This is a genomic window from Hyphomicrobium album (assembly GCF_009708035.1).
Taxonomy (GTDB): domain Bacteria; phylum Pseudomonadota; class Alphaproteobacteria; order Rhizobiales; family Hyphomicrobiaceae; genus Hyphomicrobium_A; species Hyphomicrobium_A album.
In genome coordinates this window covers 224536-335965 of sequence record NZ_WMBQ01000001.1, presented here as the reverse complement: position 1 = coordinate 335965, position 111430 = coordinate 224536, and the positions used below count along the sequence as shown (strand labels likewise).

Below are 111430 nucleotides of genomic sequence, written 5' to 3'. Positions count from 1 at the left end.
ACGACATCTTCGGCAGCCCCGACGACATGAAATTCCACTCGTCGATGACGCTGTTCGCCGAGGCTGCACCCGTCGATGCAGCCTTCCGGGCGGCGCTCGACAAATACTTCGGCGGCGAGCGTGATCCCGCCACACTGGCGCGGCTCTAGCCAGGCCGCGCACTTTGAAGCGCGCCGCATCGTCGGCATCGGCGTCGGCAAATTTCGCCGGCAAGCCGCATCCGATACAGCCATTTTTAGCAAATTTCGCCTAAGATCGGAGCAAATAAAGAAGCAAAAATGAAGTTAAGGGAGTCGTCCATGATCGGGTCATTGCTTGGTCAGATCGAGCTGATGTCGCTTGCGGAAGGCATGCACACGGCTGCGTTCACGGCATTCATCCTTACTGGGGTCGTCTGCTGCTTCAAGCACTCCGACAAGGGTGGCGCGCCGCGGCCCGTGCGCCGTGAGCTGACGGCCGGCCCGAAAACGAATGCGCATCGTCCCCGGCGTCGGCGCAGCACCCCGGCGACGGTACGAGTTGCATCGCGGCCTCGCCAGCTGTCGCTGCCGTTGGGCCATGTGGCTGCGTAGTTGCCGGCGGTGGGCTTTGCGTAAGGCTCCCGCATGTTGACGCAAATCGGCCGTATGAGCGCTTGCGGCAGGCAAGAGCAAAACGGCGGATAGAGCGCATGGCAACGGCCCGCGACCTGAAACGCATCGCGCTGGCACTCGCAGGCACGGGCGAGGCGCCGCACTTCGATCGCGCCGCCTTCAAGGTGAAACGCATCTACGCCACCCTCGCCGCCGACGGCAAGACGGCCAACCTGAAGTTCACGCCCGACGAGCAAGAGTTCAAATGCATGCTGGCGCCGGAGATCTTCGCGCCGGTGCCGAACGCCTGGGGCAAGCAGGGCTGGACGACGCTGACGCTCGCCAAGGCGACGACGGCGGACTTGACGGCGGCACTTGAAATGGCGTGGGCGCACGCGGTCCCTGCGAAACCGGCGCGAGGCAGACGCGCTTGAAGCCGGTTCTTGCTCTGACCGCAGCTTGCGGGCTCGCCTGTGCCGCACTGGCGGCGGAGGTGGCCGTGCGCCTCGACGATGCCAGCGTCCGCTTCGACCGCGCACGATGGCAAGCGTCCGTTTCCCACGACGGCATCAGCTTTTCCCCGCACGGCGAGGCGGCGCGCGAGCTCGATCCGGTCGTCTTACGCGTCGTCGCCGGGGAGCAATCATGCGCGGTGCTGGCTGCGACCGCGTTCGGCATCGGGCACTACGACCTTTCCGCCATCGAGGGCACGCCGATCGTGATCGGCGGCATCGGCGGCGAGCGCTTCATGGCTCACACGGGTTGCCGCAACGCGACGCCGCGCGGTGAGATCATCTGCGCGAAGGTCGCCGGCCGCACCTACCTCCTGCAAGCGCTCAATGCCGGCTGCGAAGGCCGCAACCTGTTCTCCGGCATCGGCCCGCTAGAAGAGATAGCCAGCGGCATCAGCTTTGCCGCACCGCGCTAAAGCACTTACGCCGCGGGAGGCGTGCGCGCGCCGCGCACGGCGGCAAAGCGCGGCCACAGGACGTTGAGGCACAGCCCCGTCATCACCAGCGCCGCGGCGCCGAGCTTCCAGCCTTGCAGGGGCTCCTGCAGCCACAGCGCCGAGGCGCCCATGCCGAACACGGGAACGAGCAGCGACATGGGCGCGATCGTCGCCGCCGGGTAGCGCGACAGCAGCCAGCCCCACACCGCATAGCCGAACAGCGTATTGGCGGCCGCCTGGTAGAGCACCGCGCTCCAGGTCGCGACGTCGGCATGCACCAGCCCATCGCGGATGGCGGGCCAGCCCTCGAAGGCGAGTGACAGCGCATAGAGCGGCGGCGCCGAGAAGAGGCTGCCCCACACCACGTAAGCCAGCATGTTCACGCCGGGCGTCGAGCGCGCAACGATATTGCCGCCTGCCCAGCACAGCGCCGCCAGCAGCACGAGACCGAGGCCGAGCTGCGTGGTCGCCGCGTCCGTGTGCGCGAGGATGACGCCGATGCCGGCCACGGCGAGCAGCAGCGCCGCCACCTGGAACGGCCTCACCCGCTCGCCGGTGAGCGAGGCGGCGAGCCCGATGGTGAAAAAGACCTGCAGCTGCACGACCAGCGAGGCGAGCCCCGGCGTGATGTCGGCGCGCATGGCGATGTAGAGGAGGCCGAACTGCCCCGCGCCGATCAGCAGCCCGTAGGCCGCGAGGTTCACCCACGGCACCGGCGGCCGCTTGAGGAAGAACACTGCCGGCAGCAGCGCCAGGGTGAAGCGCAGCGCCGCGAAGAGCAGCGGCGGCAGGTCGTCGAGGCCGAAGCGGATGACGACGAAGTTCGTCCCCCACACGGCCATGACGGCGAGCGCCAACAGGCCGTCGCGCAGGGAGAGCGGCTGCGACGGCATGTCAGCCGCGCTTCTGGTCCGGCGGGGTGGCCTCGTCCTTGAGCGCCGCGAGAGCTTCGGCGAAAGGCGTCACCGTCTGGTCCTGCGAGCCGAGGCGGCGGATCGACACCAGCCCCTCCTCCGCCTCGCGTTTGCCGACCACCAGCATCACCGGCACCTTGGCCAGCGAGTGCTCGCGCACCTTGTAGTTGATCTTCTCGTTCCTGAGATCGACGTCGACGCGCAGGCCCGCGGCGCGTATCTTCTCAGCGACCTGCAACGCATAGGCGTCGGCGTCGGACACAATGGTCGCCACCACGATCTGCAACGGCGCGAGCCACAGCGGGAAGTGGCCGGCGAAGTTCTCGATCAGCACGCCCGTGAAGCGCTCCAGCGAACCGAAGATGGCGCGGTGGATCATCACCGGCGTCTTCTTCTCCGAGTGCTCGTCGATGTAGAAGGCGCCGAGGCGGCCGGGCAGGTTGAAGTCGACCTGCGTCGTGCCGCACTGCCAGTCGCGGCCGATGGCGTCCTTCAGGACGTACTCGAACTTCGGGCCGTAGAAGGCGCCCTCGCCCGGGTTGATCGCCGTCTTGATGCGTCCCTGCCCGCGCTTCTCGATCTCCTTCAGCACCTTCGCCATGATGGCCTCGGCGTGGTCCCACTGCTCGTCGGTGCCGACGCGCTTTTCCGGCCGCGTCGACAACTTGACGACGATGTCCTTGAAGCCGAAGTCCTCATAGATGGACAAGAGCAGGTCGTTCACCTCGAGGCACTGCTCGGCAAGCTGCTCCTCGGTGATGAAGATGTGCGCGTCGTCCTGCGTGAAGTGGCGCACGCGCAAGAGCCCGTGCATGGCGCCCGACGGCTCGTAGCGGTGCACCTTGCCGAACTCGGAGATCTTCAGCGGCAGGTCGCGGTAGCTCTTCAAGCCGTGCTTGAAAATCTGCACGTGGCCGGGGCAGTTCATCGGCTTGCAGCAGAAGACGCGCTCGTCCGGCAGCTCCGTGACGAACATCATCTCGTGATAGTTCTCCCAATGGCCGGAGAGCTCCCAGAAGCTCTTTTCCATCATGTCGGGAGAGTTGACCTCGTTGTAGCCGGCCGCGTCGAGGCGGCGGCGCATGTAGGCGATAAGCGTCTGGAAGAGCGTCCAGCCCTTGGCGTGCCAGAAGACCGAGCCCGGCGCCTCCTCCTGGAAATGGAACAGGTCCATCTCGCGGCCGAGCTTGCGGTGATCGCGCTTCTCGGCTTCCTCGAGGCGATGCAGGTAGGCCTTGAGCTCGTCCTCCGTCGCCCATGCCGTGCCGTAGATCCGCTGCAGCATCGGCTTGTTCGGATCACCGCGCCAATAGGCGCCGGCGATCTTCTGCAGCTTGAACGCCTTGCCAATCTGCCCCGTCGAGGCCATGTGCGGGCCGCGGCAGAGGTCGAGCCATTCGCCCTGCTTATAGATCTTCAGCTCTTGGTCTTCGGGGATGGCGTCGACCAGCTCGACCTTGAAGTTCTCGCCGCGCTCGCGGAAGAAATCCTTTGCCTTTTTCCGGCTCCAGAATTCCTTCGTGAACGGTGCGTTCTTGGCGATGATCTCGCCCATCTTCTTTTCGATCTTGGCGAGATCGTCGGGGTGGAACGGCTCCTGCTTGGCGAAGTCGTAATAGAAGCCGTTCTCGATCACCGGGCCGATCGTCACCTGCGTCTTCGGCCAGATGTCCTGCACGGCCTCGGCCATGACGTGTGCGGCGTCGTGCCGGATCAGCTCGAGGGCTTCCGGATCGTTACGCGACACGAACTTGATCGCGGCGTCGGCGGTAATGGGATCGGCGAGATCGGCGAGCTTGCCGTCGAGGCTCATGGCCACGGTGCGCTTGGCCAGAGAGGGCGAAATCGACTTGGCGACCTCGAGCCCCGTCGTCCCCGATTTCACCTGGCGGCTCGCGCCATCGGGAAACGTCAACGTAACGTCGGACATCGTCTCGCTCCTCTCACTCGCTGCCTACCAACGCAGCGTAAGTTGGAGCGGTTATGTGCGGCGCGGGGCGGTCAGAGTCAAGCCGGGGGAGCGTTTCTCACCGAGCGCCGGTCTGATCGGCCTGCAAGCGGGCCTTCAGCTCGCCGAGGCCGCAATTGTCGCAGCAGACCAGGCGTTTCGGCGGTCTCCGGTCACGCAGACAGCTACAGTTCAATTGAAACCGGTCGCGCACGCTGATGAAGGACATCCCTTCCGGCGTGTGGCGCAGGCGGGATCCGCTGGCTTCGTTCACGGCCGTGTCGAGCAGCGGGTCGGTCACCGGCTTGGTGAGGGCTGCGCTCAGCAATCGACCGCGATCGCCAAGCTTGGCCTGCATGACTATCGTCTCGTCGAAGAGCTTCTTTCTCTCGCGTCGGCTCCGCGTGCCTTGCACGAGCTGCGCCATGCTCACCGCGGTGCAGAAGCTGTCGCGGAAGACCCGATCGCCCTCAGCCGAGCGCAAAGCATCTGCTAGTTGGGTGAGCTGGCTACGCAAGGGCGCGACCTTGTCGAGCTCGGCGGGGGTGAAGTGCATGGCTGGCGTGCGATCGGATTGCGCCCCCGCGCCGGGTGCGCCCCCATCATCGCATGGCACGCGCACGATCTTGCCGACGGCGGCGACGTAGCGAGTGCACTCCACCTCCTCGGCGCTCGTGGCGAAGCCGCCGACTTGCAACAACGCATCAGCAAGACACAAAACAACGAACAGCCGGCGCATCGAGCGGCCCCCGGGGTAGCCGGAATATGCGGGTCAGCATCTCGCAGCTGGGGTGCAGTTGCCAAGCGTCAGTTGAAAATAGAGAAAACGGCGGCGAAGAAGGCGCTGATGGCGGCAAGGATGCCGAGCAGGATATTGGCCAGCATCTCGAGCAGGCTCTCGAAGACGTCCGAAACGTTGGCGCCAACAACGATCACGCCCGTCCCGCCGGTGGCGACCAGCGCCGCCGTCACCGCGCTGAAAACCGTGTACCAGAGCACGGCGAACAGGATGAGGCCGACGACCGCCGCGACGGCGAGCGTGCGCAGGAACGTGCTGGACGTCTGGGGTGGGGCGGGCGGCGAGGGCGTCATGGACGGGCTCCGATCGGGACACGGAGCATAGCGGCAATTTAGCCGCCACGGTGTTCCTTCGGAAATAGCGCGGCGGCAAGCTACTTCTTCGGCAGCTCGAGGCCCATCTCGCGGTAGCGCTCCGGATCGTCCTGCCAGTTCGAGCGGACCTTCACGAACAGGAACAGGTGGACCGGGCGTTCGAGGATCGCCGTCAGCTCGCGGCGCGAGTCCATCGACACCTGCTTGATAGTCTGCCCGCCCTTGCCGAGCATGATCGCCTTCTGTCCGTCGCGGGCGACGAAGATCGTCTGCTCGATGCGCACCGAGCCGTCCCGGCGCTCGGTCCACTCGGTTGTCTCCACGGTCGAGGCGTAGGGCACCTCGTCGTGCAGGCGGTGGAAGATCTTCTCGCGGGTGATCTCGGCGGCGAGCAGGCGTAGCGGCGCGTCGGTGAGATCGTCGGCCGGGTAGTGCCAGGGTCCGGGCGGCACGCGTGCGGCGAGGTTGTGCTTGAGATCCCCGATGCCGTCGCCGTCGGTGGCGGAGATCATGTAGACGCCATCGAAGGTGAGCTTCTGGTTGAGATCGGCGGCCAGTTCCAGCAGCTTCTCGCGGCTCCCCAGCTTGTCGATCTTGTTGAGCGCCAGGAGACGCGGCAGCTTCACACCTTCGAGCTTGGTGACGATGCCCGCCACCTCCTCGTCGAGCCCGCGCGCCGCATCGACGACGAGCACGACGATGTCGGCATCGCGGGCGCCGCCCCAGGCCGCTTCCACCATCGCCGTCTCGAGACGCTTCTTGGGTGCGAATACGCCCGGCGTGTCGACGAAGACGAGTTGGCTGTCGCCCTCGTTGGCGATGCCGCGCACGGGAACGCGCGTCGTCTGCACCTTGTGCGAGACGATCGACACCTTGGCGCCGACCAGCGCGTTGACCAGCGTCGACTTGCCGGCGTTGGGCGCGCCGATGACGGCGATGAAGCCGCAACGCTGCTGCGCGGCGTCGGGCATTCCTTTTGGGTCGTCTCGCTCACTCATGGGCTTCCGCTCCTGCGACGCCCTCGCGCTCCAGCAATGCCCGCGCCGCCGCCTGTTCGGCCGAGCGCTTGGAGGCGCCCTCGCCGCGCGCCGGCTCGCAACCGCTGATGCGCACCTCGGAGATGAAGCGCGGGGCGTGGTCGGGTCCCTTGCGGCTCACCTCGATGTACTCGGGCAGCGCCAGGCCCTTGCCTTGCGCCCATTCCTGCAGCGCCGACTTCGCGTCGGGACTGGCGCCCGTCTGATGCTGGTCGTCGTTGCTGCCCCAGAGGCGCCGGACGACGGAGCGCGCCGCCTCGAAGCCGGCGTCGAGAAAGATGGCACCGAGGATCGCCTCCATCGCGTCGGCGAGGATGGTGCCCTTGGCGCGACCGCCGCTGCCGGCCTCGCTGTCGGACAAGATAAGGTTGGAACCCAGGCCGATGGAGCGGGCGACCCGTGCGCACGCCTCGCCCCGCACCAGTCGATTGTAGCGGCGGGCGAGTTCACCCTCGCTGGCCGAGGGGAACCGCTCGCTCAAGGCTTCGGCGATGACGAGGCCTAGCACGCGGTCGCCGATGAACTCGAGTCGCTCGTTGTCACTGGTCTGCTCCTTGCCGCCGCGCATGCTGGCGTGCGTCAAGGCAACCGCGATCAGCTGCTGGTTCTTGAAGCGATGCCCCAGCGCTTTCTCGAGTTCCTTGAACTTTCGCGGACGCAGTATCACGGGATGAGCTTAAAATGTTTGCGGGCGCTGCGCCGGACTGGCGGTGGCGCGGCCGGGAGGCATGGCGCAAGCTAACGAACGAGCTTGAAGAAACGGTTCCAGCGAATGTCGAACGGCCACGTCCACGGGCTCCACCAGCGGAAGGCATCCGGCTCGTCGACGGCGGCGGAGAAGAAGATGATCTCGGCGCGCCCGATGAGATTGTCGAACGGCACGTAGCCCACGCCCCACGAGGCGCGGCTGTCGGTGGAGTTGTCGCGGTTGTCGCCCATCATGAAGTAGTGCCCCACTGGCACCTTGTAGGGGCCGACGTTGTCGAACGGACCGTTCTCCTCAGCGTCGAGCACCGTGTACTTCACGCCGTTGGGCAGTGTCTCCTCGTACGCGGGAATGGGACGCGGGGGACCTGCGTCCTCCTGGGTGACGAAGTCGCCGATGCGCTTGCGCGGAACTTCCTGGCCGTTGATGTAAAGCACGCCCGAGCGCACATCGATCTGATCGCCCGGAAGGCCGACGACGCGCTTGATGTAGTCGGTGGAATTATCGCGCGGCAGCTTGAACACGACGACATCGCCGCGCTTGGGCTCGGCGGGGAAGATGCGCCCCTCAAAAGGGATGAAGTTGTAGAACGAGTAGCGGCTGTAGCCGTAGGAGAGCTTGGACACGAAGAGGTAGTCGCCGATCAGCAGCGTCTCCTTCATCGAGCCCGACGGGATGTTGAATGGCTGGTAGAGGAAGGTGCGCACGACCATGGCAATGGCCAGCGCCTCGATGACGATGGTGGCCGTCTCCAGCCATCCGCCCTTCCTGGTATTCGCCGATACGGCCATGCGAAACTCCCAATGCGGCAGGCCCGGCTGCACGCCCGGGCCGCTATAGCCATTTTGCCGTCGCGGCGCAATTCGCGCGGTAGTCCCAGTGTGCTGGCATGTCGCGGTGCGGCATGCCGTTCCCTGTCAGCGTCTGTCACCCTTCTCGGGAAGCCCGGAGATGATGACGATGGCGGCGGCCAGGGGAAAATCGTCGGTGAGCGTCAGATCGATCCGGGCCTCGTAACCCTCGGGCGTCATCTCCTTGAGAATCTTCGCCGCTCCACCGGTTAGCCTGAGGGTTGGGCGCCCCGAAGGCAGGTTCACGACGCCCATGTCGCGCCAGTAGACGCCGTGGCTGAGACCCGTGCCCAGCGCCTTGGCGCACGCCTCCTTGGCGGCGAACCGTTTGGCGTAGGATGCCGCCCGCTGGCGGCGGCCTTCCGACTTCTTGCGCTCCAGCTCGGTGAACACGCGGGAGATGAACCGATCGCCGTAGCGCGCGAGCGTCTTTTCGATGCGACGGATGTCGATGAGGTCGTTGCCGACGCCAAGGATCACGCAGACCTCGCTTGCTGGCCAGCGAGTGCTGCTTCGTTGCGCGCGTCATCCATGAGCGCCCGCATGCGCTGCACCGCGCGCCCCAGGCCGCCGAAGATGGCTTCGCCGATAAGGAAGTGCCCGATGTTGAGCTCGACGATCTGCGGCAGGCGCGACACCGCTGCGACCGTATTGAAGGTCAGCCCGTGACCGGCGTGCGCCTCGAGCCCTGCATCATCGGCGAGGCGCGCCGCCTTGGTGATGCGTTCCAGCTCCTTGGCGACGGCGGCCGCATTGCCCTCGAGCGCCCGCTCGCAATAGGCGCCGGTGTGCAGCTCGACGATGTCGGCGCCGATGCGCGCCGAAGCCTCCACCGCGCCGGCATCCGGCTCGATGAACAGCGACACGCGGATGCCCGCGTCCTGCAGCTCGCCGACGATGCGCTCCAGCCGCGCCCCACCGCCGCCGACGTCGAGGCCGCCTTCGGTCGTGCGTTCCTCGCGCCGTTCGGGAACGATGCAGCAGGCGTTGGGCAAATGCCGCAGGGCGATGGCGAGCATCTCGTCGGTGGCGGCCATTTCAAGATTGAGCGGCCGCGTCAGCTCGCTTTTCAAGCGGGCGATGTCGTCGTCGGAAATGTGCCGCCGGTCTTCGCGCAGGTGCGCGGTGATGCCGTCGGCGCCCGCCTCGACGGCAATGTGCGCGGCCCGCAGGGGGTCGGGGTGGCGACCGCCGCGGGCATTACGGATGGTGGCGACGTGATCGATGTTCACGCCGAGGCGCAAATTGGGGAAGGTCCGCATTTCGATAGGCCAGGAAATTTAATGGGTGGGCGGACTATTCGGCCGCCTCTGTCGCCCGGTTCATAATACGTAGCCGCCATCCGCGGACGACGTTCCTCGAAATATAGTAGACGATTGCTGCCGTGAGCAGGCCAATTGGCACGCTGCCGGCAAGCATCGGCCATAGGAGCGGCCACAACAGGGCGGCCGTCGCGTCGAAAAGCTGGGGCGACGGGTCGATGAGGGCGCCCCACAGCAACATGACGTTGCGTTGTACGGCGCCCGGGTCCATGGCGGTTTCGAGGCCGACCATCTGCAGCCCCATGACGTAGGTCGACACCCAAATGAACGGCCAACTCAGCGGGTTGCCGACGAACGTGCCGATGATCGCCGCCGGCACGCTGGCGCGCAGCACCAGGGCAAGAATGACTGCCAACAAGGTCTGTACGCCCAGCAGAGGGGTGATGGAGACGAAGGCGCCCAGCGCGCAACCCAGCGCGATCTCATGCGGGCTCGACTTCAGGCTGACAAGGCGACGGCCGGTCGTGCGTACGCCCTGCAGCCACCTCCAGCGCGGAAGCGAAAACACAACACCCGAACGGGCCTGCAACTGCTGACGAGGGTTAAGCACCATACCTTCGACTACTCCGGTGTGGCCGAGCTTATGTCTGTTCCCCGCCTGACAGATTCTCCTATTAATCGAATACCCGCTCAACCTTGTTGACCACTGCTTTCTCACGAAGGCCGGCTATGATGTGGTTCAAATGCACCAGGTCGAGAACCTCCAGCTCGATGCGCATTTCCGTGAAATCGGAGGCTCGGCGCATCATCCTGACGTTATCGATGTTGCCGCCAGCCTCACCTATAACTTTGGCAATCTGGGCCAAAGTTCCCGGTTCGTTTAGGGCTGTGACACTTATGCGGGCCGGAAAACGCTGGGGCGTGTCGGTGTCGACGTCCCAGGTCACGTCGATCCAGCCCTCGTGCTCGTATTCCCTGAGTCGGGGCGAATGGATCTGGAAGATGCGGATCCCTTCCCCCGGGATCATGACCCCGACGATGCGATCGCCCGGTACGGCGCCGCCCGGCTCGAAGCTGACTGGCAGGTCGTCGTTGACGCCGCGGATGGCCAGGCCGCTAGCCGGACCGGCTCCTTTGGGTTCGGCGTCACTGCGGAACTTGAGGCTCATCACCCGATCGATGTTGAACCAGCCGTCCTGACCGCGGGCGCGGCCGAAGCGGCGCGTGCGCCGGTAGGTCGGCTTCTTCGGCTCATGCTCGACCGCGTCCGGGATCGTCGCCTTGAGGACGTTGTCGATCGGGAGCTCATTGCGCCCGACGGCGGCAAGCGCATCCTCGAGTGATTTGTAGCTCAGCCGTGGAAGCGCCTTCTTCAGCGTCTCGTCGGTGAACTCTTCGCCGAGGCGCTCGAAGTGCGAGGCGAGGAGGCGGCGCCCGAGCTCGCTGTACTGGCGGCGCACGGCATCGCGCGCGGCGCGGCGTATGGCCGAGCGCGCGCGGCCGGTGACCACGAGGTTCTCCCAGGCCGCCGGCGGCGTGTGGTTCTTGGCCGTCTCGATCTCGACCTCGTCGCCGTTGCGCAACTGGCTGTCGATGGGCACGTGGCGGCCGTTGACGAAGGCGCCTACCGCGCCGTTGCCGACGTCGGTGTGCACCGCATACGCGAAGTCGAGCGGCGTCGCGCCGCGCGGCAGGGCGATGAGGCGCCCCTTCGGCGTGAAGCAGAACACCTGATCCTGGAACAGCTCGAGCTTGGTGTGCTCGAGGAACTCCTCCGGGTTGGAGCCTTCGAGCAGCGTCTCGACGAGCCGGCGAAGCCAGACGTATGGCCCCACTTCCTTCTGCGACTCGCTGACCGGCCGGCTGAGAAGCTGGCCGTTCATGCGCGTCGTATCCTTGTACATCGCGTGCGCGGCGACGCCGTACTCGGCGATATCGTGCATCACGCGCGTGCGGATCTGCAGCTCGACGCGTTGGTGCCGCGGCCCGACGATGGTCGTGTGGATCGACTGATAGTTGTTCTGCTTGGGCGTCGAGATGTAGTCCTTGAAGCGACCGGGGACGGTTCGCCAGGTCGTATGCGCGACACCCAGCACGCGGTAGCAGTCGTCGATCGACTTGGTGATGACGCGGAAGGCGAAGATGTCGGACAGCTGCTCGAGGCTGATCTGCTTGTTGGCCATCTTGCGCCAGATGGCATAGGCCTTCTTCTCCCGCCCCGACACTTCCGCGTCGATGCCGACCTCGGCCAGTTTGGCGGCCAGCGCGGCACGAATTTCCTCGACGAGGCCCTCGTTCGACTTGCGCAACTCGGCGAGCTTCGCGGTGACCGCGGCGTAGGCATCGGGATGCAGCCAGCGAAAAGCGTGGTCCTCCAGCTCCTCGCGCATCTTTTCCATGCCCATGCGCGCGGCCAGCGGCGCATAGATGTCGAGCGTCTCCTCGGAGATGCGCTTGCGCGTCTCGGGCTTCACATGCTCGAGCGTGCGCATGTTGTGCACGCGGTCGGCAAGCTTCACGAGCAGGACGCGGATGTCGCTGGAGATGGCGACGAGAAGCTTACGGAAGTTCTCGGCCTGCTCGGCCTTCTTCGTGACGAGGTCGAGACGGCGGATCTTGGTGAGGCCGTCGACGAGCCTGCCGATCTCGGGCCCGAACAGCTGATCGATCTCCGCCCGGGTGATGGGCGTGTCCTCGATGACGTCGTGCAGCAGCGCCGTGACGATCGTCGCCTCGTCGAGCTTCAGGTCGGTGAGAATGGCGGCGACTTCGAGGGGATGCGAGAAGTACGGGTCACCGGAGGCGCGCTTCTGATTGCCGTGCGCCTTCATGGCGTAGACATAGGCGCGATTGAGCAGCGCCTCGTCCGCCTTAGGATCGTAGCTCTGAACCCGCTCGACGAGCTCGTATTGCCGCATCATGGCCCGCCGCTCCTAGTGTGATGCTCGAGAAACACGTCATCGTTCGCGGCGAAGTACCGAACGAATTTCTCGATCTGAATCACACTAGCCAGTCTCCGAGTCCAGTGTCCCTTATGCTTCCGAAGTTCGCTCCGACCGAGCAGCGAACTGTGGCGAACTTCGGAATCGGGACACTAGGCCGGCCGCGGCCGAGGGTGATACCGGCTCCCGCTTCAACGCTGGCCCGGCGCTATGCTCAACGGCCGCGATCGCGCTCCCGAGGCCCGCCATTGGGACCGCCGTTTGCCGACGGCTCGGTCGGGGTCATGCTTTCCAGGCCGCGCAGCAGCTGCTCTTCTGTCATAACGTCGACAACGCTGTCGCTCGACTGGTCGTCGCGGCCGAGGACAGGTGAGCGGCGATCGGGGGGCAGCAGCGGAGCGGCGACCGCCTCCGGCTCGTCGACCTCGACGTTCTTCTGGATGGAGTGGATGAGCGACTCGCGCATGTCCTCCGGCGGGATCGTCTTTTCGGCGATCTCGCGCAGAGCGATGACCGGGTTCTTGTCGTCGTTGACGGGGATGGTCACGGCACTGCCGTCGGCGATCGAACGCGCGCGATGCGCGGCTAGCAGAACCAGTTCGAACCGGTTCGGAACCTTGTCCACGCAATCTTCGACAGTCACGCGTGCCATCAGCGACACCCCTCTAGGAACAGGCAGATCAAAAGGGAAACGGCGCCGCGCCCGCGGAAACGCGGCCTAGCGGCGCCAAGGCCTCTGTCGTCGCATGAAAGAACGCGCAAATCAAGCCAGGATGAAGCTTTGTTGATCACCAATGCCGGGTTATAACTTCGGCGTCGCCCCAGCGCGCGACAAGATCAGCTTCTCCAACTTTTGCCAAAGCTCACCGTTGATCCTAGATTATGCAGTGTTGACTTGGGGGATACTCGGTGCTTCACATTGTCGCTAAAAATCGAGCCAATATAATACCTTGGCCGTCTGAGAAGGTGCTAAGAATCCGGCATCCGCACGTCGCCGGCCACAACGGCTCTGCGGGCCCCTTTCATTGAGAACTACTGTGTAAGTGCTTTTATGCACTTGCCGCCTTAAGGGTGAAGGAATGCATTTCTACCAGAACGAACGCATCGCTCTGTTCATCGACGGAGCCAACCTCTACGCCACGGCCAAGTCGCTCGGCTTCGATATCGACTACAAACGTCTGCTCGCGCTCTTCCGCCAGAAGGGTCAGCTCGTGCGCGCCCTCTACTACACGGCGCTCGCCGAGGACCAAGAGTATTCCTCCATTCGGCCCCTCATCGACTGGCTCGACTACAACGGCTTCACCATGGTGACGAAGCCGACGAAGGAGTTCACCGACGCCTCCGGTCGCCGCAAGGTGAAGGGCAACATGGACATCGAGCTGAGCGTCGATGCCATGCGGTTGGCCGACAACCTCGACCATATCGTGCTGTTCTCGGGCGACGGAGACTTCCGCAGCCTCGTCGCCGCTTTGCAGCAGAAGGGCAAGCGCGTCAGCGTCGTCTCCACCCTGCAGACGCAGCCGCCGATGGTCGCCGACGAGTTGCGCCGGCAAGCGGATCAGTTCGTCGACCTCGCCGACCTCGAGCAGCTCATCTGCCGTGATCCGGCTGCGCGGACGGCTCGCGAGGGTGGTCGCTCGTTCGGCGGCAGCAGCCGCGGCGGATACGGCGCGCGCACCGAGCCTGCCTCCTTCCAGGAAAACGACGACCTGTCCGAAGAGGTCTGACGGCAAATAGCCGATGGGCGCAGCGGGGGACACATTCGCGCCGGAGGCGCCGAAGCTGTGCAGCCGCTGCCCCCGGCTGGTTGAGTTCCGCGAGGACAACCAGCGCAAACATCCCGATTGGTTCAACGGCGCGGTGCCCTCGTTCGGCGACCTAGGTGCCCGGCTGCTCATTGTCGGACTGGCTCCCGGGCTCAACGGCGCCAACCGCACCGGTCGCCCGTTCACCGGCGACTACGCCGGCGACCTCCTCTATTCGACGCTGCTGCAGTTCGGCTTCGCCCGCGGTCACTATGACGCGCGGGCCGACGACGGCTTCGAGCTCGTCGACTGCATCATCTCGAATTCGGTGCGCTGCGTGCCGCCGCAGAACAAGCCGACGCCACAAGAGATCAGCACCTGCTGCAACTTTCTTCGCTCGCGTATGGGCTCCTTGCCGAACGTCCGCGTCATGGTCGCGCTCGGACGCATTGCGCACGACAGCGCTCTCGCCGCGCTCGGCTGCCGCAAATCGCAGTATCCGTTCGCGCACGCGGCGCACCACGAGTTGCCGAGCGGCGTACACCTCATCGATAGCTTCCACTGCTCGCGCTACAACACCAATACGCGGCGGCTGACAGAGGAAATGTTCCACGCGGTGTTTGCCGACGTGCGCAATTTCCTGGCAACGACGCCGGCGAAGGCGCCGCGGCATTGACCGCCGAACGGCGCATTCCCTTGTGGACTTTCGTGGCGCGCCTGCCGATGCTATCCCAGCGTTGCGCAGCAACACGCTGGGAGAACCCCCGCTATGGCTCTCGAGATCGCCCCTGAAAAGGTCGCGCACGTGATCATCAAGGCGCGCGAATACGACGTCAAAGTGGGGGCCTGGGACGACACGCCGGCGAACGGCGATGCCGAGGAGGATCCGAGCGCCATCCTCGAGGACTACACCAACGATCCGACCCGCGCCGAGCTTTCGGGCTTCATCGACCGCATGAACTACGACGAGCAGGCTAACCTCGTGGCGCTCATGTGGCTCGGGCGCGGCACCTACGAAAAGGAAGAGTTCGAGGAGGCGGTCGAAACCGCACGGTCAGAGCGCGCCAACGCGACATCGAACTATCTGCTCGGCATTCCACTGCTCGCCGACTACCTCGAGGAAGGCCTCGAGAAGCTCGGCTACTCGGTCGACGACGTCGAGAGCGACGTCCTCTAGCGCGCGATGGCGCGCCGCTTCTCATCCAGCCACTCCAGCACCTCGCGCGCGTGCGAGGCCGGCCGCTCCACCGGATAGAAGGTGTGGGTGATGCGCCCGTCGCGCACCAGCAACGTCAGGCGCTTCAGGTAGGTTACGCCGCCGGCCTCGAAGGTCGGCAGCTTGAGCGCCGCCTGCAATGCCAGGGTCTCGTCGCTCAACAACGGGAACGGAACGGCGAGGCGCTCGATAAGCTCGGCGTGGTGCTCCGGCGATTGCGCGCTTAGGCCAAACACCTCGATGCGCTGCGCCCGAAACTTCAGATAGTAGTCGCGGAAGCCCTCGGTCTCCGGCGTCGAGCCGTGCGCGCCGGGGATCGTGTCCCAACCGGGGGGATCGCTGACGCCGGGGCGCCCCGTCCACGGGTAGACGTAGACCACCGCCGCGCCGGCGCGCGTGCTCAGATTGAGCATGCCGCCGCGGCTCGACGGGAGCGCCATATCGGGCAACACGAGGCCGCTGGTCAGGTGGTCGGCTGCCCCGTCGTCAGGCAGCGATGCTGGCGTGTCGTCCGTCGTCATTCCTGCCGCGCCCTCAACCACCCCAGCACTTCGGCTGCGTTCTGGTCGGGCGGAAATACCGGGTAGAACACATGCGCGACGACGCCGTCCTCGATGATCAGTGCCATGCGCTTCAGGAGCGTGGCGCCGCCAACAAGCATGACAGGAAGCCGCAATGCGGTCGTGAGGCGCAGCGCCGCATCCGACAAGAGGGGGAACGGCAGGTGCAGTCTCTGGGCCGCCTCGCGCTGGTAGACGGTGTCCTGGGTCGATAGCCCGAAAACCCGGTCGGCGCCGGCGGCGATGAGCTCGGCGTGATGGTCGCGAAAAGCGCAGGTTTGCGGCGTGCATCCGCGGGCACCGGGGATCGCGTCCCACCCCTCGGGCATCTCCGTCCCGGGTTGCCCGGTTTTTGGATACGAGAAGATGACGGTCCGACCCGGCAGGCGCGCCAGCGCCACTTCCGTCCCATCCGTGGCTGCCAACGCAACGCCCGGCAGCCGCGCGCCGACGAGGTGCCGGGCAGCGCCGTCGTCCTCAGGTGGTGGTAGGCTCGACCAGTCGACGTCCATATAGCTCGCCGGTGTCGGTCCTGCGGACATCAGCCCTTGTCCCGCATCAGGCGCGCCTTCTCACGGTTCCAGTCCCGCTTCTTCTCGGTCTCGCGCTTGTCGTGCAGCTTCTTGCCCTGCGCCAGGGCCAGCTTCAGCTTGGCGATGCCGCGCGGATTGAAATAGAGCTCGAGCGGGACAATGGTCATGCCCTGCCGCTCAACCGCGATCGTGAGCTTGTGGATCTCCTTGGCGTGCAGCAGCAGCCGGCGCTTGCGGCGCGGTTCGTGCTGGAAAAAGCGCCCGGCGCCCTGGTACTCGGGAATGTAGGCGTTGATCAGCCATAGGCCGCCCTCCTCCCAAGCCGCGTAGCTCTCGGAGATGTTCGACTGCCCCCTGCGCAGCGACTTCACCTCCGTGCCCGTCAGCATCAAGCCGGCTTCCCAGGTCTCGGTGAGAAAGTACTCGTGGCGCGCCTGCCGGTTCTCGGCGACGATGCGGCGGCCATCCTTTTCCTTGGCCGCCATGGACCGTCGCCTCCAGCGCTAGATGCGCGAACGCTGCCCTACTCGGCGGCGCGCGCCTGTACGAGGCCGACGCGAGCCAAAGCGGCATCGACGATGCGCTGCGAGGCTTGCGAGATGGGAACCAGCGGCAGCCGCATCTCCGCCTCGCACAACCCGAGGCGCGAGGCGGCGTACTTCACCGGGCCGGGGTTCGCCTCGCAGAACATCGCGTCATGCAGCGGCATGAGACGGTCCTGCAGTGCTAGCGCCGTCTTGTAGTCGCCGGCGAGGCAAGCGTTCTGGAAATCGGCGCACAGCCGCGGCGCGATGTTCGAGACGACCGAGATGCAGCCGTGGCCGCCGTGCGCCATGAAGCCCAGCGCGGTGGCGTCCTCGCCCGACAGCAAGTTGAACTCCTGCCCCATGGCGAGACGCTGTTGCGAGGTGCGTGCGAGGTTGGCGGTCGCATCCTTGACGCCGACGACGTTCTTCAAGGCGAAGCAGCGCGTCATGGTATCGACGCTCATGTCGACCACCGAGCGCCCCGGGATGTTGTAGATCACGATGGGGATCGCGACGGCGTCGTTGATCGCCTTGTAGTGCTGATAGAGCCCCTCTTGCGTCGGCTTGTTGTAGTACGGCGTGACGATCAGCACCGCGTCGGCGCCGACCTTGGCGGCATATTCGGTGAGCTCGATGGCCTCGTCGGTCGAGTTCGAGCCTGTCCCGGCAATCACAGGCACCCGGCCCTTCGCCGTTTCCACCGCCAGCTCGATGACGCGCTTGTGCTCGTCGTAGTCCAGCGTCGGGCTCTCGCCCGTCGTTCCCGCCGGCACCAGCCCGTGCGTACCCTCGTTGATCTGCCACTCGATGAAGCGTTGAAACGCCTCCTCGTCGAGGTCGCCGTTCCTGAACGGCGTGATCAGCGCCGTAAATGATCCCTTGAACATGTGCCCGTTACCTGTGAGCTTGCGGCTCTCTCATACTCGTGTCACGCAGCCGGTGTGAGCGGAAAAGTGCCCCCGGCGCCATGCTCTCGCCGCATCCGGCGGCATCCTTCGGCGCCTTGTCCCTTGCCGGGCTGCTTGGTATTTTTGCGGCGCGTTGGTGATGCTGGAGTCGCGACGCCCTGTCGAGCGGGACATTAGGACCTTGCTTTAAGCCTCGCAACCCGGCCGGGTTGGCGGTGCCTGTGGAAGGACGAACATTGCCCCAGACCCCACGCCAGCCCGGGACCGGCCTCTGCGCCGACGCTCCCGCCGTCCACAGCCTATTTCCTCACTTTGCACGGCACGCGGTAATAGCGGCTGCGGTCTTTATAGCCATCCCATGCGTGGCCGAGCCGGCACGCGTCGAGCTGGCGCAGGCGGCGGCCGGTGCCGCGTCGGCGCGCGACAAGCCCGCCTCTCCCCTCGCGCGTGAAGAAGCTTACACGGCCAAGCTCGACACGATCGTCGCCCCTCTCCTCACCTATAGCCTTCCCGCCGAGGACGGCACCAAGCTCGCCGCCGCCTTCAAGGCGGTGTCGTCCGGCGATACGGCGAAGGCCAAAGAGGTGCAGGCCACGCTCAGCGATCCGCTCGCGCGCACGCTGGTCGAATGGGAGCGGCTCCGCCGCGGCAAGGGCGAGGCAGCCGACTATCTCAAGTTCCTCGCCGAGCACCCCGACTGGCCGAGCCGCGAGATCCTGCAAAGGAAGATGGAGGAGTCGCTGTTTTCCGAAGGCGGCGATACCGAACTTATCGCAACGTACTTCAAAGGCCGCGAAGCGCGCAGTCCGGCCGGCATGGCGGTCCTCGCCTCCGTGCACCTCGCCCACGGCGAGAAAGACAAGGCGAAGGCGCTGGCCGCCAAGATCTGGCGCGAGGAAAACCTGCCCGAGAGCCTCGAGAAGGGATTCCTCTCCCGCTTCGGGCCGATGCTCACCGATCAGGACCATAAGTGGCGCCTCGACCGGCTGCTCGTCGAGGACGTGCGCTACAAGGTCGACCGCGTCGAACGCGCCGCGCAGGTGAAGCGGGTCATCGCCTTGCTTCCCCCGGCCGAGCAAAAGACGGCACAGGCGCGCCTCGCCGTGTTCATGAAGACCAAGGGCGACAAGACCGCGCTCGGCACCGGCACCAACGGCAAGACCGACTGGGGCGTCGTCTTCCATAAGGTTCAGCAGCACCGCCGCGCCGAGCGCTTCGACGAGGCCGTCAAGCTCTTGCGTACGGCGCCGCTCGATCCGCTCGTCGTCGCCAACCTCGACGAGTGGTGGTACGAGCGCCGCGGCCTCGCCTATCTGGCGCTCAAGTCCAACAAGCCGAAGGTCGCCTACGAGATCGTGCGCGACGCCGGCCCCGTCAGCGTCAACATTATGAACGACCAGACGTTCATGGCCGGCTGGATCGCGCTCCGCTACCTGAAGGACGCCAAGCAGGCCGAAAAGCACTTCGCGATCCTCGTGTCGAACGCCGATGGACCTCTTACCCGCGCCCGCGCCAACTATTGGATGGGCCGCACGGCCGAGGCGCTCGGCGACAAGCAACGCGCGCAGCAAAGCTACGAGACCGCAGCGCGCTTCAACGACACGTTCCACGGCCTGCTGGCTGTCCAGAAGCTCGCGCCGGGCAGCCGGGCGCTTAACTTCGATCCCCCGGCGTCGCCGACCGCAGAGCAGACGAAGCGCTTCACCGAGCATGAAGCGGTGCGTGCCTACGCCCTCGCCCGCAAGGCAGAGCTGCCCCGTCACGTGACGCGCGTGTTCCTGCTCAACGCGGCGAAGATCGAGAGCGATGAGGCATGGGCCGCCATGGCCGCGCATCTGGCTCGCGCCAGTGGTGACACGCAGACAGGCGTGCGTATCGGCAAGTCGGCAATCGCCGCCGGCCACAACCTCATCTACTACAGCTATCCGGTGCACGGACTCCCGAAGTACACGCCGCTGCGCAAGCCGCCGGAGGAAGCCTATCTGCTTGGCCTTGCCCGGCAGGAGACCGAGTTCAACAGCGACACGGTATCGGGCGCCGGCGCGCGCGGCATCCTGCAGGTGATGAAGGTCACGGCCAACCACATTTGCCGCGACTACAAGATCAAGTGCAAGCACGACAAGCTGCTGACCGACGATGCCTACAACACCATGATCGCGTCGGCATACGTCGCCGACCGCCTCGACGAGTGGCAGGGTTCGTACGTCCTCGGGCTCCCGAGCTACAACGCCGGCCCGGGCCGCACACGCGAGTGGGTGAAGGAATTCGGCGACCCGCGCGAGGCAAACATTGACCCGATCGACTGGATCGAACGGATTCCCTTCGAGGAAACCCGCAACTATGTCGCCAAGGTGCTGTCGAACATCCAGGTCTATCGTGCCCGCCTCGGCGAGCCCGACCCGCTGCGACTGCAAGACGATCTTTACCGCGCGCGCGCAGCGTCGGCCCGGCCGGCCGATGGCGGCACTGTGCGCGCCACCAGTACGGCGGATTCGCGCGACTGAAGTCACCGGCTCTAGCGGGAGGCAAGGTTAGTCCATGACGCCGGGCACGACCTTCGAAGACGTCTACTACACATCGCGGGACGGTCTGCGCCTCCACGCGCGCCGTTATCCGGCAACAGGTGAGGGAACGCGCGGGCGGCCGGTGCTGTGCCTCGCCGGCCTCACGCGCAACGGCCGCGACTTCAACGACCTCGCCGTCGCGCTTAGCCGACGCCAGAACGTGTCGCGCACCGTCTACACGCTCGACTACCGTGGTCGTGGCCTCTCCGAATTCGATCCCGATTGGCGCAACTACGCCGTCCAGATCGAGATGCTCGACGTGCTCGACTTTATCACCGCGGTGGGCCTCCACGACGCGGCTCTGATCGGCACTTCGCGCGGCGGCCTCATCACCATGCTCATCGCCGCCGCCCAGCCGACGGCCATCGGCGCCGCTATCTTGAACGACATCGGGCCGGTGATCGAGCACGAGGGATTGGCGCGCATCAGCGGCTACGTCGGCCGGGTGCCGCTGCCCATTTCGTGGCCCGACGCGGCGCGCATGATGCGCGAGCTCAACCGCCGTCACTTCCCCGAGGTGTCCGACACGGTTTGGGAGGAAGCGGCGCGCCAGTGGTACAACGAGAAGAACGGCAAGCCGGCGCCGGGGTACGACTCCAATCTGGGTAATGCGCTTTCCGTGCTCGATGGTCCGATGCCGACGCTGTGGCCGCAGTTCGAGGCGCTGAAGCGCATACCGCTGATGGTCGTGCGGGGCGAGAACTCCGACATCCTCACCGCCGAGACGGTCGAGGAAATGCAGCGCCGCCACCCGGCCATGGCGACTGTCACCGTCGCCAACCAGGGGCACGCGCCGCTCCTCAAGGACACGGCAACCGTCGAAGCGATCCGTCACTTCCTGACGGCGACGGACTCCGGGCGTCAGTACGCCAGCCTCGCCTCGGCCACGGCTTAAGGACCGGGCAGCAGCCTATCGGAGCGACCGCTCAGCCAGTTGAACAGCAGGCCGATCCACTCCTTCGTCACGAAATCGAGACGATGCAGCCCGGCGCCGGGCGAAGCGAACGGAGCCCACGCGTCCTTGGGGCCGATGGTGCGGTAGTCGGTGGGCCATGCCTCGAGCTCGAACCCCGCTTTGCGGAACAGCCCCATGGCGCGCGGCATGTGCCAGCCGGAGGTGACGAGGAGCCAGCGCTCGCCCGGCTTCGGATCGGCGAGACGCCTGGCATAGTGGGCGTTCTCCGCCGTATTGCGTGCCTGACGATCAAACAGCACGCGCTCGCCATCGATACCCAGATCGCTCAGGAGATGGCGCGCGGCATCCGCCTCGTAGGTAGGAGCGCTCAGCACCTCGATCGATCCGCCGGTGAACACCACGCGCGCGTCCGGGAACCGCCGCGCCAGAGCCGCCGCCTCGGTCATCCGTTCGGCGGACATGTTGAGGGCATGTGCGCCGCGCGCCGCGGCGACGCGGGAATCCTCCGCGCCGCCGAGGATGACGATCCCATCTATCGGCCGTCCCGAAAGATCAGCGCGCGGAAAGCGATCCTCCAGGGGCAGGATCAGCCAGGTGCTGAGGGGCGAGAAGCCGCCGATGACGCCGAGCACGGCGGCGGTGGCGACGAGCCAGCGGCCCGTCCGGCTGAAGCGCGTGAAGAGCAGCACCGCGCCCGCTGCAAGAAGGGCGATGAGCAGGGTGCTCGGCTCGGCCAGCCCCCACAAGATCTTCGAGATGTAGAACAAAGCAATCTCCTCGGCCCGTTGATGCCCCGGGGGACCTGCGTTACCGGTTCTGAAACCCGCGCTGCCGCAATCTCCCCATACCTGCAGAGGGATATGTGGGCCAATCGATGGCTGCGGCGTTGGTGAACCTGCCGATGAGGGATATCGCACTCTGGACGAGCGAGGTGCTGGACATCACCGCCTTCGCCGTCATCCTGTTCGCCGTCGCCATTTCGACGGCGGCTTTCGTGGTGCGCGTGGCGCAGTCGGGGTTTCTCGCCAACTACCGCGACTACCGGGCAAATCTCGGCCGCGGCATCCTGATCGGCCTGGAAATCCTGATCGCGGCGGACATCCTGAAGTCGGTCGTCGTCGACCCGACCTTGCAGGGCATTGCCGTGCTGGGCGGCATCGTCCTCATCCGCACGTTCCTGTCGATCTCCCTCGACGTCGAGATCAACGGACACTGGCCGTGGGAGACGACCCGGCTGGCCCGCGAGGCCCAGGTCCCCGAGCAGCTCGGGCCGACGTGACCGGTCCATCGCCCCGTCCGCAGCTCTAAGACGGCTTGTCCTTGCCCAGCGCCTGCGGCCATGATCGCCGGCAGATGACGCCGCCGGGGGGCCGCAATGATCCTGTTCGGAATGATCGCCTACGTGCTGGCGCAGTTCGCCGTGGGCATCTGGGTGTCGCGGCGCGTCAAAACCGAGGCGGACTACATCCTCGCCGGGCGTAGCCTCGGGCCAACGCTCGTCGCCTTCTCCGTGTTCGCCACGTGGTTCGGCGCCGAGGCGATCGTGGCGACCTCCGCCGAGGTGTACGACAAAGGGCTGTCGGGCGCGCTTGTCGATCCGTTCGCCTACGGCCTCGCGGTCATCGCCGCCGGCGCGCTTTACGCGGCGACCCTCTGGCGCAAGGGCGTCACCACCTTCGCCGACGTGTTCCGCGAGCGCTTCTCTCCCGGGGTCGAGAAGCTGGTGGTGATCATCCTGCTGCCCGGATCGGTGTTCTGGGCGGCGGCGCAGATCCGCGCCTTCGGGCAGGTGCTGAGTTCCAGCTCCGACCTGTCGTTGCAGAACGCCATCATCCTCGCGGCCCTGCTCGTCGCCTCGTACTCGGTCATCGGCGGGTTGCTGGCCGACTCCGTCACCGACTTCCTGCAGGGAACGGCGGTCATCGTCGGTCTGATCGTCCTGACCATCACGGTCGCCGTTGCGGCCGGAGGCGTTGCACCCGCCCTGCAGAACATGCCCGTCGACCATCTCGTGCTGGCCACCGAGGCACACGGCACGCCGTTGGAGCTGACCGAGGCCGTCGCGGTCGCCTTCTTCGGCTCGTTCGTCGCCATCGAGCTGATATCGCGCTTCCTCGGCTCCCGCTCGGCAGAAGTGGCGCGCGGCGGCACGATCGCCGGCGGAACCATGTACATCGTCGTCGGTCTGCTGCCGGTGTTCCTCGGCCTCGCCGCGTCGGGCCTCGTCCCCTCGACACCCGAGCTGAAGGCCAAGCTCGTCGATTCCGAGCAGGTCATCTCGGTGCTCTCCGAGCACTACCTGCCCCAATGGCACTACGTGATCTTCGGCGGGGCGCTGATCTCGGCCATCCTGTCGGTGGTGCACTCCGCCCTGCATGCCTCGGGCGCGCAGGTGTCGCACAACATCGTCGTCCGCCTCGTTCCGACGATCGGCATCCGCGGCAAGCTCATCGCCGCACGCCTGAGCGTCGTCGCCCTGACCGCCGTCGCCTTCGTCCTGGCGATCACGTCGGACCGCATCAAGGAGCTGGTCGAGATCGCCTCGGCCTTCGGCAGTGCCGGCGTCTTCGTGTCGGCCGCCTTCGGCCTGTTCACGCGCTTCGGCGGCGCGGCGAGCGCAGCCGTATCGATTTGCCTGGGAACGCTGATCTGGGCGGTGGGCCGCTTCGTCCTCGAGTGGGAGGCGCCCTACCTGGTCGCGCTCGGATGCTCGGCGCTGGCCTATGTCGCCGTGGCCGCGCTCACCAAGGAGACGCGCTCCCCGTGAGCGGGGAGTTCAACTTCCGAGCTATCAGGAAAGTTGGTGCGGTCGAGAAGACTCGAACTTCCACGCCGTTTCCAGCGCTACCACCTCAAGGTAGTGCGTCTACCAATTCCGCCACGACCGCAAGCCGGGTGAATGAGAGCGCTCATATAGCCAAGTTGCGCCGCCGGAACAAGCGCAGTGGAGGCCCAAAATTCCGCGGCTCACAGCGCTCGCGGCGGCAAATCGCCCCTGGCGCAGGCCCGCTGGCCCTCGCCGCCGCCGGGACCTAGACTGAGCCATGCATCAAAGGGCACCTGAGCCGCCAAGCGATCCCAAGACCGCCCCGATCGCCTGGGCAAAGAGCAGCACACCGATCGATTATCTTGATGGGGTGCGCGCCATGCAGGAGCGCGCCGCGGCCATCGCCGCCGGTACCCAACCCGAGCTCGTCTGGCTGCTCGAGCACCCGCCTCTCTATACGGCCGGCACGAGCTCGCGCCCCGATGAGCTTCTCCGCGCCGACCGCTTTCCCGTGTTTCAGACCGGACGGGGCGGACGGCTCACCTATCATGGTCCCGGGCAGCGGGTGGCATACGTGATGCTCGACGTGAAGCGTCGCGGCGGCGACGTCCGCGCTTTCGTGGCCTCGCTCGAGGCGTGGCTGATCGCGTCGCTGGCCGGCCTCGGCGTCGTCGGCGAGACGCGCGCGGAGCGGATCGGGGTGTGGGTGCCCCGCCCCGAGAAGGGTGCGGGCGTCGAGGAGAAGATCGCCGCCCTAGGTTTGCGGCTTTCGAAGGGGGTCAGCCTGCACGGCATCAGCCTCAACGTCGGTCCGGACCTCTCCCACTACGACGGTATCGTTCCCTGCGGCATCGCCGGACATGGGGTGACGAGCCTTGCCGACCTCGGTCTCGGCCATGCGATGGAAGTTGTGGATAACGCCTTGCGGACGCATTTCGAGCGCCGTTTCGGACCTACGGCGGATGCCGCGCCGCCTTACGCGACGTCTCGCGTCACCGCCTTGGCGTAGCCATCACCCAGCAAGCGAAAGCCCGGCCCCCTAGGTGGGCCGGGCTTCCAATGCGTAGCGTTGCTAACCTGCCTCTGTCTTGCGATGGGCTCTCAAGGCCGATCCGCATCACCGGCCTTTGGCACCGCGGATGCGGGCGCCCCATCGTAGAAGAGGTAGCCGTCCTCAATCGACAGGACCTCCGAGCCCTTGAGCTCGTACTCGTCCTTTTCACTATCGTTGAGGCGGATCACGCAGCCCTTGATACAAACCCCTTCGAGCTTCGCCGACGGCCGTAAAATATGGGCCGCCGCCGCATTTCCCTCGATGACGCTGACCTTGTGAGCCTTGTCATCTCGGTTGGTAATGAATGACGCGAACGCACTCGGGGGCCACACCAGAGCTACGCTCAGAGACGCCGCAAGGATCCATCTGGACATCACGGCAACCCTGTTGATCTCCTGGGAGGAGACCGACTACTTCTTCTTCTTCTTGGCAGCCGGTTTCTTCGCGGCCTTCTTCGCAGGTTTCTTCGCTTTAGCAGCCATGTTAGTCGTCCTTCCATTGTGAACCCGAGCATATAGAGCCGAATCGGATTCGACTCTGTCGGGACGCTGACCAATTTGGTTAGAATCAACCCCATTCACAAACGGAATTTTCCGGTGACCACTATCGAAAATTTCGATAGATAGGTTTTGCAGCGTTCATCACCCCATCGAGACACATGGACGTCAATCTCGCACGCACCTTTCTGATGGTCGCCGAGACGGGCAGCTTCATCGATGCCGGCCGCAAGATGAACATCACGCAGTCGACCGTGTCGGCGCGCATCAAAGGCCTCGAAGACCTGCTGGGAAGAGAGCTTTTCGAGCGCTCGAAGTACGGCGCCGAGCTCACTGCGGCCGGCGAGCAGTTCCAGAAGCACGCCATGGCGCTCATTCGCGTGTGGCAGCGCGCCCAGCTCGAGGTCGGCACCTCGGATCAGCACAGCGACCACCTGGCGGTGGGCGCCCCGATCGCCTTCTGGGATGGGTTCCTGCTTCGCTGGGTGTCGTGGATGCGCTCCAACACCCCCGACATCGCGGTCTCGGCCACCAGCGGGCTGTCGATTGTACTCACCCAGCGCCTCCTCGAGGGCTCCCTCGACCTGGCGGTGATGTACCGGCCGACGCAGCCCCCTGGCCTGATGATCGAGCACCTGTTCGATGAGGAGTTCGTCTTAGTGACGAGCGCGCCGGCAAACCAGCGGCGCACCTCGACCGACTACGTGTTCGTCGATTGGGGTCCCGACTTCCAGAAGGACCATGCCGCCGCCTACCCGGAGTTGACCAACCCGGGCCTCAACCTCGACCTTGGCCCGGCCGGCATCAATTACCTCTTGAACAACGAGTGCTCGGGCTACTTTCCGATCCGGCTCGTGCGCTCGCATATCGCGCGCGGGCGCCTGCGACAGCCAAAGCGCGCCCGCAAGTTCATCTATCCCGTCTATGCGGTCTACCCGGAGGCGCACAACGAGGAGGCCTATGAGCCGATCCTCAAAAGCCTGCGGCAGCTGGCGAAGAAGCACGCCTGACCGCATCAGGCCGTCGGCCGCACCTCGAAGCCATCGAAGCAGCCGACGCCTTCGCCGATGAGCTCGACGCGATCGACGCGCGAGCCCGGCGGACCCTTACGGCATGCTTCGAGCATATCGTCGATCGTCGCTGTCGGACCTTGCACGACGGCCTCTACCGAGCGGTCGCGCCGATTGCGCACCCAGCCGCTGAGGCCGAGCGCGGTCGCGCGCATCTCGACGAAGGCACGGTAGCCGACGCCCTGGACGCGGCCTTCGATGCGGAGATGAACGGTGCGCGTCGCCTCGTTCATGGGCTTGCCCCGAGTGCCGGTCAGTCGCCCTGCTTCAGAGCCGTGACCTCGATCTCGATAAGCATCTTCTCGTCGACGAGACCGGTCACCATCACGGTGCAGGCCGGGCGGACGTCGCCGAAGTACTTCTGCAGCACCGGCCAGATGGGCTCGAAGTCCTCCTTGCGGGTCAGCAGGTAATGCACCCGCACGACGTCCGCCAAGGACGATCCGGCCTGCGCCAAAGCGGCAGCGATGTTCTTGAAGGCCTGGTCGGTCTGGGCGACGACGTCATCGGAGATGGTCATCGTCGCGTAGTCAAAGCCGGTGGTGCCGGAAACAAACACCCAGCGGCCGTCGGCGACGGCGCGCGAGTAGCCGATCTTGCGCTCGAACTCCGAGCCGGAGGAAATAAGCTTGCGATTGGACATCAGACGAACTCTAGGATGATGGCATCGACGGCCAGGCTGTCGCCCGGCTTGGCGTTGACCTTTTTGACCTTACCGTTGCGCTCGGCGCGGAGGATGTTCTCCATCTTCATCGCCTCGACCACGGCCAGAGCGTCACCGGCCTCGACATCCTGCCCTTCACCCACGTGGATGGCCTTGACGAGACCCGGCATCGGGCAAAGCAGGAACTTGGAGGTGTCGGCCGCGGCCTTCTCCGGCATCAGCGCGACGAGACCCGCCTCCCGCTCGGTGTAGACGTAGACCGGCACCTGGATGCCGCGATACGCCAGCTTCACGCCGTTGAGCACCGGGCGGACCTGCACCGCGACATGCTTGTTGCCGATCGTGCCGGCCCATACCGGGTCGCCGGGACGCCAATTCGACTTGAGTTGCAGCACCTCGCCCCCGTCGACGAAGGTGACGCGGTAGCTGTCGCCGCTGGTCGCCACCTCGACGGGGAGCATGGCGTTCTGCACCTTGACCACGCGCCGGCGGGCGAAACTCACCGGCTCGCCGGTCATCTGATGCGTGATCTCGCGACGGCGGACGTTGCTTTCATGATCGATGACGGCGGCGACGGCGGCGACGATCCGCTGTTCCTCGCCGGCAGCGTCGCGTCCCTTGAAGCCCTCGGGGAATTCCTCGGCGATGAAGCCCGTCGACAGCGCTCCCTTGCGCCAGCGAGGGTGTTGCATGAGCGACGTGAGGAACGGGATGTTGTGCTGAATGCCGTCGATATAGAAGCTATCGAGCGCCTCGGCCTGGGCGTCGATGGCCGCCTCGCGGGTCGGCCCGTGGGTGACGAGCTTGGCGATCATCGGATCGTAGTACATCGAGATCTCGCCGCCCTCGAATACGCCGGTGTCGTTGCGCACCGTGATGCCGTTGGCGGTGGTCTCCGCCGGGGGGCGATACTTCACCAGGCGGCCGATGGACGGCAGGAAGTTGCGGAACGGGTCCTCGGCGTAGACGCGGCTCTCGACCGACCAGCCTTTGATTTTCACGTCCGACTGCTTGAAAGGCAGCTTCTCGCCGGCGGCGGAGCGGATCATCAGCTCGACCAGGTCGACGCCGGTGATCAGCTCGGTGACCGGATGCTCGACCTGCAGACGGGTGTTCATTTCCAGGAAGAAGAAGCTGCGGTCTTGCCCGGCGACGAACTCGACCGTACCGGCGCTGTCGTAGCCGACGGCCTTGGCCAGCGCGACAGCCTGCTCGCCCATTGCCCGGCGCGTCTTCTCATCGAGCAGCGGCGAGGGTGCCTCCTCGATGACCTTCTGGTTGCGCCGCTGGATCGAGCATTCACGTTCGTTCAGGTAGATGACGTTGCCGTGCTTGTCGCCGATCAGCTGGATCTCGATGTGGCGCGGATCGACGATGAACTTCTCGATGAACATGCGGTCGTCGCCGAACGACGCCTTCGCCTCGGACTTGGCGAGGGGGAAGCCTTCCTCGACCTCCTTGCGGTTGAAGGCGATACGCATGCCCTTGCCGCCGCCGCCAGCCGAGGCCTTCATCATCACGGGGTAGCCGATGTCCTCGGCAATCTTCACCGCGTGCTTGATGTCGGCGATCTCGCCCATGTAGCCCGGGACGGTCGAGACTTTGGCTGCAGCGGCAGCCTTCTTGCTCTCGATCTTGTCGCCCATGGCGGCGATCGCCTTGGGATTGGGGCCGATGAACACCACGCCCGCCTTCTGGAGCGCGACGGGGAACGACTCGCGCTCGGACAAAAAGCCGTAACCGGGGTGGACTGCCTCGGCGCCGGTCTGCTTGCAGGCGTCGACGATCTTGTCGATGAGCAGATAAGACTGGGCGGCGGGCGGGGGACCGATGTGGACGGCCTCGTCGGCCATTTCCACATGCAGGGCATCGCGGTCGGCATCCGAATAGACCGCGACGGTCTTGATGCCCATTTTGCGTGCAGTCTTGATGACGCGGCAGGCGATCTCGCCACGATTGGCGATCAGAATTTTTTTGAACATAACCCCTGATGGTCCGCTAGGTAGGCGCGCCCGCAGGAGCCGCCAGCCGGTTGAGTAGCTCACGTTCTAGACGGCCATTGAAGTGTCGTAAACTGGCAAGCGGGCGGCTAAATGCGCGCAGAGGTAGCCTTCTGCAGGCATTTGCAGCCGCCCATTGGCCGTGAACGCTGAGTGCGTCAGGCGGCCTGGGCGAGCCGCTCGACGGCCGCTTGCAGATCGGGGTGGATCTTGGGGCTTTCCTTGCGCAGGTAGGCGACCAGCGCCGCCTCGTTGGGTGTCAGACGCCCATCGCGGCCGATCCGCTCGCAGAGCCACGCGGCCTCGGCCTGCGTAATCTCCTCGTTGGTGATGATTTCGATGCGCTGCTGCTCCAGGCGGGCGAGCGCGCGCTCCTCGGCGGATTGCTCCTGGTAGGCGGCACGGACCGCCTCGATGCTGGAGGAGACCATGGCCGACAAGAGCGCCAGCGGCGACAGCTCGCCCGTGGCTTCCATCAGCCACGCATCGCGGTGCAGGGCCTCTTCGCGGGTCGGCATGGCCTGCCCGGAAGCAGCCATGACGCAGTTCGTTACCGCCTTGACGAACAGATCGGTCCACGCGGCGTTGGCCTGCGGGTCGGCAATGGCGTCGTTGATGTCGAACAGCACCTCTGCCTCGGGGCGGGTGATGGCAACATGACCGTCGCCGCCGAAGGCATAGAGGATGCGGCGGATCAGCTCGACCTCGCATTCGCGGATCGAACCGGCTTGATCGGGATACTGCTCGCGCAGCGGACCATCGCCCTCGACGACGGCGCGCTTCACCTGCTCCAGCGCGAGGCGCGACAGGCTAACCGGCGACCAGCGCGACTTGTCGAGAACGTTGACGATGAGGTCGACGTTGGACTTGCGGGCGATGATGCCACCGGGAGCGATGCGGTCGATGAGGCGTTTGCCTTCCTCGGCCGTCATGTAGCCCTCGGGCTCGACCTGGCAGACGAGATGGTCGGTCAACGCATCGATGTAGAACTCGGCCCACGAGGGGTCCTGGCTCTGGCACGTCTCATTCAGGGTGAAAAGCGCTTCAGCCTCGTCGGCGGAAATCGACCCGTCGCTGTGGAAGGCGCTCTTCAGCCTCAACACGTCGACGTCGTGGATGCTGCCCCGCTGCAACATCTCGGTAATCGGAAGCGACTGCAACGCGCTCATCTCAGCCCCGCTCGCAAAAGTACATGGCCGGGAGAGTAGGAAATCGGACTTACCAATTGGCTAACGCCTGACCCGCGACGGGGCATAGGATTCCGGTGTTGCGCCACCGCATCAGGCCGCGGCGTGTGGCCCAAAAGAAAGGGCCGCCCGAAGGCGGCCCGCGAGTCTGCAAACAGTGGCACTTGGAGCGGCTTACTTGCCGACGCGGGGGAGCCACCACGCGCGCTTGCGGCTGTCGCTCTTCTCGTCGGCGATGTGCTCCGAAGCGTCGTTCTGCATGTAGCGGAGCTGACGGCGCTCCGACTTGGTCAGGTAGCCGTCCGACTTGAACTGAGATTCCTTGTTGGCGATGTGCTTCTGCTCGGCGCGCAGCTTCAGGCCCTCGGTCCACGTGATCTTGCCGGTCTGGCGGCCCTGCTCGATACGCTTGGCCTGGTACTCCTGGCGGTCGTTGACGCTGGCAGCGGAAGCCGCAGCGGTCGTGGCGATAAGGGCCGTAGCCGTCGCGAGAATGATCTTGTTCATGGTCCACCTCTTCCTCGGATGACCGCCCCACTGTGGAGCGGCGTGTTCGATGGGGCGGACAATGCCGTCGGCGCTTTGAACCCGTTCTGAATGATGGTTACAGCTGCCGTTCATGTGCGTAAGGCGGCGGAATCGGCCGCGGAATCAGCAGCCCCGGCCTATGGCGCGGGAGGCTGCACCGCGGCCATCGGGCGCCCGAGGCTCATAAGTGGGGTATCCGGCGCATAGACGTACCAGAGCGGGTCCGAGATGACCTCGAGGCTCTGCGGATCATTCAGCCTCGCCGTCACCTGCTCCGCGAATGGCTCGGGCTTTGGCTGCTCCTGATCGGCAGGGAACATCGTGAGCGCTAAGAACAGCTCATTCTTCTCGTCCGCATAAACGTCGATGATGCACACGTTCGTCGCCTCGTGGCCGAAGAGATCGAGCACCTGGCGATGGCGGCCCTGCGCGAGTTGGATCGGCTCGTCCGAACCGCGGATCTCCGGGAAGTCGGACTGCCGCAAGCCGTGCAATGACTCGGGATCGCCGGCCGGGCGCCCGAGCACTGTATGCGAGAAGTTGGTCCACATATCCTTGTTGCGGCACGCCTGATCGAGCATCTTCGAGGTCAGCGCCGCGGGCGGCTTATAGCCCTTCAACTTGATCGACCAGACGCCGACCTTTTCGATGGTGTCGACGTAGAGGAGCTCGTTCGCGCCCACCTGCAGCGCCTTGGCCAGCAGGCCGCGCGGGATCAGCTCGCGGCGATCGATCTCCAGCATCTTGGCGATGGCGCTGACACCGCGGCGGAAGTTCTCGATTGTCGCCGCGGTAACGTCTGTGCCGGTGCCGGTCTGCAGGTAGGGCGCGTGAAAGCCCAGCGTCCCCCGCACGTCGAGAGTGCGGTTGGGCGCCAGCTCCCCATCCTCCGACCGCTGGGCATTGCCCGCGAGGAACAGGAAGGCGCAAGCCGAGTAGCACTCAGAACCGGCATCGACGACGGTCGCCACGTTGGTGAACGTGAGCAATGCCGTCATCAGCTTCAGCGCTTCGTCGTAGTTGCCGCCGAGACTGTTGAGACACAAGCTCACGCTGCGGCTGTCGAAGCCACCGGAGGCCCCCAGGGCATAGAGTGCCGTGGTCAGCTTTTCGCTGTCCCCAGCCTCGATGGGGCCCTCGAGCTTCAGCTCGCAGACAGGTGGATTACCGGGCCCGATCTCGGCCCCGTACGACGGCAGCGCCGAAACCAGGAGTGCCAAAACGACAACAAGAACCCTGTCCAATCGCAGCGCATCTCGCCCGGATCGGACCATGGCTCGCCCCTACAGCGGAATGTTGTCGTGCTTCTTCCAGGGATTCTCGAGGGTCTTGTTGCGCAGCATGTTCAGCGCCCGGCAGATGCGCCGGCGCGTGCCGTGCGGCAGGATCACCTCGTCGATGTAGCCGCGCTCGGCGGCGACGAACGGGTTGGCGAAGCGCTTTTGGTACTCGTCGATGCGCGCCTTGATCTTCTCCGGGTCGGCGAGGTCGGCGCGATAGAGGATTTCGGCCGCGCCCTTGGCGCCCATCACCGCGATCTCGGCCGACGGCCAGGCGTAGTTCACGTCGCCGCGGATGTGCTTGGAGCTCATCACGTCGTAGGCGCCGCCGTAGGCCTTGCGGGTGATGACGGTGATCTTCGGCACGGTCGCTTCGGCGAAGGCGAACAGCAGCTTGGCGCCGTGCTTGATGAGGCCGCCGTATTCCTGCGCGGTGCCCGGCAGGAACCCCGGCACGTCGACGAAGGTAATGATGGGGATCTCGAAGCAGTCGCAGAAGCGGACGAAGCGCGCCGCTTTGCGCGAGGCATCCGAATCCAACACGCCGGCGAGAACCATCGGCTGGTTGGCGACGATGCCGATCGTGCGGCCCTCCATGCGGGCAAAGCCCGTGACGATGTTGCGCGCGTAGGCTTCCTGGATCTCCAGGAAGTCCGCCTCGTCCACGACCTTGAGGATCAGCTCCTTGATGTCGTAGGGCTTGTTGGGGTTGTCCGGAATGAGCGTGTCGAGCGAATAGTCGGGACGGTCGGCACTGTCGGAGGTCGGCAGCTCGGGAACGCCGGACATATTGTTCGACGGCAGAAAGTCCATCAGGCGGCGCATCTGCAAGAGCGCCTCGACATCGTTCTCGTAGGCTCCGTCGGCGATCGACGACTTGGTCGTGTGCACCTTGGCGCCGCCCAGCTCCTCGGCCGTGACCGTTTCGTTGGTCACGGTCTTCACGACGTCCGGGCCGGTGACGAACATGTAGCTCGTGTCCTTCACCATGAAGATGAAGTCGGTCATGGCCGGCGAGTAGACGTCGCCGCCGGCGCACGGCCCCATGATGACGGAGATCTGCGGAATGACACCCGAGGCCATCACGTTGCGGGTGAACACCTCGCCGTAGCCGCCGAGCGCGTCGACGCCCTCCTGGATGCGGGCGCCGCCGGCGTCGAATAGGCCGATGATCGGCGCACGGTTCTTGAGCGCCATGTCCTGAATCTTGGTCATCTTGCGGGCGTGGCTCCCGGACAGCGAGCCGCCCATGACCGTGAAGTCCTTGGCGAAGACGTAGACGACTCGGCCGTTGATGGTGCCCCAGCCGGTGACGACGCCGTCGCCCGGCGTCTTCTGCTTCTCCATCCCGAAGTCGGTGCAGGTGTGCTCGACGAAGGTGTCGAACTCCTCGAAGGAGTTCTCGTCCATCAGGAGCTCGATGCGCTCGCGGGCCGTCAGCTTGCCGCGCTTGTGCTGGGCGTCGATACGCGCCTGGCCACCGCCGAGACGTGCCTCTGCCCGGCGCTTCTCCAGCTCTTCGATGATGTCCTTCATGATCTTCCCTCGCGCACGCGCCTTGCCGGCGCCAAACCGTCGAGAGGGCTCATAGCATGCGGCTTGGCCCGTGAGAACGCGGGCCAAGCCGGTTGAAAGTGCGGCGTTTCGGGCCTCGGGCGCCCGCTAAGCCTGGCTGCGGCGTATCCGCAGGTAATCCTGCAGTGCCCGGAAGGCGAGCCAGATCTCGACGACGGCCAGGATGAGGAAGGGGATGCCCAGGACCGGCATCGCCACGTCGGCTGCGCCGGTGGAAATCAGACCGAAGTGAGCAGCGAGCTGAACCATCGACCAGAGGGCCAAGAGGCCGATGATGAGCATCGAGATACGCATGAAGTTGGTGTGGTCGCGCCACAAAAAGTCGCTCACCGGGGTGCGGGCGCCCCAGCCCATGACGTTGGCGAGAATGAGCAGCGGCATCACCACCGCGACGAAAATATTGAGCACGAGGTGATAGGTATCGAGGGGTTGCATCGGCGCCTCCAAATAGCGTGGCGAGTAGAAATCAAGTGGCGGAATCAGGCGTTCGGCCGCTATTCAGGAACCGCACAAGCAGGACGGCTCCCCAGATCAGAATGATCATCGACAGCGCGAACATCGGAATGCCCAGCACGAGTGAGATGACGTCATCGACTTGCGCCAGCAGGACGCCATAGTGGGTCAACAGCGATTGGATGGCGGAAATCCAAGTCAGCGCGAGAAACACGAGCCCAACGCGGGCGAGACCCGGCGCCTCGCGCCACACGTAGCCCATCACGCCGGCCTGGCGGTTGAAGTTCACGGCAATGATCAGCGGCATCATGATTACGACGCCGACCGCGACCCACAGGTCGAATGTGGATGCGATCATCGGCCGGCCTTGATGACGAGCGGCATCGCCGCGACGACGATCACGAGAATGGCAAAATCGAAAAGGCTCAACATGGTCCGCTCCTCGGGCTGATACCTCGGGTGGCGGTGACACTAGTATCTGATCGTCCCGGCCGCTGTTCCCGGCGTAACAGCCCGCAAAATAGGGCCTCAAGCGGCGGATAGCAGCTGTAGAAAACGGCTCGCGGCGAGCATTTGGGCGTGCCGGTGTGCACGTCGTTCAGCGGCCTCGACGTCCACACCCCAGCGGGCGATCTGCCAGTCCTCATCCAGATGTGCGGCGTTCCAGGCCTCCTCGGCGGTCAGCCGGCCCTTGGCTACGGCAAGAGCTAAGAACGCCGATCCGGTGAGTGTCGTCATCACGTGCAGGCACGTGAGCGCAAAGGCGCCGTAAGGCGCGACGAGGTCGCTGACCCGTGACAGTGCCTCGCGATTCTGGGTAACCGGCATCACGCCCTCGGCCAGCAGGAAGCGCGCGCCGGTCTCAGCTTCCGCCCAGCGCAGGATGGGATCCCAGACGAGCGCTTGCATTTCGGCCAGCGCTGCCGGCGCCTCGGCGCGGTAGCAGAGGAGATCGCTGCCAGCGAAGCGGACGATGTCGGCAGCGACCTCGTCCATGCTGCCGGTAACCCCGTCGATGGCGGTGATGGCAAGCTTGCTCAGCGGCATCGTGACGGGGTCGATGCGCTCGGTCTGCGCCGCCCATTCCTCGGCGATCGCATCGGCGAGCGCCCGGGTGGGAACGATCAGCGGCAGCTTCTTGGGCGTGCGGACCGACCGGCCGTCGAGCAGGATGGAGAAGCCGTTCTCGGCCTCGCCCACGGTGACGTTCTTGTAGAAGCGCTTCGGCAGTGGCGGTCTCAGCGCCTCCTTGCCGGGGACCTTGCTGGCAGCCGGGGCCTTGTCGCCCGGTTCGCTCACGCAGCCCGCTCCCGCGTGGAAAAGAAGGCATCGATGTCGGCGGGAAGGTCATGGCAATTGCCGACCACGGCATGCGCGCCCGCCCGCTGCAACTCGTCGATGGAATGATAGCCCCAGCCCACGCCCAGCGCTCCGACGCCGGCTGCCCGGGCCATTTCCATGTCGAATGTGGTGTCGCCCACCATGACGGTTCGCTCAGGGCCGACGCCCGCCTCCGCCATCGCCGCGCGCAACATGGCCGGATGCGGCTTCGACGGGTGGTCGTCGGAGGTCTGCACGGTGACAAAGCGCTGGCCCCAGCCCTCACGCGCGAACAGCCGGTCGATGCCCTTCTTCGATTTACCGGTGGCAATGCCGAGCACCACGTCGTCGCGGCCACCGAACGTCTCGACCGCGGCGGCGATACCGTCGAACAGAGGCTCGTGCAGGTCCGGCTCGCGGCGGATCTCGAGGAACGCCGACTTGTAGCGGGCAACCATCTTGGCGCGCAGGGCATCGTCCTGCTCCGGCGCCAGTGCCATGAAGGCTTCCGGCAACGATAGGCCGACGATGGCGAGGGTCGCCGCGCGCGTTGGCGGAACGAGACCGAAACCGGTGAAGGCGTGCGTCATCGCCTCGCAGATGCCGTTCTGGCTGTCGACGAGCGTGCCGTCGCAATCGAGAACGACGAGCTTCATTGCACGTCCTCGTAGCGGTCGGCGTCGAGGCTGAGCAGATCCCAGGTCTTGCGCATGTGCTCGGGCAGCGGCGCCGTGACGTCGATCTTTTCGCCCGTAACCGGATGCGGAAGCACCAGGCGGCGGGCGTGCAGGTGCAGCTTGTTCTCTATCTGCTCGGCGGGAAGGTTCTCGTCGCCGCCGTATTTGTTGTCGCCGACGATGGGATGACCGATGAGCGCCATGTGAGCACGCAGCTGATGCTGGCGGCCGGTCACCGGCTTGAGTGAGACCCAGGAGGCTTTGTTGGCGAGGCGATCCACCACCGAATAGTGCGTCGTGGCGTGCATTGCTTCCTTCTGCTCACCTGGCAGCGCCTTGCGCACGCGGTCGCCGTCGGGGCCGGCGGCCTTCACCAGCGGCGCCTCGATCTTGCCCTGCGGCGGCTTCGGCACGCCCTTCACCAGAGCCCAATAGGTCTTGGCGGCCGAGCGCGTCTGGAACACGCGGCCGAGCTTGGCCGCGGCGTCGCGATGTTTGGCGATCAGCAACACGCCGCTGGTGTCGCGATCGAGCCGGTGCACGAGGCGCGGCCGCTCGCCGCCGAAGCGGTCGGCCATGCCCGCCAGCATGCCGTCGACGTGGCGCTTGGTTCCGCTGCCGCCCTGCACGGCGAGGCCGAACGGCTTATTGAGGACGAGCACGTGGTCGTCCTCGAACAGGATCATGCGCTCGATCGCCGTGCGGTCGGCCTTTGAAAGGCCGAGCGGCGGCTTCACGCTGGGCGCCTTGTTGGCGTCCTTCGCCGAGTTGCGCACGATGGCCGGGACGCGGATCTCGGCACCGGGCACGAGCCGGGCGTTGGCCTCGGCGCGCTTGCTGTTGACCCGCACCTGACCGGTGCGCAGCAGCTTCTGCAGGTAGGAATAGCCAACGTCGGGAAAGTGCACGCGAAACCAGCGATCGAGGCGCATGTCGGCCTCGGTCGGCTTCACTTTGATAGTTTCGACGCGATCGTTCATGGGGGACTCTGGGGGGCGCTCAAAACGAGGCCTCAGCGCGATGGCCTAGGGCCCGGCAGCGCCAATGTCCAGTCTCCGTAGCAGTTTGAGGCTGCTTCAGCCTTGCCAGGCATGGTTGATGGCGTTTGACCGTCAATTGCGAGACAGCCTAATTTGTCAGTGCCGAAGCAGGGGGGAGCCGGTCGCATGTGGTCGCAGGTCTACGACCCGTTCGGCAACATGGCGCTGTCGACGACGATTGCCGCCCTGCCCGTTGTGGTGCTGCTCGCGAGCATTGGCATTTTCGAGCTGCGGGCGCACGTCGCTGCGCTGCTCGGCCTGCTCACGGCGCTGGCCGTCGCGATCCTTGCCCACGGCATGCCGCCGGCGATGGCCGGCCTCGCCGCCCTCTACGGTGCGGCCTACGGCCTGCTGCCCATCGGCTGGATCATCCTCAACGTCATCTTTCTCTATCAGCTCACGAGCGAGAAGGGCGACTTCGCCATCCTGCAACGGTCGATCGCATCGGTGAGCGACGACCGCCGCCTGCAGTTGCTGTTCATCGCCTTCTGCCTCGGCGCGTTCTTCGAAGGAGCGGCCGGGTTCGGAACGCCGGTCGCGGTCACCGCTGCCATGCTGATCGGCCTGGGCTTCACGCCGCTCGCCGCCTCGGGCCTGTCGCTCATCGCCAACACCGCACCGGTCGCCTTCGGAGCGCTCGGGACGCCGGTCGTTGCGCTGGCGGGCGTAACCGGTCTCGACCTGCACGAGCTGAGCGGCATGATCGGACGGCAGCTTCCCTTCTTCTCGGTGCTGGTGCCGTTCTGGCTCGTCACCGCCTTCGTCGGCTTCCGCAAGATGCTGGAGGTATGGCCGCCCATCCTCGTTGCCGGCGTGTCGTTCGCCATCCCGCAGTACCTCGTGTCGAACTTCCATGGCCCCTGGCTCGTCGACATCATCGCCGCGATCGTATCGATGGCCTCGCTGGCGCTGTTCCTCAGGGTTTGGCGGCCGGCGAAGCCGATGACGGCGATGCCGAACGCGACGACTGCGGTCGAAGCCAAGGCGGAGCACAAGCAAAGCGATGTGCGGCGCGCGTGGATGCCGTGGCTCATCCTCAGCGTCTTCGTGTTTCTGTGGGGCACGCCGCAGGTGCGCGCGGAACTCGACGGCTACTTTGCGCCCAAGCTCGCCGTGCCCGGACTGCACGAGCTCGTGCAGAAGGTGCCGCCGGTGGTCGCCGCGCCGCGCATCGAGCCGGCGGTGTTCAACTTCAACGTTCTCTCGGCGACGGGCAGCGGCATCCTCATCGCCGCAATCGTGTCGGGACTGCTGCTAGGGTACAGTGTCGGCGGGCTCGTTCGGATGTACGCGCGCACGCTCTACCTCGTACGGTACTCGCTGCTCACCATCGCCTGCATGCTGGCGATCGGCTTCACCACGCGCTACGCGGGGACGGACGCTACGCTCGGCCTCGCCCTGGCGTCGACCGGCTGGCTCTATCCGCTGTTCGGGACGTACATCGGCTGGCTCGGCGTTACCCTCACCGGCTCGGACACGTCATCCAACGTGCTCTTCGGCGGCCTGCAGCGGGTGACCGCCGAGCAGCTCGGTATCAACCCCGTGCTGATGGCGGCGGCGAACAGCTCCGGCGGCGTCATGGGCAAGATGATGGACGCCCAGTCGATCGTCGTCGCCTCGACGGCGACGCGTTGGTACGGCCACGAGGGAAGCATCCTTCGCTTCGTCGCCTTCCACTCGATCGCGCTGGCGACGCTGGTCGGATTGCTCGTGCTGGGCCAGGCCTACCTCTGGCCGCTCACCCTGCTTGCACCCTAGCGATCAAGCGGCCGGCGGTTTGGAGCCCCCAGCACCGCCGATCACCCACCCGACCATCCAGCCGATGATCAGGCCGGCGATGTTAGTGCCGATGAACGCCAGCATGTGCAGGTTCTCGGCATCGTCGGAGCTTTCGAACGTCTGCCGCGCCACGACCCAGTCGGCGACGGACGAGCTCAGGAAGATGATGGCGAGTGCCGCACCGATGAACGCGAACACCATGGCAACGACGTAGCGCATTGCGTAACCCCCAGGGCGCAGCCGCTGCGCGCCGCTTATTTCACTTCCCAGAACCAGATCTCGCCGGCGTTGGCGTAGTTCGAATAGTAGCCGACCCAGGAGAACCACTCGAGCAGCCACTTGGCGGACGATCGGTAGCCGTTCCACAGGTCGATGTGGTCGCCCGTGGCGCGGCCGGTGTCGGAGCTGCGCTTCCAGTAGTCTTGGAAGTAGATGATGCCCGTGCGGCCGAACAGCTTTGGATAGTAGTGCGCCGCTTCCGTGCCGGTGATCTTCTCGACCGCCCCGATGCCGGGGATGTTGGAGTGCGTGAGGGCGTTGGCGAGCTGACTGGCGTTGATGAAGTGCATCTCGGTGCGCGGATGCACGGCGCAGGAGGCGCAGCCGCCGATCTGCCCATCGCTGATGCCGGCGCGGCGCAGGGCGACCCCCAGCCGGATGGCACACTGGTTGTGGAACACGGGAAAGCCCATGTGCACCGTCTGGCCTTCCATGTTGGTCAGGTCGTGTGGGGCGACGCATGGAGCCGTCACCGACTCGTTGATCGGATGTCCGCGCCACAGATCGATGAACTGAACCATCAGCCCCCTCCCTCACCCACTCCCAACCCAGCGCGGCCAGTATAGGCGGCGCGCTGGCACTGGACCAGTCGCTAGCCCCCGCGCTTGGCCCTCAGATCGGCCCAGTACGCCAGCCGCTTGCGGATATCGCGCTCGAAACCCCGCTCCGGGGGATCGTAATACTGCGGCCGTGTGTCGAATTCTTCGGGGAAGTAGTCCTGGCCGGAAAAGCCTTCCTCCGCGTCGTGGTCATATGCGTAACCGTCCCCATAGCCCTCCGACTGCATCAGCTTGGTCGGGGCGTTGAGGATGTGCTTGGGCGGACTGAGCGAGCCGTGCTCCTTGGCGGCGCGCATCGCCGCCTTGTAGGCGACGTAGGCGGCATTCGATTTGGGCGCCGTGGCGAGGTAGATGGTCGCCTGCGCCAGGGCCAGCTCGCCTTCCGGGCTGCCGAGGAAATCGAACGTGTCCTTGGCGGCGAGCGCCTGCACCACCGCCTGCGGATCGGCGATGCCGATGTCCTCGATCGCCATGCGCACGAGACGGCGCGCGAGGAACAGCCGATCCTCGCCGCCGTCGAGCATGCGGCACAGCCAGTAAAGCGCGGCATCGGGATCGGAGCCGCGCACCGACTTGTGCAGGGCGCTGATCAGGTTGTAGTGGCCCTCGCGCGACTTGTCGTAGAGGGGCGCGCGCTTTTGCACGAACGTGCTCAGCGCTTCGCGGTTGAGCGGCTTCGAGCCCGACGCGACCCCGGCGAACACCTCGTCGGCAAGATTGATCGCGGCGCGCCCGTCGCCGTCCGCCATGACGATGAGAGCTTCGCGCGCATCCTTGTCGAGCGGCAGCGGGCGCTTCTCTTCCGTCTCGGCGCGCGCCAGCAATTCCTCGAGCGCTGCCTCGTCCAAGCGATTGTAGACGAGCACCGAGGCGCGGCTCAGCACGGCGCCGTTCAGTTCGAAGGAAGGGTTCTCGGTCGTCGCTCCGACCAGCGTGATCGTCCCGTCCTCCATGTGCGGCAGAAAGCTGTCCTGCTGCGCGCGGTTGAAGCGGTGGATCTCGTCGATGAAGAGCAGCGTGCCTTTGCCCTGCTCGCGGCGCGCTTTGGCGCGATCGAAGGCTTTGCGCAGGTCCTGCACACCGGAAAAGATGGCGGACAGCTGCTCGAACTCGAGTTTGGTTTCGTGGGCGAGGAGGCGCGCCACCGTCGTCTTGCCGGAGCCCGGCGGCCCCCACAGGATGAGGCTCGGCAGCCGGCCGCTTTTCAGCATGCGCGTCAGTGTGCCGTTGGGGCCGACAAGCTGCTCTTGCCCCACGACCTCGGAAAGCTTCGTCGGGCGCAGGCGATCGGCGAGCGGGCGCGGCGCCCCTTTCTCAAGTCCGGCGGCTTCGAACAGCGTGGCCACTAGTGTCCCAATTCCGGAGTTCGCCTGTGTTCGCAGGCAATGTAGCGATCGAACTCCGGAATCGAAAGGGACACTAGAGTTATACTTTTGCTAGCGTGATTCAGATCGAGAAATTCGCTCGGTACCCAGCCGCCAGCGAAGGCGAATTTCTCGATCATCACGCTAGCCGTCAACCCGACATTTGCAGTTTCATCAGGCGGCCATTCCGCTTGATGGTGACGCTCCACATGCGTTGCGGCGTGCGCGTGATCTCGTCCAGCATGATGACGTCGGTGATCTTGTTGTCGCCGATTTGCACGATGATATCGCCGGGCTGGAAGTCGAGCCGCGAGGCGACGCCGCCGGAGCGCACGGTGACGATGACGACGCCGTCGGTCTCGTCGAGATTGAGCTCGTCCGCGACGCTGGGGAGGATGTTGGAGACGCGCGCGCCGTCGAACGGATGATTGCCGGACAGGTTGCGGACGTCGTCCTTGCCGGGCTTGGGCGCGGGCAGAAGCGCCACTTCGAGCGCGACATGCTTGCGATTGCGGATCACGTCCAGCTTGGTCTTGTTGCCGACGCCGCGGGTGGTCAGCCGGTAGAGCACCGAATGCGAGTCCCCGACCTCGAAGCCGTCGACGTTCACGATGACGTCGCCGAGCTGCATGCCGGCCTTTGTCGCGGGACCGTTGTTGGTAAGCCGGGTGATGACCGCGCCGGAAACCCGTTCGAGCCCCAGCGTCGATGCCATCTCGCGGGTGACGGTCTCCATCTGGGCACCGAGCCAAGGCCGTTCGACCTTGCGGCCGGCGACGGCATTATCGGCGTAGAAGCGCACGAGGTTCGACGGGATGGCGAAGCCGATGCCGACCGAGCCGCCCGATTGCGAGAAGATCATGGTGTTGATGCCGACGAGCTTGCCGTTCATGTCGACGAGCGCGCCGCCCGAGTTGCCGGGGTTGATCGCCGCATCGGTCTGCAGGAACACCTGCGTGTCGGACTGGGCCATCTCCGTGCGCGCGAGCGCCGAGATGATGCCGCTCGTCACCGTCTGCCCGACGCCGAACGGGTTGCCGATCGCGAGCACCAGGTCGCCGACCTCGAGCTTGTCGCTGTCGGCGAACTGCAGGAAAGGAAAGTCGTTGCCGCCCTTCTCGATCTTGAGCACGGCGAGATCGGAGCGCTCGTCCTGCGAGACGATGCGCGCGTCGTACTCGCGCTTGTCGGAGAGCGCCACGCGGATCTGGGTGTCGGTGCCGCCCTTCACGACGTGGGTATTGGTGACGATCACGCCGTCGGGACTGATGATGACGCCCGAGCCCAGCGACGATTGGATGCGTTCTTGCGGCAGGCCGAAGCCGCCGCGACCGCCGAAGAAGCGCTGGAAGAATGGATCGTTGGCGAACGGTGACACGGCCGTACGCACGCGCGAGCGCACGTAGACGTTCACCACCGCCGGCGTCGCCTTCTTCACGATCGGCGAATACGAGTACTGCAGCGCATCGCGCGACGGAGGCGCCAGGCGATCCTGGGCTGGCGCAACGGTCGGCGCGAGAAGGATAGCCGCGGCCGCCGCCAGGGCAGCGGTCTTGATGCTGAGACGGGAGGGTGTCGTCGGCATGGTCATGCTGCTGATCATGGTCCTTGAGATGCCGTTCTATGTCGGTGCGTCGCGCGCCCCGGTCCAGGAGCCGCGTGGCGTCCGAGACGTAGCATAGCGCCGCAGATGGCGCCCCCATGACCGAGATTTGCCACTGTGCCTGGGGCGAGACGCCTCAAATGACCTGCAGGGCCCGCAGGCTGGCCGCGGCGGAGGTCACGGCCTCCTGGGGCGAGCGGAATGTCTGGCCCAAGACGCGGTGCGCCTTGGCGTTGCTGACAGGGCGCGGGAAGCCGAGGTCCGGCAGCACCGCCTTCAGGCGGCCGTCGACCAGCGCCAAGGCCCGGACCGCAACGTCGGGCAGCTCGCCGCGCGGAACCTTTTTCGCGAGGTCGGGCAGAGCCTGCTTCACGAGCTGACCGACCTCGAACAGCCGCAGGTAGCCGTTGGCCGTCAGGAACCGCTGGCCGGCCGCCCCCGGGTTGGTCATCGCCAGGCCATGGGTCACGGCCACGTCGCGCACGTCGCTGATCGGGAAGCCGATCTTGGGCGCCGCCGGATAGGCGCCGGTGCCCATCAGCTTGATCACCTCGTGCGAGGTGGAGAGGTCCGCGTCGGGCGCCGGGCCGAGGACGAAGGCCGGATTGACCACGGCAAGCTCCGGAGCGCCCGGCGTGCTGCTCACGTAGTCCCAGGCGGCGCGCTCGGCGAGCGTCTTGGAGACGACGTAGGTCGTGATGTCGGGCCGATCGGGGTTCGTCCAATCGGTCTCATCGAACACATGCCCCGGCGTTGCCTCGGGCCACGGCAGCGTGATGGCCACCACGGACGAGGTGAGCACGACGCGCTTCACGCCCGCCTGCTTCGCCGCCTTGAGGACGCGGACAGCGCCTTCTCGTGCGGGCCGGATCACCTCGTCGGGATCCTTGGGGTTCTTGAGCGGGAAAGGCGACGCCACGTGCTGCACATACGTGCAGCCCTGCATCGCCTCGGCCCAGCCGTCGTCGTCGAGGAGGTCGGCGGGGAAGAACTTGACGTCACCGGCGGTGGCGCCGGCATTGCCGATGGCCCGCCAGGTCTCCTCTTCGCGGGAGAGATCGCGCAGTGTCGCCTGGACCTGATAACCCTGGCGGATCAGCTCGGCGATGACGTGCTTGGCGATGAAGCCCGAGGCTCCGGTCACCAGAACCTTCTCACCCGCCATCGCAGCCTCCATCGCCAGCCGATCACGCACGGGCGCGGACATGCCCGCGGTTGCGCGAGGCACATAGTGCCCGCGCCACCGAAGCATGCTTAGCGATCAGTTGGCGATAAGGCCAGCGGCAGCCGCGAGGCGACCGATCACGATTCCGACTGGGCAGCAGCCACAGCCGCCTCGTGGCGCTCGCGGTCTTCCTTGCCCTTGATCGAGGTATCGCGGTCGACGAGCTCGATGACGGCGCGCGGTGCGCTGTCGCCGTAGCGGAAGCCAGCCTTCAACACGCGCGAGTAGCCGCCGGCGCGATCCTTGTAGCGCGTGGCCAGCGTGTCGAAGAGCTTCTTGACCATATCCTCGTCGCCCAGCCGCGAGGCGGCAAGGCGGCGCGAGTTCAAGTCACCGCGCTTGGCGAGCGTGATGTACTTGTCGATGACGCGCTTCAGATCCTTGGCCTTCGCCAAGGTCGTCACGATCTGCTCGTGGCGAATGAGAGACGCCGCCATGTTGGAAAACATCGCCTGGCGGTGGCTGCTGTCACGGCTGAAGCGCCGCCCCAGTTTCTTGTGTCGCATGTCAGTTCCCTTAGGTTGTTTAACGGGGAGGTTCTATGGCCTCACCTCGCTAGGCTCGTGAATTCGTGGTCCCGGTGTCGTGGGATCAGGTCGATCCCACGTGCCGGAATTCGCACGTCGTCTTAGTACTGATCCTCGAAGCGCTTGGCCAGCTCTTCGATGTTGTCCGGCGGCCAGTTCGGCACTTCCATGCCGAGGTGCAGGCCCATGGAGGCGAGGACCTCCTTGATCTCGTTGAGCGACTTGCGGCCGAAGTTCGGCGTGCGCAGCATCTCGGCTTCCGTCTTCTGGATCAGGTCGCCGATGTAGACGATGTTGTCGTTCTTCAAGCAGTTGGCAGAGCGGACCGAAAGCTCGAGCTCGTCGACCTTCTTGAGAAGGGCGGCGTTGAAGGCGAGCTCCGGATGACGCGTCTCTTCGACGGCCTTCTTCGGCTCTTCGAAGTTGATGAAGACGGCCAGCTGGTCCTGCAGGATGCGGGCGGCGAGCGCGATCGCGTCCTCGGGCTTCACCGAGCCGTCGGTCTCGACGGTCATGGTCAGCTTGTCATAGTCGAGGATCTGGCCCTCGCGGGTGTTCTCGACCTTGTAGGAGACCTTCTTGACCGGGCTGTAGAGGCTGTCGACCGGGATGAGGCCGATGGGCGCGTCTTCCGGGCGATTGCGCTCGGCGGCGACATAGCCCTTGCCCATGTCGGCCGTGAACTCCATGCGGATCGCCGCGCCCTGGTCGAGGGTGCAGATCACGTGCTCGGGGTTCAGGATCTCGACGTCGGGACCGGCCTCGATGTCCTTGGCGCGGATGGAACCGCCGCCTTCCTTCTTCAGCACCATGCGCTTCACGCCTTCGGAGTGAATGCGCAGGGCGATTTCCTTGATGTTGAGGATGATGTTGGTGACATCCTCGCGCACCGAGGGGATCGACGAGAACTCGTGCAGCACGCCGTCGATCTGCACCGTCTTGATCGCGGCGCCCTGCAGCGACGAGAGGAGCACGCGGCGCAGCGCGTTGCCGAGCGTCATGCCGAAGCCGCGCTCGAGCGGCTCGGCGACGACCGTCGCGGTGCGGCTCCGGTCACGGCCAGAGGCAACATCGAGCTTGTTCGGCTTGATCAGGTCTTGCCAGTTTTTTTGCAGAACGTTCACCACGGGGGGCCTCGCTTCGTCAGGCCTGCAGCGGGGGCGCAGGCGACAGGGTACAGTTTTCGGTCACTCGCGAACGCGAGACGACGGGGCTGCGGTAGACGCGCCCCGTCGGCAGCAGTCGTTAGACGCGGCGGCGCTTGCGCGGGCGGCAGCCGTTGTGCGGGATCGGCGTCACGTCGCGGATCGAGGTGATCTGGAAGCCAACCGACTGAAGGGCGCGCAGCGCCGATTCACGACCGGAGCCCGGACCGCAGACCTCGACCTCGAGGATCTTCATGCCGTGCTCCTGCGCCTTGCGGCCGGCGTCCTCGGCAGCCACCTGGGCGGCGTACGGGGTCGACTTGCGCGAGCCCTTGAAGCCCTTGGTGCCCGACGACGACCAGGCGATCGTGTTGCCCTGCGCGTCGGTGATCGTGATCATCGTGTTGTTGAACGAGGCGTTGACGTGCGCCACGCCGGACGTGATGTTCTTCTTCTCGCGCTTACGCACTTTGGCGCGTCCTGCGGGAGCGGTCGTCTCTTTGGCCATCCGTCAAATCTCCAGGGGCCGCGCTGCGGCCCGTCATGCGATAAGCGTCGAAAGCGAAATGGGGACCGGCCGTGCGGCCGTCCCCCGAATTGCGTGCGATCAGGCCTTCTTCTTGCCAGCGATCGGCTTGGACGGACCCTTGCGGGTGCGGGCGTTGGTGTGGGTGCGCTGGCCGCGAACCGGCAGACCCTTGCGATGGCGCAGGCCGCGATAGCAGCCGAGGTCCATCAGGCGCTTGATGTTGGTGATGACCTCGCGACGCAGGTCGCCTTCGACGAGGTAATCGCGGTCGATCGTCTCGCGGATCTGCAGCACCTCGGCGTCCGTCAGCTGATTGACGCGCCGCTCGGCTGGAATGCCGACCTTGGTGCAGATTTCATGGGCAAACTTCTGGCCGATGCCATGAATGTATTGAAGCGCGATGACGACGCGCTTCTGCGTCGGAATGTTGACGCCTGCGATACGGGCCACACATCTCTCCTGAGGTATCGATTGCCGCCGGAGGAAGCTCCCCGCCCCCGCTGCGGCACACCGCTGCTTTAATGTTCATGCGCCAAAAACGCACCCATCCGGCCCGTCTGGTGGCAGACCGGATTTTTTGCAAGGTGCGTTAAGAACGGGGTGTTGTACCGGAGCAATAATTCCCCGTCAATCTGCTGATAACGGTTTTTTCAGGGTGCGGCGACGCTGTTCAGAACAGCGTCCACCTGGCTCTCCACCTGGGGAATCGGCGCCATTCCGTCCACACAGTGCAGCTTGCCCTTGGCGAAATAGTAGCCGATGAGCGGCGCCGTCTCGCGATAATAGGCCATCAGACGCTTGCGCAGCGCCTCGGCATTGTCGTCGGCGCGCGGCACGCCCCCCGCGGCGATGGTCTCGCGCGCCCGGTTCTCGATGCGCGACAGCAGCGCATCGTCGTTAACCTTGAGCTCGATCACGGCGTCGAGCTGCTTGCCCGTGGCTGTCAACAGCTCATCGAGCGCCGCCGCCTGCTTCAGGGTGCGCGGAAAGCCGTCGAGAATGAAGCCCTTGGCGCAGTCCGGCTGGGCAATGCGCTCGGCGATGATGTTGATGACGACGTCGTCGGGAACGAGGCCTCCGGCCTCCATGATGGCGCTGGCTACCAGCCCGACGGGGGTTCCGGCCTTGACGGCCTGGCGGAGCATGTCACCCGTCGAAAGCTGAATGAGCCCCCGTTTCTTGGCAAGATTTTCGCCTTGCGTTCCTTTGCCGGCTCCCGGGGGACCCAGCAGGATTAGGTTCATCTGCGCCCTCGCCCCGTCGCGCCTCTCAGCTTGGCCTTCTTGATAAGGCCTTCATACTGGTGCGCGAGCAGATGGCTCTGCACCTGTGCCACCGTGTCCATGGTCACGCTCACCGCGATGAGCAGTGAGGTGCCGCCAAAGTAGAACGGCACGGCCGCGTAGGAAATGAGTATTTCCGGCAATACGCAGACCGCGGCAAGGTAGATGGCGCCGACGACAGTGATGCGCGTGAGGACATAGTCGATGTACTCGGCCGTCTTCTCGCCGGGGCGGATACCGGGCAGGAACCCGCCGTATTTGCGCAGGTTGTCCGCCGTCTCCTTCGGGTTAAACACGACGGCCGTGTAGAAGAAGGCGAAGAAGATAATCAGGGCCACGTAGAGGGCGATGTGGAGCGGCTGGCCGCTGCCCAGCGCCGCCGTCACGTCGTTGAGCCACTGCGGCCCCTGGCCGGCGGTGAACTGCGCGGCGGTGATCGGCAGCAGCAGCAGCGACGAAGCGAAGATCGGCGGGATGACGCCGGCCGAGTTGAGCTTCAACGGCAGGTGCGAACTATCGCCCTGGAACATCCGGTTGCCGACCTGGCGTTTCGGATACTGGATCAGCAGGCGGCGCTGCGCGCGCTCCATGAACACGATGGCGGCGACGACGAACAGCATCAGCGCCAGCAGCAGGAGCAGCAGGCCGACCGACAGCGAGCCCGTGCGCGCCAGCTCGAACAGGCCGACGAGCGCCGCCGGCAGACCAGCGACGATGCCGGCGAAGATGATGAGCGAAATGCCGTTGCCGACGCCGCGCTGCGTGATCTGCTCGCCGAGCCACATCAGGAACAGCGTGCCGCCGACCAGCGTGATGACGGTAGTGATGCGGAAGAACCAGCCTGGGTCCAAAACCACCGGGCCCGCCGCGCCGTGCGAGCCCTCGAGGCCGATGGCGATGCCGTACGCCTGGAAAGCTGCCAGGACCACCGTGAGGTAGCGGGTGTACTGGTTGATCTGCTTGCGCCCCTGCTCGCCTTCCTTCTTCAAGGCCTCGAGCTTCGGCGACATCGAGCTCATCAGCTGCATGATGATCGATGCCGAGATGTAGGGCATGATGTTCAAGGCGAAGATCGCCATGCGCTCGACGGCACCGCCCGCGAACATGTTGAACATGCCGAGGATGCCGGAGGCGTTGGCGCTGAACGTCTGCGCGAATGCGGTCGGGTTGACGCCCGGCAGCGGAATGAAGGTGCCGAACCGGTAGACGATGAGCGCGCCCAGCGTGAAGTAGATGCGGCGCTTGAGATCTTCGGCTTTGGCGAAGGCGCCGAAGTTCAGATTGGCGGCAAGCTGCTCGGCAGCGGAAACCATGGTTCGTCTCTCCCAACCTTCGCGCCCGTAGCCGCGGGCCGCCCCCTAGATCTCCCATCAGATGGGATCTCTAGGCCGGGGTGGCAACGCCGCTCAAAAACTGCCGGCAATCGGGTGATCGCCGGCTCGTGCGCCAAGGTTACTCCTCGGTGGCGGCGTCCCCTGCGGGCTTCTTGGGCGTCTTGCCGGCGCTCTTCTTGGCGGCCGTCTTCTTGCGCTTGATCTCGTCGGCCTCAAGCACCTTCTTCACGATGAGCTTGATCGACCCGCCGGCCTTCTCGATGGCCGCCTTGGCGGTACCGGAGGCGTGGTTGACGGTCAGGCTCAGCTTGGCCTTGATCTCACCGTTGCCGAGGAGGCGCAGGCCGTCCTTGGGGCGGCGGATGATACCGGCGGCGACGAGCGACTCCAGATCGACCGGCTTGCCGGCGTCCAGGCGCTTGTCGTCGATCGCCTGCTGCAGCGCGCCGACGTTGATCTCGTTGTAGTCCTTGCGGCGCCACTTGTTGAAGCCGCGCTTCGGCAAGCGGCGATGCAGAGGCATCTGACCGCCTTCGAAGCCGCCGATGGCGACGCCGGTACGCGCGGTCTGGCCCTTGCCGCCGCGGCCACCCTGCTTGCCGAGGCCGGAGCCGATGCCACGGCCGACGCGCACGCGCTCCTTGCGGGCGCCGTGCTTGTCCTTGATTTCATTGAGCCGCATCGGACCCTAGCTCCTTAAGATTTCTTCGCCGCCGGTACGTCGACGATGCGCACCAGGTGGGGGATAGAGTTGATCATGCCGCGAATGGCCGGAGTGTCCTCCAGCCTGCGCGTGCGATGCAGCTTATCGAGGCCAAGGCCACGCAACGTCTGGGTCTGGATGGCAGGCCGCCGGTTGGCACTGGCGATCTGCTCAACGGTGATGGTCTTCTTGGCCATGTCACTTCGTTCCTTGGGTATTCGGTCCGGACGTCAGATCACGCCTCGGCAACAGTCTCGCCGGCAACCGAGCCGTCACGGCGGCGCGAGACGATCTCGCTCACCTTCTTGTTGCGGCGAGCCGCGACGCCGCGCGGATTCTCCTGATGCTTCAGGGCATCGAAGGTCGCGCGGACGACGTTGTAGGGGTTGGTCGAGCCGAGCGACTTGGCAACGACGTCGTGCACGCCCAGCATCTCGAACACGGCGCGCATGGCGCCGCCGGCGATGATGCCGGTACCGGCGGGAGCCGAGCGCAGCACCACCTTGCCGGCGCCGTGACGGCCTTCGCTGTCGTGGTGCAGCGTGCGCGCATCGCGCAGCGGCACGCGCAGGAGCGAGCGCTTGGCCGCTTCCGTCGCCTTGCGGATCGCCTCGGGAACCTCGCGCGCCTTGCCGTGACCGAAGCCGACGCGGCCCTTGAGGTCGCCCACGACGACGAGCGCGGCGAAGCCGAAGCGCTTACCGCCCTTCACCACCTTGGCGACGCGGTTGATGTGAACGAGCTTCTCGGTGAACTCGCTATCACGCTCTTCGCGATCGCGACCGCGGTCTCTTCCTTGGGGACGTGCCACGTTGCAATCCTCTTCTTAAAAGTTCAGGCCGCCTTCACGCGCGGCATCGGCCAGCGCCTTGACGCGGCCGTGGTAGATGTAGCCTCCGCGATCGAAGACGACGTCCTTGACGCCGGCCTTGATGGCGCGCTCGGCGATGAGCTTGCCTACCGCTGCCGCTGCGGCCTTGTCGGCGCCGGTCTTCAGCGCCGACTTGAGATCCTTCTCGAGCGTCGAGGCGGCGGCGACCGTCTTGCCGGCAGCATCGTCGATCACCTGCACGTAGATGTGCTTCGACGAGCGGTGCACCGACAGCCGCGGACGGTCCGTCGCGTTCGCCTTCAGCGTGCGCCGGACGCGAGCCTTGCGCCGGTCGTACAGTTTGTTGAGCACAGTGATAGACATAGCCCGGCGTCCTTACTTCTTCTTGCCTTCCTTGCGGAAGATGTACTCGCCCTGATAGCGGATGCCTTTGCCCTGGTAGGGCTCCGGCGGCCGCGAGGCGCGAATGTTGGCTGCCACCTGACCGACGAGTTGTGCATCGATCCCGGAGACGGTGATGATTTCCTGCTTGGCCCCCGACACCTTCACGTCGACCCCGGACGGGATCGTGTGAACGACGTCGTGGCTGAAGCCGATGTTGAGCTGCAGCTGGTCCTTGCCCTTCATGGCGGCACGGAAGCCGATGCCCTGGATCTCCAGCGTGCGCGAGTAGCCGTTGGTCACGCCGTTGATCAGGTTGGAGACCATCGTGCGCGACATGCCCCACATGGACCGCGCCATCTTGGTCTCCTCGAGCGGCGTGACTTCGATACCGTCAGCCGTCTTCTCGACCTTGATCTCCTCGGGAACCGTGAAGGAGAGCTCTCCCTTCGGTCCCTTGACCTTGACTTCGCGCCCACTGACCGTCGCCGTCACGTTAGACGGGACCGGGACTGCTCTTTTGCCGATACGTGACATGGTCGTTTCAAAACCCTGTTGCCTACCGCCCGCTTAGCGCGGGCAGCAGATTAGAAGATGTTGCAGAGGATCTCTCCGCCCACGTTTTGCTCGCGCGCCTTCGAGTCGGACATCACGCCCTTCGGCGTCGAAAGGATCGCGACACCGAGACCGTTGGCGACGGTAGGCAGGTCGCGAACCGGCGAGTACACACGCCGGCCCGGCGTCGACACTCGCTTGATCTCGCGGATCGCGGGCTGCCCGTTGTAGTACTTGAGCTCGATCTCGAAGGTCGGCAGGGCGCCCTTCTGTTCGACGCGCGAGTAGCCGCGAATGTAGCCTTCCTCCTCGAGCACGTCGAGGACGCGGGCACGGATATTGGAAGCCGGAGTGACGACTTTCGGCCGGCGACGCATCTGCGCATTGCGGATGCGGGTCAGCATGTCGCCCAAGGGATCGTTTATCGACATTCGTTCTGCTCCCTTACCAGCTCGACTTGGTCATGCCGGGGATCAGGCCCTGGCTCGCCAGATCGCGAAGCTGGTTGCGGCACATTCTGAGCTTGCGGTAGTAGCCGCGCGCGCGGCCCGTGAGCTCGCAGCGATTGCGGATACGCACCGGCGAAGAATTGCGCGGCATCTCGGCCAGCTTGATGCGGGCGGCAAAACGCTCTTCCGCCGGACGCTTCAGGTCGCTGGCGATCGCCTTCAGGCGCTTGCGCTTCTCGGCCTTCTGGGCCGAGAGACGCCGCCGCATGTTGTTCTTCTCTACCGAACTCGTCTTAGCCATTTAAATCCTCCAAAGGCCTTTCGGGCTGATCCCGAGGTCCTCTAGCTGCGGAACGGGAAATTGAAGCCGCGCAGCAGTTCACGCGCTTCATCGTCGGATTGCGCCGACGTACACACGATGATGTCCATGCCCCAGATCTGGTCGACCTTGTCGTAGTCGATCTCGGGGAACACGATGTGCTCCTTCAAACCGCAGGCGTAGTTGCCGCGGCCGTCGAAGCTCTTCGGGTTCAGACCGCGGAAGTCCTTCACGCGCGGCAGCGCGATGGTGACGAAGCGGTCGATGAATTCGTACATGCGGTCGCCGCGCAGGGTGACCTTGGCGCCGATCGGCATGCCTTCGCGCAGCTTGTAGGTGGCGATGGCCTTGCGCGAGCGGGTCTGCACGGGCCGCTGACCGGCGATGAGGGCGAGATCGCCGGCGGCGCTCTCCACCTTCTTGCGGTCGTTGACGGCCTCGCCGACGCCCATGTTGAGGACGATCTTCTCGATCCTCGGCACCTGCATGTTGTTCGCGTATTCGAACTTCTTCTGCATGGCGTCGCGCACCACCTTCTCGTAGTGCGACTTCATACGCGGCTTGTAGTCCTTCGGGCGCGGCGCAGCTGGCGCACGCGGCTCCTTGGAAGCCGCCGCCTTCTTGTCACCCTTGGGGGCCTTGGGGGCCTTGGCCTTCTGCGGCGCGCCGTCCTTGGGGGCGCCAGCGGCCTTCGCCGGTTTCTCTTTGTCAGCCATGGCTCACTGTCTCTCCGGAATGACTTCGCCCGAGCGCTTGGCGAAGCGAACCTTCTTGCCGCCGTCGAGGAACTTGAAGCCGATGCGGGTCGGCTTGCCGTCCTTCGGATCCTCGAGCGCCAGGTTGGAAATGTGGATCGGCGCTTCCTTGGAAATGATGCCGCCTTCCTGGGCAGCGGTCTGCTTCTGGTGGCGGCGCACGACGTTGACGCCACGCACGATGGCGCGCTCCTCCTTGGGGAGCATCTCGACGACTTCGCCGTGCTTGCCCTTGTCGCGGCCGGCGATCACGATGACGTGGTCGCCCTTCTTGATCTTGAGCGATGCCATCACAGCACCTCCGGAGCGAGCGATACGATCTTCATGTGGTTCTTGGCTCTCAACTCGCGCGTGACAGGTCCGAAGATACGGGTGCCGACCGGCTCGCCCTGGGCGTTGATCAGCACCGCGGCGTTGCGGTCGAAGCGGATCAGCGAGCCGTCGGGACGGCGCACGCCCTTGGCGGTGCGCACGACGACGGCCTTCATCACCTGGCCCTTTTTGACGCGACCCTTCGGAATAGCTTCCTTGACCGAGACGACGATCACGTCGCCCACAGTCGCGTACTTGCGCTTCGAGCCGCCCAGCACTTTGATGCACTGAACGCGGCGCGCGCCCGAATTGTCAGCGACGTCGAGATTCGTCTCCATCTGGATCATCGCGCTGGTCCTTTCCAACTTCCGCCCTGGGGCGGACCTTCATCCTCGGCGGGCTTTCGCCCTACATTCTGCGTCGGTCTCAACCGGCCTCGGTCAAGACCACCCAGCGCTTGTTCTTCGAGATCGGCGCGCTCTCGACGATCTCTACCCGATCGCCGATCTTGAACACGTTCTTCTCGTCGTGTGCGTGGTACTTCTTCGTACGGCGAACGGTCTTCTTGAACAGCGGATGCGTGTAACGACGCTCCACCTCGACCACCACCGTCTTGTCGTTCTTGTCGGAGACGACCACGCCCTGCAGTACGCGTTTCGGCATTCGAATTACTCCTTCGCTGCGCTCTTGCCACCGCCAGCGCGCTTGGAGCGCGCAACGGTCAGCAAGCGAGCGATGTCACGGCGTACGCTGCGCACGCGCGAGGTGTTCTCAAGCTGGCCGGAAGCCCGCTGGAAGCGCAGGTTGAACTGCTCCTTCTTGAGCTTCTGCAGCTGGTCATCCAGCTGGTCGAGAGTCATGTCTCGAAACCCGTCCGCCTTCATCGCCTTAATTCCTCGTCCAATCCTTTAAGCTCAGCCAACTCGCGTCACGATACGCGTCTTGATCGGCAGCTTCGCCGCCCCGAGTACCAATGCCTCGCGTGCCAGCGCATCCGGCACGCCGTCCAGTTCGAACATGATGCGGCCCGGCTTGACCCTCGCGCACCAGTACTCGATCGAGCCCTTGCCGGAGCCCATGCGGACTTCGGCCGGCTTCTTCGTCACCGGCACATCGGGAAAGATGCGGATCCACACGCGTCCGGCGCGCTTCATGTGCCGCGTGATGGCGCGGCGGGCCGCTTCGATCTGGCGCGCGGTGACCCGCTCGGGCTCGACCGCCTTCAGTCCGTGCGAGCCGAAGTTGAGGTCCGTGCCACCCTTGGCCGCGCCATGGATGCGACCCTTGAAGGTCTTGCGGAATTTCGTCTTTTTGGGCTGCAGCATAACTTTCCGTCCTTGTCAGCGCATCGCGCTGGCTTAAGCCTTTTCCGCGCCGTCGCCGGCCGGTGCCGCGGCGGCAGCCGCTGCCTCTCGGCGCTCACGGCCACGATCGCCTCCGCGATCGCCACGGTCACCGCGATCGCGGTCGCCGTCACGCCGCGGACGTCCGCCGCCGGTCTCCTGCAGCTCGGTGTTCTTCTTCTCCGAGGCCATGGGGTCGTGCTCCATGATCTCGCCCTTGAAGATCCAAACCTTGATGCCGATGATGCCGTAGGCCGTCTTGGCAATGCCGTAGCCGAAATCGATATCGGCGCGCAGCGTGTGCAGCGGCACGCGGCCCTCGCGGTACCACTCCGTGCGGGCGATCTCCGCGCCGCCGAGGCGGCCGGCGACGTTGATACGAATGCCGAGTGCACCGAGGCGGAGCGCCGACTGCACCGAGCGCTTCATGGCGCGGCGGAAAGCGACGCGGCGCTCGAGCTGTTGAGCGATGGTCTCGGCGACCAGCGCAGCGTCGATCTCCGGCTTGCGGATCTCGACGATGTTGAGATGCACTTCCGAGCTCGTGAAGCGGGCGAGCTGGCCGCGCAGCTTCTCGATGTCGGCGCCCTTCTTGCCGATCAGGACGCCCGGGCGCGCCGTGTGCACGGTGACGCGGCACTTCTTGTGCGGGCGCTCGATGACGACCTTGGAGATGCCCGCCTGGCGGCGCTGCTGCATGATGTGATCACGCATGCGCATGTCTTCGTGCAGCAACCGGCCGTACTCGCCGCGGCCAGCGAACCAGCGGCTGTCCCAGGTGCGGTTGACGCCGACGCGCAGGCCGATCGGATTGACCTTCTGACCCATTATGCGGTCTCCTTCGCGGCCGGCTTGGCCTTGCCGCTCTTCTTGGCTGCTGCAGCCGGTTTCTTGGCGCCGCCCTTGGCTTCCTTGGCGGCGGGCTTGCCGGCTGCCTTCGACTTCTTCCTCGCTGGCTTCTCACCCTCTTCTTCCGCCTTCTGGCGAACGATGACGGTGATCTGCGAGAACGGCTTGGTGATCGATGAGGCGCGGCCGCGACCGCGGGCCGCGAAGCGGCGCATGATCAAATTCTTGCCGACGAACGCCTCCGAGACGACGAGCTCGTTGACGTCGAGGCCGTGGTTGTTCTCGGCATTGGCAACGGCCGACATCACGCACTTCTTCACGTCCTGCGCGATGCGCTTGCGCGAGAACTCGAGATCGGCGATCGCCGCATCAACCGGCTTGCCGCGGATCAGACCGGCGACAAGGTTCAGCTTGCGCGGAGAAACCCGGAGGTTTCTTGCCACGGCCTGCGCCTCGCTGTCGGAGAGGCTGCGCTCGCGTTTGGGCTTGCCCATAGTACTTCCGCCTTCGCCTTATCTGCCCTTAGTGGCTTTCTTGTCGCCGCCGTGACCGTGGAACATGCGGGTGGGAGCGAACTCGCCGAACTTGTGCCCGATCATGTCCTCGGTCACCGCGACCGGAACGTGCTTGTGCCCGTTGTGCACGCCGAACGTCAGACCGACGAACTGCGGCAGGATCGTCGAGCGGCGGCTCCACATCTTGATGATCTCGCTACGGCCCGACGAGCGCACCTTCTCCGCCTTCTTGAGGAGGTAGCCGTCGACGAACGGACCTTTCCAAACTGCACGTGTCATAACCTGTCTCCTCGTAGCCGCCGGCTACTTCTTCTTCGCCGCACGGCTGCGAATGATGTACTTGTCGGTCGACTTGTTCTTGCGCGTCTTGTAGCCCTTGGTCGGCTTGCCCCACGGGGTCGCCCAGTGCTTGCCGCCGTTGGTGCGGCCACCGTTCGGGTGGTCGATCGGGTTCATGGTGATGGAGCGCACGGTCGGGCGAGTGCCCTTCCAGCGTGTCCGGCCGGCCTTGGCCGTCACTTCGTTCGAATGGTCGGGGTTCGACACGGCGCCGATGGTCGCCATGCACTCGGCGCGCACGCGGCGCGTCTCGCCGGAATTCAGCTTCAGCACGGCCCAGCCGCTGTCGCGGCCGACGAGCTGCACGAAGGCGCCGGCGGAACGCGCGATCTGGCCGCCGCGGCCCGGTTTCAGCTCGACGTTGTGCACGATGGTGCCGATCGGCATGCCGGCCAGCGGCATGGCGTTGCCGGGCTTGACGTCGACCTTCTCGCCGGAGACGACCTGGTCACCGACAGCAAGACGCTGCGGCGCCAGGATGTAGGCAAGCTCGCCGTCCTGGTACTTGATCAGCGCGATGAAGGCGGTGCGATTGGGATCGTACTCGATCCGCTCGACCTTGGCGGGCGCGTCGAACTTGCGACGGCGGAAGTCGACCATGCGGTACGACCGTTTGGCGCCGCCGCCGATGTGGCGCATCGTGATACGGCCGTCGTTGTTACGGCCGCCGGTCTTCGACTTGCCCTCGACGAGAACCTTGATCGGCGCGCCCTTCCAGAGCTGCGAGCGATCCACCAGCACCAATTGGCGCAGGCTGGGGGTCGTTGGGCGGAATGTCTTCAGTGCCATGGTCGTTACCTGCGGTCCGTATCCTTAGAGGCCCGTCGCAATGTCGATGTGGTGACCCTCGACCAGCGTCACGATCGCCTTCTTGGCGTCGCTCTGCAGGGCACGATGGCCACGGAACGTCTTGAGCTTGCCCTTGCGGACGAGCGTATTCACGGCCTTCACCTTCACCTTGAACAGGCTCTCGATGGCGGCCTTGATCTCCGCCTTCGTCGCGCGGGGCGAGACGTTGAAGATCACCTGGTTGGCTTCCGAGACGAGCGTCGACTTCTCGGTGATGACCGGCGAGACGATGACGTCATAGGCGCTGTGGTGCTTGCTCATGACTTGCTCCCCTCGGCGGCGTGATTGTTCACGGCGTCAGCGAAGCGCTCCTCGAGCGCGGCGATGGCGGCCTTGGTCAGCACCAGCTTCCGGCGGCGCAGAATGTCGTACACGTTGATGCCCTGCACCGGCAGAACGTCGATGTTCGGCAGGTTACGGGCGGCGCGGACGAAGTCGGTCTGGAGCTCGGCGCCGTCGATGATCAGCACGTTGGTCCATTCGAGCTTGGCGAACTGATCGCGGAGAGCCTGCGTCTTGCCCTCTTTCGATTCCGCCTTGTCGAGCACGACGAGCTCGCCGGCAGCCTGCTTGGCCGAGAGCGCGTGGCGCAGCGCCAGTGCGCGCACCTTCTTGGGAAGCTCGAAGGCGTGGTCGCGCGGCTTGGGCCCGAACGCCTTGCCGCCGCCGCGCCACTGCGGCACCGACTTGTCGCCGTGACGGGCGCCGCCGGTACCCTTCTGCTTGTACATCTTCTTGCCCGTGACGTTCACTTCCGAACGGTCCTGGGCGTGATGCGTGCCGGCGCGGCGCTTGGCCAGCTGATAGCGGACCATGCGTTGAATGAGGTCGGGGCGCGGCTTCAGACCGAAGATGGCCTCGGCCAGGTCGACCGTGCCGGCCTTGGCGGCCGCGAGCGTGGTGACATCAGCTTTCATCACGCCTGCTCCTTCGCCTCAGCGGCAGCTTCGCCGCCGCGTGCCTTGAATGCGCCCGGACGCGGGGCGTCCTTGTGCGGTTGCTTCAGAACGGCGTCGCGTACCAGCACCCAGCCGCCCTTCGAGCCGGGAACCGCGCCGCGTACCATGACGAGGCCGCGCTCCACGTCGGTTTTCACGACGACGAGGTTCTGCGTCGTCACCCGCTCCGAGCCCATGTGGCCGGCCATCTTCTTGCCCTTGAACACCTTGCCGGGGTCCTGGCGCTGACCGGTCGAGCCGTGGCTGCGGTGGCTGAGCGACACGCCGTGCGTCGCGCGCAGACCGCCGAAGTTCCAGCGCTTCATTGCGCCCTGGAAGCCCTTGCCCTGGTTGGTGCCCGTCACGTCGACGAACTGGCCCGGGACGAAGTGGTCGGCGGTGATCTGGGCGCCCACGTCGATGAGGTTCTCGGGGGTGACCCGGAACTCAACAAGCTTGCGCTTCGGCTCGACCTTGGCGACCGCGAAGTTCTGCCGGTCGGCCTTGGTGAGGCGCGACGGCTTGCGGGTACCGGCGCCCAACTGCAGCGCGGTGTAGCCGTTCTTGTCGTTGGTGCGATGACCGACAACCTGCACGTTGTCGAGCTTCAGCACGGTCACCGGGATGTGTTCCCCAGCGTCCGTGAAGATGCGGGTCATGCCCACCTTCTGTGCAATTACTCCGGAACGCATGAGAGCATTCCTTCCTTCTCAATTTCTCGGCGCCTGGCGACAACCGCCGGCCCGAATTGCCCTTAGAGCTTGATCTCGACGTCGACGCCTGCCGCCAAGTCGAGTTTCATCAGTGCATCGACCGTCTGCGGAGTCGGGTCGACGATGTCGAGAAGACGCTTGTGAGTGCGCATCTCGAACTGATCGCGGCTCTTCTTGTCGATGTGCGGAGAACGGTTCACGGTGAACCGCTCAAAGCGCGTCGGCAGCGGAATGGGTCCGCGTACCTCAGCGCCGGTGCGCTTCGCCGTGTTGACGATCTCTCGCGTCGAGGCATCGAGAATTCGATGATCGAATGCCTTGAGGCGAATGCGAATATTTTGGCCGTTCATGTCCCGCACTCTTTCAAAAGAAAGAAGCGCCCGCCCGCGGACGCTTCCTTGGCTTTTGCCCTTTACTCGACGATTTTGGCGACGACACCCGAACCGACCGTACGGCCGCCTTCACGGATGGCGAAGCGCAGCTTCTCCTCCATGGCGATCGGGGTGATGAGTTCGACGTCGATCGTCACGTTGTCACCGGGCATCACCATTTCGGTGCCGGCCGGCAGCGTCACGACGCCCGTCACGTCCGTGGTCCGGAAGTAGAACTGCGGACGGTAGTTGGTGAAAAACGGCGTGTGGCGGCCACCCTCTTCCTTGGTGAGGATGTAGGCCTCGGCCTTGAACTTCTTGTGCGGCTTGACGGAGCCGGGCTTGCACAGCACCTGGCCGCGCTCCACGGCTTCCTTGTCGATGCCGCGCAGCAGGCAGCCGACGTTGTCGCCGGCCTGGCCCTGGTCGAGCAGCTTGCGGAACATCTCGACGCCGGTGACGATCGACTTCTGCGTGTCCTTGATGCCGACGATCTCGACTTCCTCGCCGACCTTGACGATGCCGCGCTCGATACGGCCGGTCACGACGGTGCCGCGGCCGGAAATCGAGAACACGTCCTCGATCGGCATCAGGAACGGCTGATCGATCGGGCGCTCGGGCTGCGGGATCGACGCATCGACCGCGTTCATCAGCTCGAGGATGGCGTTCCGGCCCAGCTCAGGCTTCTTGTCCTCGAGCGCCATCAGGGCCGAGCCCTTGACGATCGGAATGGTGTCGCCGGGGAACTGGTAGGAGCTGAGGAGCTCGCGCACCTCCATCTCGACGAGCTCGATCAACTCGGCATCGTCGACCATGTCGACCTTGTTGAGGAACACGACGAGCGCCGGAACGCCGACCTGGCGGGCGAGCAGGATGTGCTCGCGGGTCTGCGGCATCGGACCGTCGGCAGCCGAGACGACGAGGATAGCGCCGTCCATCTGCGCGGCGCCGGTGATCATGTTCTTCACGTAGTCGGCGTGGCCGGGGCAGTCGACGTGGGCGTAGTGGCGCTTGTCGGTCTCGTACTCGACGTGCGCCGTCGAGATCGTGATGCCGCGCTCACGCTCCTCGGGGGCTTTGTCGATCTGATCGTAAGCGGTGTACTGCGCCTTGCCGGACTCGGCGAGAATCTTCGTGATCGCGGCCGTCAGAGACGTCTTGCCGTGATCGACGTGGCCGATCGTGCCGATATTGCAGTGCGGCTTGTTCCGCTCGAATTTTGCCTTGGCCATCGTGGCTCTCCACTTCAGTTGTCGGACCCCTTGGGGTCCCGTCTCTTCTGTTACTCGGCGCGCCTGACGGCACGCCTCATTCTATTGTCGTTATCAGGCGTACTTGGCCTTCACCTCGTCCGCCACGTTGCGCGGCACGTCCGCATAGTGGGCGAACTGCATGGTGTAGGACGCACGTCCCTGGCTCATGGACCGCAGCTGGCTCACGTAGCCGAACATGTTGGCGAGCGGTACGTAGGCGCGGATGACGGTGGCGTTGCCACGCATCTCCTGGTTGCGGATCTGACCACGGCGGCTGTTGATGTCGCCGATGACGCTGCCGACGAAATCGCCCGGCGTCACCACCTCGACATCCATCACCGGCTCGAGCAGCTTCACGCCGGCCTTGTCGCAGCCTTCCCGCAGCGCGGAGCGCGAAGCGATTTCGAAGGCGATCGCGGACGAGTCCACCTCGTGGAAGGCGCCGTCGTACAGCGTGACCTTGGTATCGACCATCGGGAAGCCGATGAGAACACCCGACTCCCAAACCGAGTTGATGCCCTTCTCGACGCCGGGGATGTACTCCTTCGGCACCGTGCCGCCGACGACCTCGGACTCGAACTCGTTACCCTTGCCCGTCTCGTTCGGCTCGATCCGCAGCTTGACGCGGGCGAACTGACCCGTGCCGCCGGTCTGCTTCTTGTGCGTGTAGTCGACTTCCGTCGCGCGCACGAGCGTCTCGCGGTAGGCGACCTGCGGAGCGCCGACGTTGGCGTCGACGCCGTAGGTGCGCCGCAGGATGTCGACCTTGATGTCGAGATGCAGCTCGCCCATGCCCTTGAGGATGGTCTCTCCCGACTCATGGTCGACCGAAACGCGGAAAGAAGGATCCTCGATGGCCATCGTCGACAGCGCCATCGACATCTTCTCTTGATCGGCCTTCGTCTTCGGCTCGATCTTCATCTCGATGACGGGGTTCGGGAACTCCATCTTCTCGAGCAGCACCGGCTTGTTCGGATCGCACAGAGTCTCGCCCGTGCGCGTGTCCTTGAGACCCGAGAGTGCAACGATGTCGCCGGCGAATGCTTCCTTGATCTCTTCGCGATCTGCGGCGTGCATCAGGTACATGCGGCCGACGCGCTCTTTCTTGTCGCGCGTGGTGTTGGTCAGCGCCATGCCGCTGTTGATCTTGCCCGAATAGATGCGGCAGAACGTGATCGAGCCGACGTGCTCGAAGCTCATGATCTTGAATGCCAGAAGCGACAGCGGATCCTCATCGATCGGCATGCGCAGCAGCGGCTCGCCGTTCTTGGGGTCGATGCCCTTGAACGCCTCACGATCGGCGGGCGAGGGCAGGAAGTCGACGACGGCGTCGAGCAGCGGCTGAACGCCCTTGTTCTTGAATGCCGAGCCGCACATCATCGGATAGAAGGCAGCCTTAACGGTCGCCTTGCGGATCAGACGGCGCAGCGTGTCCTCGTCGGGCTCCTTGCCCTCGAGGTAGGCTTCCATGGCCTCGTCTTCCATGTCGACGGCAGCTTCGATCATGCCGGCGCGATACTCGGCGGCGCGCTCCTTCATGTCCTCAGGAATCTCCTGAATGGACATCTTGGCGTCCTTGCCGTCGCCGTCCCAGACGTAGGCCTTCATGGTGATGAGGTCGATGACGCCGGCGAAATTGCTCTCCGAGCCGATGGGCAGCTGAATCGGAACCGGCTTGGCGCCGAGCTTCTCTTTGATGTCGTTGACGCACATGTAGAAGTCGGCGCCGGTCTTATCCATCTTGTTGGCGAAGATGATGCGCGGCACGCCGTACTTGTCGCCCTGACGCCAGACGGTCTCGGTCTGCGGCTCGACGCCCTGGTTGCTATCGAGCACGCACACGGCGCCGTCGAGCACGCGCAGCGAACGCTCGACTTCAATGGTGAAGTCGACGTGGCCTGGGGTGTCGATGATGTTCAGGCGACGCATACGCCCGTCACGCCCCGGCCAGAAGCAGGTCGTCGCGGCCGACGTGATGGTGATGCCGCGCTCGGCTTCCTGCTCCATGAAATCCATGGTCGCGGCGCCGTCGTGCACCTCACCGATCTTGTAGGACTTGCCGGTGTAATAGAGGATCCGCTCAGTCGTCGTCGTCTTCCCGGCATCGATGTGGGCCATGATGCCGAAATTGCGGTAGTCCTTGATGTCGTATTCGCGGGCCATGCTCTTAGCGCTCCGATCCGATCACCAGCGGTAATGGGAGAAGGCGCGGTTCGCCTCCGCCATCTTGTGCGTGTCTTCCCGCTTCTTGACCGCCGTGCCCCTGTTGTTGGCGGCATCGAGCAGCTCGCCCGAAAGCCGATCGACCATCGTGTTCTCGTTGCGCGCCCGCGCCGCGGTGATGAGCCAGCGAATGGCGAGCGCCTGACGGCGCTCCGGACGGACCTCGACCGGCACCTGGTAGGTGGCGCCGCCGACACGGCGCGAGCGGACTTCGACGGCCGGCATCACGTTGTCGAGGGCGGCGCGGAACAGCTGCACCGGGTCCGACTTCGACTTCGCCTCCATGCGCTCGAAAGCGCCATAGACGATGTTCTCGGCAACGGACTTCTTGCCCTGCTCCATCACCGCATTCATGAACTTGGAGATGACGACATCACCGAACTTCGGGTCCGGATTGACGACGCGCTTCTCTGCACTGTGACGACGGGACATTGCTGTTCAGCCTTCGCTTCGCTTCTCTCAATGACAATGGGCCGACTTACCGGCCCATGGCTCCCGCGCCTTGCGGGACAGACCGCCCGAGGGCGATCACTTCGGTCTCTTGGCACCGTACTTGGAACGGCGCTGTCTGCGGTCGGCGACGCCCTGCGTGTCGAGCACGCCGCGGATGATGTGGTAGCGCACGCCGGGGAGATCCTTGACGCGGCCGCCGCGGATGAGCACGACGGAGTGCTCCTGCAGGTTGTGGCCCTCGCCGGGGATGTAGCCGATCACCTCGTAGCCGTTGGTGAGACGGATCTTGGCGACCTTGCGGAGCGCCGAGTTCGGCTTCTTCGGCGTCGTGGTGTAGACGCGCGTGCAGACGCCACGCTTTTGCGGGCACGCCTCCATGTGGCGCGACTTCTCGCGGTACGTCTTCTGCGTCCGGGGTTTCCGGATCAACTGTTGTATCGTCGGCATGCGCCTCTTCCGTCCAACGCTTGCCCGGCTGACGCGTGTGCCAAACCGAACCTGCCAAGCCCACACCCCCAAAGGCGCGTGCCCGACACGAAAAAACCAGAGGATCATGCGTGCTCGGTGAGCGCCGCAGATCTTGGTCCGAATTTGTCCTCTGCTTTGCGACGGTAGCGTTTAGGTCAAGGCGCCCAGAATGAATGGACGCGAAATTGTCCTACCACCTACCGTGAGAGTTCGAGACCTATATACAGCCCGCGGAATCCGGTCAACACCTGCCAACCTCCCGCGGAGACAATTTTTTACTACGCCAGCCCGTCGTCAGAAATGGCGTTCGCTCGTGCGTTCCGAAAGCGAGGAAGCGCGGACGCTGTTCGCACCCGCGCTTCCCCTTAACCAGTAGAGATAGCCTTATTCCACGGCCTCTTCTGCGGTGCGGCGGCGGCGGCGCACCGGACCCGCGCCAGGACCGGCCAATGCCTTCTCGGCATCGACCTTCGCCTGCTCGCGGGCGATGAGTTCGTCGCGCTTTGCGGCGATCTTGCGCAGGCGGCGCAGAGCGCCACCCGTGCCTGCCGGGATTAGGCGGCCGACGATGACGTTCTCCTTGAGGCCCTCGAGCGTGTCCACCTTGCCGTTGACGGCGGCGTCCGTGAGCACGCGCGTGGTCTCCTGGAACGACGCGGCCGAGATGAACGACCGGGTCTGCAGCGACGCCTTGGTGATGCCGAGCAGAACCGGGCTCGCCGCCGCCGGCTTCTTGCCGGCCTCGACGTACTTGGCGTTGAGCTCGTCCAGCTCGACGCGGTCAAGCTGCTCGCCCTTGATCAGGTCGGTCTCGCCCACATCCGTCACCTCAACCTTCTGCAGCATCTGGCGAACGATCACCTCGATGTGCTTGTCGTTGATGGTCACGCCCTGCAGACGGTAGACGTCCTGGATCTCGTTGATGAGGTAGTTGGCAAGCTCCTCAACGCCCTTGATCGCCAGAATGTCGTGCGGCGCCGGGTGGCCGTCGTAGACGAAATCGCCACGCTCGACGCGGTCGCCGTGTTGCACCGTCAAGCTCTTGCCGCGCGGGATCAGGTACTCGACAGGCTCAGCGCTCGCATCGTCCGGCTTGATGGTGATGCGCTGCTTGTTCTTGTAGTCCTTGCCGAACTCGATGGTACCGGAGATCTCCGCAATGATCGCGTGATCCTTCGGCCGGCGAGCCTCGAACAGCTCGGCGACGCGCGGCAGACCGCCGGTGATGTCGCCCGAGCGTGCCGAAGCGGTCGGCACACGCGCAAGCACGTCGCCGGCCTTCACATCCTGACCGGGTTCCACCGACAGAATGGCATCGACCGACAACAGATAGCGGGCGTCGCCGCCGCGCGCGACCTTGATCGGCTTGCCCTTGCCGTCCTTGACGACGACGGCCGGCTTCAGGTCGGCCGAGCGTGGGGAAGCACGCCAATCGACGATGACGCGATTGGTCGTGCCCTTCATCTCGTCCGTCTGCTCGCGCACCGAGGCGCCTTCGATGAGGTCCTCGAAGTCCACCTTGCCGTTCACCTCGGTGAGCACCGGGCGGGTGAAGGGGTCCCACTGCGCGATCTTGGTGCCGCGCTTGACGGTGTCGCCTTCCTTCACGTGGACGCGCGAACCGTAAGGCACCTTGTGCGTGGCGAGCTCCTTGCCGCTCTGATCGACGATGACGACAGCCATCGTGCGGGTCATCGCGACCTCGCGGCCCTGGCTGTCCTTGACCACGGCCGGGTTCTTCACCTTCACGGTGCCGTTGAAGTTCGACTCGATGAACGACGAGTCGACCAGGTTGGCGGCGCCGCCGATGTGGAACGTGCGCATGGTGAGCTGCGTGCCCGGCTCGCCGATCGACTGAGCGGCGATGACGCCGACAGCCTCGCCGATGTTGACGGGCGTGCCGCGGGCGAGGTCGCGCCCGTAGCACTTGGCGCACACGCCGGTCACCGTATCGCAGGTGAGCACCGAGCGGATGCGGACTTCCTGCACCTGCGCCTTCTCGATCGCCTCGGCGTGACGCTCCTCGATGAGCTCGCCATTCTTGACGAGCACCGCCTTGCGGTTCGCCGGATCGACGATGTCCTCGGCGGCGGTACGGCCCAGCACGCGGGCGGCAAGCGAGACGATGACCTGTCCCGCGTCCACCACGGCCTGGACCTTGATGCCGCGCTCGGTGCCGCAATCATCCTCATAGATGATGCTGTCCTGCGCGACGTCGACGAGACGGCGCGTCAGGTAGCCCGAGTTCGCCGTCTTCAAGGCGGTGTCGGCGAGGCCCTTGCGGGCGCCGTGCGTCGAGTTGAAGTACTCGAGCACCGACAGACCTTCCTTGAAGTTGGAGATAATCGGCGTCTCGATGATCTCGCCCGAAGGCTTGGTCATCAGGCCGCGCATGCCGGCGAGCTGCTTCATCTGCGCCGGCGAGCCGCGGGCGCCCGAGTGGGACATCATCCACACGGAGTTCATCTGCTTCTCGCGGCCGTTCTTGTCCTTTTGAACCGAGGAGATGCGCTCCATCATCTCCTTGGCGATCTGGTCGGTACACTTGGACCAGGCGTCCACCACCTTGTTGTACTTCTCGAGCTGGGTGATGAGGCCGTCATTGTACTGCTGCTCGAACTCGCGCGTCATATCGGTCGTCTGCGCGACGATCTTGGCCTTGGTGTCGGGGATAAGCATGTCGTCCTTGCCGAACGAGATGCCGGCCTCGAAGGCGTGCTTGAAGCCCAGCGCCATGATCCGGTCGCAGAAAATGACCGTCTCCTTCTGACCGCAGTTGCGGTAGACGGCGTCGATCATGCCGGAGATGGCCTTCTTGGTGAGCAGCTGGTTGACGAGCGTCGGCTTGACGCTCTTCGGCAGCAGCTCGGCGAGGATCATGCGGCCAGGCGTGGTGTCGTGCACCTCGGTCGTCTGGTTGCCTTCCTCGTCGGTCACCGTGAAGCGGCCCTTCACCTTGGCGTGCAGGCTGACGACCCCAGCCTCGAGCGCATGGCGCGCTTCCGAGACCGAGCCCAGCAGCATGCCTTCGCCCGGCTCGTGATCGCGGATGATCGACAGGTAATAGAGGCCGAGCACGATATCCTGCGACGGCACGATGATCGGCGAGCCGTTGGCCGGATGCAGGATGTTGTTGGTCGACATCATCAGCACGCGGGCTTCGAGCTGCGCCTCGAGGGACAGCGGCACGTGGACGGCCATCTGGTCACCGTCGAAGTCGGCGTTGAACGCCGCGCAGACGAGCGGATGCAGCTGGATCGCCTTACCTTCGATCAGGATCGGCTCGAACGCCTGGATGCCGAGGCGGTGCAGCGTCGGCGCGCGGTTCAACAGAACCGGGTGCTCGCGGATCACCTCGTCCAGGATGTCCCACACCTCGCCCTTCTCCTTCTCGACGAGCTTCTTGGCCTGCTTCACGGTGGCGGCCTGGCCCTGGGCCTGCAGGCGCGCGTAGATGAACGGCTTGAACAGCTCGAGCGCCATCTTCTTCGGCAGGCCGCACTGGTGCAGCTTCAGCTCGGGACCGACGACGATCACCGAGCGGCCCGAGTAGTCGACGCGCTTGCCGAGCAGGTTCTGACGGAAGCGGCCCTGCTTGCCCTTGAGCATGTCGGCGAGCGACTTCAGCGGCCGCTTGTTGGCGCCGGTGATGACGCGGCCGCGGCGGCCGTTGTCGAACAGCGCATCGACCGCTTCCTGAAGCATGCGCTTCTCGTTGCGGATGATGATGTCCGGCGCGCGCAGCTCCATCAGCCGCTTCAGACGATTGTTGCGGTTGATGACGCGGCGATAGAGATCGTTGAGGTCGGACGTGGCGAAGCGGCCGCCGTCGAGAGGAACGAGCGGACGCAGCTCCGGCGGAATGACCGGCACGACGGTAAGGATCATCCACTCGGGCCGGTTGCCCGAGTCAAGGAACGCCTCGATGACCTTCAGGCGCTTGCCGAGCTTCTTCGGCTTCAGCTCGGTCGTCGCCTCGGCGATCTCCTGGCGCAAGTCGATTGCGATCTTCGGCAGGTCCATCGCCGAGAGCATCTCGCGGATCGCCTCGGCGCCGATGCCGGCCGTGAAGCTGTCCGGGCCGTGCTCGTCGAGCGCGCGGTTGTAGTCCTCCTCCGTGAGAAGCTGCTTCTCGCGGAAGGCGGTGATGCCGGGCTCGATGACGATGTACTGCTCGAAATAGAGAACGCGCTCGAGATCCTTGAGCGGCATGTCGAGCAGCAAGCCGATGCGCGAGGGCAGCGACTTCAGGAACCAGATGTGAGCGACCGGCGCGGCGAGCTCGATGTGGCCCATGCGCTCGCGGCGAACCTTGGCGAGGGTGACCTCGACGCCGCACTTTTCGCAGATCAGGCCCTTGTACTTCATCCGCTTGTACTTGCCGCACAAGCACTCGTAGTCCTTGATCGGACCGAAGATGCGCGCGCAGAACAAGCCGTCGCGCTCGGGCTTGAACGTGCGGTAGTTGATCGTCTCGGGCTTCTTAATCTCGCCGAACGACCACGACAGGATGTCGTCAGGACTCGCGATGGAGATCTTGATCTGGTCGAACGTCGGGAGGGGCGCTTGCGTCTTGAACAGGTTGGTGATCTCGTTCATCCGTCTCTCCATTCGGGGCGTGGCCAGCACCCCGTGTCAGACTTGCGAGGATCAGATCGCGGTCGATCCTCGCAGAAACGGGCTCTTGGCGTCATTGAGCCCTAGATTGGGTGGCGCGGCTTTCACGCGCCTTTGTCCGGGGCCCGTGGGGCCCCGGACTGGTCTTCAATCGATCATTCGGCGGCAGGAGGCAGCTGCGGCTGCTTCTGCGGCTCCTGCTCCTGATCCGGTGCGGGCAGCCTTCCGGCGTCCGAGTTCTCCAGCTCGACGTTGAGGCCAAGGGCACGCATTTCCTTGACCAACACGTTGAAGCTTTCCGGCACGCCGGCCTCGAAGGTGTCGTCGCCACGCACGATCGCCTCGTAGACCTTGGTGCGGCCGGCGACGTCGTCCGACTTCACCGTCAGCATCTCCTGCAGCGTGTAGGCGGCACCGTAGGCTTCGAGTGCCCACACCTCCATTTCGCCGAAGCGCTGGCCGCCGAACTGCGCCTTGCCGCCCAGCGGCTGCTGGGTGACGAGTGAGTACGGACCGATGGAGCGAGCGTGGATCTTGTCGTCGACAAGGTGGTGCAGCTTCAAGATGTACTTGTAACCGACCGTAACCTTGCGATCGAACGCCTGGCCCGTGCGGCCGTCGAACAGCGTCACCTGCCCGCTCGTGTCGAAACCGGCAAGCTTCAGCATGTCGACGATGTCCGGCTCCTTGGCGCCGTCGAACACCGGCGTGGCAATCGGCACACCCTTCTTGAGCTTGTCGGCAATCTCGGCCAACTCTTCGTCCTTGATGTTCGCCTTGAACTGATCCTTGCCGTAGATCTTCGCCATCTCGTCGCGAAGCTGCTGCGCCTTGCCCGAGGCATGGAACTCCTGCAGCGCCTCGTCGATGATGCGGCCGAGACCGCGACACGCCCAACCAAGATGCGTCTCGAGGATCTGCCCGACGTTCATGCGCGAGGGCACGCCCAGCGGGTTCAGCACCACGTCGACATGCGTGCCGTCCTCGAGGAACGGCATGTCCTCGCACGGTACGATCATCGACACGACACCCTTGTTGCCGTGACGGCCGGCCATCTTGTCGCCCGGCTGGATCTTGCGCTTCACGGCGACGAAGACCTTGACCATCTTCATCACGCCGGGAGGCAGCTCGTCGCCGCGCTGCAGCTTGTCGACCTTGTCAACGAAGCGACGCTCGAGGCTCTTCTTGGCCTCCTCGTACTGCTTGTTGATGGCCTCGATCTCGCTCTGCGCCTTCTCGTTCTTGAGACCGAACTCCCACCAATGGCTGCGCGGGACAGCTTCGAGGATCTCCTCGTTGATGTGCGTGCCCTTGGGGGCCGCCTTCGGACCCTTGGCGACTTCCTTGCCTAGCAGCGCTTCCTTGAGACGCGCGTAGACGTTGCGGTCGAGGATCTGCATCTCGTCGTCGCGGTCCTTGGCGAGACGCTCGATCTCCTCGCGCTCGATCGCCATGGCACGCTCGTCTTTCTCGACGCCGTGGCGATTGAAGACGCGCACCTCGACGACCGTGCCCGCCACGCCCGGCGGCAGCCGCAGCGAGGTGTCGCGCACGTCGGAAGCCTTCTCGCCGAAGATAGCGCGCAGGAGCTTCTCTTCCGGCGTCATCGGGCTTTCGCCCTTCGGCGTGATCTTGCCGACGAGGATGTCGCCGGGGTTCACTTCCGCGCCGATGTAGACGATGCCGGCTTCGTCGAGGTTCTTCAGCGCTTCTTCCGAAACGTTCGGGATGTCGCGCGTGATCTCCTCCGGCCCGAGCTTGGTGTCGCGGGCCATGACCTCGAATTCCTCGATGTGGATCGAGGTGAAGATGTCGTCGGAGACGACACGCTCGGAGAGGAGGATGGAATCCTCGAAGTTGTAGCCCATCCACGGCATGAACGCGACGAGCACGTTCTTGCCCAGCGCCAGATCGCCGAGGTCGGTCGACGGACCGTCGGCGATGATCTCGCCCGCCTCGACCGCGTCACCCACGTGCACCAGCGGACGCTGGTTGATGCAGGTGTTCTGGTTCGAACGCTGGAACTTGCGCAGACGGTAGATGTCGACGCCCGGCTTCGACGGATCGGTCTCGGCCGTGGCGCGGATCACGATACGCGTCGCGTCCACCTGGTCGACGACGCCGGTGCGGCGAGCCGCGATGGCGGCGCCGGAGTCGCGGGCCACCACCTCTTCCATGCCGGTGCCGACGAGCGGCGCCTCGGCGCGGATGAGCGGCACGGCCTGACGCTGCATGTTGGAGCCCATCAACGCGCGGTTGGCGTCGTCGTTCTCGAGGAACGGGATGAGCGCCGCGGCGACAGACACGAGCTGCTTGGGCGACACGTCGATGTAGTCGACCTTCTCCTGCGGCACGAGCAGCACGTCGCCCTGATAGCGGCAGGTGATGAGATCGTCCGTCAGCTTGCCTTTCGCGTCGACCTCGGCGTTCGCCTGGGCGACGTGGTGGCGCATTTCTTCCATCGCCGACAGGTAGACGACCTGATCGGTGAGCTTGCCGTTCACGACCTTGCGGTACGGGCTCTCGATAAAGCCGTACTTGTTGACGCGCGCGAACGTCGCCAGCGAGTTGATGAGGCCGATGTTCGGGCCTTCCGGCGTCTCGATGGGACAGATGCGGCCGTAGTGCGTCGGATGCACGTCGCGCACCTCGAAGCCGGCGCGCTCACGCGTGAGACCGCCCGGACCAAGGGCCGAGAGGCGGCGCTTGTGGGTGATCTCCGACAGCGGGTTCGTCTGGTCCATGAACTGCGAGAGCTGCGAGGAGCCGAAGAACTCGCGCACGGCGGCGGCCGCCGGCTTGGCGTTGATCAGGTCCTGCGGCATGACCGTGTCGATATCGACCGAGGACATGCGCTCCTTGATGGCGCGCTCCATGCGGAGCAGGCCGACGCGGTACTGGTTCTCCATCAACTCGCCGACCGAGCGCACGCGCCGGTTGCCGAGGTGATCGATGTCGTCGATCTCGCCCTTGCCGTCGCGCAGGTCGACCAGCGTCTTGATGACGGCGAGGATGTCCTCCCTGCGCAGCACCCGCATGGTGTCGGGCGCATCGAGCTCGAGGCGCATGTTCATCTTCACGCGGCCGACGGCCGAGAGGTCGTAGCGCTCGCTGTCGAAGAACAGCGAATGGAAGAGGTTGGTCGCCGCCTCGATGGTCGGAGGCTCACCGGGCCGCATGACCCGGTAGATGTCCATCAACGCCTCTTCCTGGTTGGCGTTCTTGTCGATGTTGAGCGTGTTGCGGATGAACGGCCCGATGTTGACGTGGTCGATGTCGAGGAGCGGGAACTCCTTGACCTTCTGATCCTTCAGCTCGGCCAGCAGCTCGGCATCGAGCTCGTCGCCAGCCTCGGCCATGATCGCACCCGTCTCCAGGTCGACGATGTCGGCGGCGATGTAGCGCCCGGCGAGGTCGTCGGACGAAACGAGGATCTCCTTCAAGCCGCCTTCGGCCAGCTCACGCGCCTTGCGGGCGGTGAGCTTCTCGCCCGCCTTGATGATCACCTCGCCCGTCTTGGCGTCGGCAAGGTCGGCCGTCGGCGTCATGCCGCGCATCTTCTCGGGCACGAACGGCATCTTCCAGCCGCGCTTCGATTCCTTGACGGTGATGTGCTTGTAGAACGTCGACAGGATCTCTTCGTCGTTGAGACCCAGCGCATAGAGCAGCGTCGTCACCGGCAGCTTGCGGCGACGGTCGATGCGCACGTAGACGATGTCCTTGGCGTCGAACTCGAAGTCGAGCCACGAGCCGCGATAGGGAATGATGCGCGCGGCGAACAGCAGCTTGCCCGAGGCGTGCGTGCGCCCGCGGTCGTGATCGAAGAACACGCCCGGAGAGCGGTGCATCTGCGAGACGATGACGCGCTCGGTGCCGTTGATGACGAACGTGCCGTTCATGGTCATGAGCGGCATGTCGCCCATGTAGACGTCCTGCTCCTTGACGTCCTTGATCGACTTGGAGCCCGTCTCCTCGTTCACATCGAACACGATCAGGCGCAGCTTGACCTTCAGCGGCGCCGAGAAGGTCATATCGCGCTGCATGCACTCGTCGACGTCGTACTTCGGCAGCTCGAACTCGTAGCGCACGAACTCGAGGGTCGCCCGTCCCGAGAAGTCGGAGATCGGGAACACCGACTTGAAGACCGCCTGTAGACCGTGATCGTCGGAACGGCCGCCGGGGGGTTCCTTGACCATCAGGAAGTCGTCATAGGAGCTCTTTTGAACCTCGATGAGGTTCGGCATCTCTGCGACTTCGCGAATGGATCCGAATTTCTTCCGGATGCGCTTGCGGCCGTTGAACGTCTCAGCCATTTCCGCTCCTTGTCATCGCGCAGGTGACGGCCCGCGCTGCTGCTGCCTGCATGGCGAGGGCCGCCAACCCTCGCGTAGCCTTTAAACGGCTCGCCGGAAGGCCCGTTGAGGGTTGTATGACCCTCAAAAGACCCTCCGGAGAGACGTCCAGATGCTCGTCTTTGCCGACGAGCGGAGGCAGGCCGCTGGCACCCGATGTGCCGGCAGCCTGCCGCCTCGATTACTTCACTTCGACGGTCGCACCCTGGTCCTCGAGCTGCTTCTTCAGCTTGGCAGCCTCGTCCTTGGTCACGCCTTCCTTCACGGTCTTGCCGCCGGCCTCGACGAGGTCCTTGGCTTCCTTGAGGCCAAGGCCCGTGATGGCGCGGACTTCCTTGATGACGTTGATCTTCTTGTCGCCACCCGCCTTCAGGATGACGGTAAACTCGGTCTGCTCCTCGGCCGGAGCGGCAGCAGCGCCGCCAGGCGCAGCGGCAACGGCGACGGCTGCAGCCGCCGACACGCCCCACTTCTCCTCGAGCATCTTGGCAAGCTCGGCTGCCTGCAGGACGGTGAGGCTGGAGAGATCCTCAACGATCTTCGATAGATCGGCCATTTTGTTACTTCCTTCGGTTTGAACCTAATGACGCATGCAGTTTTGAACTGCGCTATTTGGTGTCCGTGGCGCCCTCGCGGGCGCCGCCCTTGCCGTTAAGCGGCCTCGCCTTGCGCTGCCTTCGCCTGGATGACGCGCGCGAGCTGAGCTCCCGGCTCCTTGACCGTGCGGGCGATCTTCGTCGCCGGCGCGTTGAGGAGACCGATCAGCTTTGCTCTCAGCTCGTCGAGCGAGGGCAGTTCGGCGAGAGCCTTGACGGCGTTCGCGTCGAGGACCGTCGTGCCCATGGCGCCGCCGAGAATGACTAGCTTTTCATTCCCTTTGGCGTAGGCGACCGACGCCTTCGCTGCGGCGATCGGGTCCTTCGAGAAGGCGACGCATGTCTGCCCCTTGAAGAGTTCGCCGATCGGCTCGTACGAAGTGTCCTTAAGCGCGAGCTTCGCCAGCCGGTTTTTGGCCACCTTGACCTTGCCGCCAGCCTCTTTGACTTTCTGGCGGTAGTCGGTCAGTTGGGCGACCGTCATGCCGGCATAGTGGGCGACAACGACCAACCCCGTGTCTTTCAACACGGTGTTGAGCGACGTCACGAGCTCACGTTTCGCGGCTCTATCCACCTGCTCACTCCAATTTACGAAACAGCGGCTGCTGCTCCGCGGGTTGCACCTTGCCGCCGTCAGCTTGCGCTTCGGGCGACGCTTCGTCTGTCCATCCGCGCGCTGTCGAGGCGGCACGGTGCTGACCCAGGTTCAAACCGGCTCTGCGCTCTCCTGTGGAGAGAATGAAACCGGGTTCGCTCCTGTCTCATGCAGGCCCTCATTCGAGGCTTAAGCTGTCAGCGTCGAAGACCCTGACGGCACCCACAGTCTCGGACAGTCTTCGCGGAAGAAGAGCCTTGCGGCTTCGCTTCCGCGCCTCGCGGGCCGCCACTTGCGTAGCGACACGCGAATTCGTTGGCCCTCTTAAGCGAGGACCTGCCCGCCGCCGAGGCTGGCGGAGTCGATCTTGACCCCCGGCCCCATCGTCGAGCTGACAGAAACCTTCTTCACGTAGGTGCCCTTGGCACCCGGCGGCTTCGCCTTCACCACGGCGTCGACGAACGCCTTGATGTTCTCGGCGAGGGCGCCTTCGCTGAAGCTCGCCTTGCCGACGCCGGCGTGGACGATGCCCGCCTTCTCGACGCGGAACTCCACCGAGCCACCTTTGGCGCCCTTCACGGCGTTGGTGACGTCCATCGTGACCGTGCCGACGCGCGGGTTCGGCATCAGGCCGCGGGGGCCGAGCACCTTACCGAGGCGGCCGACGAGGCCCATCATGTCGGGGGTGGCGATGCAGCGATCGAAGTTGATCGTGCCCTTCGACACCTGCTCGACGAGATCCTCCGCGCCGACGACGTCGGCACCGGCGGCCTTCGCCTCTTCCGCCTTGGCGCCGCGCGCGAACACGGCGACGCGCGCCGTACGGCCGGAGCCGTTCGGCAGATTGCACACGCCGCGCACGAGCTGGTCGGCGTGCTTGGGATCGACGCCGAGGTTCATCGCAACCTCGATCGTCTCGTCGAACTTCGCCTTGGCGCGGTCCTTGACGAGCTTCACGGCCTCCTCGATCGAGTAGGCCTTGTCGCGGTTGAGACCCTTGACGGCCGCCGCCTGGCGCTTGCCACCGGCGATCCGCGTCTCTTTGATTGCCTCAGGGCTGAGCTTCGCTGCCATGTGCGTTACTCCTTCACCTGCAGGCCCATCGAGCGGGCGGAACCAGCGATCGTCCGGGTAGCCTGGTCGAGGTCGTCGGTGTTCATGTCCTTCATCTTGATCTTCGCAATGTCGCGCAGCTGCTCCATGCTGATCTGGCCGACGACGTCGCGGCCGGGGTGCTTCGAGCCCGAGCCTGGCTTGCCGGTCGACTTCATGCCCGCCGCCTTCTTGATGAGGAAGGTCGCCGGCGGCGTCCGCATTTCGAACGTGAAGGAGCGATCCGAGTAGACGGTGATCTTCACCGGGATCGGCGTGCCCTGCTCCAGGTCCTTCGTCTTGGCGTTGAACGACTTGCAGAACTCCATGATGTTGACGCCGCGCTGGCCGAGCGCGGGTCCGATGGGCGGCGAGGGATTGGCCGCCCCCGCCGGCACCTGCAAGTTTATGTAGCCGTCAATTTTCTTTGCCATGGTCTCCCCTTAGCACTTGACGGGAAGGGGCTTTCCTTCCCAGGGTTAGCGGTACGACGGGCCCTTGGGCCCTCCCGCGGGTTTCCGCAGGGAGGCCTCGTGAGAGGCTGTCCTTGCGGCTCTGTCAGTCAGACGAGCGTCAGCCCATCTGCTGCATTTCTGAAGCTCCTCGTTGAGCTCCGGGCGTCTAGCCCGGCACCTTCTCCACCTGGCCGAACTCGAGTTCGACCGGCGTCGGCCTCCCGAAGATCGACACGGCCACCTTGAGCCGCGAACGCTCTTCGTCGACCTCCTCGACGTGGCCCTGGAAGGAAGCGAACGGACCGTCTGCCACCTTCACCTGCTCGCCCACCTCGAAGGTGATCGAGGGCTTCGGCCGCTCCACGCCTTCCTTGACCTGATGGAGGATGCGCATCGCCTCATCCTCCGAGATCGGCATCGGTTTGTTTTCCGCGCCGAGAAACCCGGTGACCTTCGGCGTGTTCTTGATGAGCAAGAACGCCGGGTCCGTCATCTCCATCTTCACCAGCACGTAGCCGGGAAGGAACTTCCGCTCAGCCTGGACCTTACGGCCACGCTTCACCTCGACCACTTCCTCGGTCGGGACCAGGACTTCCTCGAACAGATCTTCGAGGCCCGCAGCCTTGGCTCGCTCGCGGATGGCATCGGCGACTTTGCGCTCGAAATTCGTGTACGCGTGCACGATGTACCAGCGCTTCGCCATGGCCGCTCTTTCAGGGCGCGTCTGCGTAACTTGGGTAGACACTAGTTTTTAGCTCCGGTTCAGCGGTTCGCGCCCAGCACAAACTGGACGAGCCATCCGATCGCTTGATCCGTGATTAGGAAGAATACCGAGGCAACGCTGACCATGATCAAAACCATGAGGGTGGTGATCCACACCTCTTTCCAGGTAGGCCAAGTGACCTTGGAGGTTTCCTGGCGAACCTCCTGAATAAACTCGACCGGGTTGTATTTGGCCATTAATTTGACTTCCCCGGGCGCCATGCGACAATCTGACGCACCCCAAGCGCCGATTGTTGGCACATCCGGCGCCCTCGCAGCGGATGCGACCATACGATATTGGCAGGGGCGGAGGGTCTCGAACCCCCGACCTTCGGTTTTGGAGACCGACGCTCTACCAATTGAGCTACACCCCTTTTTCGCGGAAAAGCGCGCGCTTGCCTCCGCGGGGGCGGCATACTTAGCGGAAGTTTTCCCCTTTGTCACTTGCTAGTGACGCTTTTGTCGCCCTTGGGAATCAGGGGGCCGGCTCGACCACCACCGCCGTCCCGTAGGCCAGCACCTCCGTCACCGCCGCGGCAATCTCGTTGGCGTCATAGCGCATGGCGAGAACCGCGTTGGCCCCGATCGCCTCCGCGTGGGCGATGAGCTCGTCGAAGGCCTCCTGGCGGGCCTGCTCGGCGAGCTTTGTATATAGCGTGATGTTGCCGCCGAAGAAGATCTGGATGGCGGCACCGATGTTGCCGACAATGCTGCGCGAGCGGACCGTCAAGCCGCGGACGACCCCGAGGTGCTTCACCACCCGGTACCCGGGCAGATCGTTGGTGGTGACGACGAGCATTCTCTTCCCCGAAGGACACCCCGATCGACAGTCCGCGGGGTTTAACGCGGCGCCCGTTATACTGCCCTGCTACCGAGCTTGGAATGACACGCAAAGCAAATATTTCGCTTGGCGGTTGCGCCTCCGTTCCCCTTGCAGCGTCTACTGACTAGGGATGGAGCAGAAGCGGAGGGCGCGCGCATGCGTGGCTGGTGGACTGCACTTGCAGATTTGGCACGTCGCGTGGAGGCGCTGCTTCCGAGAGGCGCCACGGCGCGTCATGACGCGCTGCAGCCGATCCCGGTGCGGGTGCGGCCGAGACCGAACGGGCGATAGGGCTCGCCAAGTATGACTATCCGCAGTACGCGCGCTCGGTTTAGCGGTCACATGATGGCGGCCGCATGTTGCGTGGTGGTCATCGCGCAGCTGTGGTCGGCTCCCACCACAGCGCAGTCGCCCTTTCAACAGTCGCAGCGCGGTCTAGTCATGGAGCCCTCAAAGCCGCTGGCGCTGCCCCAGGATCCGCCCATCGTCGGGCGCCTGCTCAAGGGTACCGCCTTCTTCGTCGACCAATCCGGGTACATGCTGACGGCGCGGCACGCGGTGGAGCATTGTGCCCGCATCGTCATCGCCAAGGAGCAGCACCGGGTGCAGGCGCGCATCATCGCGCTGTCAGCAAAATACGATCTCGCCCTTATAAAAGTGTCGAAGACTCTCGGGCTTGCAGCCGTATTTCCGCGTACGGCTACGGCCAGCGCCAACGAAATGGTGTTCGCCAATGCCTACGATGCGCTACCGCGCATGCGCGACAGTGGCGTCCTCGCCAACTCTCGCGTCGACCACGATGGCTCCGAGCCGGGCCATCTTATCATCGACTCGCCGGTGACCCACGGCGCAAGCGGCGCCCCTGTGCTCGACAAGCGCGGGCTTGTCCAAGGCGTCATAAGCCGCAGGACGCGCCTAGACCGGGTTCTCGCCGTAGGGCTTGCCGAGACGAAGGCGTTCTTGGCAGCGAACGGCGTCCACTTCGAGCAGGATGACCGGCCGCAAGTGTCGCCGTTCACTCCGAGCGCCGAGCGCGCCGCGTCGATCTCCGCGCACGTAACCTGTTTGACAAACTGATGAGGGCCGCGGCGATGCGAAGGCACTCCGGCAAGCTGGTACGCACCCCCTCGCGTTCAAGCCGTTGGCGGGGCATCGCCGGTGCCTGCGCGTTGTTGGCGCTCGCCCCGGCCGCCGTCGCACAGACCCCGTTGCGCGACCCGGCTAGCGTTCCGCCGTCTTGGACGCAGTTCGCCCAACTCGTAAAATATCGCTTCGAGGAATGGCTCAGCGCCGACGACGCCATCGCGGCTCGCTTTCGCGTTTACCTCAAGGCTCACGCCGGCGCTTCGGATGGGCCGCCCGCGACGCTCATCGTGCAGGCGTGGGTCAATCCCGACGGCTCGGTAGAGCGGGTGTCGTTTCCGGCTTTCGGCGACCCGGGCGCCACCAAGGACCTCCGAACGATCCTATCGCGCGGTAACATCGGCGAGCGGCCGCCACCGGAGATGCTGCAGCCCATCCGCCTGCGTTTTAACCTCGGCGCGGCGAAGTAGCGGCGGGCAGGCTAGCGGATCTAGCTCGGCGGGCTGTGGGAGGGTGGAGCGGGTGAAGGGAATCGAACCCTCGTATTCAGCTTGGAAGGCTGCTGCTCTACCATTGAGCTACACCCGCATCACTCCCTCATGATTTAGCCTCGCCTCCCAGTCAAGCGTCACCACTACCCAACGCCCCGTGACGCAACAGGCACGCCTTGCGCATGGCGCTTTCAGCTTCCAGATACATTGCCCGTCCATGAGGCTTGCAAGATGAAGCACCTGACCATCGCCATTGTCGCCGCCGCCGCCCTCGCGCTCCCTGCCGCCGCGGCGCTCAAACCCGGCGCCGCGGCGCCGGACTTCGTGGCGCAGGCCTCGCTCGGCGGCAAGGAGTTCAGCTTCTCTCTCGCCGAGGCTCTCAAGAAGGGACCGGTGGTCTTGTACTTCTACCCCGCGGCCTTCACGCCCGGCTGCACCGTCGAGGCGCACGAGTTCGCCGAAGCGATCGAGAAGTACGCGGCATTGGGAGCCAGCGTCATCGGCGTGAGCAGCGACGACATCGTGACCCTACACAAGTTTTCGGTGAGCGAGTGCCGCAGCAAGTTTCCAGTTGCGGCAGATGGGGACCAGAAAATCACAAAGGCTTACGATGCGGTGCTGGCGCGCAAGCCCGAATACGCCAATCGCACGTCCTACGTCATCGCGCCGGACGGCAGCATTTTGTACGAGTACACCGACCTCGATCCGAGCATGCACGTCGAGAACACGCTCGATGCCCTGCAGAAGTGGAAGGCGGGGCAGAAGTAGCGGCCTCGCCCAGCACGAATTGCACTGGGCGAGCACCGACGGAGGACGCGATCAGTCGTCGTGCTTCTTCACGAGCTGCAGATCGACCGGGTTGTAGAACAGCTCGAACTTCTTGCCGTCCTTGTCCTTGGCGTAGACCTCGTAGCAGGAGCCCTCAACCTTCGACTTCGTGACCGTGTAGCCCGCGGCGGTAGCCGCAGCCTCGGCTTCGGCCTGCGGCTTCCACTTCTCTTTTGCTTCCTTGGTGCAGTCGTCGAAACCGTGCGCCAGCGCCGCGCCTGAGACCGCCGTCGCAGCAAGCGTCACGAGCACCGACTTGAGCAAGCCTTCAAACTTCATTGGGTCCTCCACAGACAGAATCGCCGCGCCACATCATCCATTGGGGCGTGGCGGAAAGGCATAAATGCTAACTATACTGTCACAGTCAAATTGTGACGCCGCGGGCTGCCCGCGCGGTATTTTTTCGCCATTGGACATCGCGACTTGACGAGACCCAGCTGCCCGGCTTTGCTGCGCACCGTGAAGACGATCGTGAAGCACATCATGATTGCGGCGCTGTTCGCCGTGGCGATGCTCGGCGGTGCCGAGCTGCCGATCCTGCATGCGCCGCAGTTCGCCGAGGCGCACGCGTTCGTACATGCGCACATGCATGACGCCGATGCCCTCACGGAGCAGGCCGACGCGCACGACCACGGCGACACGCAACAGCCGAGTTCAGATCAGGGCTGCACGCACGTGCATGCCCATTGTTGCGCGGCGACGGCCATCCTCGCCACGGCGGCGGTTGCCCCTGCCGCGTCGGTCCCCGGCCAACTGCGCCTCGAGCGCAACGGCGCCTTGCGCTATGGCCAGCTTTCGCATCCCCCGCTTCGTCCGCCACGTATGACGGCCTGACGCGAGCATCTCGCACGAGCGGGATGCCCTCGACGCTCAGCGCCGGCAAGCACCCGGAGTTGCGTCTCCGCACGCACTCCGTAGCCCCATAATCCCTGAGGCACGCTCGCCGCGCTGACCACGACGCTTATCCAGCTTCGGGACAGCCGCCATGCCACGCTTTGTTGCCACTGCCCTTTGCCTGCTCCTCACCTTGACCGCCGCGGCGGCTCACGGGGGAGACGACCACGATCATGCCGAAGACTCCGCTCCTATGGTCGGCGTCAGCGCCGCGCCGCAGCTCGAGATCGCCGATGCGAACCTCGAGCTCGTGGCCGAGATTGCCGACCGCAAGCTGCGGATCTATCTCGACCAACCGGCGACGAACGCGCCGATCGACGGCGCGACGATCCAGGTGACCGCCGACGGCATTCCCGCGGGAACCGCCACGGCCAAAGCCGATGGGACATACGAGCTGCCCGCGCCTTGGGCGGACGAGCCCGGCACCAAGAAGCTCAAGTTTGCAGTAACCGCCGGCGACCTAAAATCCGATCTGGCGGGTGATCTGGTCGTCGCCCACGCGGGCGAAGCCCCGCCGCAGACGGACGCCGGGTGGCAGGCGCTCTTGTCGGCCGGGCCGGCCTGGATCATCGCCGGCATCGCCGCCCTGCTCGGGTTCGTCGTCGCGATGGTCGTGCGTCCACGCCGAGCCTTGGCGATCGCTCTGATCGCTACCGCTGCGCTCGCCGCCGGTATCGATGACGTGCGCGCGCACGAGGGCGACGATCATGCCCAGGATGAGGCGCCGGTCTCGCCTCAGGTGGCCGCGGCCACGCCGCGCCGGCTGCCCGACGGAGACGTGCTGCTGCCGAAGTCGACCCAGCGCCTCCTGCGCGTCCGCACCCAGTTGGGTACGCCGCAATCGGTCCGGCAAAGCCGCGAGCTGATCGGTACGGTCGTGCCCGATCCCTCGTCGTTCGGCCAAGTGCAGGCGCCGATGGATGGACGCATCGAGCTCGCCGAGCGCGGCATCTCCAACGTCGGGCAGCACGTCGAGGCCGGCGAGGTGCTCGCTTACCTGTCGCCCAATATCCCCATCGCCGACCTCGGCACCATGCAGCAGCTCACCGCCGAGGTGGCGGGTAAGCTGAAGATTGCCGAGCAGAAGCTGGCGCGCCTCACGCGCATCGCCAGCGTCGTCGCGCAAAAGGACATCGAGGACACGCGCGCCGAGATGGAGGCGCTGCGCGAGCAGCAGCGCGTGCTGGCGCTGAAGGACGTCGAGCGCATCCCCCTCAAGGCTCCCGTCGCCGGCATCATCTCGGTGGCAAACGTGCGCGCCGGCCAGGTGGTCACCACGCGCGACACCCTGTTCGAGATCGTCGATCCGCACCGGTTGTGGATCGAGGCCATCAGCGGCACCGAGCATGGCGCGCCGAACATCACCGCGGCCTATGCCTCCGACCCCGACGGCCACTCGATCAAGTTGTCCTACATCGGGCGGGCGCCATCGCTGCGCCAGCAGACGCAACCGATGCAGTTCAAAGTCGAGGAGCAGCACGAGGGACTGATCATCGGCTCGGCCGTCAAGGTCTTCGTCCAGCAGGGCGATCTGATGGAGGGGATCGTGGTGCCGGGCGATGCCGTGGTGCGCGGCTCCGAAGGCCTGCCACGCGTCTGGGTGAAGGAATCCCCGCAGCTGTTCCGGCCGATGCCGGTGCGTGTGGCGCCACTCGACGGCGTCAACGTGCTGCTGGTCGGCGGCGTCCCGGCCGGTAGCCGGATCGTCGTCGACGGCGCTGAACTTATCAACCAGGTGCGGTGAGGCCATCATGTTCGACGCGATCATCCGGGCCAGTCTCACGCACCGCCTTTTTGTCCTGGTCGGCGCCTTGGCGCTGGCTCTCTACGGCCTCCTGACCTTGCGCGAGTTGCCGGTCGACGTATTCCCCGACCTCAACCGGCCGACCGTCACCCTCATTGCGGAAGCCGAGGGGCTGGCGCCGGAGGAGGTCGAGCTGCTCGTCACCTACCCGATCGAGACGGCGATGAACGGCATGCCCGGCGTCAGCCGCGTCCGCTCCGTCTCCGGCGTCGGCCTGTCGATCGTCTACGTCGAGTTCGACTGGTCGGTCGACATCTACCGCGCCCGCCAGCAGGTGGCCGAGCGGCTGCAGCTCGTGCGCGAGCAGCTGCCCAGCAACGTCGCCGCGCAGATGGGCCCCATCTCGTCGGTCATGGGCGAGATCATGCTGATCGCCATGTCGAGCACCACGGTCGATCCCATGGCGCTGCGTGAGCTCGCCGACTTCACCGTGCGGCCCCAGCTCCTCACGGTGCCAGGCGTGGCGCAGGTGATCCCCATCGGCGGCGAGGTGCGCCAGTACCGCATCGTTCCCGACCCGCGACGCATGGCGAGCCTCGACGTCAACTTCGAGGCCATCGAGAACGCGCTGAAGCAGTTCGGTACCAATACGGGCGGCGGTTTCGTCGACCTCAAGTCGCGCGAGGTACTCATCCGCAACATCGGGCGCACCACGCGTATCGAGGATCTGCGCAACCTCGTCGTCGCCTATCGCGAGGGACACGTCGTTGCCCTCAGTCAAGTCGCGAATATCGATTTCGCCCCGCGCACGAAGCGCGGCGAGGCCGGCTTCAACGGCAAGCCGGGCGTGATCCTGGCGGTGCAGAAGCAGCCCAACGCCGACACGGTGACCATCACGCGGCAGATCGAGGCGATGCTGCCGGCCCTCCAGAAGATGATGCCCGAGGGCGTCGATGCGAGCGCCATCCAGTTCCGCCAGGCGACCTTCATCGAAATGTCGATCGATAATCTGTTGCGGGTGCTCATCGAGGCGCTGATCTGCGTGGCGATCGTTCTCTTCATCTTCCTGCTCAACTGGCAGACGACCTTCATCTCGCTTGTCGCCATTCCCCTCTCCGTGCTCACCACCCTCATCGTCTTCCAGGCGATGGGCATGTCGATCAACACAATGACGCTCGGCGGCCTCGCCATTGCCATCGGCGCGCTGGTCGACGATGCCGTCGTCGACGTGGAGAACATCTACCGGCGTCTCGGCCTGCACCGCGCCGCCGGCGATGGCGACCGGCGCAGCACCTTGGAGGTCATCGCCGCCGCGGCCATGGAGGTGCGCTCGGGCATCGTCTACGCCACCATCATCATCGTGCTCGTCTTCCTGCCGGTGTTCGCACTCTCAGGCATCGAGGGGCGGCTGTTCGCACCGCTCGGCGTCGCCTTCATCGTCTCGATCCTGGCAAGCCTCGTCGTCTCGATGACGCTCACGCCGGTTCTCTGCTACTGGCTGTTGCCGCGTATGCGCTCGCTCGCCGAGCACGACAGCGCCCTCGTGCGCGTCCTGAAGCGCTGGCAAGCGGCGGGTCTCGACTGGTGCTTTGCCCGGCCAGGCATGGTCATCGCTGTGCCGGCGATCGCCACCGCGATGGCGGTCGTCGCGGCCTTTGCGTTGCCGCGCGCGTTCCTCCCCACGTTCAACGAGGGGACGGTGCTGGTCAGCGTCGTGCTGCAGCCGGGCATTAGCCTGGCAGAGTCGAACCGCATCGGCCGCCTCGCCGAGGAGATCGTCGCGCAAGTGCCCGAGGTGCGCTCGGTCGGGCGCCGCACGGGTCGCGCCGAGCTCGACGAGCACGCGGAGGGCGTCCACAACAGCGAGCTTGACGTCGACCTGCGCCCCTCGGGGCGCAGCCGCGAGGCCGTCCTGGCCGATATCCGCGGGCGCCTCGCCGCGCTGCCGGCGAGCATTACTGTCGGCCAGCCGATCGCCCACCGCCTCGACCACATGCTGTCGGGCGTGCGCGCGCAGATCGCGCTGAAGATCTATGGGGACGACTACGACACGCTGCGCGGATTAGCGGCCGACTTCGAGACGCGCCTGAAACGCATACCCGGCGTCGTCGACCTGCAAACGGAGAAGCAGGTGCGCATCCCGCAGATGCAGGTGCGCGTCGACTACGCCAAGGCGGCGCTCTACGGGCTCAATCCCAACAAGGTGACCGAGGCGCTCGAGGCCCTGTCGAACGGGAAGGTGGTATCGCAGATCGTCGACGGACAGAAGCGTTTTGATGTCGTCGTGCGTCTCAGCGACGCCGACCGCAGCACGCGCGCGCTCGGCGACATGCTCATCGAAAGCCCGGCGGGCCGAATCCCCCTCGGCACCGTCGCCGAGATCCTCGAGACCGACGGGCCCAACCAGATCCAGCGCGAGAACGGCCGCCGGCGCATCGCGGTATTCGCCAATACCGACGGCTCGGACATGGCGCGCATCGTTGCCGATATCCGCGCCGCGATTGCCGCCACTCCACTGCCGCAGGGATACTTCGCCAGCCTCGAAGGGCAGTTCCAGGCGCAGGAGGAAGCATCACGCCTGATCGGTGCACTGTCGGCCATGTCGCTCGCGCTCATCTTCGTCGTGTTGTACACGCGCTACCGATCGAGCGTGCTTGCCCTCATCATCATGGGCAACGTTCCGCTGGCGCTCATCGGTGCGGTCGCCGCCCTGTGGATCGCCGGGCAGCCGTTCTCGGTCGCCAGCGCCCTCGGGTTCATCACGCTCGCCGGCATCGCGACGCGCAACGGCATCCTCAAGATCAGCCACTACATCAACCTCGTGCTGCTCGAGGGTGAGAGTTTCGGACGGCCGATGGTCGTGCGCGGCACGCTCGAGCGCCTGCGCCCGGTGTTGATGACCGCGCTCGCCGCCGGCATCGCCCTGGTGCCGTTACTGATCGGAGCCGAGGAGCCCGGCAAGGAAATCCTGCACCCCGTGGCGGTGACGATCTTCGGCGGGCTCATCTCCGCCACCCTGCTCGATGCCTTCCTCACGCCGACGCTGTTTCTTCTGCTCGGCAGGAAGCCGCTGGAGCGCCTCGTCGCCGGTGACGCGACCGAAGGGAAGGTCCGCGAGGCATACTGACGATCGCCATGCCCGCTTTTACGCGCCCCGGGAAGTTGTGGCCGCCAAACTGCCGCTTTTTAACCATAAGCGGTTGAGTAGCGGGCAGAACAGAACATCCGGGCGTCGTCGCCAATGACAGTCGTTGTTGCGTTCGTAAGCCGCAAGGGCGGCGTGGGAAAATCCACGTTGGCCCGCGCGCTCGCTACCGTCGGTGCTCGCCGCGGCCTCAGCACGGCCCTCGCCGATCTCGATCCGGTTCAGCGCACCGCCACGCGCTGGCAGCGCCTGCGGGAAAAGCATCAGGTCTTTCCGCCGCTGTCCGTCGAGGCTCACGGCAATGTGGACTCCGCAATCGCCATCGCGGGGGAGGCGGATGTCGACCTTCTCGTCGTCGATGCGCCCGGCAACGCGCCGGCAGCGACGATGGAGATCGCCAGCGTCGCCCACTTCATCGTCCAGCCGTCGGGGGCGTGCTTCGATGACCTGCAGCCGGCCGTCGAGCTGTTCTACGAGTTGAAGGCGTCCGGCATTCCCAAATCTCGCCTCTACATAGCCCTGTCGCGCATCCTCGACGAGAACGAGGAGGAGGCGGCACGCGCCTATATCGAGGTCGCCGATTTCAACCTGCTCCCCGGCGCCGTCGTCGAGCGAGCGCGCTACCGCGAGGCGCACAACCACGGCATGTCATTCATCGAGAGCCCCGGCGAGGACCTGAACGGCCCTGCCGCCGCCACGCTCGGCGCGCTGCTGACGAAGATCATGCGCAAGCACCGGCTGCTGCGCCCGCAGCGCGCGCAAATTGCGGCCACGCAGGCGCCCTAGCCGTCCCTCCTCACGCGTCAACGATCGAACTCCAGACCTCCGCCCGCGTCGGCGAGGCGACGGCGGCGATTGCGAGCGCCGTCCCGCCGAGGGTGAGCTGACGGCGCCGGGCATTTCCCGAATTTGACGTGGCCAAGTTCCCATTGCTATCTGTTACATTATATCAGCGGCAGGACGAAGCCGAAGCGGGACTCATGAAGGTACTTATCGTCGACGATCACCCCATCGTGCTGGCCGGCTGCCGCGCGTTGCTGGCCGAGACCACCGACATGCACATGCTCGAGGCCCGCGACGCGGCCTCCGCGCAGGAGGCGTATGCGGCGCATCGGCCGGATGTGGCGGTCATCGACATCAACCTCCCCGACATTTCCGGCTTCGAGCTAGCGCGCCGGTTGCTGGTCCGCGACCCGCGGGCGCGGGTCCTCATGTTCAGCATGAACGACGATCCGATGTTTGCCGCCCAGGCTATCGAGGGTGGCGCCAAGGGGTACTTCAGCAAGAGCGACGACCCGCAAGGCTTCATCACCGCAATCCGCGATGTCTACGCGGGCGGCCACTCATTGCCTCTGGACATGGCGCAGAAGATTGCTTTTCTGCGCAACGCCGGAGAGTCGGTGGTGCTGTCGTCCCGCGAGCGCGAGGTCCTGCGCCTTCTCGCCAAGGGCAAGAGCATGTCGGAGATCGCTGCCCTCATCAACGTCTCCTACAAGACCGTCGCAACGACGTGCTCGACGCTGCGCGGCAAGTTCAGCGCGCGCACGCCGATGCAACTCATCCGCATTGCCGTCGAGCAGAAGATCGTCAGCGCCCCGCTCGCCTTTCTCTTCGTCGAGCTCGAGGTCGCCAGCGGCTTCGCGGCCATGCTGCTTATCTAGGCGCTGCCCGCGCGCACACCCCCACAGCCGAATTGTGTTATGCTGACGCCGGCATTCGCTGACGGAGGCGCACTTTGTACAGCGCGGCGTGGCGGCAGGCGAACTACCGGTTCGCCGACTTGAAGGAGCTGCTGGCGAAGGCGACCCCGCCACGCTCGGGCGACGTGCTCGCCGGGGTCGCGGCCACGAGCGGCGAGGAGAACGTGGCCGCCAAGATGGCGCTGGCCGACGTACCGCTGAAGTGCTTCCTCAGCGAGTTGGTCATCCCCTACGAGAGCGACGACGTCAGCCGCCTCATCATCGACGGGCACGATGCCGGCGCCTTTGCGTCTGTCTCCCACATGACGGTCGGCGCCTTCCGCGACTGGCTCCTGTCCGAGGCGGCCACGACCGAAGCGCTTGCCCGAATCGCCCTGGGGATCACGCCGGAGATGGCCGCGGCGACATCGAAGATCATGCGCAACCAGGACCTGATCCTCGCGGCGCGCAAGGTCGAGGTCGTCAGCCGCTTTCGCGACACGCTCGGCCTTAGGGGGCGCATGGCCGTGCGCCTGCAGCCCAACCATCCGACCGACGACAAGCGCGGCATCGCCGCCTCGATCGTCGACGGGCTGATGCTCGGCTGCGGCGATGCGGTAATCGGCATCAATCCCGCGAGCGACAACGTGGCGACGATCCTCGATCTCATTGCCATGCTCGACGACATCATCCGCCGCTTCGACATCCCGACGCAAAGCTGCGTCCTGACACACGTCACCACGTCCATCGAGGCGATCGCGCGCGGTGCACCGGTCGATCTCGTCTTCCAGTCGATCGGCGGCACCGAGGCGGTCAATGCCTCGTTCGGCGTGACGCTCGCCATGCTGCAGGAAGGCCGCGAGGCCGCGCTGTCTCTCAAGCGCGGCACGGTCGGCGACAACGTCATGTATTTCGAGACCGGCCAGGGGTCGGCGCTCTCGGCGGAAGCGCATCACGGCGTCGATCAGCAGACGCTCGAAGCCCGCGCCTACGCGGTGGCGCGCACCTTCAAGCCGCTGCTCGTCAACTCGGTCGTCGGCTTCATCGGACCTGAGTACCTCTACAACGGCAAGGAGATCATCCGCGCCGGGCTCGAGGATCACTTCTGCGGCAAGCTCATGGGGCTGCCGATGGGCTGCGACGTCTGCTACACGAACCACGCCGAGGCCGACCAGGACGACATGGACGTGCTGCTGATGCTGCTTGGCGCCGCCGGCGTCACGTTCGTGATGGGCGTGCCCGGCGCCGACGACATCATGCTCAACTATCAATCGACCTCGTTCCACGACGCGCTCTACGTACGCGAGGCGCTCGGGCTGCGCCGCGCGCCGGAGTTCGAGGCATGGCTCGCCCGCGTCGGCCTCGCCGACCATGAAGGCAAGCTGCTCGCCGAGCCGGCGCAAGCATTGCTCGAGCATGTCCGGGGGCTCGCCGCATGACGAACGACGCACCTTGGTCGGCGCTGCGGCGCTTCACCGACGCGCGCATCGGCCTCGGCCGCGCCGGTGCCGCCCTCCCCATCAAGGAAGTGTTGAGCTTCGCCATGGCGCACGCGCAGGCGCGTGATGCCGTCACGACGCCCATCGACTGGGCACCGATCGAGGCGGCGCTCATAAAGCATGGCCTATACAGTCAACGCGTCGACAGCGCCGCCGGCGACCGCGATACATACTTGCGGCGCCCGGATCTGGGGCGCCGCCTCAGCCCCGCCTCGCGCCAGCGCCTCGCCGCGGCTGAGCACACCAACCCCGGCCTGCTCATCGTCGTCGCGGACGGGCTATCCTCGACTGGGGTTGCGGCCAACGCCGTCGAGGTCATCGCCGAACTGCTGCCGCTCGTGCGCAAGAGCCGCTGGACCATGGGTCCGGTCGTGCTCGCAAGCCAGGGACGCGTTGCGCTCGGCGACGATGCCGGCGAGGTCCTCGGCGCGCGCGCTGTCCTCGTTCTGATCGGCGAGCGACCCGGACTCTCCTCGCCCGACAGTCTCGGTGCTTACCTTACGTTCGCCCCGCGCGTCGGCCGCAAGGATGGAGAGCGCAACTGCGTCTCGAACATTCGCGCCGGGGGCCTCGGCGCCAAGGCCGCGGCGTTCAAGATCCACTGGCTATTGCGCGAGGCGTTGCGGCGTGGACTTACGGGCGTCGCCTTGAAGGACGAGAGCGTCTACCAGCTCGACGATGGAACGGCGGCGTCTCGCCCGGCCCTCGGCCGCTAGGGCGGCTGCGAAGAAGCAGCCACCCTCGGCGGTCGTCAAGTGCGGGTCGCCACTTCTCAGTGGTGGTGCTTCTTGTGCTTGAGCTTTTTGTGCCTCTTGTGATGCTTGTAGAGCTTCACCTTCTTGTGCTTCCTGTCGCGCTCGAACAGCCTGTCGAAGGTGGCCTGGTGCACGTCGCTCGCCGTGGCGCGCTGAGCGGCGCCGACGCTAATCCCCGCGTTCGCCTGCGGCACGAGCAAGAGCGCCAACAGAGTGGCGCCTAGCGCCAGAATTCCCGTCCGTCGCATTCGTCTTCTCCTTCCAGAATTGACCCCCACCGCGCGGCATCGCCGCCGGGCTTCGAAAGCACCGGGAACGCGGTTGGATTCTTCTGATCGGCCCCCGTGCCGCCCGAGTCATACAGTCGCCTTCGCGGGGCCCTAACGAAGAAGAACTGCTAAGTTTCGCTACAGGATCGCGGTCGTCGCCAGCCCCTCAACAGCATGCGGCGCGATTTGCTTATTCACTGCAATTGCAGGTATTTGAGCTGGGGGCAGCACTGTGCTGACTAACCGATGGGGGCGGACGGCGACATGACGAGCGAAGCCATACCAGGGCGCCGACGCGCCCTGACACGTGAGGAACGCAAGGTCATCATCGCCTCGTCCGCCGGCACCGTCTTCGAGTGGTACGACTTCTATCTCTACGGCGCCCTCGCCTCGATCATCGGTGCGCAGTTCTTCGCCGCCTACAGCGTGACGCAGCAGAGCATCTTCGCGCTGCTCACCTTCGCCGCGGGTTTCATCGTCCGTCCGTTCGGCGCCATCATCTTCGGCCGTCTCGGCGACATCGTCGGCCGGAAGTACACGTTCGTCGTCACCGTCGTGCTCATGGGCGCGGCGACGTTCCTCGTCGGACTGCTACCCACCTATCACACGATCGGCGTCGCGGCGCCCATCGCGCTGATCGTCCTGCGCATGCTGCAGGGCCTCGCTACGGGTGGTGAATACGGAGGCGCCGCCGTCTACGTCGCCGAGCACGCGCCGCACAACCAGCGTGGGTTCTTCACCAGCTGGGTCAACACCACGCCGACGCTCGCCCTGCTTCTCTCGCTGGTCGTCATCATGTTCACGCAGATCGCGCTCGACGCCGGCTTCCCGCCCGTCGAGCAGCCCGACGGGACGACGCTCAGCGCCTTCAAGGCATGGGGCTGGCGCATCCCGTTCCTACTCTCCGCAGTCCTTCTGCTCATCTCTCTCTACGTGCGCTTGCAGATGCAGGAGAGCCCCGCGTTCCAGCGGATGAAGGCGGAAGGCGCCGCCTCGGCGCAGCCGCTGCGCGAAGCGTTCGGCGAGTGGCGTAACATCAAGATCGGGCTAATTGCCCTGTTCGGGCTCGTCGCCGGACAGGCGGTGGTCTGGTACACGGCGCACTTCTACGCGCTGTTCTTCATCCAGAATATTCTGCAGGTCGACCAGTTCACCACCAACGTGCTGGTCGCCTGGGCGCTGATCGCCGGCGTCGGCTTCGTCGTCGCGTTCGCGAGCCTATCGGACCGCATAGGTCGCAAGCCCTTGATCCTCGGCGGCTGCCTCCTCGCGGTCCTCACCTACTTCCCGCTGTTCGAGCATCTGACGCGTACGGCCAACCCGGCACTCTACCGCGCCCAGAGCAACGTCGAGGTCACCGTCGCCGCCGATCCCGCCGACTGCGCCTTCCAATTCAACCCCACCGGCAAGGTCGCCTACAGCTCTTCGTGCGACATCGCCAAGGCGGCGCTCGCTCAGCGCGCCGTGCACTACCGTAACGAGGAAGCTGCCGCCGGCACCGTCGCCAGCGTCCGCATCGGCAAGGTCCAGCCCATCGCCGCTAGCGATGCAGACTTCGCGGTGAAGGTCGCGACCGCGCTTGCCGCCGAGGGCTATCCAAATCCCGGTCACGCGGAGACAGTGAAGATCCCCATCGACCCCTCGGCCGGTCTCGCCAACGTCGCCAAGGTGTTCGACATCTGGAGCGCGCAGAAGCTGACGATCATCGGCATCCTCGTGCTGCTCATCATGTTCGCGGCAATGACCTACGGGCCGATCGCGGCGGCGCTCGTCGAGCTGTTTCCCACGCGTATCCGCTATTCCGGCATGTCGCTGCCCTATCACATCGGCAACGGCTGGTTCGGCGGACTGCTGCCCGCCACCTCGTTCGCCATCGTCGCAGCGACCGGAAATATCTATTCGGGGCTGTGGTACCCGGTCATCGTCGCCGGCGCGACGGTGGTCATCGGCCTGTTCCTCGTGCCCGAGACGCACAAGACGGTCGACGAGTACACGCGCAGCTGAGCGGCCCTAGGCAGCCTTGAGCGCCGCGACAACGGTCGCAATGATGGTTGGCCCGCAGTACGGCTTGTCGACGCGCAGGTGCCCGCGATCGGCGATGCGCAAGCCCTGCTCGCCGTAGCCAGTGGCGAAGACGAACGGGGTCCCGACACTCTTCAAGGAATCGGCGATCGTCGCCGACGTGCGCCCCGAACCGAGGTTGACGTCGAGCACGGCGACGTCGATGGCGTTCTCGGCAATCAGCTTCGCCGCCTGGTCGGCATCGTGCGCCGGGCCGACGACGGTACAGCCCGCCTCTTCGAGTATGTCGACCAGAACCATGGCGATCAGAGGCTCGTCCTCGAGCACCAGAACCCGTTTGCCCGTCAAAGCTTCCGTCATGCTCTTGCCTCGAGTGGTAATGCCAGACGGCATTTGAATCCGGCAGGCTGATATTCGCAGGAGTAGGCGGCTCCCGACTGCGCCGCGAGGGAGGTCAGCAGCCGCGAGCCGAACCCCTTGTGACTGGGCGGGCTGACCGGCGGACCGCCGGCCTCGCTCCACGACAGGTGCAGCCGCGCCGAAGGATCCGGGTCGACCTGCCAGGTAAGCTCGATGCGCCCTTCGTTGTTGGCGAAAGCACCGTGCTTGACCGCGTTGGTGACGAGCTCGTGCAGTGCCAGCGTCACCGACAGCGCGTCGCGCGATGTCAACAGCGTGTCGACGCCCGACAGCGAGATGCGCTGCGCGGCCTGCTGACTGCGATGCGGCGCGAACGTGCTCTCGAGGATGTCGCGCAGGTGCGCACCCTCCCAGCTGCTGCGCGTCAGCAGGTTGTGGCAGGTGGCGAGCGCCTGGATGCGCGACAGGAAGCGGTCCTTGTCGGCGGTCTGGGCGCCGTTGAGGCTCTGCAGGGCGATCGCCTGCACCGTCGTCAGCATGTTCTTGACGCGGTGATTGAGCTCCTGGATGAGCAGGCCCTGCGCCTCCTCGGCTTTCTTGCGCTCGGTGATGTCGAGTGTGAGACCCGCGAGACAATCGGACTGGCCGTTGTCGCCGGCGACGAAGCGCCCCTGGTCACGCACCCATCGGGTCACCCCGTCGCGGCGCTTGACGCGGAATTCGGCCTCGTAGTCGCCTCGCCCGGTCACCGCGGTCGTCCACGCTTCCATGACGCCTTGCCTGTCGTCGGGGTGGATCTCCTCCAGCCGCTCCTCCACCGTCGCGGTGGAATCGACCGCCGGCAGTCCCATGATGGCGTTGAAACTGGCGTCGCGCTGGCTCATCTGCGTGGCGAGATCCCGGCGCCAAGTCCCCATGCGCGCCGCGCTCAACGCCTGGCGCAACCGCTCCTCGCTCTCGCGCAACCGGTCCGTCGATTGCTCGAGCTCGGCCGTGCGCTCCGCCACGCGGCGCTCCAGATCAGCCGCAAATTCCTCGAGCTGGCGATTCTTGCGGTAGAGCTCGGCGAAGATGCGCACCTTGGCGCGCAGGATCTCGGGGATGACTGGCACCGGAACGTAATCGACCGCACCCGACTTGTAGCCGCGGATACGATCGAGGTCGGTCACCTGGATGGCCGAGATGAAGATGATCGCGGTCTTCTCGTAACGGGGATGGCCGCGGATCATCTCGGCGAGCTGGAACCCGTCGAGGTCGGGCATGCACACGTCGACGAGCACGACGGCCACATCGGTCTTGAGCAAGGCGCCGAGCGCCTCGCCAGCCGAGTTGGCCTTGATCAGGTTCTCCCCCAGCTCGCCGAGAATGACCTCATAGCTCAGCAGCTTGGCTGGCTGGTCGTCGACGAGCAGAATGTTGACTGGTTGGCGAGCGGTCATCGCCCTCCCCCTAGCGATGCAGCCACATACGTAAAGCCGCGAGCAGTTGTTCGGTGTTCACCGGTTTGGCCAGATAGTCGGACGCTCCCGCCACCAGACATTTCTCCCTGTCGCCTTTCATCGCCTTGGCGGTCAGCGCGATGATCGGCAGTCGCCGCCATTTGGCCTGTGTACGGATGGCTTGCATCGTCTGGTAGCCGTCCATTTCCGGCATCATGATGTCCATGAGGACAATGGCGACGTCCGGCGTCGCCTCGAGGCTGTCGATCGCCTCGTTGCCGGTGGTGGCGGTCAAGACATTCATGCCGCGGCGCTCGAGCACACTGCTCAAGGCGAAGATATTGCGCGCGTCGTCGTCGACGAGCAGCACCGTCTGGCCGACCAGATCGTCATCCGACTCGTGCAGCCGCTCGAGCATGCGCTGCTTTTCGGCAGGCAGCTCGCCGACGATGCGGTGCAGGAACAGCGCCGTCTCGTCCAGCAGACGCTCGGGCGATTCAACGCCTTTGACGACGACGCTGCGCGCCATCGAGCGCAGCCGAGCGTCTTCCTCCGCCGAAAGCTCGCGACCGGTAAAGACGACAACCGGGATCGCAGAAAGCGCCTCGTCCTTGCCGAGCTCCTCCAGAACCTGGAAGCCCGACATGTCCGGCAACTTGAGGTCCAGCACCACGCAATCGCACTCGTTTGTGCGCAGGAAATCAAGCGCCTCTGAACCCTTCGAGGCGGTAGCGATATCGATGTCGTCGTGGTTCAGAAGCTCGCGGATGCCGAGCCGTTCGGCCTCGTTGTCCTCCACCACCAGGAGCTGCTTGCGCCGCGGGACGGCGAAATCCTTGATGCGGTTGAGCGCTTCGCGCAGGCCATCGACCGTCGTCGGCTTCGTCAGGAACGAGAACGCGCCCTGTGCCAGGGCGTGCTGACGATCTTCGTCGAGGGTGATCATTTGCACCGGGATGTGGCGCGTCAGCGGGTTCTGCTTCAGCTGACTGAGCACGCTCCAGCCCATCATGTCGGGCAGGAACACGTCGAGGGAGACAGCGTTGGGGTTGAACTCGGTGGCTAGCGCCAGCGCCTCGGCGCCGCGTTGCGCGACCAGCACCTTGAAGCCGTTGTCGTGCGCCAGATCCATGAGAATGCGCGCGTAGTGCGGATCGTCCTCGACGACGAGCAGCACCGACTCCCCAGGAGCCAGGTTGTCGCGATCGTCGGCGATCGATTCGACGGTCCGCTCGGGCGGTCGCAGCTGCTGCGCGTCGGCGATCAACCTCGCCCTCGCGCCCGTATCCTCGACCAGGGTCACCGACGGTCCGATGTAGCTCTGCGGCAGAAACAGCGTGAAGGTCGAGCCCATGCCGGGGGTCGAGCGCAGCTGGATCTCGCCGCCCAAAAGCGTCGCCAGCTCGCGGCTGATGGCGAGGCCGAGGCCGGTGCCTCCGTACTTGCGGCTCGTCGAAGCGTCGGCCTGCTGGAACGCCTCGAAGATGATCTTCTGCTTTTCGGGCAGAATGCCGATGCCGGTGTCCGACACCTCGAAGGCGATGACGCTCGACGACTTGCTGAGCACCGGGTGGTCCGGGTTCCAGCCGGCTGCAGCCGCCGAGGTGGTCAGCCGCACGCCGCCGTGCTCGGTGAACTTGAAAGCGTTGGATAGCAGGTTCTTCAGCACCTGCTGCAGGCGCTTGGAGTCGGTGATGATGCTGCGGCCGAGGCTCGGATCGAGTTCCAGATCGAAGGAGAGGTGACGGCCCTCCGCCTCGTGACGGAACGGCCGCGCCACCGTGTCGAGCAGGTTCGTCAGGTACAGCTCCTCGGCGTCGACCGAAACGGTGCCGGACTCGATCTTCGACAGGTCGAGGATGTCGCTGATGAGGTTCAACAGGTCGCTGCCGGCGCCGTGGATGGTGCGCGAGAACTCGACCTGCTTGTCGCTGAGGTTGCCGTCGGCGTTCTCGCTGAGCTGCTGGCCGAGGATGAGGATCGAGTTGAGCGGCGTACGCAGCTCGTGGCTCATGTTGGCGAGGAATTCCGACTTGTATTTCGAAGTCAGCGCCAACTCGGTCGCCTTCTCCTCGAGAGCTCGCCGCGCGTGCTCGATTTCCTGGTTCTTCGCTTCCACCTCGACGTTGCGCTCGGCGAGCTGCTGCGCCTTCTGCTCCAGCTGCTCGTTGGTCTTCTGCAGCTCCCTCTGCTGCGCCTGTAGCTCTCCGGCGAGCTCCTGGCTCTGCTTCAGCAGGCCTTCGGTCTGCATCGTCGCCTCGATCGAGTTCAAGACGATGCCGATGCTGGCCGTGAGCTGGTCGAGGAAGCTCAATTGCGCCTGGTCGAATTCGCGCAGCGAGGCGACGGCGATCACCGCCTTGAGCTGATCCTCGAAGGTGACGGGCAGCACCACGACGCTGCGCGGCAGCGCCTCGACGAACGACGGCCCGACGCGCACGGCGTTCTCGGGAATATCGGTGATGAGGATGCGGCGCTTCTCGACCGCGCACTGGCCGATGAAGCCGTCGCCCAAATCGATCTCGCGCGGATAGCCGCGCTCGGGGTGATCCGCGTACTTGCCCAGCAGCCTGAGGCCCGGCGCGTCGTCGGCAACCATCTGATAGATGACGCCTTGGTGGCCCCGCACCAGCGGCACCAGCTCCGACAGAAGCATCGTGCCGACCGTCGTCAGATCGCGCTGGCCTTGCAACATGCCGGTAAAGCGCGCGAGGTTGGTCTTCAGCCAGTCCTGATCGGTGTTGCGCTCCGTCGTCAGGCGGAGGTTGTCGATCATGGTGTTGATGTAGTCTTTTAGCTCGGCCACCTCGCCGCGGGCGTCCACCTGAATGGAGCGGGTGAGGTCGCCCTTGGTCACGGCGGTCGTCACCTCAGCGATGGCGCGCACCTGGTTGGTGAGGTTGTCGGCGAGCAGGTTCACGTTGCCCGTCAAATCCTTCCACGTGCCGGCGGCGCCAGGCACGTTCGCCTGACCACCGAGACGCCCTTCGACGCCGACCTCGCGCGCCACCGTCGTCACCTGATCGGCGAAGATGGCGAGCGTGTCGGTCATGTCGTTGATCGTCTCGGCAAGGGCCGCAACCTCGCCCTTCGATTTCACCGTCAGCTTCTGCTTCAGGTCGCCCTCGGCGACCGCGGTCACGACTTTCACGATGCCGCGCACCTGTTCGGTGAGGTTGGCGGCCATGACGTTCACGGTGTCGGTCAGGTCTTTCCACGTTCCGGCGACGCCTGGCACCTGCGCCTGTCCGCCGAGCTTGCCCTCCGTGCCCACCTCGCGGGCGACGCGCGTCACCTCCGAGGCGAAGCCGTTGAGCTGATCGACCATCGTGTTGATGGTGTTCTTCAGCTCGAGGATCTCACCCTTCACGTCGACGGTGATCTTGCGCGAAAGGTCGCCACGCGCGACGGCGGTCGTCACCTCGGCGATGTTGCGCACCTGGGCGGTGAGGTTGCCGGCCATCGAGTTGACCGAGTCCGTCAAGTCCTTCCACGTGCCGGCGACGCCCGGCACCACCGCCTGACCGGCGAGACGGCCTTCCGTGCCGACTTCGCGGGCGACGCGCGTCACCTCGGCGGCGAAGGAGCGGAGCTGCTCGACCATCGTATTCAGCGTTTCTTTGAGCAGCAGGATCTCGCCGCGCACGTCAACGGTGATCTTCTTCGACAGGTCGCCGCCGGCGATGGCGGTCGCCACCTCGGCGATGTTGCGCACCTGGTCGGTGAGGTTCGACGCCATCAGGTTGACGTTGTCGGTCAAGTCCTTCCACGTGCCGGCAGCGCCCGGCACCTGAGCCTGGCCGCCGAGTTTGCCTTCGGTGCCGACCTCGCGCGCAACGCGCGTCACCTCGCCGGCAAAGCCATTGAGCTGATCGACCATCGTATTGATGGTCGCCTTCAGCTCGAGAATTTCGCCCTTCACGTCGACGGTAATGCGCTTCGACAAGTCGCCGCGGGCGACGGCCGTCGTCACGTCGGCGATGTTGCGCACCTGGGTCGTGAGGTTGCCGGCGAGCAGGTTGACGTTGTCGGTCAAGTCTTTCCAGGTGCCCGCGACACCCGGCACGTTCGCCTGGCCGCCGAGACGCCCTTCGGTGCCGACCTCGCGCGCGACACGCGTCACCTCACCGGCGAAGCGGTTGAGCTGGTCAACCATGGTGTTCAGCGTTTCCTTCAGCTGCAGGATCTCGCCGCGCACGTCGACGGTGATCTTGCGCGAAAGGTCGCCGGTGGCGATGGCTGTTGCCACCTCGGCGATGTTGCGCACCTGGTCGGTAAGGTTGCCGGCCATCGAGTTGACCGAGTCCGTCAAATCCTTCCACGTGCCGGCAACGCCCGGCACCTGCGCCTGGCCGCCAAGCTTGCCTTCGGTGCCGACCTCGCGCGCGACGCGCGTCACCTCAGCAGCGAAGGCGTTGAGCTGATCGACCATCGTGTTGATGGTCTCTTTGAGCTGCAGGATCTCGCCCGAGACGTTGACCGACACTTTCTTCGACAAGTCGCCCTGGGCGACGGCGGTCGCCACCTCGGCGATGTTGCGCACCTGGCCGGTGAGGTTCGAGGCCATCGAGTTGACCGAGTCGGTCAAGTCCTTCCACGTGCCGGCGACGCCGCGCACCACGGCCTGACCGCCGAGCTTACCTTCCGTTCCGACCTCGCGGGCGACGCGCGTCACCTCGCCGGCAAAGGCGTTGAGCTGATCGACCATCGTGTTGATGGTCTCCTTGAGCTCGAGCACCTCGCCACGCACGTCCACGGCGATCTTCTTCGACAAGTCGCCATTGGCGATGGCCGTCGACACCTCGGCGATGTTGCGCACCTGCGTCGTGAGGTTCGACGCCATCGAGTTGACCGAGTCCGTCAGATCCTTCCACGTGCCGGCGACGCCGCGCACCTCGGCCTGGCCGCCGAGGCGGCCTTCGGTGCCGACCTCGCGCGCGACGCGCGTCACCTCGCCGGCGAAGGCGTTGAGCTGATCGACCATCGTGTTGATGGTCTCTTTGAGCTGCAGGATCTCGCCCGAGACGTTGACCGTGATCTTCTTCGACAGGTCGCCGCCGGCGATGGCGGTCGACACCTCGGCGATGTTGCGCACCTGCGCCGTCAGGTTCGACGCCATCGAGTTGACGTTGTCGGTCAAGTCCTTCCACGTGCCGGCGACGCCCGGCACCTGCGCCTGGCCGCCGAGCTTGCCCTCCGTGCCCACCTCGCGCGCGACGCGCGTCACCTCGCCGGCAAAGCCGTTGAGCTGATCGACCATGGTGTTGATGGTGTTCTTCAGCTCGAGGATCTCGCCCTTCACGTCCACGGTGATCTTGCGCGAAAGGTCGCCGCGGGCGACGGCCGTCGTCACCTCGGCGATGTTGCGCACCTGAGTGGTCAAGTTGGCGGCGAGCAGGTTGACGTTGTCGGTCAAGTCTTTCCAGGTGCCGGCGACACCCGGCACCACGGCCTGGCCACCGAGGCGCCCTTCCGTACCGACCTCACGCGCCACGCGCGTCACCTCGGCGGCGAACGAGCGGAGCTGATCCACCATCGTATTGATGGCTTCCTTCAGCTGCAGAATCTCCCCGCGCACGTCGACGGTGATCTTCTTCGACAAGTCGCCCATGGCGACCGCGATCGTCACCTCGGCGATGTTGCGCACCTGGGCGGTCAGGTTCGACGCCATCGAGTTGACGCTCTCGGTGAGGTCTTTCCACACGCCGGTCACTTCCGACACCTGCGCCTGGCCGCCGAGCTTGCCGTCGGTGCCGACCTCGCGCGCCACGCGGGTCACCTCCGAGGTGAACACCGAGAGCTGCTTGATCATCGTGTTGACGATGGTCGCCGAGCGGAGGAACTCGCCCTCCAGCGGGCGCCCGTCCACATCGAGACGCATGGTTTGCAACAGGTCGCCCTGGGCGACCGCGCGGATGGTGCGGGTGACCTCGGTCGTCGGCCACAGGAGGTCGTCGATCAGCTGGTTGATCGACGTCTCCATGCCGCCCCAGGCGCCGGAGGCTGACCCTATGCGGACGCGCTGCTTGGTCTTGCCCTCACGGCCGACGACCTGCCCGACGCGGTCGAGTTGCGTCGCCATCCGCTCGTTGGTGGAGACAATGTCATTGAAAGTGTCGGCAACCTTGCCCCAGAGGCCATCCCAATCGGTTGGCAGACGGACGGAAAAATCGCCGGAGCGCATCGCACCGAGGATACCCAACAGCTCGCGGAGCTCTGTGCTCTCAACCTTACCGTTGGTTTTCTGCAGGACGGCCGCATCCGGATACGCCTCATCGCGCGCGGCTTCGACCAGCTCGTCTTCCATCAGGCCCCTCCCAGAGCATGACAAAACAGGCGCTGCAGCGCCTGCTCGTCCGTCACCACCAACGGGCGGCGCGGCCATCTGTTCCATCGGTTTGGAAAAATGCTTGTGAGCAGCATTATTCCGCCGGCCGGCCGCCCCTGTTAGGTTGATCCGGGCTGGTCAATACGGCGGGGCGATGGACCTTTTTCGTCTTTATGCACGGGCGCTTGGCATGCTCGCGGCCGAGCGCGGCCTGGCCGTGATCCTCGCTCTCGCCTCCGTGGCCATCGGCGTCGTGCAATTGGCCGAGCCGATCCTTTTCGGCCGGGTGGTCGATACCCTTTCGGGCGGGGGCGCCGCCTTCCCGTACATAGCCCTCTGGGCGCTCTTGGGGCTGTTCGGCATCATGGCCGGGGCTGCCGTCGCCGTATTCGCCGACCGCCTTGCCCATCGCCGTCACCTCGCCGCCATGGCGGAGGCATTCGAGCGGGCGATGACGCTGCCCGCCGGCTACCACGCCGAGCGCGGGTCCGCAGCCGTCGTCCGCACCATCCTGCAGGGCACCGACGGCCTGTTCTGGCTGTGGCTGGGGGCGCTGCGCGAGCAGCTTACCGCGGTCGTCGGCATCGTGCTGCTGGTGCCGACGGCTATCCGCATGGACGCGCGCATGGCCGCCATTCTCGGGCTGCTGGCGTTGGCCTACGTGGTGATGAACGCCATCGTCATGCGCCGCACCCGCGCCGGGCAGGCCAACGTCGAGCGCTACAATTCCAACGTCTACGGCCGCGTGGGCGACGTCATCTCCAACGTCACCGTGGTGCAGAGCTTCACCCGCCTCAAGGCCGAGGCCGACGCGATGCGCACGGTGATGAGCGATCTCCTGGCGGCCCAATACCCGGTGCTCACCTGGTGGGGCGTGCTCACCATCCTGCAACGCTCGGCCGCCACCGTTACGATGGTCGCGGTGTTGGCCACCGGCGCGCTGCTCGCAGGGCGCGGCGAGCTGTCGGTCGGCGAGATCGTCGCCTTCGTCGGCTTCGCAGGTCTCCTGATCAGCAAGCTCGACCAGGTGACCGGCTTCGTCGTGGCGATACACCGGCGCTCGCCGGCCCTGCAGGGCTACTTCGCGCTGCTCGATGCTGCCGACGGCAGCGACGAGAAGCCGGAGGCGCACGCCCTGCCGCCGCTCACCGGCGACGTGCGCTACGAAAAGGTGACGTTCCGCTTTCCCGGCACGGAGCAGGGCGTGGTCGATTTGTCCTTCCACGCCAGGCCCGGGCAGACGATCGCGCTGGTCGGCCCGACCGGGTCCGGCAAGACGACGACGTTGTCGCTGCTGCAGCGTCTGCGCGTGCCCGACGCGGGCCGCATCTTCGTCGACGGGCACGACATCGCCGACGTGACGCTCGCCTCGCTGCGTCGGCAGATCGCCGTGGTGTTCCAGGACGCCGGGCTATTCAACCGCTCGCTCGGCGACAACATCGCCGTCGGCCGGCCCGGCGCCACGCTCGCCGAGGTAGAGGAGGCCGCACGGCTCGCCGAAGCGCACGACTTCATCGCCCGCAAGCCGGGCGGCTACGACTTCTTGGTCGGCGAGCGGGGCGCGGCCCTGTCGGGCGGCGAGCGCCAGCGCATCGCCATCGCCCGCGCCATCCTGAAGGACGCGCCGATCCTCGTCCTCGACGAGGCGACGAGTGCGCTCGACGCCACCACCGAGGCGCGGATCAAGCGCGCCCTCGACCGGCTGCGCGAGGGACGCACGACCTTCATCATCGCGCATCGGCTGTCCACGGTCGCCGATGCGGACGAGATCCTCGTCTTCGATGCCGGCCGCATCGTCGAGCGCGGCCGCTTCGAGACGTTGGCCCGCGGCAAGGGCCTCTTCGCCCGCATGGTGGCCGAGGGCGGTTTCACCGTCCCCGCGGCGCCGGCAACGTGACAGCGGGCCTGCGTCAGGCGGCCGTCAGCCTGCCCCCCATAAACCAAGGCGCAACACACCGGGTCGGAAGGCGCCGCCCCGAGGGCATAAGCCCTTGCCATTCCAATCGGGCCGTTACTTAGTTGCGGTCGCCCAACAACGATACGAGCCCGACACGGGCCAAAAATTGAGCGTGGCATGAAGAGGTTGCGAACGGGGCTTATCGGTCTCGGCGTCGTTGCGTTGCTGGCCGGCATCGCAGCCGTGACGGTCATTGGCTTCGTCGAGGGGCGCCAAGAAGCGGCGCATGAGGCCGAACGCGAGGCGCCGATCAAGCCGCCGCTCCGCGTAACGATGCCGGAGCGCGGCGAGCCCGTCATCACGCTCGATGCCCAAGCACAGGAAGCGGTCGGGCTGAAGCTTGCGACGTTGCCGCATGGCAAATACCAGGACCAGGTGCGCGCCTACGGCACCGTCCTCGACCTGACGACCCTCACCACGCTCAACACCAACTACGTCACCGCCGTATCGCAGCTCAACACCGCACGGGCGCGGGTCGCCGCGTCGCAGCCGGCATTCACGCGCGCCCAGGCGCTCTACGCCAAGAACATCGGCAACCTCGTGCAGGTGCAGACGACGGAGGCGGCGCTGATCGCCGACCGGGCGGCTGTAGAGGCGGCGGAATCGCAGGTACGCACGCTGCGGGCCACCGCGCTGCAGGAATGGGGCCCGGTCATCGGCAACTCGATGGTCGCCGACGGCGGTCTCATCACCCGCCTCATCGAGCGCACCGAGTTCCTGCTGCAGGTCACGCTCCCCCCCGGCGTCAATTTGGCGGACGTCCCGGGCGAAGCTTCCGTCGAGATCGGCGACAGCGCCCGACGCACCCAGGTGCGCTATATCTCGCCGGCGACGCGCGCCGATCCGCGCATCCAGGGCGTCACCTATTTCTATGCCGCCACGTCCAATTCCGGGGTGCTCCCCGGCATGAACGTGCGCGTCTTCCTCGCCAACGGTCCGCCCGTCGAGGGCGCGATCGTCCCCAACGCGGCGATCGTCTGGTGGGCGGGTCGCGCCTGGGTGTATCGGCGGCTCTCCGACACCACCTTCAGCCGCCACGCGATCCCCACCGAGATGCCGGCGGAGAAAGGTGCAGGCTACATCGTGCCGGCATCGATGTTCGCGCCGCGCGAGGAGATCGTCGTGGCCGCCTCGCAGCTCCTGCTGTCTGAGGAGTTCCGCGCACAGATTCAGGTCGAAGGCGACGACGACTGATGGCGACGCCCGACCCCGTGCCAGATTCCCATCGCGGCTTTCAGGCCTCGGTCATTCGTTTCGCCGTCCGCTTCCGTGGCACCGTCGTCGCGCTGGCGTTCCTGCTGCTCGGCTACGGCGCCGTTTCGTTGATGCAGGCAAAATACGACGTTTTCCCCGAGTTCGCGCCACCGCAAGTGGGCATCCAGGCGGAGGCGCCCGGCCTCACCGCCGAGCAGGTCGAGGTGCTCGTCACCCAGCCGATCGAGAACGCGGTCAATGGCGTACCGGGTGTTGAATCGCTGCGCTCGGTGTCGATCCAGGGCCTTTCGGTCATCACCATCATCTTCCAGGCAAACAGCGACATCTTCCGCAACCGCCAGGTCGTCTCCGAACGGCTCGCCGAGGCGGCACAGGAGCTGCCGCAGAACACGCCGCCACCGACAATCACGCCGCTGACCTCCTCTTCCAGCACCGTGCTCGTCCTCGGCCTGACCTCCGCCAAGCGCTCGCTCATGGACCTGCGATCGCTCGCCGACTGGACGCTGCGTCAGCGGCTGCTCGCGGTGCCGGGTGTCTCCAAGGTCGCCGTGTTCGGCAGCGACATCCGCTCGCTCCAGGTCCAGATCCGTCCCGACGACCTGTTGCGCTTCAGCCTGTCGATCGATGACGTCCTCACCGCTGCACGCAAGGCGACGGCGATCACCGGGTCGGGCTTCATCGAGACCGCCAACCAGCGCATCGTCCTCCAGGCCGACGGCCAGTCCATCGACCCGGAGGAGATCGGGCGCACCGTCGTCGCCAGTGTCAACGGCGCGAGCGTGCTGCTGCGGGACGTGGCCAACGTCGTCAACGCGCCCGAGCCGCCCATCGGCGGCGCCACCATCATGGGCGAGCCCGGCGTTGTGCTGCTCGTCTCCGGCCAGCTCGGCGCCAACACCGTCGACGTCACCGAAGGCATCGAGAAGGTGCTCGAGAACCTGCGCCCCTCCATCGAGCGCGAGGGCATCGAGATGCGCACGGACCTGTTCCGGCCGGCGGACTTCATCGCCATCTCGACCAACAACGTGCAGCAGTCGCTGCTCCTGGGCGGCATTCTGGTCGTCGTCGTGCTGTTCCTGTTTCTCTACGACCTGCGCACGGCGACGATCTCATCCGTCGCCATCCCTCTTTCGCTGCTCGCCGCCGTCGTGGTTCTGAATGCGCTCGGCGCCACTCTCAACGCCATGACGCTCGGCGGTCTTGCCATCGCCATCGGCGAGGTCGTCGACGACGCGGTCATCGATGTGGAGAACATCTCCCGCCGCCTGCGCGAGAACCGCCGCCTGGCGCACCCGCTGCCGATCGGCCAGGTGATCGTCAACGCCTCACTCGAGGTGCGCGGCTCGGTCGTCTACGCGACCTTTGCCGTCATCCTCGTGTTCCTGCCGGTTGTCATGCTTCCCGGACTGGCGGGCCGCTTCTTCGCGCCGCTCGGGCTCGCCTACGTGCTGGCCATCCTCGCCTCGCTTGCCGTGGCGATGATCGTCACCCCGGCGCTGTGCATGCTGCTGTTCCCTAAGAACACGCCGGCCGAGGCCGACGCCGTGCACGATCCGCCGGTGACGCGCTGGCTTCGCCGGCACTATGAGCGCGCCTTGCACGGCATCGTCGCCCACCCGCGCGCCACCATCGCCGCCGCCGTGCTGTTTACCGTCATCGGCTGCTCGGCCGTGCCGTTCTTCGGCGCCGGCTTCCTGCCGGAGCTCAAGGAAGGCCACTTCACGCTGCACATGGCGGCAGTGCCCGGCACCTCGATCGAAGAATCCCAGCGCCTCGGCAAGCTCGTCACCAGCGCGCTTCTGAAGCTGCCGTTCGTGCGCGTCGTCTCCCAGCGCATCGGCCGCGCCGAGCAGGCCGACGACACCTGGGGCTCAAACTACAGCGAGTTCGAAGTCGACCTGCAGCGCGGGCTTTCGGGCGCCCAGTCCGAGGAGGCGCAGATCGAAATGCGCAAGGTGCTGGCGGGCTTCCCCGGCGCCAACTTTGCCCTGAAGCCGTTCCTGACCGAGCGCGTCGAGGAATCCCTCTCCGGCTACACCGCCTCGGTCATCGTCAACATCTACGGCAACGACCTCAACGAGCTCGATGCCACCGCGCAAGAAGTGGCGCAGGAGCTCAACGGAATCGAAGGCGCAACCGAAGTCCAGCTGCAATCGCCCCCCGGCCTCCCGCAGCTGACCATCCGCCCGCGCAAGGCCGACCTCGAACGCTGGGGCCTTGACGCGGTCGAGGTGCTGAACGTGCTGCGCACCGCGTATCAGGGCGACATCGTCGGCCAGACTTACGAGGGCAGCCGCGTCTACAACGTCATCGCCATCCTCGACAAAGAGACGCGCGAAAACGTCACCAATGTCGGCAACCTGCCGCTGCGTACGCGCGCGGGCAATTTCGTGTTGCTGAAGCAGGTCGCCGACGTTTTCCAGATCGCCGGGCGCTACCAGGTGGACCACCTCGGCGGCCAGCGCCTGCAAGCCGTCACCGCCAACGTCATCGGCCGCGACGTGACGTCATTCGTCGACGAGGCCGAGCAAAGGCTGAACGAGAAGCTCAAGCTGCCGGCCGGCGTGCATCTGGAGTTCGCCGGCTCGGCACAGGCGCAGGCCAAGGCGCAGCGCGATCTGATCATGAACTCGCTGATCGCCGGCCTCGGCATCCTCATTCTGCTCATGGTGGTCACGGGCAGCGCCCGCAACGTGCTCCTCGTCCTCGCCAATATGCCGTTTGCTATGGTCGGCGGCGTGCTCGCCGTGTTCGCCACCGGCGGTATACTGACGCTCGGCTCGATGGTCGGCTTCGTGACCCTGTTCGGCATCACGCTGCGCAACTCGATCATGATGATCTCGCATTACGAGCACTTGGTCGGCGTCGAGGGCCGCCCCTGGGGTCCGCAGACGGCGATCGCCGGCGCTGCCGACCGCCTCGCCCCCATCCTCATGACGTCGATCGTGACGGCGCTCGGCCTGTTGCCGCTGGCCATCGGCATGAACGAGCCGGGGCGCGAGATCGAGGGGCCGATGGCGCTCGTCATCGTCGGCGGACTGGCCACCTCGATGACCCTCAACCTCTTGGTGTTGCCGACGCTCGCCCTACAGTTCGGCAAGTTCGGCGAGCGCGACCCCGAGTTCTCCGAGGCGCCGCCAAACTCGGGCGGCGGTGCGGCTGCCTCGTAAGCGCTATTCGGCTGCCATGCGCACGACCTGCGGCTTCTGAAACAACCGCTGGCGCACCAGGTCGATGTGCACGCGCAGGTGATAGAACTGGTCGGAGAAGTTGAGCGGATAGCGGATGCGCCGCACGCCGGAATCGATGCGCTCGACCTCCGCCTGATAGCGCGCCAGCTCGCCCGCCGATGCCGGCGCATCGAGCTCCTTCTCCAGCGCCTTGAGCTGCCGGTACCAATAGAGCAGCCGGCGGCGGACGAACCACGAGTAGAGCCCCGGCAGCGACCGCATGATCGGTATGAGGATGACGAGCGAGGGAATGAGCAGCAGCACCGTCTGGGCGCCGTGGTCGGCGACGAACGCCGTGACGGAGAACGGGAAACCCGCCTCCTTCACCGCCGGCGCGATGGAGCGCAGCGCCACCGGCAGCTCGCCCGTCTTGTAGACGAGGCGCGTCTCCTCCGGCACCCGGTACTCGGGATCGGAAATGTGCGGGAACGTCCCCGGTCGGTGGAACAGCACCGGGTCGCCCTGCTTGTCGAAGCCGGAGCGCGGGTTGTTGAGGACCGCGAACGACAAGAGGTTGATCAGCGACGGATCGAGGCTCGAGCGCACGACGAGCGTGGTGCTCGTCGCCAAGAGCGTGATGTCGTCGGGTGGTGCCAGCGGCTCGAACTCTACCGCGCCGCGATTGAGCATCACCTTGGTCAGCGCCGGGAAGCGGTTGGCGTAGGCGTCGGCCTCGAGCGCGAAGTTGAGCAGCCGGATGCCTTGCACGTGGAGGAGCTTCTGCACCAGCTCGGCATCGGCCGGCTGGATGATGAAGGCGGCGTCGGCCTTGCCCGCGAGCAGCTGGCCGCCATCGGGCGCCAGGTCCTCGGCAATCATCAAAGGATTGTCTTTCCCGACCTCGATGGCGTTGGCGCGCAGCAGCTGCGAGGCGATGCGGCGCGTGCCGCTCTCGCTCGTCCCGGTAAGCACCGGCCTAGCCTTCAGGTCGCGCAAGCTCTGGCCGGAGAAGTCGGAGCGCACGAACACCCAGATCGGCTCATAGAACAGGCGGCCGACCGAGCGCAGCTTGCCGAGCTCCTTCGACTGCCAATCCTGCGCCTTCGAGCGCGCCAGCCGCCCCTGCATGCTGCCGACGAGGCCGCCCTTGATGAAGGCGGCGTCGAACTCGGGCGGCTCGGCGACGAGCCCTTTGAGCGTCTTGAACCCTTCGACGGCGGGACGCATCTGGACGTCGACGCCATACGGCTCCAGCGTTTTCTCGTATGCCGCGCCGAGTTCCTGGTAGTGGCTCTGGCCGCCCGTCGCGAGCACGATCGTGCCGTCGGAGCCCTTCGTGCCCGTCAGCGCGTAATAGCCGGCCGACATGGCGCCGACGACGCCAAGCGCGATGATCGTGACCACCTTCGGCAGGTTCGACATGAAGCCCCCTCGCGCGGATGTCCCCAGCGCGGATTTCTAGCAGCTCGGATGCGCGATATGCTCATCGCCCGGTGGCAACTCGGTGGCGAAATAGCTTTTGCGCCACACCGGGAATACCCGGCGCGCATAACTGCCAATCGTCAGGACGCGGAAAACCTGTGGACGATGGAGCGGCGGTGGCGCCGCGAGGGTCTGGTGGAGGGGGCTGGATTCGAACCAGCGTAGGCGAAGCCAACGGATTTACAGTCAGCCACACCAAGAATTACGCCGCGACAACGGCCGAAAAATCATGTGGCGCAAGGGCGTAGTGCATTAACCAGCGCATACGCCGTGTGAGGTAGCTTTGCAGCGTAGCGTAATCGCCGTTTTACGCTACCCCGCAGTGTCGCGCTCTTCTTAACAGCAGCAAGTGGCCGCCAGTAGCGTCGGGGGAAAACCTTCCGGGCGTGCAGTAGAGCTGCGCCCCGCCGCGTCTTGCTGAGCAGTCCCGAGAACAGTGTCAGCAGAGGGACGGGCGAATGATTAACAAGAACTTGCCTCCAGAGGTTCGCGAGAAAGCCCTTGAGACGGAAATGCGGGGGCTCGGCATCCTGCAGTACCGCCGCATCGTGAAGCGGGCGCGGGAGCGCGAACGTGAGGGGACAACGCGGCATGGCCTGGTGCTCATCAAGGCCGCCCTTGATCGTGTTGCGAACGGCATCACGTCGTTCCTGGCGGAAGTCAACCAATCCGGGCGCGGAGCCCTTGCGGGGTCGGCCCCTTTACTCTCCCGCGTCGACCCGCGTGTGGCGGCCCTAGTTGGCCTCCGTGTGGTGGTCGACGGCATCTTGGTTCATCGCCCTGTAGCCGCCCTCGCTACCGAGATTGGGAAGCGGCTAGAGGATGAGGTTCGCTTTCAGTGCTTCCGGGCCGTCTCGCCGCTGCGCTTTCATCGCGTCAAGGAGGAGGTCAAGAAGGCCTCGACGCATCGGCGCAAGCGCACGGTCGGAATCTTCCGGGCTAACCGGCTAGGCGTCGACTGGCCTGACTTCACGATCACCGAGCGGGTGCGTGCGGGCATGAAGCTGATCGAGCTTATTGCCGGGACCGGTTACATTGAGTTGCGCGTCAAAAGCTCGGGCATCGGTAAGAAGCAAAAGACACAGCGCGTCGTCAGGGTGACCCCGAAGCTGAAGCGCTGGATCGCCGAGCAAACGGCCCGCTGCGAGGTTCTTTGTCCGCGCTATCTGCCGAGCTACTTACCGCCCAAGCCGTGGAACCAGGGCGGACGCGGTGGTTACCATTACCCCGGAATCGTCGGCGACCACTTCTTCATGAAGACGCACTTTAGCGAGCACCGTAAGCTCGTCGAACGTGCGCTGCCGAGTATACCGCTGGTCCTCGGCGGGTTGAACGTGCTGCAGGCGACCCCTTGGGCGGTGAACCAACGGGTTCTTGAGGTTGCGCGTGCGGCATGGGACGCGGGCTTGCAGATCGAGGGCTTGCCGTCCCGCGAAGACTTGCCGCTGCCACCTCGGCCGTACGACATCGACACGAACGACGATGCGCGAAGAAAGTGGCGCCGCGCCACCGCGCCCGTGTGGGATTACAACTCCCGAGCCGTGGCGAAGCGTATTCTTGTGGCCCGCACCCTTTGGATCGCCGAGCAGTTCGTCGATGAGCCCACGATTTATTTTCCGCACCAGCTCGACTTCCGCGGGCGTGCGTACACTCTCCCATCAGGGCTAAGCCCGCAGGGCACCGACCTAGCCAAGGGCCTTTTGCACTTTGGGGAAGCCGTCCCGCTTGGCGACGACGTGGCGGCCGGTTGGCTCGCGATCCACGGCGCCAACTCATACGGCTACGACAAGGCGCCGCTTGAGGAGCGGATTGCCTATATCGAGGCGATGAATGAGGAGATCCTCGCGATAGCGGCGGAGCCCCTCGAACACACATCATGGACGCGCGCGGATGCGCCGTTCCAATTCCTAGCCTTCTGCTTCGAATGGGCTGAGTACCTGCGGACGGGCAACACATTCGCCTCCCGCCTCGCCGTGGCTATGGACGCCTCCTGCAGCGGCATTCAGCATTTCTCCGCGATGGTGCGCGATGAGGTTGGCGGCGCTAGCGTCAACCTGGTGGGCGGCGATCAGAAGCAGGACATTTATCAGCGTGTGTGTGATCGCTTCATTGCGTTGCTCCGAGCCGAATTAGCCGACACCGAAACGCTCGCCTACCAAAGCGCTGACGGCGCACCAGTATCCGTGGCTAACGCCGCCCGCATTTGGCTAAGCCTTAAGCCGGACCGAACGACGACCAAAGCGCAGGTGATGACTACGCCTTACGGCTCGACGCGCAACGCCCACTGCCGACAGACTGAGGATTGGCTGCGTGAGAGGCGCAAGTTAGAGATAGTGGAGCTACCACGCGACGATCTATTCCCACTCGCAAACTTCGGCGCCAAACGAATAAACGAGGCGATCGGTAAGGAGGTTGAGGGGGCCAAGAAGGTCATGCGTTGGCTCCAAGACTGCGCCTCCGTCATGTCGCAGGCGCCGGGGTATCTGCACTGGCGTACGCCTTCCGGCTTTCCGGTCTATCAACATTACTCGGCGACCCGAAAGACCCAAGTCCGCACCGCCCTGGGCGACACCGCAATCAGGCTGACCTTCCGGGAGGAGACGGAGCGGAAGGACGGGCGGGATATGCGTATGAGCATCGCCCCGAACTTCGTACATGCCCTCGATGCGGCCCACCTATTTCTGACGGTGGACTACGCGGTCGCCAACGGCATCAGCCACCTCGCGGCGGTGCATGACTCGTTCGGCTGCCATGCCGCTTATGCCAACAAGTTCGCGGCAATCATACGCGAGGCGTTCGTGGACCTCTATGAGGGGCACGACGTACTCACCGAGTTCCGCGACGCACTGCTCGCGCAGCTCCCGCCCAAGCTCGCCAAGCGCCTACCCGCGTTGTCAAAGCTTGAGTTTGGGACGCTGGACCTCAACACCGTCCGGAAATCACAGTTCTTCTTCTCGTGAGGAGCAATGGACAAACCAACGTTTGAGAAGCTTCGTGCTGTTTGGCGCGAAGACGATGACGGCGACGACATCGACTTGGTACACGACCGCGTGACGGGCTCTTGGCGGCATGGAAGTGAGCACGAAGCAGTGTTCAAACGCCGCGCTGATGGCACGTTCTGGTTGGTGGCCTATCGCGCCGACCCAGGCGGCGATTACAACGACTTCCGCGACGAAACCCTCGACGTTGCGCAGGTGTGGCCGCACACGGTCACGTCCGTCGAATACAAGTCGACGCCGCCACCGGCTGAGGCATTGCCCGCCGAATGACTCTGCTGGTCGATAGCGACCGGCTCCACTCCGTCAGCTCAACCTTAGTCGCCCACTCGGCGATGAAGCTCGTCAACGCGATGCAGGACGACCGCAAGGAAGTCCAGATCGCGGCGGCGGCGTGCGTCTTCGCGATGCTCGCACAGAAGCTCGGAGTCCACCCCGGCAACGCATTGGACGTGGCGCAGCGGATCATCGCGGCGTCCGTCAAGGAGCGCACTGACCTTCGGGCGGTGCAAATGTACGTCAACGAGGAACTCAAGCATGGCTGAAGCGAAGAAAGCGAAGCGACCGCTCGTCACGACACCGAAGGGGCGCTTCAAGTTCCCCCACCTCATCGTCCCCGATACCAAGTACGACAAGGACGGCAAGTTCCACGTCCAGCTCGTTCTCGACGAGAAGAGTGCCGCGCCGCTCATCAAGCAGTTCGCCCCCGAGCACAAGGCGGCTATCGCCTCCGCGAAGGAGGAGTACGACGAGATGGCCGCTGAGGCGGAGAAGCTGAAGAAGAAGATGAAGGTCCTCTTCAACCCGCAGGACTTCTTCACGAGCGAGGTGGAGGACGGCGAGCCGACCGGTAACGTCGTGTTCACGTTCGGCACCAAGGCGAAGCTTACCGTCAAGGACAAGTCCGGCAAGGACCGGGTTATCCAGCGCGTCATTCCCGTATTCGATGCCAAGGGGCAGCGTATCAACGGTTCGGACCTCTCCATTTGGGGCGGCACGCTCGGCAAGGTGTCGTTCTTCGCGCAGCCGTACTTTATCCCCGGCTCCGGTTTGGCTGGCCTCTCCTTCCGACTGGCGGCCGTCCAGGTTATCGAGCTGGTGAGCGGTGGCGGACGTTCGGCTGGCGGCTTCGGGTTTGGCCAAGAGGACGGCTTCGAGT

At 65.3% G+C, this 111430-nt stretch carries 112 protein-coding genes, 3 tRNA genes and 1 pseudogene (2 of these 116 running past the window's edge); 32 read left to right on the top strand and 84 right to left on the bottom strand.

The genetic code is table 11. The features are described from left to right. The 4 genes from GIW81_RS01535 to GIW81_RS01520 form a co-directional block, all read left to right on the top strand. On the top strand, window positions 1-149 hold the end of the coding sequence (locus GIW81_RS01535; protein WP_154737591.1) for a DUF1810 domain-containing protein. Its footprint begins 280 nt before the window's first position; the window shows 149 of its 429 coding nt (coding positions 281-429); its start codon lies beyond the left edge, outside the window; its stop codon occupies window positions 147-149. A 150-nt stretch (window positions 150-299) separates the two neighbouring features. Further along, a complete protein-coding gene (locus GIW81_RS01530; protein WP_154737590.1) occupies window positions 300-572 on the top strand; it encodes a hypothetical protein in 273 nt (90 codons plus the stop codon). A gap of 98 nt (window positions 573-670) precedes the next feature. After that, on the top strand, window positions 671-1006 hold the full coding sequence (locus GIW81_RS01525) for an MmcQ/YjbR family DNA-binding protein (protein ID WP_154737589.1): 336 nt from the start codon (window positions 671-673) through the stop codon (window positions 1004-1006). Next, entirely contained in the window at window positions 1003-1500 is a 498-nt protein-coding gene (locus tag GIW81_RS01520) for a hypothetical protein (RefSeq protein WP_154737588.1), read from the top strand. The genes GIW81_RS01525 and GIW81_RS01520 overlap by 4 nt, the downstream gene beginning before the upstream one ends. Window positions 1501-1505: 5 nt before the next feature. On the opposite strand, the gene GIW81_RS01515 is transcribed toward GIW81_RS01520, so the two are convergent. The 12 genes from GIW81_RS01515 to rpoZ form a co-directional block, all read right to left on the bottom strand. Further along, window positions 1506-2414, bottom strand: coding sequence for an EamA family transporter (locus GIW81_RS01515; protein ID WP_154737587.1), 909 nt, complete (start codon window positions 2412-2414; stop codon window positions 1506-1508). Window position 2415: 1 nt separating this feature from the next. Then, entirely contained in the window at window positions 2416-4365 is a 1950-nt protein-coding gene (thrS, locus tag GIW81_RS01510) for a threonine--tRNA ligase (protein ID WP_154737586.1), read from the bottom strand. A gap of 97 nt (window positions 4366-4462) precedes the next feature. Next, window positions 4463-5122 carry a hypothetical protein gene (locus GIW81_RS01505; protein WP_154737585.1) on the bottom strand — a complete coding sequence of 220 codons (660 nt, stop codon included), beginning with the start codon at window positions 5120-5122 and terminating at the stop codon, window positions 4463-4465. Between the two features lie 68 nt (window positions 5123-5190). After that, on the bottom strand, window positions 5191-5475 hold the full coding sequence (locus tag GIW81_RS01500; protein WP_154737584.1) for a hypothetical protein: 285 nt from the start codon (window positions 5473-5475) through the stop codon (window positions 5191-5193). Between the two features lie 80 nt (window positions 5476-5555). Then, window positions 5556-6494: a GTPase Era gene (gene era / locus GIW81_RS01495; RefSeq protein WP_154737583.1), complete on the bottom strand. Its 939-nt coding sequence runs from the start codon at window positions 6492-6494 to the stop codon at window positions 5556-5558. Continuing rightward, complete coding sequence (gene rnc / locus GIW81_RS01490; protein WP_407658183.1) at window positions 6487-7197, bottom strand: ribonuclease III; 711 nt, start codon at window positions 7195-7197, stop codon at window positions 6487-6489. The genes era and rnc overlap by 8 nt, the downstream gene beginning before the upstream one ends. Before the next feature lie 74 nt (window positions 7198-7271). After that, window positions 7272-8030 (bottom strand): signal peptidase I, encoded by a 759-nt coding sequence (gene lepB, locus GIW81_RS01485; RefSeq protein WP_154737582.1) that lies wholly within the window; start codon window positions 8028-8030, stop codon window positions 7272-7274. Window positions 8031-8156: 126 nt separating this feature from the next. Further along, entirely contained in the window at window positions 8157-8570 is a 414-nt protein-coding gene (gene acpS, locus GIW81_RS01480) for a holo-ACP synthase (RefSeq protein ID WP_324614855.1), read from the bottom strand. Continuing rightward, window positions 8567-9352 carry a pyridoxine 5'-phosphate synthase gene (locus tag GIW81_RS01475; RefSeq protein ID WP_154737581.1) on the bottom strand — a complete coding sequence of 262 codons (786 nt, stop codon included), beginning with the start codon at window positions 9350-9352 and terminating at the stop codon, window positions 8567-8569. Before GIW81_RS01475 ends, acpS begins: the two co-directional genes overlap by 4 nt. 34 nt (window positions 9353-9386) lie before the next feature. After that, window positions 9387-9965 (bottom strand): DUF2062 domain-containing protein, encoded by a 579-nt coding sequence (locus tag GIW81_RS01470; RefSeq protein WP_154737580.1) that lies wholly within the window; start codon window positions 9963-9965, stop codon window positions 9387-9389. 61 nt (window positions 9966-10026) lie between these two features. Continuing rightward, a complete protein-coding gene (locus tag GIW81_RS01465; RefSeq protein ID WP_154737579.1) occupies window positions 10027-12273 on the bottom strand; it encodes a RelA/SpoT family protein in 2247 nt (748 codons plus the stop codon). A gap of 235 nt (window positions 12274-12508) precedes the next feature. Next, window positions 12509-12946 (bottom strand): DNA-directed RNA polymerase subunit omega, encoded by a 438-nt coding sequence (rpoZ, locus tag GIW81_RS01460; RefSeq protein ID WP_154737578.1) that lies wholly within the window; start codon window positions 12944-12946, stop codon window positions 12509-12511. A 427-nt stretch (window positions 12947-13373) separates the two neighbouring features. On the opposite strand from rpoZ, the gene GIW81_RS01455 reads away from it, so the two are divergent. The 3 genes from GIW81_RS01455 (at window position 13374) to GIW81_RS01445 (ending at window position 15216) form a co-directional block, all read left to right on the top strand. After that, the gene (locus GIW81_RS01455; RefSeq protein ID WP_154737577.1) at window positions 13374-14021 is read left to right on the top strand and encodes a LabA-like NYN domain-containing protein; all 648 of its coding nucleotides are present in this window, start codon (window positions 13374-13376) and stop codon (window positions 14019-14021) included. 13 nt (window positions 14022-14034) lie between these two features. Beyond that, window positions 14035-14715: a uracil-DNA glycosylase gene (locus tag GIW81_RS01450; RefSeq protein WP_154737576.1), complete on the top strand. Its 681-nt coding sequence runs from the start codon at window positions 14035-14037 to the stop codon at window positions 14713-14715. A gap of 93 nt (window positions 14716-14808) precedes the next feature. After that, window positions 14809-15216, top strand: a complete 408-nt coding sequence (locus GIW81_RS01445; protein ID WP_154737575.1) for a DUF3775 domain-containing protein — start codon at window positions 14809-14811, stop codon at window positions 15214-15216. Here the strand turns inward: GIW81_RS01445 and GIW81_RS01440 are convergent. From GIW81_RS01440 to dapA, 4 genes are read right to left on the bottom strand one after another with little or no spacing between them, the layout of a single operon-like run. Continuing rightward, entirely contained in the window at window positions 15213-15776 is a 564-nt protein-coding gene (locus GIW81_RS01440) for a peroxiredoxin (protein WP_154737574.1), read from the bottom strand. The genes GIW81_RS01445 and GIW81_RS01440 overlap by 4 nt on opposite strands. After that, on the bottom strand, window positions 15773-16357 hold the full coding sequence (locus tag GIW81_RS01435) for a peroxiredoxin (RefSeq protein WP_154737573.1): 585 nt from the start codon (window positions 16355-16357) through the stop codon (window positions 15773-15775). Before GIW81_RS01435 ends, GIW81_RS01440 begins: the two co-directional genes overlap by 4 nt. Continuing rightward, on the bottom strand, window positions 16357-16833 hold the full coding sequence (smpB, locus tag GIW81_RS01430) for an SsrA-binding protein SmpB (RefSeq protein WP_154737572.1): 477 nt from the start codon (window positions 16831-16833) through the stop codon (window positions 16357-16359). Before smpB ends, GIW81_RS01435 begins: the two co-directional genes overlap by 1 nt. 38 nt (window positions 16834-16871) lie before the next feature. Continuing rightward, window positions 16872-17762 (bottom strand): 4-hydroxy-tetrahydrodipicolinate synthase, encoded by an 891-nt coding sequence (gene dapA / locus GIW81_RS01425; protein WP_154737571.1) that lies wholly within the window; start codon window positions 17760-17762, stop codon window positions 16872-16874. A 383-nt stretch (window positions 17763-18145) separates the two neighbouring features. On the opposite strand from dapA, the gene GIW81_RS19305 reads away from it, so the two are divergent. Both GIW81_RS19305 and GIW81_RS01415 read left to right on the top strand, forming a co-directional pair. Further along, window positions 18146-20287 carry a lytic transglycosylase domain-containing protein gene (locus GIW81_RS19305; RefSeq protein WP_154737570.1) on the top strand — a complete coding sequence of 714 codons (2142 nt, stop codon included), beginning with the start codon at window positions 18146-18148 and terminating at the stop codon, window positions 20285-20287. A gap of 34 nt (window positions 20288-20321) precedes the next feature. Further along, complete coding sequence (locus GIW81_RS01415) at window positions 20322-21242, top strand: alpha/beta fold hydrolase (RefSeq protein ID WP_154737569.1); 921 nt, start codon at window positions 20322-20324, stop codon at window positions 21240-21242. On the opposite strand, the gene GIW81_RS01410 is transcribed toward GIW81_RS01415, so the two are convergent. Continuing rightward, window positions 21239-22030 (bottom strand): YdcF family protein, encoded by a 792-nt coding sequence (locus tag GIW81_RS01410; RefSeq protein ID WP_154737568.1) that lies wholly within the window; start codon window positions 22028-22030, stop codon window positions 21239-21241. The genes GIW81_RS01415 and GIW81_RS01410 overlap by 4 nt on opposite strands. Before the next feature lie 107 nt (window positions 22031-22137). Between GIW81_RS01410 and GIW81_RS01405 the strand changes: the two genes are divergently transcribed. Next, entirely contained in the window at window positions 22138-22542 is a 405-nt protein-coding gene (locus tag GIW81_RS01405) for a DUF1622 domain-containing protein (RefSeq protein WP_210251893.1), read from the top strand. A gap of 96 nt (window positions 22543-22638) precedes the next feature. Next, window positions 22639-24030 (top strand): sodium:solute symporter family protein, encoded by a 1392-nt coding sequence (locus GIW81_RS01400; protein ID WP_154737567.1) that lies wholly within the window; start codon window positions 22639-22641, stop codon window positions 24028-24030. A gap of 34 nt (window positions 24031-24064) precedes the next feature. Here the strand turns inward: GIW81_RS01400 and GIW81_RS01395 are convergent. Beyond that, window positions 24065-24151, bottom strand: a tRNA-Leu gene (locus GIW81_RS01395). Between the two features lie 156 nt (window positions 24152-24307). On the opposite strand from GIW81_RS01395, the gene lipB reads away from it, so the two are divergent. After that, window positions 24308-25039 carry a lipoyl(octanoyl) transferase LipB gene (gene lipB / locus GIW81_RS01390; protein ID WP_154737566.1) on the top strand — a complete coding sequence of 244 codons (732 nt, stop codon included), beginning with the start codon at window positions 24308-24310 and terminating at the stop codon, window positions 25037-25039. 92 nt (window positions 25040-25131) lie between these two features. On the opposite strand, the gene GIW81_RS01385 is transcribed toward lipB, so the two are convergent. Continuing rightward, window positions 25132-25458, bottom strand: coding sequence for a hypothetical protein (locus tag GIW81_RS01385; RefSeq protein WP_154737565.1), 327 nt, complete (start codon window positions 25456-25458; stop codon window positions 25132-25134). A gap of 284 nt (window positions 25459-25742) precedes the next feature. Between GIW81_RS01385 and GIW81_RS01380 the strand changes: the two genes are divergently transcribed. Continuing rightward, window positions 25743-26591 (top strand): LysR family transcriptional regulator, encoded by an 849-nt coding sequence (locus tag GIW81_RS01380; RefSeq protein ID WP_154737564.1) that lies wholly within the window; start codon window positions 25743-25745, stop codon window positions 26589-26591. Between the two features lie 5 nt (window positions 26592-26596). Here GIW81_RS01380 and GIW81_RS01375 read toward each other — a convergent pair whose 3' ends face one another. From GIW81_RS01375 to GIW81_RS01320, 12 genes are all read right to left on the bottom strand, one after another. Continuing rightward, window positions 26597-26884 carry an acylphosphatase gene (locus GIW81_RS01375; RefSeq protein WP_154737563.1) on the bottom strand — a complete coding sequence of 96 codons (288 nt, stop codon included), beginning with the start codon at window positions 26882-26884 and terminating at the stop codon, window positions 26597-26599. Between the two features lie 20 nt (window positions 26885-26904). Beyond that, window positions 26905-27294 carry a RidA family protein gene (locus GIW81_RS01370; protein ID WP_154737562.1) on the bottom strand — a complete coding sequence of 130 codons (390 nt, stop codon included), beginning with the start codon at window positions 27292-27294 and terminating at the stop codon, window positions 26905-26907. Then, window positions 27294-29297, bottom strand: coding sequence for an acetyl-CoA carboxylase biotin carboxylase subunit (locus GIW81_RS01365; protein ID WP_154737561.1), 2004 nt, complete (start codon window positions 29295-29297; stop codon window positions 27294-27296). The genes GIW81_RS01370 and GIW81_RS01365 overlap by 1 nt, the downstream gene beginning before the upstream one ends. A 176-nt stretch (window positions 29298-29473) precedes the next feature. Further along, window positions 29474-30484: a hypothetical protein gene (locus tag GIW81_RS01360; protein WP_154737560.1), complete on the bottom strand. Its 1011-nt coding sequence runs from the start codon at window positions 30482-30484 to the stop codon at window positions 29474-29476. A gap of 192 nt (window positions 30485-30676) precedes the next feature. Further along, window positions 30677-31009, bottom strand: a complete 333-nt coding sequence (locus tag GIW81_RS01355; protein WP_154737559.1) for a hypothetical protein — start codon at window positions 31007-31009, stop codon at window positions 30677-30679. A 158-nt stretch (window positions 31010-31167) separates the two neighbouring features. Then, the gene (locus GIW81_RS01350) at window positions 31168-32274 is read right to left on the bottom strand and encodes a hypothetical protein (RefSeq protein ID WP_154737558.1); all 1107 of its coding nucleotides are present in this window, start codon (window positions 32272-32274) and stop codon (window positions 31168-31170) included. Between the two features lie 39 nt (window positions 32275-32313). Then, complete coding sequence (locus tag GIW81_RS01345; protein ID WP_154737557.1) at window positions 32314-33846, bottom strand: acyl-CoA carboxylase subunit beta; 1533 nt, start codon at window positions 33844-33846, stop codon at window positions 32314-32316. Between the two features lie 126 nt (window positions 33847-33972). Continuing rightward, a complete protein-coding gene (locus GIW81_RS01340) occupies window positions 33973-34320 on the bottom strand; it encodes a hypothetical protein (RefSeq protein WP_154737556.1) in 348 nt (115 codons plus the stop codon). Between the two features lie 31 nt (window positions 34321-34351). After that, window positions 34352-34696, bottom strand: coding sequence for a hypothetical protein (locus GIW81_RS01335; RefSeq protein ID WP_154737555.1), 345 nt, complete (start codon window positions 34694-34696; stop codon window positions 34352-34354). A gap of 170 nt (window positions 34697-34866) precedes the next feature. Then, window positions 34867-35637: an ATP12 family chaperone protein gene (locus GIW81_RS01330; RefSeq protein WP_324614854.1), complete on the bottom strand. Its 771-nt coding sequence runs from the start codon at window positions 35635-35637 to the stop codon at window positions 34867-34869. Next, window positions 35634-36314 carry an HAD-IA family hydrolase gene (locus tag GIW81_RS01325; RefSeq protein WP_154737554.1) on the bottom strand — a complete coding sequence of 227 codons (681 nt, stop codon included), beginning with the start codon at window positions 36312-36314 and terminating at the stop codon, window positions 35634-35636. Before GIW81_RS01325 ends, GIW81_RS01330 begins: the two co-directional genes overlap by 4 nt. Further along, window positions 36311-37315 carry an RluA family pseudouridine synthase gene (locus tag GIW81_RS01320; protein WP_154737553.1) on the bottom strand — a complete coding sequence of 335 codons (1005 nt, stop codon included), beginning with the start codon at window positions 37313-37315 and terminating at the stop codon, window positions 36311-36313. Before GIW81_RS01320 ends, GIW81_RS01325 begins: the two co-directional genes overlap by 4 nt. Window positions 37316-37501: 186 nt before the next feature. On the opposite strand from GIW81_RS01320, the gene GIW81_RS01315 reads away from it, so the two are divergent. Beyond that, window positions 37502-39133: an L-lactate permease gene (locus tag GIW81_RS01315; RefSeq protein WP_154737552.1), complete on the top strand. Its 1632-nt coding sequence runs from the start codon at window positions 37502-37504 to the stop codon at window positions 39131-39133. A gap of 3 nt (window positions 39134-39136) precedes the next feature. Here GIW81_RS01315 and GIW81_RS01310 read toward each other — a convergent pair whose 3' ends face one another. The 46 genes and pseudogenes from GIW81_RS01310 to GIW81_RS01085 all read right to left on the bottom strand — a co-directional run bounded on the left by GIW81_RS01310 (window position 39137) and on the right by GIW81_RS01085 (window position 76891). Then, window positions 39137-39373 carry a hypothetical protein gene (locus GIW81_RS01310; RefSeq protein WP_154737551.1) on the bottom strand — a complete coding sequence of 79 codons (237 nt, stop codon included), beginning with the start codon at window positions 39371-39373 and terminating at the stop codon, window positions 39137-39139. A gap of 35 nt (window positions 39374-39408) precedes the next feature. Then, window positions 39409-39954 carry a type VI secretion system amidase effector protein Tae4 gene (locus GIW81_RS01305; protein ID WP_154737550.1) on the bottom strand — a complete coding sequence of 182 codons (546 nt, stop codon included), beginning with the start codon at window positions 39952-39954 and terminating at the stop codon, window positions 39409-39411. 71 nt (window positions 39955-40025) lie between these two features. Continuing rightward, entirely contained in the window at window positions 40026-41339 is a 1314-nt protein-coding gene (locus tag GIW81_RS01300; RefSeq protein WP_324614853.1) for a replication-associated recombination protein A, read from the bottom strand. A 169-nt stretch (window positions 41340-41508) separates the two neighbouring features. Beyond that, the gene (locus tag GIW81_RS01295; protein ID WP_154737548.1) at window positions 41509-42942 is read right to left on the bottom strand and encodes a Do family serine endopeptidase; all 1434 of its coding nucleotides are present in this window, start codon (window positions 42940-42942) and stop codon (window positions 41509-41511) included. A gap of 154 nt (window positions 42943-43096) precedes the next feature. Further along, a complete protein-coding gene (locus GIW81_RS01290; RefSeq protein ID WP_154737547.1) occupies window positions 43097-44125 on the bottom strand; it encodes an NAD-dependent epimerase/dehydratase family protein in 1029 nt (342 codons plus the stop codon). A gap of 137 nt (window positions 44126-44262) precedes the next feature. Further along, window positions 44263-44691 carry a 50S ribosomal protein L17 gene (rplQ, locus tag GIW81_RS01285; RefSeq protein WP_154737546.1) on the bottom strand — a complete coding sequence of 143 codons (429 nt, stop codon included), beginning with the start codon at window positions 44689-44691 and terminating at the stop codon, window positions 44263-44265. 122 nt (window positions 44692-44813) lie between these two features. Then, complete coding sequence (locus GIW81_RS01280) at window positions 44814-45836, bottom strand: DNA-directed RNA polymerase subunit alpha (RefSeq protein WP_324614852.1); 1023 nt, start codon at window positions 45834-45836, stop codon at window positions 44814-44816. Window positions 45837-45957: 121 nt separating this feature from the next. Continuing rightward, window positions 45958-46365, bottom strand: a complete 408-nt coding sequence (rpsK, locus tag GIW81_RS01275) for a 30S ribosomal protein S11 (RefSeq protein WP_154737544.1) — start codon at window positions 46363-46365, stop codon at window positions 45958-45960. A gap of 99 nt (window positions 46366-46464) precedes the next feature. After that, a complete protein-coding gene (rpsM, locus tag GIW81_RS01270; protein ID WP_324614851.1) occupies window positions 46465-46836 on the bottom strand; it encodes a 30S ribosomal protein S13 in 372 nt (123 codons plus the stop codon). Window positions 46837-47036: 200 nt separating this feature from the next. Beyond that, a complete protein-coding gene (locus tag GIW81_RS01265; protein ID WP_154737543.1) occupies window positions 47037-47630 on the bottom strand; it encodes an adenylate kinase in 594 nt (197 codons plus the stop codon). After that, window positions 47627-48982, bottom strand: a complete 1356-nt coding sequence (gene secY, locus GIW81_RS01260; protein ID WP_154737542.1) for a preprotein translocase subunit SecY — start codon at window positions 48980-48982, stop codon at window positions 47627-47629. The genes GIW81_RS01265 and secY overlap by 4 nt, the downstream gene beginning before the upstream one ends. 139 nt (window positions 48983-49121) lie before the next feature. Further along, window positions 49122-49685, bottom strand: a complete 564-nt coding sequence (gene rplO / locus GIW81_RS01255) for a 50S ribosomal protein L15 (RefSeq protein ID WP_154737541.1) — start codon at window positions 49683-49685, stop codon at window positions 49122-49124. A 14-nt stretch (window positions 49686-49699) separates the two neighbouring features. Next, entirely contained in the window at window positions 49700-49903 is a 204-nt protein-coding gene (gene rpmD / locus GIW81_RS01250) for a 50S ribosomal protein L30 (RefSeq protein ID WP_154737540.1), read from the bottom strand. A gap of 38 nt (window positions 49904-49941) precedes the next feature. Beyond that, window positions 49942-50517, bottom strand: coding sequence for a 30S ribosomal protein S5 (rpsE, locus tag GIW81_RS01245; RefSeq protein ID WP_324614850.1), 576 nt, complete (start codon window positions 50515-50517; stop codon window positions 49942-49944). A 15-nt stretch (window positions 50518-50532) separates the two neighbouring features. Continuing rightward, window positions 50533-50901 carry a 50S ribosomal protein L18 gene (rplR, locus tag GIW81_RS01240; protein ID WP_154737539.1) on the bottom strand — a complete coding sequence of 123 codons (369 nt, stop codon included), beginning with the start codon at window positions 50899-50901 and terminating at the stop codon, window positions 50533-50535. Window positions 50902-50913: 12 nt separating this feature from the next. Continuing rightward, window positions 50914-51456, bottom strand: coding sequence for a 50S ribosomal protein L6 (gene rplF / locus GIW81_RS01235; protein WP_154737538.1), 543 nt, complete (start codon window positions 51454-51456; stop codon window positions 50914-50916). Window positions 51457-51506: 50 nt separating this feature from the next. Continuing rightward, a complete protein-coding gene (gene rpsH / locus GIW81_RS01230) occupies window positions 51507-51905 on the bottom strand; it encodes a 30S ribosomal protein S8 (protein ID WP_154737537.1) in 399 nt (132 codons plus the stop codon). A gap of 13 nt (window positions 51906-51918) precedes the next feature. Beyond that, window positions 51919-52224 (bottom strand): 30S ribosomal protein S14, encoded by a 306-nt coding sequence (rpsN, locus tag GIW81_RS01225; protein WP_154737536.1) that lies wholly within the window; start codon window positions 52222-52224, stop codon window positions 51919-51921. Window positions 52225-52265: 41 nt separating this feature from the next. Next, window positions 52266-52958, bottom strand: coding sequence for a 50S ribosomal protein L5 (rplE, locus tag GIW81_RS01220; RefSeq protein ID WP_154737535.1), 693 nt, complete (start codon window positions 52956-52958; stop codon window positions 52266-52268). 3 nt (window positions 52959-52961) lie between these two features. Then, window positions 52962-53288: a 50S ribosomal protein L24 gene (gene rplX, locus GIW81_RS01215; RefSeq protein ID WP_154737534.1), complete on the bottom strand. Its 327-nt coding sequence runs from the start codon at window positions 53286-53288 to the stop codon at window positions 52962-52964. After that, complete coding sequence (gene rplN / locus GIW81_RS01210; protein ID WP_154737533.1) at window positions 53288-53656, bottom strand: 50S ribosomal protein L14; 369 nt, start codon at window positions 53654-53656, stop codon at window positions 53288-53290. Before rplN ends, rplX begins: the two co-directional genes overlap by 1 nt. A 79-nt stretch (window positions 53657-53735) precedes the next feature. Continuing rightward, entirely contained in the window at window positions 53736-53972 is a 237-nt protein-coding gene (gene rpsQ, locus GIW81_RS01205; protein ID WP_154737532.1) for a 30S ribosomal protein S17, read from the bottom strand. A gap of 5 nt (window positions 53973-53977) precedes the next feature. Further along, entirely contained in the window at window positions 53978-54193 is a 216-nt protein-coding gene (gene rpmC / locus GIW81_RS01200) for a 50S ribosomal protein L29 (RefSeq protein WP_154737531.1), read from the bottom strand. Between the two features lie 30 nt (window positions 54194-54223). Then, window positions 54224-54634: a 50S ribosomal protein L16 gene (gene rplP / locus GIW81_RS01195; RefSeq protein ID WP_154737530.1), complete on the bottom strand. Its 411-nt coding sequence runs from the start codon at window positions 54632-54634 to the stop codon at window positions 54224-54226. Between the two features lie 33 nt (window positions 54635-54667). After that, window positions 54668-55480, bottom strand: coding sequence for a 30S ribosomal protein S3 (gene rpsC, locus GIW81_RS01190; RefSeq protein ID WP_154737529.1), 813 nt, complete (start codon window positions 55478-55480; stop codon window positions 54668-54670). Window positions 55481-55620: 140 nt separating this feature from the next. Next, window positions 55621-55995, bottom strand: a pseudogene (rplV, locus tag GIW81_RS01185) (50S ribosomal protein L22); the annotation flags it as partial. A gap of 18 nt (window positions 55996-56013) precedes the next feature. Continuing rightward, a complete protein-coding gene (gene rpsS / locus GIW81_RS01180; RefSeq protein WP_154737527.1) occupies window positions 56014-56295 on the bottom strand; it encodes a 30S ribosomal protein S19 in 282 nt (93 codons plus the stop codon). Window positions 56296-56319: 24 nt separating this feature from the next. Beyond that, window positions 56320-57144, bottom strand: a complete 825-nt coding sequence (gene rplB, locus GIW81_RS01175) for a 50S ribosomal protein L2 (RefSeq protein ID WP_154737526.1) — start codon at window positions 57142-57144, stop codon at window positions 56320-56322. A gap of 24 nt (window positions 57145-57168) precedes the next feature. Continuing rightward, on the bottom strand, window positions 57169-57465 hold the full coding sequence (locus tag GIW81_RS01170) for a 50S ribosomal protein L23 (RefSeq protein ID WP_154737525.1): 297 nt from the start codon (window positions 57463-57465) through the stop codon (window positions 57169-57171). Next, window positions 57462-58121, bottom strand: coding sequence for a 50S ribosomal protein L4 (gene rplD, locus GIW81_RS01165; RefSeq protein ID WP_154737524.1), 660 nt, complete (start codon window positions 58119-58121; stop codon window positions 57462-57464). The genes GIW81_RS01170 and rplD overlap by 4 nt, the downstream gene beginning before the upstream one ends. Continuing rightward, entirely contained in the window at window positions 58121-58834 is a 714-nt protein-coding gene (gene rplC / locus GIW81_RS01160; RefSeq protein ID WP_154737523.1) for a 50S ribosomal protein L3, read from the bottom strand. The genes rplD and rplC overlap by 1 nt, the downstream gene beginning before the upstream one ends. Before the next feature lie 62 nt (window positions 58835-58896). Beyond that, a complete protein-coding gene (rpsJ, locus tag GIW81_RS01155; RefSeq protein ID WP_072377406.1) occupies window positions 58897-59205 on the bottom strand; it encodes a 30S ribosomal protein S10 in 309 nt (102 codons plus the stop codon). Window positions 59206-59267: 62 nt separating this feature from the next. Beyond that, complete coding sequence (gene tuf / locus GIW81_RS01150) at window positions 59268-60458, bottom strand: elongation factor Tu (protein ID WP_154737522.1); 1191 nt, start codon at window positions 60456-60458, stop codon at window positions 59268-59270. Window positions 60459-60551: 93 nt separating this feature from the next. Beyond that, window positions 60552-62642, bottom strand: coding sequence for an elongation factor G (gene fusA, locus GIW81_RS01145; protein WP_154737521.1), 2091 nt, complete (start codon window positions 62640-62642; stop codon window positions 60552-60554). Between the two features lie 21 nt (window positions 62643-62663). Beyond that, window positions 62664-63134: a 30S ribosomal protein S7 gene (rpsG, locus tag GIW81_RS01140; protein WP_154737520.1), complete on the bottom strand. Its 471-nt coding sequence runs from the start codon at window positions 63132-63134 to the stop codon at window positions 62664-62666. Window positions 63135-63230: 96 nt separating this feature from the next. After that, the gene (gene rpsL, locus GIW81_RS01135) at window positions 63231-63602 is read right to left on the bottom strand and encodes a 30S ribosomal protein S12 (protein WP_154737519.1); all 372 of its coding nucleotides are present in this window, start codon (window positions 63600-63602) and stop codon (window positions 63231-63233) included. Window positions 63603-64007: 405 nt separating this feature from the next. Further along, window positions 64008-68222 (bottom strand): DNA-directed RNA polymerase subunit beta', encoded by a 4215-nt coding sequence (gene rpoC / locus GIW81_RS01130; protein WP_154737518.1) that lies wholly within the window; start codon window positions 68220-68222, stop codon window positions 64008-64010. Window positions 68223-68395: 173 nt separating this feature from the next. Beyond that, entirely contained in the window at window positions 68396-72553 is a 4158-nt protein-coding gene (rpoB, locus tag GIW81_RS01125) for a DNA-directed RNA polymerase subunit beta (protein ID WP_154737517.1), read from the bottom strand. A gap of 220 nt (window positions 72554-72773) precedes the next feature. Then, on the bottom strand, window positions 72774-73148 hold the full coding sequence (rplL, locus tag GIW81_RS01120) for a 50S ribosomal protein L7/L12 (RefSeq protein ID WP_154737516.1): 375 nt from the start codon (window positions 73146-73148) through the stop codon (window positions 72774-72776). 95 nt (window positions 73149-73243) lie between these two features. Beyond that, entirely contained in the window at window positions 73244-73762 is a 519-nt protein-coding gene (rplJ, locus tag GIW81_RS01115; protein WP_324614849.1) for a 50S ribosomal protein L10, read from the bottom strand. Window positions 73763-74107: 345 nt separating this feature from the next. Then, window positions 74108-74857: a 50S ribosomal protein L1 gene (gene rplA, locus GIW81_RS01110; RefSeq protein ID WP_154737515.1), complete on the bottom strand. Its 750-nt coding sequence runs from the start codon at window positions 74855-74857 to the stop codon at window positions 74108-74110. Window positions 74858-74862: 5 nt separating this feature from the next. Then, window positions 74863-75309, bottom strand: a complete 447-nt coding sequence (gene rplK, locus GIW81_RS01105) for a 50S ribosomal protein L11 (RefSeq protein WP_154737514.1) — start codon at window positions 75307-75309, stop codon at window positions 74863-74865. A 187-nt stretch (window positions 75310-75496) separates the two neighbouring features. Further along, window positions 75497-76033, bottom strand: coding sequence for a transcription termination/antitermination protein NusG (gene nusG / locus GIW81_RS01100; protein ID WP_154737513.1), 537 nt, complete (start codon window positions 76031-76033; stop codon window positions 75497-75499). 59 nt (window positions 76034-76092) lie between these two features. Further along, window positions 76093-76290: a preprotein translocase subunit SecE gene (secE, locus tag GIW81_RS01095; protein ID WP_195930300.1), complete on the bottom strand. Its 198-nt coding sequence runs from the start codon at window positions 76288-76290 to the stop codon at window positions 76093-76095. Window positions 76291-76390: 100 nt separating this feature from the next. Beyond that, window positions 76391-76466, bottom strand: a tRNA-Trp gene (locus GIW81_RS01090). 101 nt (window positions 76467-76567) lie between these two features. Next, on the bottom strand, window positions 76568-76891 hold the full coding sequence (locus tag GIW81_RS01085) for a YbjQ family protein (RefSeq protein ID WP_154737511.1): 324 nt from the start codon (window positions 76889-76891) through the stop codon (window positions 76568-76570). A gap of 465 nt (window positions 76892-77356) precedes the next feature. On the opposite strand from GIW81_RS01085, the gene GIW81_RS01080 reads away from it, so the two are divergent. Further along, a complete protein-coding gene (locus GIW81_RS01080; protein WP_195930298.1) occupies window positions 77357-77992 on the top strand; it encodes a S1 family peptidase in 636 nt (211 codons plus the stop codon). Window positions 77993-78006: 14 nt separating this feature from the next. Next, a complete protein-coding gene (locus GIW81_RS01075) occupies window positions 78007-78468 on the top strand; it encodes a hypothetical protein (protein ID WP_229309052.1) in 462 nt (153 codons plus the stop codon). 44 nt (window positions 78469-78512) lie between these two features. Here the strand turns inward: GIW81_RS01075 and GIW81_RS01070 are convergent. Beyond that, window positions 78513-78586: transfer RNA gene (locus tag GIW81_RS01070), tRNA-Gly, on the bottom strand. Window positions 78587-78720: 134 nt separating this feature from the next. Between GIW81_RS01070 and GIW81_RS01065 the strand changes: the two genes are divergently transcribed. Continuing rightward, entirely contained in the window at window positions 78721-79257 is a 537-nt protein-coding gene (locus GIW81_RS01065) for a peroxiredoxin (RefSeq protein ID WP_154737509.1), read from the top strand. A gap of 51 nt (window positions 79258-79308) precedes the next feature. Here the strand turns inward: GIW81_RS01065 and GIW81_RS01060 are convergent, their stop codons facing one another. Then, a complete protein-coding gene (locus GIW81_RS01060) occupies window positions 79309-79596 on the bottom strand; it encodes a PepSY domain-containing protein (RefSeq protein WP_154737508.1) in 288 nt (95 codons plus the stop codon). 144 nt (window positions 79597-79740) lie between these two features. Here GIW81_RS01060 and GIW81_RS01055 point away from each other — a divergent pair, with 144 nt between their 5' ends. The 7 genes from GIW81_RS01055 to eutC all read left to right on the top strand — a co-directional run bounded on the left by GIW81_RS01055 (window position 79741) and on the right by eutC (window position 88994). Further along, window positions 79741-80151 carry a hypothetical protein gene (locus GIW81_RS01055; protein ID WP_154737507.1) on the top strand — a complete coding sequence of 137 codons (411 nt, stop codon included), beginning with the start codon at window positions 79741-79743 and terminating at the stop codon, window positions 80149-80151. A 151-nt stretch (window positions 80152-80302) separates the two neighbouring features. Then, the gene (locus GIW81_RS01050) at window positions 80303-81955 is read left to right on the top strand and encodes an efflux RND transporter periplasmic adaptor subunit (RefSeq protein WP_154737506.1); all 1653 of its coding nucleotides are present in this window, start codon (window positions 80303-80305) and stop codon (window positions 81953-81955) included. 7 nt (window positions 81956-81962) lie between these two features. After that, entirely contained in the window at window positions 81963-85082 is a 3120-nt protein-coding gene (locus GIW81_RS01045) for an efflux RND transporter permease subunit (RefSeq protein WP_154737505.1), read from the top strand. A 114-nt stretch (window positions 85083-85196) separates the two neighbouring features. Next, on the top strand, window positions 85197-85886 hold the full coding sequence (locus GIW81_RS01040) for a ParA family protein (protein WP_154737504.1): 690 nt from the start codon (window positions 85197-85199) through the stop codon (window positions 85884-85886). 194 nt (window positions 85887-86080) lie between these two features. Further along, window positions 86081-86761, top strand: coding sequence for a response regulator transcription factor (locus GIW81_RS01035; protein ID WP_154737503.1), 681 nt, complete (start codon window positions 86081-86083; stop codon window positions 86759-86761). Window positions 86762-86835: 74 nt separating this feature from the next. Continuing rightward, window positions 86836-88218 (top strand): ethanolamine ammonia-lyase subunit EutB, encoded by a 1383-nt coding sequence (locus GIW81_RS01030; protein WP_154737502.1) that lies wholly within the window; start codon window positions 86836-86838, stop codon window positions 88216-88218. After that, entirely contained in the window at window positions 88215-88994 is a 780-nt protein-coding gene (gene eutC, locus GIW81_RS01025; RefSeq protein WP_154737501.1) for an ethanolamine ammonia-lyase subunit EutC, read from the top strand. Before GIW81_RS01030 ends, eutC begins: the two co-directional genes overlap by 4 nt. A 56-nt stretch (window positions 88995-89050) precedes the next feature. On the opposite strand, the gene GIW81_RS01020 is transcribed toward eutC, so the two are convergent. Then, entirely contained in the window at window positions 89051-89281 is a 231-nt protein-coding gene (locus tag GIW81_RS01020) for a hypothetical protein (protein ID WP_154737500.1), read from the bottom strand. 285 nt (window positions 89282-89566) lie between these two features. Here GIW81_RS01020 and GIW81_RS01015 point away from each other — a divergent pair, with 285 nt between their 5' ends. Beyond that, entirely contained in the window at window positions 89567-91306 is a 1740-nt protein-coding gene (locus GIW81_RS01015; protein WP_154737499.1) for an MFS transporter, read from the top strand. Window positions 91307-91312: 6 nt separating this feature from the next. Here GIW81_RS01015 and GIW81_RS01010 read toward each other — a convergent pair whose 3' ends face one another. The 3 genes from GIW81_RS01010 to GIW81_RS01000 are packed head-to-tail and all read right to left on the bottom strand — an operon-like array spanning window position 91313 to window position 99307. After that, entirely contained in the window at window positions 91313-91684 is a 372-nt protein-coding gene (locus GIW81_RS01010) for a response regulator (RefSeq protein ID WP_154737498.1), read from the bottom strand. Beyond that, a complete protein-coding gene (locus tag GIW81_RS01005; RefSeq protein WP_154737497.1) occupies window positions 91681-93123 on the bottom strand; it encodes a sensor histidine kinase in 1443 nt (480 codons plus the stop codon). The genes GIW81_RS01010 and GIW81_RS01005 overlap by 4 nt, the downstream gene beginning before the upstream one ends. A gap of 10 nt (window positions 93124-93133) precedes the next feature. Beyond that, on the bottom strand, window positions 93134-99307 hold the full coding sequence (locus GIW81_RS01000) for a HAMP domain-containing protein (RefSeq protein WP_407658182.1): 6174 nt from the start codon (window positions 99305-99307) through the stop codon (window positions 93134-93136). Between the two features lie 298 nt (window positions 99308-99605). Between GIW81_RS01000 and GIW81_RS00995 the strand changes: the two genes are divergently transcribed. From GIW81_RS00995 to GIW81_RS00985, 3 genes are all read left to right on the top strand, one after another. Then, on the top strand, window positions 99606-101348 hold the full coding sequence (locus GIW81_RS00995) for a glucan ABC transporter ATP-binding protein/ permease (RefSeq protein WP_154737495.1): 1743 nt from the start codon (window positions 99606-99608) through the stop codon (window positions 101346-101348). A gap of 177 nt (window positions 101349-101525) precedes the next feature. Beyond that, a complete protein-coding gene (locus GIW81_RS00990) occupies window positions 101526-102602 on the top strand; it encodes an efflux RND transporter periplasmic adaptor subunit (RefSeq protein ID WP_154737494.1) in 1077 nt (358 codons plus the stop codon). Continuing rightward, complete coding sequence (locus GIW81_RS00985) at window positions 102602-105793, top strand: efflux RND transporter permease subunit (RefSeq protein WP_154737493.1); 3192 nt, start codon at window positions 102602-102604, stop codon at window positions 105791-105793. The genes GIW81_RS00990 and GIW81_RS00985 overlap by 1 nt, the downstream gene beginning before the upstream one ends. Before the next feature lie 3 nt (window positions 105794-105796). Here the strand turns inward: GIW81_RS00985 and GIW81_RS00980 are convergent, their stop codons facing one another. After that, window positions 105797-107215 carry a TAXI family TRAP transporter solute-binding subunit gene (locus tag GIW81_RS00980; protein ID WP_154737492.1) on the bottom strand — a complete coding sequence of 473 codons (1419 nt, stop codon included), beginning with the start codon at window positions 107213-107215 and terminating at the stop codon, window positions 105797-105799. A gap of 518 nt (window positions 107216-107733) precedes the next feature. On the opposite strand from GIW81_RS00980, the gene GIW81_RS00975 reads away from it, so the two are divergent. The 4 genes in view from GIW81_RS00975 to GIW81_RS00960 are tightly spaced (at most 6 nt apart) and all read left to right on the top strand, a layout consistent with a single transcriptional unit that may run on beyond the window. Further along, window positions 107734-110235, top strand: coding sequence for a DNA-directed RNA polymerase (locus GIW81_RS00975; RefSeq protein WP_154737491.1), 2502 nt, complete (start codon window positions 107734-107736; stop codon window positions 110233-110235). Between the two features lie 6 nt (window positions 110236-110241). Then, the gene (locus tag GIW81_RS00970; protein ID WP_154737490.1) at window positions 110242-110544 is read left to right on the top strand and encodes a hypothetical protein; all 303 of its coding nucleotides are present in this window, start codon (window positions 110242-110244) and stop codon (window positions 110542-110544) included. Further along, on the top strand, window positions 110541-110816 hold the full coding sequence (locus GIW81_RS00965) for a hypothetical protein (protein WP_154737489.1): 276 nt from the start codon (window positions 110541-110543) through the stop codon (window positions 110814-110816). Before GIW81_RS00970 ends, GIW81_RS00965 begins: the two co-directional genes overlap by 4 nt. Further along, window positions 110809-111430, top strand: the 5' portion of a protein-coding gene (locus GIW81_RS00960; RefSeq protein WP_154737488.1) for an ssDNA-binding protein. The gene runs 68 nt beyond the window's last position; 622 of the gene's 690 nt are visible here — the first part of the coding sequence; its start codon is at window positions 110809-110811; the stop codon falls past the right edge of the window. The genes GIW81_RS00965 and GIW81_RS00960 overlap by 8 nt, the downstream gene beginning before the upstream one ends.

What these genes read in the sequence shown, in the direction of transcription:
- GIW81_RS00965 (WP_154737489.1), top strand. Translation starts at nt 110,541, where the DNA reads ATGACTCTGCTGGTCGATAGCGACCGGCTCCACTCCGTCAGCTCAACC.
- GIW81_RS01400 (WP_154737567.1), top strand. Translation starts at nt 22,639, where the DNA reads ATGATCCTGTTCGGAATGATCGCCTACGTGCTGGCGCAGTTCGCCGTG.
- GIW81_RS01335 (WP_154737555.1), bottom strand. Translation starts at nt 34,696, where the DNA reads ATGATCGCATCCACATTCGACCTGTGGGTCGCGGTCGGCGTCGTAATC.
- rpsQ (WP_154737532.1), bottom strand. Translation starts at nt 53,972, where the DNA reads ATGCCGAAACGCGTACTGCAGGGCGTGGTCGTCTCCGACAAGAACGAC.
- GIW81_RS01525 (WP_154737589.1), top strand. Translation starts at nt 671, where the DNA reads ATGGCAACGGCCCGCGACCTGAAACGCATCGCGCTGGCACTCGCAGGC.
- GIW81_RS01315 (WP_154737552.1), top strand. Translation starts at nt 37,502, where the DNA reads ATGTGGTCGCAGGTCTACGACCCGTTCGGCAACATGGCGCTGTCGACG.
- GIW81_RS01455 (WP_154737577.1), top strand. Translation starts at nt 13,374, where the DNA reads ATGCATTTCTACCAGAACGAACGCATCGCTCTGTTCATCGACGGAGCC.
- GIW81_RS01065 (WP_154737509.1), top strand. Translation starts at nt 78,721, where the DNA reads ATGAAGCACCTGACCATCGCCATTGTCGCCGCCGCCGCCCTCGCGCTC.
- GIW81_RS01005 (WP_154737497.1), bottom strand. Translation starts at nt 93,123, where the DNA reads ATGACCGCTCGCCAACCAGTCAACATTCTGCTCGTCGACGACCAGCCA.
- rplD (WP_154737524.1), bottom strand. Translation starts at nt 58,121, where the DNA reads ATGAAAGCTGATGTCACCACGCTCGCGGCCGCCAAGGCCGGCACGGTC.
- GIW81_RS01045 (WP_154737505.1), top strand. Translation starts at nt 81,963, where the DNA reads ATGTTCGACGCGATCATCCGGGCCAGTCTCACGCACCGCCTTTTTGTC.
- rplX (WP_154737534.1), bottom strand. Translation starts at nt 53,288, where the DNA reads ATGGCATCGCTCAAGATCAAGAAGGGCGACCACGTCATCGTGATCGCC.
- rplC (WP_154737523.1), bottom strand. Translation starts at nt 58,834, where the DNA reads ATGCGTTCCGGAGTAATTGCACAGAAGGTGGGCATGACCCGCATCTTC.
- rpsS (WP_154737527.1), bottom strand. Translation starts at nt 56,295, where the DNA reads ATGACACGTGCAGTTTGGAAAGGTCCGTTCGTCGACGGCTACCTCCTC.
- GIW81_RS01360 (WP_154737560.1), bottom strand. Translation starts at nt 30,484, where the DNA reads ATGAGCGCGTTGCAGTCGCTTCCGATTACCGAGATGTTGCAGCGGGGC.
- rplF (WP_154737538.1), bottom strand. Translation starts at nt 51,456, where the DNA reads ATGTCACGTATCGGCAAAAGAGCAGTCCCGGTCCCGTCTAACGTGACG.
- GIW81_RS01515 (WP_154737587.1), bottom strand. Translation starts at nt 2,414, where the DNA reads ATGCCGTCGCAGCCGCTCTCCCTGCGCGACGGCCTGTTGGCGCTCGCC.
- rplP (WP_154737530.1), bottom strand. Translation starts at nt 54,634, where the DNA reads ATGCTGCAGCCCAAAAAGACGAAATTCCGCAAGACCTTCAAGGGTCGC.
- GIW81_RS01340 (WP_154737556.1), bottom strand. Translation starts at nt 34,320, where the DNA reads ATGCAACCCCTCGATACCTATCACCTCGTGCTCAATATTTTCGTCGCG.
- GIW81_RS00985 (WP_154737493.1), top strand. Translation starts at nt 102,602, where the DNA reads ATGGCGACGCCCGACCCCGTGCCAGATTCCCATCGCGGCTTTCAGGCC.
- rplR (WP_154737539.1), bottom strand. Translation starts at nt 50,901, where the DNA reads ATGTCTATCACTGTGCTCAACAAACTGTACGACCGGCGCAAGGCTCGC.
- rplN (WP_154737533.1), bottom strand. Translation starts at nt 53,656, where the DNA reads ATGATCCAGATGGAGACGAATCTCGACGTCGCTGACAATTCGGGCGCG.
- tuf (WP_154737522.1), bottom strand. Translation starts at nt 60,458, where the DNA reads ATGGCCAAGGCAAAATTCGAGCGGAACAAGCCGCACTGCAATATCGGC.
- rpoZ (WP_154737578.1), bottom strand. Translation starts at nt 12,946, where the DNA reads ATGGCACGCGTGACTGTCGAAGATTGCGTGGACAAGGTTCCGAACCGG.
- GIW81_RS01295 (WP_154737548.1), bottom strand. Translation starts at nt 42,942, where the DNA reads ATGCCGACGACACCCTCCCGTCTCAGCATCAAGACCGCTGCCCTGGCG.
- GIW81_RS01305 (WP_154737550.1), bottom strand. Translation starts at nt 39,954, where the DNA reads ATGGTTCAGTTCATCGATCTGTGGCGCGGACATCCGATCAACGAGTCG.
- rplB (WP_154737526.1), bottom strand. Translation starts at nt 57,144, where the DNA reads ATGGCACTGAAGACATTCCGCCCAACGACCCCCAGCCTGCGCCAATTG.
- rpsL (WP_154737519.1), bottom strand. Translation starts at nt 63,602, where the DNA reads ATGCCGACGATACAACAGTTGATCCGGAAACCCCGGACGCAGAAGACG.
- era (WP_154737583.1), bottom strand. Translation starts at nt 6,494, where the DNA reads ATGAGTGAGCGAGACGACCCAAAAGGAATGCCCGACGCCGCGCAGCAG.
- rplL (WP_154737516.1), bottom strand. Translation starts at nt 73,148, where the DNA reads ATGGCCGATCTATCGAAGATCGTTGAGGATCTCTCCAGCCTCACCGTC.
- eutC (WP_154737501.1), top strand. Translation starts at nt 88,215, where the DNA reads ATGACGAACGACGCACCTTGGTCGGCGCTGCGGCGCTTCACCGACGCG.
- rpsN (WP_154737536.1), bottom strand. Translation starts at nt 52,224, where the DNA reads ATGGCTAAGACGAGTTCGGTAGAGAAGAACAACATGCGGCGGCGTCTC.
- GIW81_RS01415 (WP_154737569.1), top strand. Translation starts at nt 20,322, where the DNA reads ATGACGCCGGGCACGACCTTCGAAGACGTCTACTACACATCGCGGGAC.
- rpoB (WP_154737517.1), bottom strand. Translation starts at nt 72,553, where the DNA reads ATGGCTGAGACGTTCAACGGCCGCAAGCGCATCCGGAAGAAATTCGGA.
- GIW81_RS01010 (WP_154737498.1), bottom strand. Translation starts at nt 91,684, where the DNA reads ATGACGGAAGCTTTGACGGGCAAACGGGTTCTGGTGCTCGAGGACGAG.
- rpsJ (WP_072377406.1), bottom strand. Translation starts at nt 59,205, where the DNA reads ATGAACGGCCAAAATATTCGCATTCGCCTCAAGGCATTCGATCATCGA.
- GIW81_RS01435 (WP_154737573.1), bottom strand. Translation starts at nt 16,357, where the DNA reads ATGTCCGCAGGACCGACACCGGCGAGCTATATGGACGTCGACTGGTCG.
- GIW81_RS01380 (WP_154737564.1), top strand. Translation starts at nt 25,743, where the DNA reads ATGGACGTCAATCTCGCACGCACCTTTCTGATGGTCGCCGAGACGGGC.
- GIW81_RS01050 (WP_154737506.1), top strand. Translation starts at nt 80,303, where the DNA reads ATGCCACGCTTTGTTGCCACTGCCCTTTGCCTGCTCCTCACCTTGACC.
- GIW81_RS01085 (WP_154737511.1), bottom strand. Translation starts at nt 76,891, where the DNA reads ATGCTCGTCGTCACCACCAACGATCTGCCCGGGTACCGGGTGGTGAAG.
- rpsK (WP_154737544.1), bottom strand. Translation starts at nt 46,365, where the DNA reads ATGGCCAAAGAGACGACCGCTCCCGCAGGACGCGCCAAAGTGCGTAAG.
- GIW81_RS01355 (WP_154737559.1), bottom strand. Translation starts at nt 31,009, where the DNA reads ATGAACAAGATCATTCTCGCGACGGCTACGGCCCTTATCGCCACGACC.
- thrS (WP_154737586.1), bottom strand. Translation starts at nt 4,365, where the DNA reads ATGTCCGACGTTACGTTGACGTTTCCCGATGGCGCGAGCCGCCAGGTG.
- GIW81_RS00990 (WP_154737494.1), top strand. Translation starts at nt 101,526, where the DNA reads ATGAAGAGGTTGCGAACGGGGCTTATCGGTCTCGGCGTCGTTGCGTTG.
- fusA (WP_154737521.1), bottom strand. Translation starts at nt 62,642, where the DNA reads ATGGCCCGCGAATACGACATCAAGGACTACCGCAATTTCGGCATCATG.
- GIW81_RS01290 (WP_154737547.1), bottom strand. Translation starts at nt 44,125, where the DNA reads ATGGCGGGTGAGAAGGTTCTGGTGACCGGAGCCTCGGGCTTCATCGCC.
- rplO (WP_154737541.1), bottom strand. Translation starts at nt 49,685, where the DNA reads ATGCGGCTCAATGAAATCAAGGACAAGCACGGCGCCCGCAAGGAGCGC.
- rpmD (WP_154737540.1), bottom strand. Translation starts at nt 49,903, where the DNA reads ATGGCCAAGAAGACCATCACCGTTGAGCAGATCGCCAGTGCCAACCGG.
- GIW81_RS01015 (WP_154737499.1), top strand. Translation starts at nt 89,567, where the DNA reads ATGACGAGCGAAGCCATACCAGGGCGCCGACGCGCCCTGACACGTGAG.
- rpsC (WP_154737529.1), bottom strand. Translation starts at nt 55,480, where the DNA reads ATGGGTCAGAAGGTCAATCCGATCGGCCTGCGCGTCGGCGTCAACCGC.
- secE (WP_195930300.1), bottom strand. Translation starts at nt 76,290, where the DNA reads ATGGCCAAATACAACCCGGTCGAGTTTATTCAGGAGGTTCGCCAGGAA.
- secY (WP_154737542.1), bottom strand. Translation starts at nt 48,982, where the DNA reads ATGGTTTCCGCTGCCGAGCAGCTTGCCGCCAATCTGAACTTCGGCGCC.
- GIW81_RS01320 (WP_154737553.1), bottom strand. Translation starts at nt 37,315, where the DNA reads ATGAACGATCGCGTCGAAACTATCAAAGTGAAGCCGACCGAGGCCGAC.
- GIW81_RS00970 (WP_154737490.1), top strand. Translation starts at nt 110,242, where the DNA reads ATGGACAAACCAACGTTTGAGAAGCTTCGTGCTGTTTGGCGCGAAGAC.
- lepB (WP_154737582.1), bottom strand. Translation starts at nt 8,030, where the DNA reads ATGGCCGTATCGGCGAATACCAGGAAGGGCGGATGGCTGGAGACGGCC.
- GIW81_RS01325 (WP_154737554.1), bottom strand. Translation starts at nt 36,314, where the DNA reads ATGAAGCTCGTCGTTCTCGATTGCGACGGCACGCTCGTCGACAGCCAG.
- rplQ (WP_154737546.1), bottom strand. Translation starts at nt 44,691, where the DNA reads ATGCGACACAAGAAACTGGGGCGGCGCTTCAGCCGTGACAGCAGCCAC.
- rplE (WP_154737535.1), bottom strand. Translation starts at nt 52,958, where the DNA reads ATGGCTGACAAAGAGAAACCGGCGAAGGCCGCTGGCGCCCCCAAGGAC.
- rpmC (WP_154737531.1), bottom strand. Translation starts at nt 54,193, where the DNA reads ATGAAGGCGGACGGGTTTCGAGACATGACTCTCGACCAGCTGGATGAC.
- smpB (WP_154737572.1), bottom strand. Translation starts at nt 16,833, where the DNA reads ATGGCGGCCAAGGAAAAGGATGGCCGCCGCATCGTCGCCGAGAACCGG.
- GIW81_RS01060 (WP_154737508.1), bottom strand. Translation starts at nt 79,596, where the DNA reads ATGAAGTTTGAAGGCTTGCTCAAGTCGGTGCTCGTGACGCTTGCTGCG.
- lipB (WP_154737566.1), top strand. Translation starts at nt 24,308, where the DNA reads ATGCATCAAAGGGCACCTGAGCCGCCAAGCGATCCCAAGACCGCCCCG.
- GIW81_RS01530 (WP_154737590.1), top strand. Translation starts at nt 300, where the DNA reads ATGATCGGGTCATTGCTTGGTCAGATCGAGCTGATGTCGCTTGCGGAA.
- GIW81_RS01385 (WP_154737565.1), bottom strand. Translation starts at nt 25,458, where the DNA reads ATGTCCAGATGGATCCTTGCGGCGTCTCTGAGCGTAGCTCTGGTGTGG.
- GIW81_RS00980 (WP_154737492.1), bottom strand. Translation starts at nt 107,215, where the DNA reads ATGTCGAACCTGCCGAAGGTGGTCACGATCATCGCGCTTGGCGTCGTC.
- rpsH (WP_154737537.1), bottom strand. Translation starts at nt 51,905, where the DNA reads ATGTCGATAAACGATCCCTTGGGCGACATGCTGACCCGCATCCGCAAT.
- GIW81_RS01075 (WP_229309052.1), top strand. Translation starts at nt 78,007, where the DNA reads ATGCGAAGGCACTCCGGCAAGCTGGTACGCACCCCCTCGCGTTCAAGC.
- GIW81_RS00995 (WP_154737495.1), top strand. Translation starts at nt 99,606, where the DNA reads ATGGACCTTTTTCGTCTTTATGCACGGGCGCTTGGCATGCTCGCGGCC.
- rplK (WP_154737514.1), bottom strand. Translation starts at nt 75,309, where the DNA reads ATGGCAAAGAAAATTGACGGCTACATAAACTTGCAGGTGCCGGCGGGG.
- GIW81_RS01405 (WP_210251893.1), top strand. Translation starts at nt 22,138, where the DNA reads ATGGCTGCGGCGTTGGTGAACCTGCCGATGAGGGATATCGCACTCTGG.
- dapA (WP_154737571.1), bottom strand. Translation starts at nt 17,762, where the DNA reads ATGTTCAAGGGATCATTTACGGCGCTGATCACGCCGTTCAGGAACGGC.
- GIW81_RS01445 (WP_154737575.1), top strand. Translation starts at nt 14,809, where the DNA reads ATGGCTCTCGAGATCGCCCCTGAAAAGGTCGCGCACGTGATCATCAAG.
- GIW81_RS01345 (WP_154737557.1), bottom strand. Translation starts at nt 33,846, where the DNA reads ATGAAGGACATCATCGAAGAGCTGGAGAAGCGCCGGGCAGAGGCACGT.
- GIW81_RS01310 (WP_154737551.1), bottom strand. Translation starts at nt 39,373, where the DNA reads ATGCGCTACGTCGTTGCCATGGTGTTCGCGTTCATCGGTGCGGCACTC.
- GIW81_RS00975 (WP_154737491.1), top strand. Translation starts at nt 107,734, where the DNA reads ATGATTAACAAGAACTTGCCTCCAGAGGTTCGCGAGAAAGCCCTTGAG.
- rplA (WP_154737515.1), bottom strand. Translation starts at nt 74,857, where the DNA reads ATGGCAGCGAAGCTCAGCCCTGAGGCAATCAAAGAGACGCGGATCGCC.
- rpoC (WP_154737518.1), bottom strand. Translation starts at nt 68,222, where the DNA reads ATGAACGAGATCACCAACCTGTTCAAGACGCAAGCGCCCCTCCCGACG.
- GIW81_RS01465 (WP_154737579.1), bottom strand. Translation starts at nt 12,273, where the DNA reads ATGATGCGGCAATACGAGCTCGTCGAGCGGGTTCAGAGCTACGATCCT.
- GIW81_RS01000 (WP_407658182.1), bottom strand. Translation starts at nt 99,307, where the DNA reads ATGCGCTCCGGCGATTTTTCCGTCCGTCTGCCAACCGATTGGGATGGC.
- GIW81_RS01365 (WP_154737561.1), bottom strand. Translation starts at nt 29,297, where the DNA reads ATGTTCAAAAAAATTCTGATCGCCAATCGTGGCGAGATCGCCTGCCGC.
- GIW81_RS01375 (WP_154737563.1), bottom strand. Translation starts at nt 26,884, where the DNA reads ATGAACGAGGCGACGCGCACCGTTCATCTCCGCATCGAAGGCCGCGTC.
- nusG (WP_154737513.1), bottom strand. Translation starts at nt 76,033, where the DNA reads ATGGCGAAGCGCTGGTACATCGTGCACGCGTACACGAATTTCGAGCGC.
- GIW81_RS01170 (WP_154737525.1), bottom strand. Translation starts at nt 57,465, where the DNA reads ATGAGCAAGCACCACAGCGCCTATGACGTCATCGTCTCGCCGGTCATC.
- GIW81_RS01035 (WP_154737503.1), top strand. Translation starts at nt 86,081, where the DNA reads ATGAAGGTACTTATCGTCGACGATCACCCCATCGTGCTGGCCGGCTGC.
- GIW81_RS01450 (WP_154737576.1), top strand. Translation starts at nt 14,035, where the DNA reads ATGGGCGCAGCGGGGGACACATTCGCGCCGGAGGCGCCGAAGCTGTGC.
- GIW81_RS01080 (WP_195930298.1), top strand. Translation starts at nt 77,357, where the DNA reads ATGGAGCCCTCAAAGCCGCTGGCGCTGCCCCAGGATCCGCCCATCGTC.
- rpsG (WP_154737520.1), bottom strand. Translation starts at nt 63,134, where the DNA reads ATGTCCCGTCGTCACAGTGCAGAGAAGCGCGTCGTCAATCCGGACCCG.
- GIW81_RS01475 (WP_154737581.1), bottom strand. Translation starts at nt 9,352, where the DNA reads ATGCGGACCTTCCCCAATTTGCGCCTCGGCGTGAACATCGATCACGTC.
- GIW81_RS01265 (WP_154737543.1), bottom strand. Translation starts at nt 47,630, where the DNA reads ATGAACCTAATCCTGCTGGGTCCCCCGGGAGCCGGCAAAGGAACGCAA.
- GIW81_RS01470 (WP_154737580.1), bottom strand. Translation starts at nt 9,965, where the DNA reads ATGGTGCTTAACCCTCGTCAGCAGTTGCAGGCCCGTTCGGGTGTTGTG.
- GIW81_RS01020 (WP_154737500.1), bottom strand. Translation starts at nt 89,281, where the DNA reads ATGCGACGGACGGGAATTCTGGCGCTAGGCGCCACTCTGTTGGCGCTC.
- GIW81_RS01440 (WP_154737574.1), bottom strand. Translation starts at nt 15,776, where the DNA reads ATGACGACGGACGACACGCCAGCATCGCTGCCTGACGACGGGGCAGCC.
- GIW81_RS01040 (WP_154737504.1), top strand. Translation starts at nt 85,197, where the DNA reads ATGACAGTCGTTGTTGCGTTCGTAAGCCGCAAGGGCGGCGTGGGAAAA.
- GIW81_RS01505 (WP_154737585.1), bottom strand. Translation starts at nt 5,122, where the DNA reads ATGCGCCGGCTGTTCGTTGTTTTGTGTCTTGCTGATGCGTTGTTGCAA.
- GIW81_RS01370 (WP_154737562.1), bottom strand. Translation starts at nt 27,294, where the DNA reads ATGTCCAATCGCAAGCTTATTTCCTCCGGCTCGGAGTTCGAGCGCAAG.
- GIW81_RS01500 (WP_154737584.1), bottom strand. Translation starts at nt 5,475, where the DNA reads ATGACGCCCTCGCCGCCCGCCCCACCCCAGACGTCCAGCACGTTCCTG.